This window comes from Pseudomonas sp. B10 (genome assembly GCF_900156235.1).
In the GTDB taxonomy this organism is placed as follows: domain Bacteria; phylum Pseudomonadota; class Gammaproteobacteria; order Pseudomonadales; family Pseudomonadaceae; genus Aquipseudomonas; species Aquipseudomonas siliginis.
The window spans coordinates 860171-972316 of sequence record NZ_LT707063.1 but is presented as its reverse complement, the minus strand read 5'-3'; the positions used below and the strand labels follow the sequence as shown (position 1 = coordinate 972316).

General features: G+C 59.1%; 111 protein-coding genes (2 of these 111 only partly in view). 52 read left to right on the top strand and 59 right to left on the bottom strand.

Annotation, left to right across the window (positions count from 1 at the left end; all coding sequences use genetic code 11):
• The 6 genes from BXA01_RS04285 to BXA01_RS04260 form a co-directional block, all read left to right on the top strand.
• A protein-coding gene (locus BXA01_RS04285; RefSeq protein WP_076563335.1) for an EAL domain-containing protein crosses the window boundary here: on the top strand, nucleotides 1-1546 show its 3' portion. It extends 38 nt beyond the left edge of the window; 1546 of the gene's 1584 nt are visible here — the last part of the coding sequence; its start codon lies off the left edge, out of view; the stop codon is at nucleotides 1544-1546.
• Nucleotides 1547-1603: 57 nt separating this feature from the next.
• Nucleotides 1604-1906 carry an ArsR/SmtB family transcription factor gene (locus tag BXA01_RS04280; RefSeq protein ID WP_024012559.1) on the top strand — a complete coding sequence of 101 codons (303 nt, stop codon included), beginning with the start codon at nucleotides 1604-1606 and terminating at the stop codon, nucleotides 1904-1906.
• A gap of 63 nt (nucleotides 1907-1969) precedes the next feature.
• Nucleotides 1970-2944, top strand: coding sequence for a zinc-dependent alcohol dehydrogenase family protein (locus BXA01_RS04275; RefSeq protein WP_076563334.1), 975 nt, complete (start codon nucleotides 1970-1972; stop codon nucleotides 2942-2944).
• A 28-nt stretch (nucleotides 2945-2972) separates the two neighbouring features.
• Entirely contained in the window at nucleotides 2973-3314 is a 342-nt protein-coding gene (locus BXA01_RS04270; RefSeq protein ID WP_076563333.1) for an antibiotic biosynthesis monooxygenase family protein, read from the top strand.
• Between the two features lie 164 nt (nucleotides 3315-3478).
• Entirely contained in the window at nucleotides 3479-4180 is a 702-nt protein-coding gene (locus BXA01_RS04265; protein ID WP_076563332.1) for a DUF695 domain-containing protein, read from the top strand.
• A 274-nt stretch (nucleotides 4181-4454) separates the two neighbouring features.
• Entirely contained in the window at nucleotides 4455-5600 is a 1146-nt protein-coding gene (locus BXA01_RS04260) for a sensor histidine kinase (RefSeq protein ID WP_076563331.1), read from the top strand.
• Between the two features lie 41 nt (nucleotides 5601-5641).
• Here the strand turns inward: BXA01_RS04260 and BXA01_RS04255 are convergent, their stop codons facing one another.
• Nucleotides 5642-7498, bottom strand: a complete 1857-nt coding sequence (locus tag BXA01_RS04255; RefSeq protein ID WP_056784851.1) for an ABC transporter ATP-binding protein — start codon at nucleotides 7496-7498, stop codon at nucleotides 5642-5644.
• Nucleotides 7499-7796: 298 nt separating this feature from the next.
• On the opposite strand from BXA01_RS04255, the gene BXA01_RS04250 reads away from it, so the two are divergent.
• Genes BXA01_RS04250 through BXA01_RS04240 form a run of 3 tightly spaced genes read left to right on the top strand, consistent with a single transcriptional unit; the run spans nucleotide 7797 to nucleotide 9672 of the window.
• Nucleotides 7797-8447, top strand: a complete 651-nt coding sequence (locus tag BXA01_RS04250) for a hypothetical protein (RefSeq protein WP_076563330.1) — start codon at nucleotides 7797-7799, stop codon at nucleotides 8445-8447.
• Nucleotides 8447-8875 (top strand): phage holin family protein, encoded by a 429-nt coding sequence (locus BXA01_RS04245; protein ID WP_052392217.1) that lies wholly within the window; start codon nucleotides 8447-8449, stop codon nucleotides 8873-8875. Before BXA01_RS04250 ends, BXA01_RS04245 begins: the two co-directional genes overlap by 1 nt.
• Nucleotides 8872-9672 (top strand): DUF3618 domain-containing protein, encoded by an 801-nt coding sequence (locus BXA01_RS04240; RefSeq protein WP_076563329.1) that lies wholly within the window; start codon nucleotides 8872-8874, stop codon nucleotides 9670-9672. Before BXA01_RS04245 ends, BXA01_RS04240 begins: the two co-directional genes overlap by 4 nt.
• Before the next feature lie 317 nt (nucleotides 9673-9989).
• Here BXA01_RS04240 and BXA01_RS04235 read toward each other — a convergent pair whose 3' ends face one another.
• The gene (locus tag BXA01_RS04235; protein WP_076563328.1) at nucleotides 9990-10883 is read right to left on the bottom strand and encodes a LysR family transcriptional regulator; all 894 of its coding nucleotides are present in this window, start codon (nucleotides 10881-10883) and stop codon (nucleotides 9990-9992) included.
• Nucleotides 10884-11014: 131 nt separating this feature from the next.
• Here BXA01_RS04235 and BXA01_RS04230 point away from each other — a divergent pair, with 131 nt between their 5' ends.
• Complete coding sequence (locus BXA01_RS04230) at nucleotides 11015-12226, top strand: MFS transporter (RefSeq protein WP_076563327.1); 1212 nt, start codon at nucleotides 11015-11017, stop codon at nucleotides 12224-12226.
• Between the two features lies 1 nt (nucleotide 12227).
• On the opposite strand, the gene BXA01_RS04225 is transcribed toward BXA01_RS04230, so the two are convergent.
• The gene (locus tag BXA01_RS04225) at nucleotides 12228-12386 is read right to left on the bottom strand and encodes a DUF2986 domain-containing protein (protein ID WP_024012572.1); all 159 of its coding nucleotides are present in this window, start codon (nucleotides 12384-12386) and stop codon (nucleotides 12228-12230) included.
• Between the two features lie 128 nt (nucleotides 12387-12514).
• Between BXA01_RS04225 and BXA01_RS04220 the strand changes: the two genes are divergently transcribed.
• The 3 genes from BXA01_RS04220 to BXA01_RS04210 all read left to right on the top strand — a co-directional run bounded on the left by BXA01_RS04220 (nucleotide 12515) and on the right by BXA01_RS04210 (nucleotide 15063).
• Nucleotides 12515-13012 carry an anti-virulence regulator CigR family protein gene (locus BXA01_RS04220; RefSeq protein WP_076563326.1) on the top strand — a complete coding sequence of 166 codons (498 nt, stop codon included), beginning with the start codon at nucleotides 12515-12517 and terminating at the stop codon, nucleotides 13010-13012.
• 153 nt (nucleotides 13013-13165) lie between these two features.
• The gene (locus tag BXA01_RS04215) at nucleotides 13166-14140 is read left to right on the top strand and encodes a quinone oxidoreductase family protein (RefSeq protein ID WP_076563325.1); all 975 of its coding nucleotides are present in this window, start codon (nucleotides 13166-13168) and stop codon (nucleotides 14138-14140) included.
• A complete protein-coding gene (locus tag BXA01_RS04210; protein WP_076563324.1) occupies nucleotides 14137-15063 on the top strand; it encodes a LysR family transcriptional regulator in 927 nt (308 codons plus the stop codon). Before BXA01_RS04215 ends, BXA01_RS04210 begins: the two co-directional genes overlap by 4 nt.
• 33 nt (nucleotides 15064-15096) lie before the next feature.
• Here the strand turns inward: BXA01_RS04210 and BXA01_RS04205 are convergent, their stop codons facing one another.
• The 3 genes from BXA01_RS04205 to BXA01_RS04195 all read right to left on the bottom strand — a co-directional run bounded on the left by BXA01_RS04205 (nucleotide 15097) and on the right by BXA01_RS04195 (nucleotide 16622).
• Nucleotides 15097-15516: a hypothetical protein gene (locus BXA01_RS04205; RefSeq protein ID WP_076563323.1), complete on the bottom strand. Its 420-nt coding sequence runs from the start codon at nucleotides 15514-15516 to the stop codon at nucleotides 15097-15099.
• A 156-nt stretch (nucleotides 15517-15672) separates the two neighbouring features.
• Nucleotides 15673-16149, bottom strand: coding sequence for a hemerythrin domain-containing protein (locus BXA01_RS04200; RefSeq protein WP_016774305.1), 477 nt, complete (start codon nucleotides 16147-16149; stop codon nucleotides 15673-15675).
• 257 nt (nucleotides 16150-16406) lie between these two features.
• A complete protein-coding gene (locus BXA01_RS04195) occupies nucleotides 16407-16622 on the bottom strand; it encodes a PLD nuclease N-terminal domain-containing protein (protein ID WP_041480553.1) in 216 nt (71 codons plus the stop codon).
• A 169-nt stretch (nucleotides 16623-16791) separates the two neighbouring features.
• On the opposite strand from BXA01_RS04195, the gene BXA01_RS04190 reads away from it, so the two are divergent.
• Together BXA01_RS04190 and BXA01_RS04185 are read left to right on the top strand one after the other, a co-directional pair.
• On the top strand, nucleotides 16792-17919 hold the full coding sequence (locus tag BXA01_RS04190) for a saccharopine dehydrogenase family protein (RefSeq protein ID WP_076563322.1): 1128 nt from the start codon (nucleotides 16792-16794) through the stop codon (nucleotides 17917-17919).
• Between the two features lies 1 nt (nucleotide 17920).
• A complete protein-coding gene (locus BXA01_RS04185; RefSeq protein ID WP_076567668.1) occupies nucleotides 17921-18418 on the top strand; it encodes a DUF2269 family protein in 498 nt (165 codons plus the stop codon).
• Here the strand turns inward: BXA01_RS04185 and BXA01_RS04180 are convergent.
• The gene (locus tag BXA01_RS04180; RefSeq protein WP_076563321.1) at nucleotides 18401-18853 is read right to left on the bottom strand and encodes a thiol-disulfide oxidoreductase DCC family protein; all 453 of its coding nucleotides are present in this window, start codon (nucleotides 18851-18853) and stop codon (nucleotides 18401-18403) included. The genes BXA01_RS04185 and BXA01_RS04180 overlap by 18 nt on opposite strands.
• 51 nt (nucleotides 18854-18904) lie before the next feature.
• The gene (locus BXA01_RS04175) at nucleotides 18905-19825 is read right to left on the bottom strand and encodes an AraC family transcriptional regulator (RefSeq protein ID WP_076563320.1); all 921 of its coding nucleotides are present in this window, start codon (nucleotides 19823-19825) and stop codon (nucleotides 18905-18907) included.
• An 88-nt stretch (nucleotides 19826-19913) separates the two neighbouring features.
• On the opposite strand from BXA01_RS04175, the gene BXA01_RS04170 reads away from it, so the two are divergent.
• Nucleotides 19914-20882 carry an oxidoreductase gene (locus BXA01_RS04170; RefSeq protein ID WP_076563319.1) on the top strand — a complete coding sequence of 323 codons (969 nt, stop codon included), beginning with the start codon at nucleotides 19914-19916 and terminating at the stop codon, nucleotides 20880-20882.
• A 54-nt stretch (nucleotides 20883-20936) separates the two neighbouring features.
• Here the strand turns inward: BXA01_RS04170 and BXA01_RS04165 are convergent, their stop codons facing one another.
• Nucleotides 20937-21812, bottom strand: a complete 876-nt coding sequence (locus BXA01_RS04165) for a LysR family transcriptional regulator (RefSeq protein ID WP_041480547.1) — start codon at nucleotides 21810-21812, stop codon at nucleotides 20937-20939.
• A gap of 98 nt (nucleotides 21813-21910) precedes the next feature.
• Between BXA01_RS04165 and BXA01_RS04160 the strand changes: the two genes are divergently transcribed.
• The gene (locus BXA01_RS04160; RefSeq protein ID WP_024012582.1) at nucleotides 21911-23080 is read left to right on the top strand and encodes a mandelate racemase/muconate lactonizing enzyme family protein; all 1170 of its coding nucleotides are present in this window, start codon (nucleotides 21911-21913) and stop codon (nucleotides 23078-23080) included.
• Between the two features lie 102 nt (nucleotides 23081-23182).
• Entirely contained in the window at nucleotides 23183-24490 is a 1308-nt protein-coding gene (gene dctA / locus BXA01_RS04155; protein WP_076563318.1) for a C4-dicarboxylate transporter DctA, read from the top strand.
• A 47-nt stretch (nucleotides 24491-24537) separates the two neighbouring features.
• On the opposite strand, the gene BXA01_RS04150 is transcribed toward dctA, so the two are convergent.
• From BXA01_RS04150 to xylA, 11 genes are all read right to left on the bottom strand, one after another.
• On the bottom strand, nucleotides 24538-24948 hold the full coding sequence (locus BXA01_RS04150) for a DUF1850 domain-containing protein (RefSeq protein WP_076563317.1): 411 nt from the start codon (nucleotides 24946-24948) through the stop codon (nucleotides 24538-24540).
• Nucleotides 24945-26972 (bottom strand): TRAP transporter permease, encoded by a 2028-nt coding sequence (locus BXA01_RS04145; protein WP_076563316.1) that lies wholly within the window; start codon nucleotides 26970-26972, stop codon nucleotides 24945-24947. The genes BXA01_RS04150 and BXA01_RS04145 overlap by 4 nt, the downstream gene beginning before the upstream one ends.
• Before the next feature lie 71 nt (nucleotides 26973-27043).
• A complete protein-coding gene (locus BXA01_RS04140) occupies nucleotides 27044-27994 on the bottom strand; it encodes a TAXI family TRAP transporter solute-binding subunit (RefSeq protein WP_024012586.1) in 951 nt (316 codons plus the stop codon).
• An 83-nt stretch (nucleotides 27995-28077) separates the two neighbouring features.
• Nucleotides 28078-29361 (bottom strand): C4-dicarboxylate TRAP transporter large permease protein DctM, encoded by a 1284-nt coding sequence (dctM, locus tag BXA01_RS04135; protein ID WP_041480541.1) that lies wholly within the window; start codon nucleotides 29359-29361, stop codon nucleotides 28078-28080.
• Complete coding sequence (locus BXA01_RS04130) at nucleotides 29358-29990, bottom strand: TRAP transporter small permease (protein ID WP_076563315.1); 633 nt, start codon at nucleotides 29988-29990, stop codon at nucleotides 29358-29360. The genes dctM and BXA01_RS04130 overlap by 4 nt, the downstream gene beginning before the upstream one ends.
• A gap of 62 nt (nucleotides 29991-30052) precedes the next feature.
• Nucleotides 30053-31048 carry a C4-dicarboxylate TRAP substrate-binding protein DctP gene (gene dctP / locus BXA01_RS04125; protein ID WP_024012588.1) on the bottom strand — a complete coding sequence of 332 codons (996 nt, stop codon included), beginning with the start codon at nucleotides 31046-31048 and terminating at the stop codon, nucleotides 30053-30055.
• A 167-nt stretch (nucleotides 31049-31215) separates the two neighbouring features.
• On the bottom strand, nucleotides 31216-32142 hold the full coding sequence (locus BXA01_RS04120; protein WP_076563314.1) for a DMT family transporter: 927 nt from the start codon (nucleotides 32140-32142) through the stop codon (nucleotides 31216-31218).
• A 207-nt stretch (nucleotides 32143-32349) separates the two neighbouring features.
• Complete coding sequence (locus BXA01_RS04115; protein WP_076563313.1) at nucleotides 32350-33486, bottom strand: sugar ABC transporter permease; 1137 nt, start codon at nucleotides 33484-33486, stop codon at nucleotides 32350-32352.
• Entirely contained in the window at nucleotides 33487-35043 is a 1557-nt protein-coding gene (xylG, locus tag BXA01_RS04110) for a D-xylose ABC transporter ATP-binding protein (protein WP_076563312.1), read from the bottom strand.
• Nucleotides 35044-35200: 157 nt separating this feature from the next.
• A complete protein-coding gene (gene xylF, locus BXA01_RS04105) occupies nucleotides 35201-36202 on the bottom strand; it encodes a D-xylose ABC transporter substrate-binding protein (protein ID WP_016774327.1) in 1002 nt (333 codons plus the stop codon).
• Between the two features lie 148 nt (nucleotides 36203-36350).
• The gene (gene xylA / locus BXA01_RS04100; RefSeq protein ID WP_041480538.1) at nucleotides 36351-37667 is read right to left on the bottom strand and encodes a xylose isomerase; all 1317 of its coding nucleotides are present in this window, start codon (nucleotides 37665-37667) and stop codon (nucleotides 36351-36353) included.
• A 284-nt stretch (nucleotides 37668-37951) separates the two neighbouring features.
• Between xylA and BXA01_RS04095 the strand changes: the two genes are divergently transcribed.
• Nucleotides 37952-39127 (top strand): XylR family transcriptional regulator, encoded by a 1176-nt coding sequence (locus BXA01_RS04095; RefSeq protein ID WP_016774329.1) that lies wholly within the window; start codon nucleotides 37952-37954, stop codon nucleotides 39125-39127.
• A gap of 12 nt (nucleotides 39128-39139) precedes the next feature.
• Here the strand turns inward: BXA01_RS04095 and BXA01_RS04090 are convergent, their stop codons facing one another.
• Nucleotides 39140-40306, bottom strand: a complete 1167-nt coding sequence (locus BXA01_RS04090) for an MFS transporter (RefSeq protein ID WP_076563311.1) — start codon at nucleotides 40304-40306, stop codon at nucleotides 39140-39142.
• A gap of 95 nt (nucleotides 40307-40401) precedes the next feature.
• On the opposite strand from BXA01_RS04090, the gene BXA01_RS04085 reads away from it, so the two are divergent.
• Nucleotides 40402-41295, top strand: a complete 894-nt coding sequence (locus BXA01_RS04085) for a LysR substrate-binding domain-containing protein (RefSeq protein WP_172833996.1) — start codon at nucleotides 40402-40404, stop codon at nucleotides 41293-41295.
• 48 nt (nucleotides 41296-41343) lie between these two features.
• Here BXA01_RS04085 and BXA01_RS04080 read toward each other — a convergent pair whose 3' ends face one another.
• The gene (locus BXA01_RS04080; protein ID WP_076563310.1) at nucleotides 41344-42120 is read right to left on the bottom strand and encodes an SDR family oxidoreductase; all 777 of its coding nucleotides are present in this window, start codon (nucleotides 42118-42120) and stop codon (nucleotides 41344-41346) included.
• Nucleotides 42121-42328: 208 nt separating this feature from the next.
• Between BXA01_RS04080 and BXA01_RS04075 the strand changes: the two genes are divergently transcribed.
• A complete protein-coding gene (locus BXA01_RS04075; protein WP_076563309.1) occupies nucleotides 42329-43228 on the top strand; it encodes a LysR family transcriptional regulator in 900 nt (299 codons plus the stop codon).
• 14 nt (nucleotides 43229-43242) lie between these two features.
• Here BXA01_RS04075 and BXA01_RS04070 read toward each other — a convergent pair whose 3' ends face one another.
• Complete coding sequence (locus BXA01_RS04070; protein WP_076567664.1) at nucleotides 43243-44682, bottom strand: HD domain-containing phosphohydrolase; 1440 nt, start codon at nucleotides 44680-44682, stop codon at nucleotides 43243-43245.
• Nucleotides 44683-44771: 89 nt separating this feature from the next.
• On the opposite strand from BXA01_RS04070, the gene BXA01_RS04065 reads away from it, so the two are divergent.
• Nucleotides 44772-45545 carry an alpha/beta fold hydrolase gene (locus BXA01_RS04065; RefSeq protein WP_076563308.1) on the top strand — a complete coding sequence of 258 codons (774 nt, stop codon included), beginning with the start codon at nucleotides 44772-44774 and terminating at the stop codon, nucleotides 45543-45545.
• Nucleotides 45546-45571: 26 nt separating this feature from the next.
• Nucleotides 45572-47143, top strand: a complete 1572-nt coding sequence (locus tag BXA01_RS04060; RefSeq protein WP_076563307.1) for a GMC family oxidoreductase — start codon at nucleotides 45572-45574, stop codon at nucleotides 47141-47143.
• Nucleotides 47144-47218: 75 nt separating this feature from the next.
• Here the strand turns inward: BXA01_RS04060 and BXA01_RS04055 are convergent, their stop codons facing one another.
• A complete protein-coding gene (locus tag BXA01_RS04055; protein ID WP_056784917.1) occupies nucleotides 47219-47632 on the bottom strand; it encodes a PaaI family thioesterase in 414 nt (137 codons plus the stop codon).
• Between the two features lie 132 nt (nucleotides 47633-47764).
• On the opposite strand from BXA01_RS04055, the gene BXA01_RS04050 reads away from it, so the two are divergent.
• The gene (locus tag BXA01_RS04050; RefSeq protein WP_076563306.1) at nucleotides 47765-48220 is read left to right on the top strand and encodes a GNAT family N-acetyltransferase; all 456 of its coding nucleotides are present in this window, start codon (nucleotides 47765-47767) and stop codon (nucleotides 48218-48220) included.
• Between the two features lie 7 nt (nucleotides 48221-48227).
• Here BXA01_RS04050 and BXA01_RS04045 read toward each other — a convergent pair whose 3' ends face one another.
• The 4 genes from BXA01_RS04045 to BXA01_RS04030 form a co-directional block, all read right to left on the bottom strand.
• Nucleotides 48228-48857 carry a DUF3885 domain-containing protein gene (locus tag BXA01_RS04045; protein WP_076563305.1) on the bottom strand — a complete coding sequence of 210 codons (630 nt, stop codon included), beginning with the start codon at nucleotides 48855-48857 and terminating at the stop codon, nucleotides 48228-48230.
• A 48-nt stretch (nucleotides 48858-48905) separates the two neighbouring features.
• Nucleotides 48906-49847: an AraC family transcriptional regulator gene (locus tag BXA01_RS04040; protein ID WP_076563304.1), complete on the bottom strand. Its 942-nt coding sequence runs from the start codon at nucleotides 49845-49847 to the stop codon at nucleotides 48906-48908.
• Between the two features lie 18 nt (nucleotides 49848-49865).
• Complete coding sequence (locus BXA01_RS04035) at nucleotides 49866-50690, bottom strand: oxidoreductase (protein WP_076563303.1); 825 nt, start codon at nucleotides 50688-50690, stop codon at nucleotides 49866-49868.
• A 189-nt stretch (nucleotides 50691-50879) separates the two neighbouring features.
• A complete protein-coding gene (locus BXA01_RS04030) occupies nucleotides 50880-51212 on the bottom strand; it encodes a hypothetical protein (protein ID WP_076563302.1) in 333 nt (110 codons plus the stop codon).
• A gap of 209 nt (nucleotides 51213-51421) precedes the next feature.
• On the opposite strand from BXA01_RS04030, the gene BXA01_RS04025 reads away from it, so the two are divergent.
• Together BXA01_RS04025 and BXA01_RS04020 are read left to right on the top strand one after the other, a co-directional pair.
• A complete protein-coding gene (locus tag BXA01_RS04025; protein WP_076563301.1) occupies nucleotides 51422-51808 on the top strand; it encodes a MerR family transcriptional regulator in 387 nt (128 codons plus the stop codon).
• A gap of 70 nt (nucleotides 51809-51878) precedes the next feature.
• Nucleotides 51879-52271, top strand: coding sequence for a carboxymuconolactone decarboxylase family protein (locus BXA01_RS04020; protein ID WP_371857522.1), 393 nt, complete (start codon nucleotides 51879-51881; stop codon nucleotides 52269-52271).
• 60 nt (nucleotides 52272-52331) lie between these two features.
• Here the strand turns inward: BXA01_RS04020 and BXA01_RS04015 are convergent, their stop codons facing one another.
• The 3 genes from BXA01_RS04015 to BXA01_RS04005 are packed head-to-tail and all read right to left on the bottom strand — an operon-like array spanning nucleotide 52332 to nucleotide 55114.
• Entirely contained in the window at nucleotides 52332-53333 is a 1002-nt protein-coding gene (locus tag BXA01_RS04015; protein ID WP_076563300.1) for an NAD(P)H-quinone oxidoreductase, read from the bottom strand.
• Nucleotide 53334: 1 nt separating this feature from the next.
• The gene (locus BXA01_RS04010; RefSeq protein WP_076563299.1) at nucleotides 53335-53667 is read right to left on the bottom strand and encodes a carboxymuconolactone decarboxylase family protein; all 333 of its coding nucleotides are present in this window, start codon (nucleotides 53665-53667) and stop codon (nucleotides 53335-53337) included.
• A gap of 10 nt (nucleotides 53668-53677) precedes the next feature.
• Nucleotides 53678-55114, bottom strand: a complete 1437-nt coding sequence (locus BXA01_RS04005) for an NAD-dependent succinate-semialdehyde dehydrogenase (protein ID WP_076563298.1) — start codon at nucleotides 55112-55114, stop codon at nucleotides 53678-53680.
• A 211-nt stretch (nucleotides 55115-55325) separates the two neighbouring features.
• Here BXA01_RS04005 and BXA01_RS04000 point away from each other — a divergent pair, with 211 nt between their 5' ends.
• Nucleotides 55326-56252, top strand: coding sequence for a LysR family transcriptional regulator (locus tag BXA01_RS04000; protein WP_076563297.1), 927 nt, complete (start codon nucleotides 55326-55328; stop codon nucleotides 56250-56252).
• Between the two features lie 69 nt (nucleotides 56253-56321).
• On the opposite strand, the gene BXA01_RS03995 is transcribed toward BXA01_RS04000, so the two are convergent.
• From BXA01_RS03995 to tspO, 3 genes are all read right to left on the bottom strand, one after another.
• On the bottom strand, nucleotides 56322-56573 hold the full coding sequence (locus BXA01_RS03995) for a DUF2790 domain-containing protein (protein WP_039758903.1): 252 nt from the start codon (nucleotides 56571-56573) through the stop codon (nucleotides 56322-56324).
• Between the two features lie 222 nt (nucleotides 56574-56795).
• A complete protein-coding gene (locus tag BXA01_RS03990; RefSeq protein WP_076563296.1) occupies nucleotides 56796-57776 on the bottom strand; it encodes an alpha/beta hydrolase fold domain-containing protein in 981 nt (326 codons plus the stop codon).
• Nucleotides 57773-58216, bottom strand: coding sequence for a tryptophan-rich sensory protein TspO (gene tspO, locus BXA01_RS03985; protein ID WP_041480509.1), 444 nt, complete (start codon nucleotides 58214-58216; stop codon nucleotides 57773-57775). Before tspO ends, BXA01_RS03990 begins: the two co-directional genes overlap by 4 nt.
• Nucleotides 58217-58379: 163 nt before the next feature.
• On the opposite strand from tspO, the gene BXA01_RS03980 reads away from it, so the two are divergent.
• Complete coding sequence (locus BXA01_RS03980; RefSeq protein ID WP_016774354.1) at nucleotides 58380-58616, top strand: hypothetical protein; 237 nt, start codon at nucleotides 58380-58382, stop codon at nucleotides 58614-58616.
• A 42-nt stretch (nucleotides 58617-58658) separates the two neighbouring features.
• On the opposite strand, the gene BXA01_RS03975 is transcribed toward BXA01_RS03980, so the two are convergent.
• Complete coding sequence (locus BXA01_RS03975; protein WP_076563295.1) at nucleotides 58659-59570, bottom strand: magnesium transporter CorA family protein; 912 nt, start codon at nucleotides 59568-59570, stop codon at nucleotides 58659-58661.
• 3 nt (nucleotides 59571-59573) lie between these two features.
• Nucleotides 59574-61154, bottom strand: a complete 1581-nt coding sequence (locus BXA01_RS03970; protein ID WP_076563294.1) for a RimK family protein — start codon at nucleotides 61152-61154, stop codon at nucleotides 59574-59576.
• A gap of 94 nt (nucleotides 61155-61248) precedes the next feature.
• Between BXA01_RS03970 and BXA01_RS03965 the strand changes: the two genes are divergently transcribed.
• Nucleotides 61249-62343: a GNAT family N-acetyltransferase/peptidase C39 family protein gene (locus BXA01_RS03965; protein ID WP_076563293.1), complete on the top strand. Its 1095-nt coding sequence runs from the start codon at nucleotides 61249-61251 to the stop codon at nucleotides 62341-62343.
• A gap of 10 nt (nucleotides 62344-62353) precedes the next feature.
• Here the strand turns inward: BXA01_RS03965 and BXA01_RS03960 are convergent, their stop codons facing one another.
• On the bottom strand, nucleotides 62354-63925 hold the full coding sequence (locus tag BXA01_RS03960) for a sensor domain-containing diguanylate cyclase (RefSeq protein WP_083957534.1): 1572 nt from the start codon (nucleotides 63923-63925) through the stop codon (nucleotides 62354-62356).
• 160 nt (nucleotides 63926-64085) lie between these two features.
• Here BXA01_RS03960 and BXA01_RS03955 point away from each other — a divergent pair, with 160 nt between their 5' ends.
• Nucleotides 64086-64517, top strand: a complete 432-nt coding sequence (locus BXA01_RS03955; protein ID WP_076563292.1) for a DNA methylase — start codon at nucleotides 64086-64088, stop codon at nucleotides 64515-64517.
• Between the two features lie 73 nt (nucleotides 64518-64590).
• Here the strand turns inward: BXA01_RS03955 and BXA01_RS03950 are convergent, their stop codons facing one another.
• From BXA01_RS03950 to BXA01_RS03940, 3 genes are all read right to left on the bottom strand, one after another.
• Entirely contained in the window at nucleotides 64591-64803 is a 213-nt protein-coding gene (locus BXA01_RS03950) for a hypothetical protein (RefSeq protein ID WP_076563291.1), read from the bottom strand.
• 51 nt (nucleotides 64804-64854) lie between these two features.
• A complete protein-coding gene (locus BXA01_RS03945) occupies nucleotides 64855-65736 on the bottom strand; it encodes a manganese catalase family protein (protein ID WP_076563290.1) in 882 nt (293 codons plus the stop codon).
• A 281-nt stretch (nucleotides 65737-66017) separates the two neighbouring features.
• Nucleotides 66018-67556, bottom strand: coding sequence for a class I SAM-dependent methyltransferase (locus BXA01_RS03940; RefSeq protein WP_076563289.1), 1539 nt, complete (start codon nucleotides 67554-67556; stop codon nucleotides 66018-66020).
• Between the two features lie 338 nt (nucleotides 67557-67894).
• Here BXA01_RS03940 and BXA01_RS03935 point away from each other — a divergent pair, with 338 nt between their 5' ends.
• Nucleotides 67895-69814: a tyrosine-protein phosphatase gene (locus tag BXA01_RS03935; RefSeq protein ID WP_076563288.1), complete on the top strand. Its 1920-nt coding sequence runs from the start codon at nucleotides 67895-67897 to the stop codon at nucleotides 69812-69814.
• Nucleotides 69815-69850: 36 nt separating this feature from the next.
• Here the strand turns inward: BXA01_RS03935 and BXA01_RS03930 are convergent, their stop codons facing one another.
• The 3 genes from BXA01_RS03930 to BXA01_RS03920 form a co-directional block, all read right to left on the bottom strand.
• Complete coding sequence (locus BXA01_RS03930; RefSeq protein WP_076563287.1) at nucleotides 69851-70978, bottom strand: mechanosensitive ion channel family protein; 1128 nt, start codon at nucleotides 70976-70978, stop codon at nucleotides 69851-69853.
• 165 nt (nucleotides 70979-71143) lie between these two features.
• Nucleotides 71144-72127, bottom strand: a complete 984-nt coding sequence (locus BXA01_RS03925; RefSeq protein ID WP_076567660.1) for a helix-turn-helix transcriptional regulator — start codon at nucleotides 72125-72127, stop codon at nucleotides 71144-71146.
• A gap of 230 nt (nucleotides 72128-72357) precedes the next feature.
• Nucleotides 72358-72969, bottom strand: coding sequence for a transferase (locus BXA01_RS03920; RefSeq protein ID WP_076563286.1), 612 nt, complete (start codon nucleotides 72967-72969; stop codon nucleotides 72358-72360).
• A 104-nt stretch (nucleotides 72970-73073) separates the two neighbouring features.
• Here BXA01_RS03920 and BXA01_RS03915 point away from each other — a divergent pair, with 104 nt between their 5' ends.
• Nucleotides 73074-73373 carry a hypothetical protein gene (locus BXA01_RS03915; RefSeq protein ID WP_076563285.1) on the top strand — a complete coding sequence of 100 codons (300 nt, stop codon included), beginning with the start codon at nucleotides 73074-73076 and terminating at the stop codon, nucleotides 73371-73373.
• A 30-nt stretch (nucleotides 73374-73403) separates the two neighbouring features.
• Here BXA01_RS03915 and BXA01_RS03910 read toward each other — a convergent pair whose 3' ends face one another.
• The 4 genes from BXA01_RS03910 to BXA01_RS03895 form a co-directional block, all read right to left on the bottom strand.
• Nucleotides 73404-74306 carry a bestrophin family protein gene (locus tag BXA01_RS03910; protein WP_076563284.1) on the bottom strand — a complete coding sequence of 301 codons (903 nt, stop codon included), beginning with the start codon at nucleotides 74304-74306 and terminating at the stop codon, nucleotides 73404-73406.
• Nucleotides 74307-74394: 88 nt separating this feature from the next.
• A complete protein-coding gene (locus BXA01_RS03905; protein WP_076563283.1) occupies nucleotides 74395-74937 on the bottom strand; it encodes an AAA family ATPase in 543 nt (180 codons plus the stop codon).
• Between the two features lie 84 nt (nucleotides 74938-75021).
• The gene (locus tag BXA01_RS03900; RefSeq protein ID WP_076563282.1) at nucleotides 75022-76332 is read right to left on the bottom strand and encodes an NTP/NDP exchange transporter; all 1311 of its coding nucleotides are present in this window, start codon (nucleotides 76330-76332) and stop codon (nucleotides 75022-75024) included.
• Between the two features lie 57 nt (nucleotides 76333-76389).
• The gene (locus tag BXA01_RS03895) at nucleotides 76390-77436 is read right to left on the bottom strand and encodes an SDR family oxidoreductase (protein WP_076563281.1); all 1047 of its coding nucleotides are present in this window, start codon (nucleotides 77434-77436) and stop codon (nucleotides 76390-76392) included.
• Between the two features lie 146 nt (nucleotides 77437-77582).
• Between BXA01_RS03895 and BXA01_RS03890 the strand changes: the two genes are divergently transcribed.
• The 6 genes from BXA01_RS03890 to BXA01_RS26910 all read left to right on the top strand — a co-directional run bounded on the left by BXA01_RS03890 (nucleotide 77583) and on the right by BXA01_RS26910 (nucleotide 85386).
• Entirely contained in the window at nucleotides 77583-78500 is a 918-nt protein-coding gene (locus BXA01_RS03890) for a LysR family transcriptional regulator (RefSeq protein ID WP_076567658.1), read from the top strand.
• Nucleotides 78501-78700: 200 nt separating this feature from the next.
• Entirely contained in the window at nucleotides 78701-79831 is a 1131-nt protein-coding gene (locus BXA01_RS03885; RefSeq protein ID WP_076563280.1) for an SIR2 family protein, read from the top strand.
• Nucleotides 79831-81600, top strand: coding sequence for an ATP-binding protein (locus tag BXA01_RS03880; protein WP_076563279.1), 1770 nt, complete (start codon nucleotides 79831-79833; stop codon nucleotides 81598-81600). The genes BXA01_RS03885 and BXA01_RS03880 overlap by 1 nt, the downstream gene beginning before the upstream one ends.
• A 364-nt stretch (nucleotides 81601-81964) precedes the next feature.
• Nucleotides 81965-83437 (top strand): hypothetical protein, encoded by a 1473-nt coding sequence (locus BXA01_RS03875; protein ID WP_076563278.1) that lies wholly within the window; start codon nucleotides 81965-81967, stop codon nucleotides 83435-83437.
• Nucleotides 83438-83565: 128 nt separating this feature from the next.
• Nucleotides 83566-84531, top strand: a complete 966-nt coding sequence (locus tag BXA01_RS03870; RefSeq protein WP_076563277.1) for a hypothetical protein — start codon at nucleotides 83566-83568, stop codon at nucleotides 84529-84531.
• 111 nt (nucleotides 84532-84642) lie between these two features.
• The gene (locus tag BXA01_RS26910) at nucleotides 84643-85386 is read left to right on the top strand and encodes a hypothetical protein (protein WP_157115952.1); all 744 of its coding nucleotides are present in this window, start codon (nucleotides 84643-84645) and stop codon (nucleotides 85384-85386) included.
• 190 nt (nucleotides 85387-85576) lie between these two features.
• Here BXA01_RS26910 and BXA01_RS03865 read toward each other — a convergent pair whose 3' ends face one another.
• Nucleotides 85577-86089, bottom strand: a complete 513-nt coding sequence (locus tag BXA01_RS03865; RefSeq protein ID WP_076563276.1) for a nuclear transport factor 2 family protein — start codon at nucleotides 86087-86089, stop codon at nucleotides 85577-85579.
• 191 nt (nucleotides 86090-86280) lie between these two features.
• On the opposite strand from BXA01_RS03865, the gene BXA01_RS03860 reads away from it, so the two are divergent.
• A complete protein-coding gene (locus tag BXA01_RS03860; RefSeq protein ID WP_231991013.1) occupies nucleotides 86281-87255 on the top strand; it encodes an AraC family transcriptional regulator in 975 nt (324 codons plus the stop codon).
• 70 nt (nucleotides 87256-87325) lie between these two features.
• On the opposite strand, the gene BXA01_RS03855 is transcribed toward BXA01_RS03860, so the two are convergent.
• Both BXA01_RS03855 and BXA01_RS03850 read right to left on the bottom strand, forming a co-directional pair.
• Entirely contained in the window at nucleotides 87326-87997 is a 672-nt protein-coding gene (locus tag BXA01_RS03855; protein ID WP_076563275.1) for a transmembrane anchor protein, read from the bottom strand.
• Between the two features lie 12 nt (nucleotides 87998-88009).
• Nucleotides 88010-88747, bottom strand: coding sequence for a HupE/UreJ family protein (locus BXA01_RS03850; protein ID WP_076563274.1), 738 nt, complete (start codon nucleotides 88745-88747; stop codon nucleotides 88010-88012).
• 513 nt (nucleotides 88748-89260) lie between these two features.
• On the opposite strand from BXA01_RS03850, the gene BXA01_RS03840 reads away from it, so the two are divergent.
• From BXA01_RS03840 to BXA01_RS27550, 3 genes are all read left to right on the top strand, one after another.
• Nucleotides 89261-89560, top strand: coding sequence for a metal-sensing transcriptional repressor (locus BXA01_RS03840; protein WP_076563272.1), 300 nt, complete (start codon nucleotides 89261-89263; stop codon nucleotides 89558-89560).
• A gap of 7 nt (nucleotides 89561-89567) precedes the next feature.
• The gene (locus tag BXA01_RS03835) at nucleotides 89568-90704 is read left to right on the top strand and encodes a nickel/cobalt efflux protein RcnA (protein WP_076563271.1); all 1137 of its coding nucleotides are present in this window, start codon (nucleotides 89568-89570) and stop codon (nucleotides 90702-90704) included.
• 160 nt (nucleotides 90705-90864) lie between these two features.
• Complete coding sequence (locus BXA01_RS27550; protein ID WP_367615309.1) at nucleotides 90865-91074, top strand: YHYH domain-containing protein; 210 nt, start codon at nucleotides 90865-90867, stop codon at nucleotides 91072-91074.
• Nucleotides 91075-91202: 128 nt separating this feature from the next.
• Here the strand turns inward: BXA01_RS27550 and BXA01_RS03830 are convergent, their stop codons facing one another.
• Nucleotides 91203-91565 (bottom strand): DUF6124 family protein, encoded by a 363-nt coding sequence (locus BXA01_RS03830; protein WP_076563270.1) that lies wholly within the window; start codon nucleotides 91563-91565, stop codon nucleotides 91203-91205.
• Between the two features lie 549 nt (nucleotides 91566-92114).
• Between BXA01_RS03830 and BXA01_RS03825 the strand changes: the two genes are divergently transcribed.
• The 5 genes from BXA01_RS03825 (at nucleotide 92115) to BXA01_RS03805 (ending at nucleotide 99921) form a co-directional block, all read left to right on the top strand.
• Nucleotides 92115-93437, top strand: a complete 1323-nt coding sequence (locus tag BXA01_RS03825) for an APC family permease (protein ID WP_076563269.1) — start codon at nucleotides 92115-92117, stop codon at nucleotides 93435-93437.
• Nucleotides 93438-93586: 149 nt separating this feature from the next.
• A complete protein-coding gene (locus BXA01_RS03820) occupies nucleotides 93587-94213 on the top strand; it encodes a TetR/AcrR family transcriptional regulator (protein WP_016774383.1) in 627 nt (208 codons plus the stop codon).
• 170 nt (nucleotides 94214-94383) lie between these two features.
• Nucleotides 94384-95655: an OmpP1/FadL family transporter gene (locus tag BXA01_RS03815; RefSeq protein ID WP_076563268.1), complete on the top strand. Its 1272-nt coding sequence runs from the start codon at nucleotides 94384-94386 to the stop codon at nucleotides 95653-95655.
• Between the two features lie 100 nt (nucleotides 95656-95755).
• On the top strand, nucleotides 95756-96865 hold the full coding sequence (locus tag BXA01_RS03810) for an efflux RND transporter periplasmic adaptor subunit (RefSeq protein WP_076563267.1): 1110 nt from the start codon (nucleotides 95756-95758) through the stop codon (nucleotides 96863-96865).
• Nucleotides 96862-99921, top strand: coding sequence for an efflux RND transporter permease subunit (locus BXA01_RS03805; protein ID WP_076563266.1), 3060 nt, complete (start codon nucleotides 96862-96864; stop codon nucleotides 99919-99921). Before BXA01_RS03810 ends, BXA01_RS03805 begins: the two co-directional genes overlap by 4 nt.
• Here BXA01_RS03805 and BXA01_RS03800 read toward each other — a convergent pair.
• The gene (locus tag BXA01_RS03800; RefSeq protein ID WP_076563265.1) at nucleotides 99899-100834 is read right to left on the bottom strand and encodes an NADP-dependent oxidoreductase; all 936 of its coding nucleotides are present in this window, start codon (nucleotides 100832-100834) and stop codon (nucleotides 99899-99901) included. The two genes, BXA01_RS03805 and BXA01_RS03800, sit on opposite strands and share 23 nt — an antisense overlap.
• A 60-nt stretch (nucleotides 100835-100894) precedes the next feature.
• Nucleotides 100895-101326: a DoxX family protein gene (locus tag BXA01_RS03795; protein ID WP_076563264.1), complete on the bottom strand. Its 432-nt coding sequence runs from the start codon at nucleotides 101324-101326 to the stop codon at nucleotides 100895-100897.
• A 295-nt stretch (nucleotides 101327-101621) separates the two neighbouring features.
• Between BXA01_RS03795 and BXA01_RS03790 the strand changes: the two genes are divergently transcribed.
• The gene (locus tag BXA01_RS03790; RefSeq protein ID WP_076563263.1) at nucleotides 101622-102455 is read left to right on the top strand and encodes an oxidoreductase; all 834 of its coding nucleotides are present in this window, start codon (nucleotides 101622-101624) and stop codon (nucleotides 102453-102455) included.
• A 210-nt stretch (nucleotides 102456-102665) separates the two neighbouring features.
• Nucleotides 102666-103796 (top strand): MFS transporter, encoded by a 1131-nt coding sequence (locus BXA01_RS03785; protein ID WP_172833995.1) that lies wholly within the window; start codon nucleotides 102666-102668, stop codon nucleotides 103794-103796.
• Here the strand turns inward: BXA01_RS03785 and BXA01_RS03780 are convergent.
• Nucleotides 103790-104698, bottom strand: a complete 909-nt coding sequence (locus BXA01_RS03780) for a LysR family transcriptional regulator (protein ID WP_076563261.1) — start codon at nucleotides 104696-104698, stop codon at nucleotides 103790-103792. The two genes, BXA01_RS03785 and BXA01_RS03780, sit on opposite strands and share 7 nt — an antisense overlap.
• Nucleotides 104699-104902: 204 nt before the next feature.
• Between BXA01_RS03780 and BXA01_RS03775 the strand changes: the two genes are divergently transcribed.
• Nucleotides 104903-105472: an NAD(P)H-dependent oxidoreductase gene (locus BXA01_RS03775; protein WP_016774391.1), complete on the top strand. Its 570-nt coding sequence runs from the start codon at nucleotides 104903-104905 to the stop codon at nucleotides 105470-105472.
• 236 nt (nucleotides 105473-105708) lie between these two features.
• Nucleotides 105709-105924 (top strand): Atu4866 domain-containing protein, encoded by a 216-nt coding sequence (locus BXA01_RS03770; RefSeq protein WP_056786820.1) that lies wholly within the window; start codon nucleotides 105709-105711, stop codon nucleotides 105922-105924.
• 45 nt (nucleotides 105925-105969) lie between these two features.
• On the opposite strand, the gene BXA01_RS03765 is transcribed toward BXA01_RS03770, so the two are convergent.
• The 5 genes from BXA01_RS03765 to BXA01_RS03745 form a co-directional block, all read right to left on the bottom strand.
• Nucleotides 105970-106527 (bottom strand): flavin reductase family protein, encoded by a 558-nt coding sequence (locus BXA01_RS03765; protein ID WP_076563260.1) that lies wholly within the window; start codon nucleotides 106525-106527, stop codon nucleotides 105970-105972.
• A 137-nt stretch (nucleotides 106528-106664) separates the two neighbouring features.
• Nucleotides 106665-107570 (bottom strand): LysR family transcriptional regulator, encoded by a 906-nt coding sequence (locus BXA01_RS03760; RefSeq protein WP_024012654.1) that lies wholly within the window; start codon nucleotides 107568-107570, stop codon nucleotides 106665-106667.
• An 84-nt stretch (nucleotides 107571-107654) separates the two neighbouring features.
• Complete coding sequence (locus BXA01_RS03755; protein ID WP_076563259.1) at nucleotides 107655-108221, bottom strand: GNAT family N-acetyltransferase; 567 nt, start codon at nucleotides 108219-108221, stop codon at nucleotides 107655-107657.
• Between the two features lie 86 nt (nucleotides 108222-108307).
• Nucleotides 108308-109312 carry a saccharopine dehydrogenase gene (locus BXA01_RS03750; RefSeq protein WP_076563258.1) on the bottom strand — a complete coding sequence of 335 codons (1005 nt, stop codon included), beginning with the start codon at nucleotides 109310-109312 and terminating at the stop codon, nucleotides 108308-108310.
• 114 nt (nucleotides 109313-109426) lie between these two features.
• A complete protein-coding gene (locus BXA01_RS03745; protein ID WP_076567654.1) occupies nucleotides 109427-111250 on the bottom strand; it encodes an NAD(P)/FAD-dependent oxidoreductase in 1824 nt (607 codons plus the stop codon).
• 247 nt (nucleotides 111251-111497) lie between these two features.
• On the opposite strand from BXA01_RS03745, the gene BXA01_RS03740 reads away from it, so the two are divergent.
• Nucleotides 111498-112146 carry the 5' portion of a sigma-54-dependent Fis family transcriptional regulator gene (locus tag BXA01_RS03740; RefSeq protein ID WP_073474928.1) on the top strand. Its footprint extends 1241 nt past the window's final position, so the window shows 649 of its 1890 coding nt (coding positions 1-649); it begins with the start codon at nucleotides 111498-111500; its stop codon lies off the right edge, out of view.

Sequence of the window (112146 nt, the reverse complement as noted above, 5' to 3'; positions counted from 1 at the left end):
GACGGCCCTTGCGGTGATCGTCCCGTTGGGCATGACCCTCGCGGCTGGCTGGATGCTGTCGATCTATGCGGCTCATGACCGCCTTCAGACGCTCGCCGCCATCGCCAATGATCGCGCCAGCCAGACATTCGCGCAGGCCTCCCAGGCGCTGAAGAGTGTCGCCGTGACCGACCTCGAACCCTGCTCGCCACAAGGCATCGAGCAGATGCGCATGATTGCCATCAATACCTTTTCGGTCGAGACGGTGGGCTACGAAGAGGATGTGTTTGCCTGCACGTCATGGGGTGCCACGCCGCCGCGGTCGAAGCAATGGGCGGAGGATTTCGTCACTGATGACGGGGTGAAGGTGTCCATCGATGCGCGGGATGACAACGAACTGATCAAACCGATGCTGGCGTTGCAGTTTGCTGCATTCAACGTGCTGGTCGACCCGGAACAATTTCGCGAAGTCGTGCTTGATGAAGGCGTCAGGCTGGCCGTCGGCACACGTCAAGGCCGCTTGCTGGGGCCGGCAGACCCGAACCTGGCGAGCTTCCTCGCCTTGGTACATGAAGGGCCGACGCATGGCCTCAAGGACGGCTTTCTCTACACACTGGTGGCCCAGGGCAACTTCACCGTAATTGCGGCAATCCCGCGACAGGAACTGTTGCGCAGCCTCGGGCAACATGTGCTTTATCTGCTGCCGATCGGTCTTGTCATCAGCGTAGGCCTGGTCATTGCGAGCCTGCGCTGGTGGCGTCGCAAGCTGTCCCCGCTGGCGGCACTGGAGCGCGCGGTGCAGCGACAGGAGTTCGTGGTTCATTATCAGCCGATCATCGAAATTGAGACCCGGCGCTGCATCGGCGCCGAAGCCTTGATCCGCTGGCGCAAACCCAACGGCACGCTGGTCTACCCAGACGTGTTCATCCCGCTGGCCGAATCCAGTGGCTTGATCGAAGCGATCACTGACCAAGTGGTTCACCGCGTATTCGCAGACCTTGGCGCCATGCTCGCCAGTGATCGTTCACTGCACGTAGCGTTAAATCTGGCCGCAGCCGACGTCAGCTCCGGGCGACTGATCCCTGCTTTGTTGAATGAAAGCCGTCGCCTCGACGTGCAGCCCGCGCAGATATGGCTTGAGGTGACAGAGCGCAGCCTCGTCGACCTGGCGTCAGCGAAAATAACACTGGAGCGCGCGCGAAGCGCCGGATTCGTTGTCGCGCTCGATGACTTCGGTACTGGCTATTCAAGTTTGCAATACCTGCAGCAATTACCGCTGGACGTGCTCAAGATAGACCGATCCTTCGTTGAGCAAATCAGCGAAGCAGAGGAGAAGACCTTGCTGGTCACTCACGTCATCCAGATGGGCCACGCGTTGCGGCTGACACTTGTCGCTGAGGGCGTCGAGACGCCGGCGCAACTCGACTTCCTGCGCGCCAACCAGGTGCGATATGCGCAGGGATGGCTGTTCGCGAAAGCCATGGAAAGCGCTCAGTTCAAACAGCTCTATCTGGACGGTCGGCCTTGCACCGACGCGCGTATTCTCCAGGACCCGATCGTTTCCTGAAAGAAAGGAGTCAAAAAACCGCATTGACATATCGAAAAATCTCGATATCCTCGGCGCATGGAACTGATCGAAATCTTCAAAGCCCTCTCGAACCCGACGCGCCTCAAGATCCTTGAAGGCCTGAAGGATCCCGTCAAGAACTTCCCCCCGCAGGATGAGGGTGACGTTCTTGTTGAGGGTGTCTGCGTCAGCAGCATCCAGGAAGGTATCGGCCTGTCGCAGTCGACGGTGTCGAGTTATCTGGCCACGTTGCAGCGGGTGGGGCTGGTGGAAGTGCGGCGCATCGGTCAATGGACCTACTACAAACGCAATGAGGCAGCAATCAGCGCGCTTGCAGAGATCATAGGGAAAGAGCTGTAAATTTTTTTACTCTAGGATATTGAGAAATCTCGATATCCCTCTTTATCGATACGAGGTTTTGCCATGAAAGCGATGATTCTGAAATCCTTCGGCGGTCCTGATTCGTTCGAACTCAGCGACGTGCCCAAACCGGTTCCGCAAGCGGGCCAAGTGCTAGTCCGAGTGCACGCCACTTCCATCAATCCGCTGGATTATCAGGTTCGCCGCGGTGACTATCCCGATCTGGTGCCGCTGCCAGCCATTACCGGTCACGACGTGTCGGGTGTGGTTGAAGCCATCGGCCCGGGCGTCAGCGCTTTCGCGCCGGGCGACGAAGTCTGGTACACCCCGCAGATATTCGACGGGCAGGGCAGCTATGCCCAGTACCACGTGGCTGCTGAAAGCATCATCGCCAGAAAGCCTGCATCGCTGAGCCACCTTGAGGCGGCCAGTCTGAGTCTGGTCGGCGGTACGGTTTGGGAAGCGCTGACCGTGCGCGCCGTGCTCCGCGTAGGCGAAAGCATTCTGATCCACGGCGGCGCGGGCGGGGTCGGCCATGTGGCGATTCAGGTGGCCAAAGCCATGGGCGCCAGGGTCTTTACGACCGTGCGCGAGGCCAACGCCGATTTCGTCCGCAGCCTGGGCGCCGACGTGGTGATCGATTACACCCAAGAGGATTACGTCGAAGCGATCATGCGCGAAACCGCCGGGCATGGCGTTGATGTGGTGTTCGACACCATCGGCGGCGATACCCTGTCTCGCAGCGCCGACGTGCTCGCTCAGCTTGGCCGCGTGGTCTCGATCGTCGACATCGCTCAGCCACAAAACCTCGTTCAGGCCTGGGGCAAGAACGCCAGCTACCACTTCGTCTTCACCCGGCAGAATCGCGGCAAGCTCGATGAATTGAGCGCGTTGGTCGAGCGCGGCCAGTTGCGGCCCCACGTTGGCGCGGTCTATTCCCTCGCCGACATCCCGCTCGCCCACGCTCGACTGGAGAGCGGCAACAACGGTCTGCTGGGAAAAATCGCCATCGCCGTCGAGCCTTCACTCATCGTCTGAATCCGCTCACTGATTTTGGAGAAACATCATGGTTTATGAAATCGCAGTCCTGCCCGTTCACCCGCAACAGACTGAAGCCTTTCGACGGGCATTTGCCGAAGTCGAACCGTTGCTCACCCGCGCCAAGGGATACGGCGGCCACTTGCTGGCCCAAGGTATTGAAACCCCCGAGCAGTTCAATTTGATCGTGCGCTGGCAATCGCTTGAGGATCACTCGCCGGAGTTTGAAGAGAGTGACGACCATCAGCGCTTCATGCTGGGGCTGGAGGATTATTTTTCCGCAGAGCCGAAGGTCTACCACATTGAGGGTGGTGCTTTTCCGGGTGGCGATTTTGGCGTACCGGGCAACGGTTCCAGCGTAGGCATCTGAGGGAGTATGTGGCTGTTCGTCACAAGCGGCTGTGGCTGGTCGAGCACTGCTTGTGATGAATTGCCACTTTAATTCCTCTCTGGCCTGTTCATGGGGCAGGGGTGGCAGGCAAAATGCGCCGTTTTCCATATGTCTCGTATTGCTGCTCATCCAAGGAAGGCCACTTGAAAGTCACTCCCCACGCTTCCCTGCGCCCTGAAATCTGGCCAGCCGTTGTTCTATTGCTGCTGGCAAGCCTGATCACGACCGGCTGCACGCGCTCCCATTCTCCAAGACCGGTGGAACGCGATCCTTGTCTGGATGCCGGTCCAGCGCATACAACGGCCTACGCCAAATGCATGAGCGAGCGGAAAGAACGCCAAGCTGAAGCGCTCAGAATACTGCTCAGTGATGATCCTGCTGACAATCCGCAACGGCAAGTGGCCGTGCCAGGCGACAGCGATTTCCAACCGTCTGATTTTCCTGACGACCCAATGCCAGCGAGTTTTCGCATGCCTTCCAATCTGAATCTCAAGGATACCCAGGCGTTTCCTTACAAGGCTCGCATCAGCTGGAAATACTTGTCGGATCGCTTCCTGCCGAGTTCAAAGGAATCCGCGCGAATGATGCAAATGGACCGTCTGATCCAGGCAGCCGTCGCAACGGATGGTTCGGCAAAGTGGGGGTGCACGGTCACTGGCGGACAACGCATGGAATGGGTTTTCTACACCCTGGACGACGCGGCCTTTGTCAGCCGTGTGCAGGCAGCTCTGGCGCAGACCGGGCCTTATCCGATTGAATTCAGCAGCCGTAAACAGGCAGATGTCAGTGCTGAGGTGCCGAACACCGAGCAAACTCGACTGACGCCCAAGCGATGCCTGGAGTGAAGACTCTCGACGGATAACCTCTTGAAACGGACTTCTCTCATCGCAAGGAGTCCGTAGCCGTAGTCGCTTCAGAGACGTTCGTTGCGGGCGCAGCGATCATCTCATGCCGACCGCAACCTCTTCAGTACACCGATTTTCCTCCAACGTTAGCCCAGCGCTTTGGTGGTAGGCTGCATCCCCTCAGCCGTACCTTCTGTACTCCTGAATTGCCCTTTCCGAATTCTGCGCCGGCTCAGTTGCTGGCGTTGATGGATTTCCCCTGCGGACTACAGCCATGCGCCTGCCAGATTTCATTCTCGAAAACCTAGAGCCGATCCTGCAGGCCTGGGAAGATTTCGCCCGCACCATCGAGACACCAGGTGCGGAACTCGATGACGTCGCACTGCGCGATCACGCCGAGCAGATGTTGCGCGCCATCGTTATCGATCTGCGGAGCAAGCAGACCATCAGCGAGCAAATCGCCAAGGCCCAGGGGCATGCGCCGCGCGACGTTGAAGAAACGGCTGCGGAAACCCACGCGGTGACGCGGTTGATGGCCGGTTTCACCATCGATCAGATGGTTTCCGAATACCGCGCGCTGCGCACCAGTGTGCTGAGCCAGTGGCTGCGTCAGGTCAAGGATGGCAAATCGGTAAATGTCGACGACATGACGCGTTTTCACGAAGCCATCGATCAGGCGCTCGCCGAGTCGATTGCCAGCTACTCGCGCGCCGTCGAGGCGTCGCGCAACGTGTTTCTAGGGATTCTCGGCCATGACTTGCGCACGCCACTGGGGGCGATTCTGCTTGGTGCGGATATGTTGCGGCGTACAGAGACTGCCGACCCGCGCACCAGCAAGGTGGCCCGGCAGATCTACGCCAGCGTGCAGCGCGCCAGCCAGATCGTGGGCGACCTGCTGGATCTGACGCGCTGCCAGATGGGGCCGGGGATTCCGGTGAAAAAATCCCTGATCGATCTCAGCCCCGTGTGCGAGCGGGTGATCGAGGAAATCCGCGCCTTTCATCCGCAGGCCAACGTGCGGTTCGATGCGAAGGAAGCGGTGATGGGAGCCTTCGATGGCGCCAGGATGGAACAGGTCTTTTCCAACATCATCAGCAATGCGGTGACCCACGGCGACAATAAGTTTCCGGTATCGGTCAAGTTGCAGGTCCGCGAGGATTGCGCGGTGTTCACCGTACATAACGGCGGTGAACCGATTCCGGAGGATGTATTGCCGTTCATCTTCAACCCGATGGGGCGGTTCTCGCAGCGCTCCGTGGTTGATCACGGGCCGGTTGCCGGGCTCGGTCTGGGCCTGTTCATCGCCTCGGAAATCGTCGCCTCGCATGCCGGCTCGATTGAGGTCAGCTCTGACCGGGACGGTGGAACCGTGTTCCGCGTAAAGCTTCCGGTTAGTGCCGAAAGCCCGGTCAGCCTGTAGGCGAATCGATGGAGAGCCTAGCCTCAGGCCCTCCAGCCTGATCACTCCTCCATCACCTCAACCAAACCCCGATCCTCACCGAGGAAGCCGCCGCTCTGGTGCTGCCACAGCCGCGCATAGGTGCCGTTCTTCTCCAGCAATTGCGCGTGGGTGCCTTGTTCGATGATGCGGCCTTCGTCCATGACGATCAGCCGGTCCATCGCTGCAATGGTCGACAAGCGATGAGCAATGGCGATCACGGTTTTGCCCTGCATCATTTCATCGAGGCTTTCCTGAATCGCGACTTCAACCTCGGAATCCAGTGCGCTGGTGGCTTCGTCGAGCAACAGGATCGGTGCGTTCTTCAGCATCACCCGGGCGATGGCGATGCGTTGGCGCTGCCCGCCGGAGAGCTTGATACCGCGTTCGCCGACCAGCGTGTCGTAACCGCTGTGGCCCTGCTTGTCGCTCAACTGGCTGATAAAACCATCGGCCTGAGCGTTTACCGCCGCGCGATGGATGTCTTCGTCGGTGGCGTCCGGGCGACCGTAAGCGATGTTGTCGCGGATCGAACGGTGCAACAGCGACGTGTCCTGGGTGACCATGCCGATCACGCTACGCAGACTGTCCTGAGTCACCTCGGCGATGTTCTGCCCATCGATGCGAATCTCGCCGCGATCAACGTCATAGAAGCGCAGCAGCAGGTTGATCAGTGTCGATTTACCTGCACCGGAGCGGCCAACCAGGCCGATTTTTTCGCCGGGGCGAATATGCAGGGTCAAGCCGTCGAGCACCTGGCGTTCGCCGTTGTAGTTGAAGCTGACATTGTCGAAAACCACTTCGCCGCCGGCCGGCTCCAGCACTTTGGCATCCGGCGCGTCCTGGACTTTCGGGCCGCTGGTCAGGGTGGCCATGCCGTCCTGCACGGTGCCGATGTTCTCGAACAGCGACGTCATCTGCCACATTATCCAGTGCGACATGCCATTGATGCGCAACGCCATGGCGGTGATCGCCGCAACAGCGCCGGTGCCGACTTCGCCCTGATGCCACAGCCACAACGCATAACCGCCGGCGCCGAGAATCAACGCCACCACCAACGCCTGATTGACGATTTCGAACTGGCTGACCAGACGCATCTGGCGAAATCCGGTGAGCTTGAAATCTTCCATCGCTGCACGGGCAAAGTGCGCTTCACGCTTGGAGTGCGAGAACAGTTTGACCGTGGTGATGTTGGTGTAGGCGTCGGCAATCCGCCCGGTCATCGAGGAGCGAGCATCGGCCTGTTCCTGGCCGACCTTGCCCAGACGCGGGACGAAATACACCATCGCCAGCCCGAACAAAACGATCCACGCCAGGAACGGCAGCATCAGTTTCAGTGCAAAGCCACCGGCCAGCGCAATGATCGCGATGAAGTACACGCCGATGCCGGGGAGAATTTCGATCAGGGTGAACAGCACCTCGCGCACCGACAGCGCAGTCTGCATGACCTTGGTCGTGACCCGGCCGGAGAACTCGTCGGAGAAAAACGACAAGCTTTGCCGCAGCATCAACCGATGAAAGTCCCAGCGCAGGCGCAGCGGCAGATTGATCGCAAGGATCTGGTGCTGGACCATCGTGCGCAGCGCCACCAGGCCGATGCTGACAACCAGCACGATGCCGATGCCCCACAACACGCGGCTTTCCTCATCACCGGCAGCGCCGCCGGATTGCCAGGTCGAGAGCAGATCCACCACTTGCCCGAGGAAGGAAAACAGCCATGCCTCGTAGATCGACACGCTGGCGCTGAGCAGGGCGAAGGCCAGGATGTAACCGCGCGCGCCCCGGGTGCAGGCCCACAAGAAACGCATCAGGCCGACTGGCGGTGGCGGCGCCTCGTCGGGCGGGAAGGGGTCGAGCCTTTCTTCAAACAGGCGAAGCATTGCGGTCTCCGAAGTGATCAGGGTGTGGGGATTCTGCCATCTATCGGCGGCGTTGAGGGTTTCACTGCCATCATCTGGATGAACCCCCGTGCCTTGTCTTGACCGCAGACCGGCGCAGAAGCTCAACACAATCCTGCCAAGCGCAACCTTTCGTCACTGATCCAGACCTGATGTCGCACGCTCATCAACCTCTTTGAACTCTCGCGCAAGCTGCTCCGTCATCTTCTATGTGGGGGCTCGAGGCAATGTTGCCGTGTAGCTCCGTTTTTGCGTTTTCAGTGAGAAGGCGAGGGGCGACATGAATACTTCAGACAGCAGGTCAGGGTATGAATCAGGTGATCCCAACGGCAAGCCTGAGCAAAGTTTTGATCATTTGAAGGACAACGTCAGCGAAGCACTGGGCGGTGCGCGGCAGCAGGCCGATGCGCAATTCGGCCAGTATCGCGACACGGCGGCCGAGCAGATCGAAGCCTTGGCGCAAGGGGCGAAAAGCTTTGTCTCGGAACTGCAGGACAAGGACACGCTGGGTATGTCCGACTACCTGACCGACATGGCGGATTCCATGACCGGGCTGGCAGGCAATCTGCGCGGCAAGAGTGCCGAGCAGTTACTGCACGATGCAGCGGATCTGGCGCGCAGCAATCCGGGATTGTTCATCGCCGGCAGCATTGCCATCGGTTTCGGCCTGTCGCGGTTTCTCAAAGCCGGCACGGCCGCAGCAGCGACGGTCAGTGCCGAACACGATCCGGCGGCGGGCTCCACCTCGACGCCACCGCCAGCCGACTACGGAGCGCAGCGACCCTATGAATCGTCGATGCCGTCGTCGACCCACGCCAATCCGGGATTGGCTACCGGCATTACCCCTAACTCGCCCAGTGAAAGCGATCACCCCGCTGATTTTGCCGCGGCTTCCGTACCGCACGCACCCGACGCCAAAGGAGAACTGTGATGAACAGAGATGAATCTGATCTGAGCGGGGCAAGGCCCCTCGGCCAAACGGATGACGCCTCCGTGGTCGGCCTGTTGCGACAACTGTCGCGCGAGGTACCGGCCTTGTTCACCAAGGAACTGGCACTGGCAAAAGCCGAACTGCACAACAGCCTCAGCACGCTGAAAGCGGGCATCGCTGCGGTGGCCGGCGGCGCGATCGTGTTTCTCGCTGGCTTCATCATTCTGCTGATGTCGGCGGTGTACGGCCTGAGCATGTTCATGGCGCCATGGCTGGCCGCGCTGATCGTCGGCGTGGTGGTGATGATCATCGGCTTCGCCATGCTGCAATCCGGGAAAAAGCAATTCGAGCCATCTCACTTCAAACCTGATCGCACCCTCGACGCCTTGAACAAGGATCAGGAAGCGCTGCGGAGGAAAGTCTCATGAAAAGCGAACTGGATATCGAAGCGGAAAAAAGCCCGGAGCAAATCGAGCGCGAAATCGATGCGCAACGCGCGAGCATCGGCAACATCGTCGACCAACTCGAGAGCAAATTCACCCCCGGGCAAATGATCGATCAGGCTTGGGGAATGATGCAGAGCAACGGCTCGACGTTCTTTACCAATCTCGGCACCAGCGTGCGCAATAATCCGGTGCCAGCGGTGCTGACTTCCGTGGGCCTGCTCTGGCTGATGATCAGCCAGAATCGCCCACCGGTGCCGCAACCGACCTATCGCAGCGGGCCGGATCAGGACAAGGCCGGCGAGTGGGCCGACGGCATCGACAGCGCCCGCGCGCATCTGCACTCGACTACTGACTCGCTGAAGAACGGCTACCAGTCGCTGAAAGGCAAGGCCAGCCACCTTGGTGAAAACGTCGGTGCAGCGAAGGAGAATCTAAGCCATGCGATGCATGACGCCAGTGATCGACTGTCGCGTAATTCGCAAGTGCTCGGCCAGCAGTTCAGTCACCTGCTCAAGGAACAACCGCTGATGGTGGCTGCCGCCGGGGTTGCGCTCGGTGCATTGCTCGGCGCGGCGTTGCCGACTACTTCCACTGAACAGCGCTACATGGGCCGTACCAGCGCTGGCATGGTCGACAAGGCCAAGCAGAAAGCTCAGGAAGGGTATGAAGCCGTGCGTGACACGGTGACCCGAACCACTGAACAAACCGAAGTCGAAACCAAACCGGATCCGGCGCGGCCGTCTTCTTCGGATCTGTCAGAGGGTCTGGGTACTTCTTGATGGTGAAAAACAAGGGAGGCCTGCAATGGGCCTCCCTTGTCGATGTGCGGCGGTCATCCGGTGTGCCGCTGTGGTGAGCCAGCGTGTAAAAACGTTATGTCATTCAACGCGAATGGATCTGATCTGGCGCCTTCGCGCAGGCTCGCTCCCACAGGGATTTGGGTTGCGAAAAAGATTGCTGATCTGCCCCGGATCTTTTGGAGTGAGCCTGCTCGCGAAAGCGCTGGGTCAGGCGATGATGATGTTGAATGTGCCGCCGCCCTCGCGGGCAAGCCCGCTCCCACAGGGATTTGGGTTGGATTGAAGAGTTGCGTTTGTCAGCGTTTGTATTTCAGTGCTTCGACAAACGCTGCAAACGCTGCCGAGCCCTGGCGCCGGTTCGGGTAGTACAGGTGATAGCCCTGAAACGTCGGACACCACTCTTCCAGGACCTCCACCAGTCGCCCGTCGGCCAGATACGGCGCGACCAATTGTTCGGGCACGTACGCCACGCCGATGCCATCCACGGCGGCATTGAGCACGTGCATGATGCTGTTGAACACCAACTGCCCGTCGACCTTCACGCTGAAACCCTGACCCTTGTGCGCAAACTCCCAGGCGTAAATCGCGCCGGCCGGTTGATGGCGGATGTTGATGCAGGTGTGCTCCATCAACTGATGCGGCGTGGCGGGTTTCGGGTGGCGAGCGAAGTAATCCGGCGAGGCCACCACGGCCAGGCGCCAGTCCGGGCCGATGCGCACGGCGATCATGTCTTTGCTGATCGATTCACCGAGACGGATGCCGGCGTCGAAGCGTTCCTTGACCACATTGGTGAAACCATAATCGACGTAAAACTCCAGGGTGATGTCCGGATAGTCCTGCAAAAACTTTGCAAGCATCGGCCGAATGCACAACTCAATCTGATCGTCCGTGCAGGAAATCCGGATCGTGCCGCTGGGCTTGTCGCGCAGTTCACCGAGGGCTTCGAGCTCGGCGCTGATCTGCTCGAACAGCGGCGCAATCGAACGCATCAAGCGTTCGCCAGCCTCGGTCGGCGAGACATTGCGCGTCGTACGAGCCAGCAAGCGGATACCCAGACGCTGCTCCAGCGCGCGGACCGTATGACTCAACGCAGAGGGCGTGACGCCGAGGCGAGCAGCGGCTTTGGTGAAGCTTTGATCCTGCGCCACCGCCAGAAAGGCCTGCAGGTCATTGACTTTGGCGTTGCTCATTGCTGAATTTTTCTCAAAAGCACATGAAGATTACCGCTACTAATCAAGTTAAGCCCGATCCGTCAAGCTTTGCAGCCTGAGTAGCGGGGCAGAAGTGCCTCGATGATTTCTTCTTCAAGACAGGTTTTCCCATGACGGCTCAAGTAATCAACACCCCGACAGCCCAGCCCATGGAGGCGTCCACGGCCGGCGAGCAACCGGCGTACTGGAGCGGCGTGTTCGCCATGACCTTGTGTGTCTTTGCCCTGATCGCCTCCGAGTTCATGCCGGTCAGTCTGCTCACGCCCATGGCAACGGATTTGCACATCAGCGAAGGCCTGGCCGGCTACGGCATCGCCATCTCCGGCGCGTTCGCGGTGTTGACCAGCCTGACGATCACCAGGCTCGCCGGCTCGATGGATCGCAAGCGCCTGTTGCTGCTGTTGACGGCGCTGATGTGCGCGTCCGGGCTGGTGGTGGGCCTGGCGCCCAACTACACGGTTTACATGATCGGTCGCGCATTGATCGGCGTGGTAATCGGCGGCTTCTGGTCGATGTCAGCGGCGTTGGCCATGCGTCTGGTGCCCTCCGCCAGCGTGCCCAAGGCACTGGCGATTTTTAATGGCGGCAACGCTTTGGCCACGGTGGTCGCGGCGCCGCTGGGCAGTTATCTCGGCAGCGTGATTGGCTGGCGCGGGGCGTTTTTCTGCCTGATACCCGTGGCGTTGATTGCGCTGCTCTGGCAGTGGATAAGCTTGCCCGCGTTGCCGGCCGCGCCGCGCAAGTCCAGCGCAGGCAATGTCTTTGCGTTGTTCAAAAGCCGCCGGGTGGCGTTGGGCATGCTCGGCGCCGGCCTGTTCTTCATGGGCCAGTTTGTGCTGTTCACTTATCTGCGACCGTTTCTGGAAACCGTGACCCAGGTCGATGTTTCGGTGCTGTCGATGATTTTGCTGGTCATTGGTGTGGCCGGGTTTATCGGCACCGTGGTCATCGGTTCGGTGTTGAAGAAGGGGCTGTATCGCGTGGTGATCGCCATCCCGCTGTTGATGGCGATGATCGCAGTGGCGCTCATTGGGCTGGGCAGTTCAGTGGTGGCTGCGTTCGTGTTGCTGGGCGTGTGGGGATTGATCGCGACCGCCGCGCCGGTGGGCTGGTGGTCGTGGCTGGCGCGCACGCTGCCTGACGATGCCGAAGCGGGCGGCGGGCTGATGGTGGCGGTGGTGCAGTTGTCGATTGCCTCGGGTTCTACCATCGGTGGTCTGCTGTTCGACGGCAGCGGTTATCGGCTGACGTTTTACGCCAGCGCGGCATTGCTCGTGCTGGCGGCGCTGATGACCTGGCTGACGTCGCGGCAGACGGCCTGAATCAGCTTTCGCTGTTTTCGGCCGCCGCCTGCGCGGCTTCGGCTTCCAGCTTCAGGCGATCAGCCTTGCAGATGTATTTGGGCTTTTTCGGCGCCAGTTTGGCATTGGCCTTTTTGGCCTTTTCTTTGAACAACTGCTGCAGCTTCTTTTGACGATTCATGATTTTTCGATCAGGGGTGGAGAGGGTGGGAATCCTGACGCAAGGCCGAGTGGTCAGCAAGAAGAAATCCACTAAGCTGAGCACATTCGCCCATACTCAAGAGCATCCCCCAACCGAAGGAATCGCACATGAGAAAAGCTCGCAGATTGATTACCGCGTTGTCTTGCCTCGCGCTGGTAATCGGCAGCACGACGGCACTGGCTGACCCCGGCAATGGCAAGGGCCAGGGTGGTCAAGGCGGCCAGGGCAACGGCAAGGGCAAACCGCAGAACATGCAGGATCATGGTAAACAGGGTGGGGGCGGTCAGGGCAATGGCAACAAAGGCCAGCAACCCTCTGGCTATCGCGGCGGGCCGAGCATTGATCGCGGCAATATTCTCGGCATCGTCGGCGGTTATCGCGGCGAATACTGGAATCCGGGGCCGCCGCTGCCGCCGGGTATTCAAAAGAATCTGGCGCGGGGCAAGCCATTGCCCCCGGGCATCGCCAAGAAGCTGGACGGGCGTCTGCTCGGCCATTTGCCTCGCTATGAAGGCTACGAATGGCAACAGGTGGGCACCGACCTGATCCTTGTTGCGCTGGCTACCGGGTTGATCTACGAGGTGCTCAACGGCGCGTTCGATTGATTATTGAGGGAGGAGCGGCAGCACGTGCCGCTCCTTTTTTATGTGGGTATTGCTGCATCGTGCGCAGCAATGAACTGCATTCAGGCTGGGTTGTTCGTTGAATGCTGAGCTTTCAGACTGAGCTCAACGGCTAACGAATGAATGGAGATGACCATGGCCAACGCAATTCGCTTCACCGCAACGGGCGCACCGGACGTCCTGCAATTGCACACTGTCAGCGAACAGGCCCCCGGGGCCGGCGAGGTCTGGCTGGAGCAAGCGGCGGTGGGCGTTAATTACCTCGATGTCAGCCAGCGCAAAGGTGCAGTGCCCGTGGCGTTGCCGTCGGGGCTGGGGCTGGAAGGCGCGGGTCGGGTGGCAGCGGTCGGTGCAGGTGTGAGCAATGTCCGCGTCGGTGATCGGGTCGCTTACGCCACTGGCCCCTTGGGTGGTTACGCCTCGGCGCGGCTGTTTCCGGCAGAGCGTCTGGTGAAGATTCCCGAAGAGTTGGCGTTCGAAGACGCGGCGGCGGTGTTGTTCAAAGGCATCACCGCGCAGTATTTGCTGAAGGCGACTTACCCGGTCGGGCCGGGCACGACCATGCTGCTTTATGGCGTCGCGGGTGGTCTGGGGGAAATCATGGTGCCGTGGGCCAAGCACCTTGGCGCGACAGTCATCGGTGTGGTGTCCAAGCAGGCCAGTGTCGACAAGGCTCGCGCGTCCGGTTGTGACGAAGTGCTGGTGTTCGATGCCGAAACCCTCGCAGCCGACGTGCTGCGTATCACCGAGGGGCGCAAGGTCGATGTGGTGTATGACCCGATTGGTCGGGTGTCTTTTCAGGCCTCGCTGGACAGCTTGCGCCCACGCGGGCTGATGGTCTCGTTCGGCGCGCAGACCGGCGCGCCGGCAGCGGTGGAAATAGCCACGCTGAACGCCAAGGGCTCGCTGTTCCTGACCCGTCCATCGCTGGCCGCGCACACCGCTACGACAGCCGAATTTCAGGAGCGCGCGCAAGACGTGCTGGCTGCGGTGGCCGCCGGTATCATCACGCCGCAAATTCGCGCGCGGTATTCATTGGCCGACGCGGCACAAGCGCATGCCGATCTCGAGGCAGGCCGATCATCAGGGGCGATCATTTTAAAACCATGAATCTGGATGTTCTGAGCAACCCGCACAGCGATGAAATCGCTGCTTTCCTGGCTGTCGCCGCGCAAGGGTCGTTTGTCGCGGCGGGGCGTTTGTTGCAGCGCCATCCGACCATTGTTTCCAAACGCCTCGCGGCGATGGAGAAGCGACTGGGCGTGCGGTTGGTGGAACGCTCGACGCGACACGTGCGTATCACCGAGGCTGGCCTGCAACTCGAACAGCGCCTGCGCGCAGCCGTCGAGTTGATGAACGAAGCGCAGCAGCAAGCGGTGCAGGGCGCCAGCGAAGTGCGCGGCACCTTGCGTCTGGCTTTGCCGGCGGCGATGGGGCGCTTGTGGCTGGGACCGCTGCTGCCGGAATTTCTCAAGGCTCATCCGCATGTTTCGGTAATCGCCGATTACAGCGAAGGCCTGGTCGACATCATCGAGCAGGGCTTCGATGCGGCCATCCGCATCGGCGAGCTTGATGACAATCGGCTGATTGCAAAAAAGCTCAGTGACCATCGTCGGATTCTCTGCGCATCGCCGGCCTACATCGAGGCCCACGGCATGCCGCAGACACCACAGGATCTGCTACAGCACAATTGCCTGCGCTTCAGCGGGCTGGCGTCGTTCCCGCTGTGGCGCCTGCATCGCCGCAACGAAGTGCAGACCATCACGCCACACGGCAACCTTACCGCCAGCGACAGCGAATCCCTGCTCGCCGCCGCCCGCGCCGACGCCGGCATACTCGGTGCCGGCGACTGGCTGATGAGCCGCGATCTGGCGGCAGGGCGGCTGATTCACGTGCTGTCCGACTGGCATCTGGATTCGGCGGGCGGCGTTTATCTGGTCAGACCGTCATCGCGATTTCCGGCGGCCGCAGTGGTGGCGTTCAAGGAGTGGATCGAAGCGAAATTCGAGACCGGGCCACCTTGGGCGGTTTGATCAGTGCGAGTATTGAGTATTCACACAGTCGCTTCACTCGTACTTGCAGTCGTCTGGCTCGGTGCCGATCTGGATCATACCGACGCTCACTTCCCGGTATTTTCCGTAGCCCCAATTGACTGGCCCACCCCAGTTGACCAGATCGTAGACGTCTGTTTCAGCAAGTAACCGTCCATCCCGCTGGTCATAGAGGCGGAAGAAAGCCGGACTTTCCCAGCGCACGAACCAGCTCCGATCATCGGGATCGTCGGGTGGTGATTTCGGATGGAAAGAGGCGGGCAGCACCCAATAAGGCCTGAACGCTTGAACCCGAACGCAGCCGTCGGGGCTGATGTCAGCGGCCCGGTAGGCTGTGGCGAAAGCCCTCTCCCACCATTCGGACGCGACCCAAAGTCCAGCGTAGAAAACCATCAGGCCGAGGACTGCCAGAACGGGGCGAGTGTTTGGCGTCATGACTGGCCCGACCGGCGCATTGACAGGGCATTTTCAAAGTTTGCGACGCGATAGCTGATGATCTCATCCACGGGGACGTCATCCTTGAGGGGGTGTGGAGGTTTGATGGACAAAAAAGGCCCGGCATCGCTGCCGGGCCTCGGTATCTTCAGCACTTTACGCGGCGATCTTGTTGGCTGCCATTTCCTTTTTGTGACTGGCCTTCATCGCTTCCATCTGTGCGCCCAGCTCCTCGAGCTTGGCCTTGCCCAGAAGCTTCTGCGCTTTCGGGAACATTTCCTCTTCTTCCTCTTCGATGTGATGCTCCAGCAGCTCCTTGACCACTTTGACCCGACCGGCAAATTCCGGGCTGCCCGGGTCGGTTTCCTTCAAATCAGGCAGCACCAGCGAATCCACGGTGCGGTGCTCTTCCTTGGCTTCGTAGTACATGATGTCTTCTTCCTTGCTGCCGGCTTCCTTGAACGCAGGGTAGAGAATCTCTTCTTCGAGGCGGGTGTGGATGGTGATTTCCATTTCCAGTTTGCCTAGCAACTCGACGCGTTTTTTCAGCGCGCGATCGGTGGATTCACTCAGTTGGCTGAGGATGGCTTTGACTTTTTCATGGTCGGCTTTGAGAAGGTCGATGGCATTCATTTTTTGAGGCCTATGCTTTTCACGGATTGAACACAGCGTTCTTTTTTTCGCGCTGCTGTGTATTCAGGAAGAGGCTATCGCAGGACTCATGCCAACTCGCCGATCGAGCGCAATCCGTCTAAATCAAGGGCTGGCATTGAAGCAGGCACAATGCTTTCGTGCAGCCTGCAAGATATCCGCGCGGCAGACATTGCATATAACAAGCCCGGCAAAAGCCGGGCTGTGGTGATGCTTGGAAAGGGGCAGCGCTAGCCGCTTCAACGGTTAGCCTGGGAAGGCGAAATGCGACCGACATGCTTGGGTCCCGCCAGTGCCCAGGCGATCAGGCCGAACAGCGGCACGAAAACGATCAGCACGATCCACACGCCTTTACTACTGGATTTCCCCTCGCTTTTACGCACCCGGTTAATGGCCCAAAGCTCGATCAGCACAAGAATGACCGCCAACACGATCCACACGGTTTCGATTTGCATAGGCTTAGCTCCTGATGGTCTGTGCGTTAGGTGACGAGAGGGGCGTTGGGTTCATTCTTTTTGCCTTGGACAAGCGGACGGGGTGATACCCGGTTGCAAAATAAATTTCTGATCGCCGCTGCGGCCTATATCCTCTGCGCCACGTTTGGGCTGAAACAGGGAAAGGGCAATGGCATTCAGGGTGATGGTCGTCGGTGGCTACGGCAATTTCGGCAGCATCGTTTGTCGGCATCTGGCGCTCATGCCAGAGATTGAACTGCTGTTGTCGGGCCGCGATGCGCGCAAGTTGCAGGGCAAGGTCGCTGAGCTGCAAGCGCGATCAGGCCGTCCGTGCGAAGGCTGGTGCGGTGATGCGATGGGCGCAGGTTTTCAAGCGGCGTTGCGAGAGTTGAATGTTCAGTTGGTGGTGCACACCGGCGGGCCGTTTCAGGGGCAATCCTACGCAGTTGCTGAAAGCTGCATCGATGCCGGGGTCAATTATTGCGATCTGGCTGACTGCCGCACCTTCGTCAACGGCATTGATGTGCTCGACGCCCGCGCCAGGGAGGCTGGCGTGGCCGTGCTCAGCGGTTGCAGTTCGGTGCCGACCTTGTCTTCGGCGATCATCGATGAGCAGCGCCCGCGTTTTGCGCGAATCGACTCGATCGAGCATGGCATTTCTTCCTCGGCAAAAATGCCGGGGCTGTCCACGGTCGAAGGCGTGCTCGCCTACGCAGGCAAACCGATCAAACAATTGAAAAACGGCCAGGCTCACGAAGTATTGGGTTGGCTCGATCTGACCCTGCGCAGCATGCCGCAACTGGGCACCCGGGTACTGGCCAATGTCGATGTGCCGGACATGGATATTTTCGCACGCCGCTATGGCGCACTGACGCTGCGCTTCAAGGCCGGCGCCGGCCTGAAACTCGGCGGTGTCGCCAATGCCTTGCTGGCGCAAGCCTTGCGCTTCGGTCTGGTGCGCGATCATGTGCGCTGGGCGGCGCGTCTGCATCGACTGGGTACGTGGTTCGAACGCTTCGGTGATGGCAAGAGCGCGATGTACATCGATGTTCAAGGCATCGGTGTTGACGATCAGCCGCTGAGCATGACCGCGCAACTCACCGCGCTTAATGACAAAGGCCCGGAAATCCCCAGCTGCGCCGCCGTCGCCCTCGCAACCAAAATGGCTCGGGGTTATGTGCCGCAGGCCGGCGCGCGGCCGTGTGTTGGCGAAATCAGCGTTGAGGAATATCTGGCGGCGATCAACGATCCGGCCAACTTGAGCCTGTCGGTTCAATTCTCCGATGGGCAGCGTTGAGATGGTCTATCTCTGCCTGAAGTACCTGCATGTAATCGCGGCGATTTTCCTTTTCGGTTTCGGCATGGGTTCCTACCTCTACCTGATCGCCGCCAGCCGCAGCGGCAACCCGCAAGTGATCGCCCATGTCGCACGAATGGTGGTGCGCTTTGATACGTGGATCACCACGCCGGCCGGGTTTGTGCAGGTCATTACCGGCTATCTGCTGATGCGGCTTTCCGGGCTTTCGATGAGCACCGAATGGCTGCTGACTTCGCTGATCATTTTCTTCTGTGTCGGCGCGTTGTGGCTGCCGGTGCTGGTATTGCAAAAGCGTTTGCAGAAGATGGCGCTGAGCGCGGGCGAGGGCGGCCTGCCTCTGGATGATCGCTACGCGAGCACTTACCGCTGGTGGTTCTGGATGGGCATCGCCGGGTTCGCCGGGATGTTTGTCATCGTGCTGATGATGGTGACGAAGATGACGCCGCTGCAACTGATCGGGTCAGCCGTGGGCTTTTAGAAAACGGCTTTCATGATCCGCAGTCGGCAGCAGACAAGTGTCGTACTTGCCAAACAGCCGATAGCGGTTGAGCGCGATGCGATCGTAAGCCCAGTCGCGCAGACGACGGGGGAAGATCCGCAGCAGTTTCAGCGGCTGCCAGCGCATTGGCAGTTGCCCGACCACTTCCAGGAATGCATCCGAGCGCTCCCAGTAATGCCGGTCGCGGATCACCGCCATGGTGTCGAACTCATCCAGGGGCAAGCCGGCCCACGCCAGCAAGGCCTGGCCTTCGGGCGATTGCACGGTCGCCAGACGCACATGGCGCTGACGGTCATGGCGAATCAGAAAGCGCGCCCAGCCGTTGCACAGTTTGCACACGCCGTCGAACAGCACCACGGTTTCGCCGGGCTTGAGCAATGGCGCGGGGGTGGGGCGGGTTTTCATGGCAGGCATCGGCGGGTGTCCTTGGCGGCGGTTGTCGCGATCATAACCTTGATCATCGGACTATAAGAGTGGATCGCGCCGGTATTGCCCCGGCGATATTCCGTGCACGCGGCGGAATGCAGCGCCAAACGCCGCGTCGGACAGATAACCCAGTGACGCGGCGACAGTGGCCACATTGTCCCGGCCATTGCGCAAGCGGAACGCGGCCACGCGCATCCGCCAGCGCGTGGCGTATTCGACCGGTGCCAGACCCATGCGTGTCTTGAACAGCGCGGCGAAACCGGAGCGCGACATGCAGGCAATCTCGGCCATTTGCGTCAGGCGCCAGGCCTTTTCCGGAGCACCGTGAACGGCGCGCAAGACGCCGGCAATCGCCGGTTCCCGCAGTCCGCCCAGCCAGGACAATTGTTCGGCATCCGCGCTGTTGATGTGATGGCGCAGCGCATGGATGAATATCAGCCGCAGCAGGTCGTTGCACATCGCCTGCGAGCCGGCCTGGTGTGATGGCCACTCGCGCTCCAGTTCATCCAGCAGCCAACCAAACGACGAGGCGCCTGTGGCCTCGGCACGAATGATCAGCGAGGTCGGCAGCACGTCGAGCAGTTCGGTTGCGCCGGGTCCCGACAGCGACACGCTGCCGCCCAGCAACTCGACTTCCTCGCCGACGCCAAAGGTCGCCGAGGCTCCGTCATGGGCGAAAACCTCCGCTGCATTCACCGCCTCGATGTCGGGGCCGCTGGCCAGAATGAACGGCGTGCGCGACACCACAAAACAGTCGCCGGCCCGCAGCAACTGCGCCGGCAAGCCCTGCATGCGCAACCAGCATTCGCCTCGTCGCACCACGTTGAATTTCAGTTCGATGGGTTGAAATCGCAGCGCCCAGACGCCGCCTGCCTGCAAACGCACCGAGCAGGCAGCTTGCAACTCGGAGAGCGCCAATACGGCAGAGAGTGGATCGCCAGCAGGATTTTGGATGATCACGACAGAAACCTGGATTTATCAGACTGGTTCGTCCCGAGAGCTTAGCCAAGAATGAAGGCCTTCGATAGCTCACTCAGGATTAACGCTCATGACCATGCCTCAACAACCTGTGCAATCACCGTTCAACGCCGCCAGCACAGCGGCTGAAGTCATGGCCGGCATTGATCTGCGCGGGCAGCTCGCTGTGGTCACCGGCGGCTATTCCGGCCTCGGTCTGCTGACGGTAAAAAGCCTCGCTGCGGCAGGAGCGCAGGTCATGGTGCCGGCCAGAGATACGGCACGGGCAGAGTCGGCATTGGCCGGTGTTGACGGAGTCAGCGTGATGCCCATGGACCTCATGCAGGCTGAATCGGTGGTGGCGTTCAGCCACAGCGTGGTCAGCGCGGGTCAGCCAGTGTCCTTGTTGATCAACTGCGCCGGAATCATGGCCGCGCCGTTGCTGCGCGATGCCGATGGCCATGAAGGCCAGTTCGCGACCAATCACTTGGGCCACTATCGCCTGACGTGCGGCCTCTGGCCGGCGCTGGTCAAGGCCGGGCAGGCGCGGGTGCTGTCAGTGTCCTCGCGCGGGCATCAGATTGCCGGGGTGGACTTTGCCGACATCGATTTCCTGCAACGGCCGTATGACAAATGGGTCGCGTATGGTCAGTCGAAAACAGCCAATGCCTTGTTTGCCATCGCGCTGGATCGGCGCGGACGCAGTCATGGCGTTCGTGCGTTCTCATTGCATCCCGGGCAGATTCTGACGGATCTGGCACGGCACCTGAGCACAGCGGAACTCGCCGCATTCGACGCCCTGGATGAACACGGTCGACCACGGCTGGATGCCCACAACGGGCTGAAAACTCTGGAGCAGGGCGCCGCGACGGGATTGTGGTGTGCGACCAGCGTGGCGCTTGCGGATTTGGGTGGTGTGTATTGCGAAGACTGCAATGTTGCGCCGATCAATCAACCTGAAGCGGGCCGCAAGGGCGTTGCGAAATGGGCGGCGGATGCTGAGCTGGCTGAGCGACTATGGGCGGTTTCGGAGCTATGGACGGGGCTGACCGTGGCATGACTGGAAATAAAAAGCTCAACAGTCGAAAGCCCCTCACACTAGCCTGAGTCAACATCACCCACCCAGCTTCGCCCAGAATTCCTCCGCCGAAGGGCTGATCGGCGCGGTCGGGCGAGTCAGGTGTATTTCCAGCGGAATATCCCAACTTTCATCCAGCGCCCTGACCAGGCGCCCGTCGGCCATTTCCTGTTCGGTCAGGCTTTTCGGCAGCCAGGCCACGCCTTTGCTTTCCAGCGCCATCGACATCAGCACTGCGGCCAAGTGGCTGCTGAACAGCGGTTTCAGGTGCAGATAATCAGCCTTGCCATGCAACCTGTGGGCGACGATCCGGCCCAGGCCGGATTCGTGGGTGTAGGCCAGATAGGGCAGGGTTTCAGGCGACGTGCCGAACTGGGCGGAAGCACTCGCCAGCGGCACAAGTACGTCCTCGCCGACCTTCTTGCCAATGAACTGATCAGGCGCCAGTAATGGCGGAACGTCGGGGTGGCGATGGCATAGCAGGAACTGCACCTGGCCATGAATCAGCATCTGTTCGCACACGGCCATGCTGTCGGAATGCAGGCGAACCGCATCGATCGGCGCGCCACTTTCGGCGCTGCGCAACCAGCGTGGGAAGAAGGTGAATGACAGCGAATGAGTGGCGGCGAACTGCAAGGTTTTCGCCGCCATGCCAGCCACTTCTTGGGCCTCGGAGCGCATGCGGTACAGGCGTCTGGCCGCTTCCTGAGCGCTGGGCAAAATCTGCCTGCCGGCCTCGGTCAGCGTCGCGCCCTGCGGAGTGCGCACGAACAATTCCACGCCCATCCAGTTCTCCAGTGAACGCACCCGACGACTGAATGCCGGCTGCGTCACATGGCGCGCTTCAGCGGCCCGGACAAAGCTGCCGTACTCGGCCAGCGCTGAAAAATCCTCAAGCCAAACCAGTTCCAAGGGCAATGCCTCCTGTGCATAGGGCGCGGCATTAATAGCATTGGGCGGGTGTCGTCGCAACGCATAACGTTGGGTCACCACAACAAGAGGAACCCGTCATGCGTATCGTCGATATCCGTGAAAAAACCGTCTCCATTGCTTCCCCGATCGCCAATGCCTACATCGATTTTTCGAAGATGACCTGCTCGGTCGTCGCGGTCATTACCGACGTGATCCGCGACGGCAAACCGGTCATCGGTTACGGCTTCAACTCCAACGGTCGCTACGGCCAGGGCGCGCTGATGCGCGATCGCTTTCTGGCGCGGATCACTGAAGCCGACCCGGAAACCCTGATCGATCACGAGAACAATAACCTTGATCCGTTCGCCATCTGGAAAACCCTGATGACCAACGAAAAACCGGGCGGGCATGGCGAGCGTTCAGTAGCGGTCGGCACCATCGATATGGCGGTGTGGGATGCGGTAGCGAAGATCGAAGGCAAGCCGCTGTATCGCCTGCTTGCCGATCGTTATCGCAACGGCGTCGCCGATGACAAAGTCTGGGTGTATGCGGCGGGTGGCTATTACTACCCGGGCAAGGACCAGAGCAAACTCAAGGCCGAAATGCAGAGCTATCTGGACCGTGGCTACGACGTGGTCAAGATGAAGATCGGCGCGGTGCCGCTGGACGAAGATATCCGCCGCATTGAGGCGGTGCTCGAAGTGGTGGGCGACGGCCAGCGCCTGGCGGTCGACGCCAACGGCCGCTTCGATCTGCAGACCGGTATCGCCTACGCCGAAGCGATCAAGAAGTACAACCTGTTCTGGTACGAAGAAGTCGGCGACCCGCTGGATTATGCGCTCCAGGCCGAGTTGGCCAATCACTACGAACTGCCGATGGCCACCGGCGAAAACCTGTTCTCTCACCAGGACGCCCGCAACCTGTTGCGCCACGGCGGCATGCGCCCGGACCGTGACTACCTGCAATTCGACTGCGCGCTGTCCTACGGTCTCGTCGAGTACATGCGCACCCTGAAAGTGATGGAAGAGCTGGGTTGGTCTTCGCGCCGCGTGGTGCCGCATGGTGGTCACCAGATGTCGCTGAACATCGCCGCCGGTCTGCACTTGGGCGGCAACGAATCGTACCCGGACGTGTTCCAGCCCTTCGGAGGTTTTGCCGATGGCATCCGCGTAGAAAACGGCTACGTCGGGCTGCCGGATATTCCGGGCGTCGGCTTCGAAGCCAAATCTGCGCTGTATGCCGTCATGCGCGAACTGGGCGAGGGCTGATTCGGTTTCATCTGCGGCCTCGATTTCCGAGGCCGCACCTTCAGGCGTCATCCTCGACGCCACAGCCACATGCCCACCACAACAATAAAATGAGGTGCTTCCGTGGAAACTTCAAAATCGCGCTGGTACAGCCAGCTCTATGTGCAAGTGCTGATCGGCATCGTCATTGGCGCTGCCATCGGTTACTTCGTGCCGGACATCGGCGCCAAGCTGCAGCCGTTTGCCGACGGTTTCATCAAGCTGATCAAGATGCTCCTGGCGCCGATCATCTTCGGCACGGTAGTGGTCGGTATCGCCAAGATGGGCAGCATCAAGGAGGTCGGCCGCATCGGTGTGAAAGCGCTGATCTACTTCGAGATTCTTTCCACCATCGCACTGGTGGTCGGCCTGATCGTAGTCAACGTGGTCAAGCCCGGCGCCGGCATGAACATCAACGCCGGCACCCTCGATGGCAGCGCTGTCAACAAATACAGCCAGGCGGCGAGCGAGCAGGGCGGCCTCGTCGAATTCTTCCTCAATATCATTCCGCACACCTTCCTCGGCGCTTTCTCCAACGGCGTCATGCTGCAAGTGATCCTGTTGTCGGTGCTGATGGGCGTCGCCCTGGTGCAAATGGGCGAAACCAGCAAACCGCTGATCAATACCATCGATCTGTTCCTGCAAGGTCTGTTCAAAATCGTCGCGATGGTCATGCGCCTGGCGCCGTTGGGCGCGGGGGCTGGCATGGCGTTCACCATCGGCAAATACGGCATCGGCACTCTGCTCTCGTTGGGGCAGTTGCTGGTCGCGCTGTACATCACCACGCTGATCTTCATCGTCGTGGTACTGGGCGCGGTGGCGCGCTGGTCGGGCATGCCGCTGATGCAGTTTCTGCGTTATTTCAAGGATGAAATCCTGATCACCCTGGGCACCTGCTCGACCGAAGCGGTGCTGCCGCGAATGATGTTCAAACTGGAAAAGCTCGGCTGCAAGAAATCCGTGGTCGGCATGGTCCTGCCGACGGGCTACACCTTCAACGCGGACGGCACCTGCATCTACCTGACCATGGCAGCGATCTTCATCGCCCAGGCGACCAACACACCGCTGACATTCATGGATCAGATGATTCTGCTCGGCGTGTTCCTGCTGACCTCCAAGGGCTCGGCCGGTGTGGCGGGGGCAGGATTCGTGACCTTGGCGGCCACGCTCACCACCATTCACTCGATACCTCTGGTGGGCCTGGTGTTGCTGTTGGGCATCGACCGCTTCCTCAACGAGGCGCGAGCGGTGACCAACCTGATCGGCAACGGCATTGGCACCATTGCCATTGCCAAGTGGGACAACTCCTTCGATGTCGAAGCGTGCGAGCGGGAAATCGCTGCCATGAAGCACGCCAAGGCCGAACGTAAATCGTTGCTGGCGCATAAGTAATTCGCGAAACGTGGCGATGTTGGCGACAGCTCGCCACGGCTTCCTGGCTAACCATCATGCGATGGCGATAGCGAAGTCATTTCGCAACTCCACAACTGCAAAAACGGCTGGCTGATATTGGCCGGCCCAACCCATCGGCTGAGCAATTCGCACTTGCCATCCATGCATAACTGGTAATCACCGGCCTCCGGGGTTCGGCCTAATTGCAGTGGTTGCAGCGGCGGCAAATCGCGTCGGAAATGCCAACTACCGTTCTCCAGCCGGGCATCATTGGGTATCTCCATGCCAGCGCCGTTGCCGCGAACCCTGGCCTGCTCAAGAACCAGCCCTTGGGCCGTGACGCGGTAGTCTTCCTCCCAACGGATCTTTTCGATGCTGTGGTTCCATGCCAGGGTGAAGTTCGCTACCGGCAACTGTGCCCATATGCTGCCGGCCAGACCCAGGCACAAGCCGATCATGCATTGGCCGCCGCGGCGCGCCGCGAGCGCCAGACGTGTTGCACGATTACCAGAATCCCGAGTGCGAAGCCGATTTCATCGGTCACGGGCAGTGCCACGATCAGCAGGGCGCCCGCACCGAGACTCAGCAAACGTTCCCAAAGCAGCATTTTCTGTTGCAGAAAACCGGTCGACGCCATGCCCCAGAGACCAACCGCCAGAAGAGTCTTGATCAGCATGTAGGCAGTCGCCCACAAGTTGTCGCCTTGCAGCATCAGCGCCGGGTTGTAGACCGTCATGAACGGGATGACGAAACCGGCCAGCGCAATGCGCACGGCCCACAGGCTGATCTTGAAGCCGCTTTCCTTGGCGATCGGCGCGGCGGCAAAACAGGCGAGGGCGACCGGCGGTGTCAGGTCGGCGAGGATGCCGAAGTAGAACACGAACATGTGCGACACGATCAGTGGCACGCCCAGCTCCAGCAGGGCAGGCGCGGCGATCGAGCTGGTGATGATGTAGTTGGGAATGGTCGGAATGCCCATCCCCAGCACCAGGCAGGTGATCATCGTCAGAATCAGCGACAGCAGCAGGTTGTCGCGGCCGATGGCGAGGATGTAGCCGGCAAACGTCGAAGCGACGCCAGTGAGCGAAACGATGCCGATAATGACGCCGACCAGTGCGCAGGCGATGCCCACCGGTACCGCGTGGCGGGCGCCTTCGACCAGCGCGTGCAGGCAGATCAGCAGCGTTTCGCGACCGCCCTTGATGAAAGCGCAGACCAGCACCAGGACGGCAATGACCGCGAAAATCACCGCGATGCCAAGCTGGAAAAAACCTGTGCAGAGCACGCCGAGTGCAATCCAGAACGCACAACGCAGGCCAAAGCTGTGCACGCGGAAAATGATCGCCGAGCCGAGAATCACGATGGCAGTCAATGCCAGGCCGACCATGCCCGAGAACAGCGGTGTGCGCCCGGAAAACAGCAGGTACACCAGAACCAGCAGAGGAATCAGTAAATACCAGCGGGCTTTTACCGCGCCCCAAGCGCTGGGGCATTGGTCTTTGGGCAGACCCTTGAGGTTGGAGCGCTTGGCTTCCAGATGGACCATCCAGAACACCGAACCGAAATACAGCAGGGCCGGAATCAGCGCCGCCTTGGCGATTTCGACGAAGGGCACATTGATGGTTTCAGCCATGATGAAGGCGACCGCGCCCATCACTGGAGGCATGATCTGGCTGCCCATGCTGGAGGTGGCTTCCACGCCGCCGGCGAACGCGGCGCGATAGCCAAAGCGCTTCATCAGCGGAATGGTGAATTGCCCGGTCGTGACGACGTTGGCGATCCCGGAGCCGGTGATCGTCCCCATCAACGCCGACGAGGCCACGGCCACTTTCGCCGGGCCTCCCAGCTTGTGACCGAACAAGCCCATGGCGAAGTCGGTAAACAGCTTGATCATGCCGGCCTGCTCAAGAAACGCGCCAAACAGGATGAACAGGAAAATGTAGGTCGCCGATACGTAGGTCGGCGTGCCGTACAGCCCTTCGGTGCCGAAGGACAGCTGATTGATGATCTGGTCGAAACCGTAGCCGCGATGGGCCAGTTCGCCGGGCAAGTATTGCCCGAACAGGCCGTACGCCAGGAACAGCCCGCAAATCACCGGCAGCGCAATGCCCATGACCCGTCGCGCAGCTTCGAAGACCAGGGCAATCAATACGATGCCGATCATCAGGTCGGCCGAGGTGAGGTCACCGGAACGCTGGATCAGATCGGCCTCGAACACCCATTGATACAGCGCGGTAGCGATAGCGGCCAGGCTCAGCAGCCAGGCCAGCGGTTGCCACGGACGGTCTGTGCCGTGTGCCGGATAACTGAGAAACACCACCCAAAGCAGGAAGCCGACGTGGACCGCACGCAGCACCTGGCTGGAGAGAGGAGAAAAGGCTGCGGTAACGATCTGGAAAATCGAGAACAGCAGCGCTACGTAAAACAGGGTTTTCGGCCAGTCCCGTGGGTTCGCGGAAATACCGTGATGCTCGTCACTCATTGCCTGCCTTCCTCATGACCACGCAAAGGAATCGACGCTGCAGTGGCCGTCACGCCACTGCGCACAAGGGCTTATAAAGCGCCTTTTTCCTTGTAGTAGCGTTCGGCGCCGGGGTGCAGCGCGATCGGCAGGTTTTTCGCAGCCGCTTCCAGCTTGATGTCCTTGGCCGCCGAATGGGAGTTACCCAAGCGCCCCAGGTTGTCGAACAGCAGGCGGGTCATGTCATAGACGACGTCATCCGGCAGGTCGGCGCGGGTCACCAGAATATTGGTGATTGCCACGGTGGGCACGGCTTCGGCCTGTCCGTCGTAGGTGTTGGCCGGGATCATTGCGCTCTGGTAGGCCGGATTGCCGATTTTTGCCACCACCTCGCTCGGAATGGCGACGTAGTTCAGCGGCATCACCGACGACAGGTCGCGAATGGCGGCCATGCCCAGTCCCGACGATTGCAGGGTGGCATCCAGTTGCCGGTTCTTGATCAATTCCACCGATTCGGCAAACGGCAGATATTGCACCTTGCCCATGTCCTCGTAGGTCAGGCCGGCCGCCTTGAATATCGCCCGCGCATTCAATTCAGTCCCGGATTTTGGGGCGCCGACCGAGATGGTCTTGCCCTTGAGATCGGCGAGGGTTTTGATCCCCGACTCTTTGCTGGCGACGATTTGAATGTAATTGGGATAGGCGCCGCCCAAAGCGCGCAATTTGGTCAGTGGCGCTTTGAAACCGGCGTCCTCCACGCCGTTTTTGGCGTCGGCCACTGAGTCGCCCAAAGCCAGAGCCAACTCGCCGCGACCGGCCTGTAGCAAATTGAGGTTTTCTACCGACGCTTTGGTGGCCTGCACCGATGTCTTCGAACCGGCAATGCCGTCGCTGTAGATTTGCGACAGACCGACCCCGATCGGGTAGTAAACCCCGCTGGTTCCGCCGGTGAGGATATTGATGAACACGGGCGCAGCCTGCGCAGCACTGCTAAGGGTCAGCGTGGCGGCGGCCAGCAGGGCAAAGCGTGTTTTGACTCGCATGGGGGCACTTCTCCGTCTTGTTATGGTTTTAAGCAGAGTGATTGCACTCTAGCCGGTCCCGGCTGAACGTGATCGTCACGACGTCAGTTCATCCCCAGCCAGTTCGGCAGCACCAGGGAGATCCATGGCACGTAAGTAATCAGGATCAGGAACAACAGCAGAATCGACAGCCAGGGCATCGCGGCTTTGACTGTGGCGGGCAAGGACATGCCGGTCACCGCCGAGGTCACGAACAGGTTCAGGCCCACCGGTGGCGTGATCAGGCCGATCTCAAGGTTGACCACCATGATGATGCCGAGGTGAATCGGATCGATGCCCAGTTTCATCGCGATGGGAAAGAGGATGGGCGCCAGGATCAGGATGATCGCTGACGGTTCCATGAACGCGCCGGCAATCAACAGCACAATGTTGACCACCAGCAGGAACGTCACCGGCGTCAGGCCGGCGTCGATCACCCAGGCAGTGATTTGTTGAGGTAACTGTTCGGTGGTCAGCACGTGGGCGAACAGCATGGCGTTGGCAATGATGAACATCAGCATGATGCTCAGCTTGGCCGAGTCGAGCAGAACCTTGGGGGTCTCGCGAAAGGTCAGATCCTTGTAGACGAACAAAGCGATGAAGGCCGAATAGACGGCTGCCACTGCGGCAGCTTCGGTCGGGGTGAACATGCCCGAATAGATGCCGCCGAGGATGATCACCATCAGCAACAGGCCCCATATTGCCTGGCGTGCCGTACTCAGAAACTCGCGAAGCGTCGCACGCGGCAAGGCGGGGAGATTTTTCTTCACCGCGACGATGTAGATCGCCACCATCAATGCCGTGCCCAGCAGCAGGCCAGGCACCACGCCGGCCATGAACAGCTTGCCCACGGAGGTTTCTGTAGCAGCGGCGTAAACCACCATCACAATCGACGGCGGGATCAGGATGCCCAGCGTACCGGCGTTGCAGATGATCCCTGCGCCGAACGCCTGCGGGTAGCCGGAACGGACCATCCCGGCAATCGCAATCGAGCCCACCGCAGCGACCGTGGCGGGACTTGAACCGGAGAGGGCGGCGAACAGCATGCAGGCCAGCACCGCCGCGATGGCCAGGCCGCCGCGAATATGCCCGACACAGGCGTTGGCGAAGTCGATCAGCCGGCGGGCGACGCCACCGGTGGTCATGAAGGCCCCCGCCAGCAGGAAGAAAGGAATGGCCAGCAGTGTGTAGTGTTCCGAGGTCTCGAACAGTTTGATCGCCAGCGAGCGCACCGAGTCGGGACTGAAGAAAATGATCGTCAGGGAGCCGGCCAGGCCCAGTGAGATGGCGATCGGCACGCCGATGAACATCAAGGCGAACAGGGCCACGAACAGGAAGGCGATGGTCATGGCTTGTCATCCTCGTGTTCGGCAAGTTTCAGCGCGTCGGCCGCTTCATCGGCCAGGCCGAGGCCGGTCTGACGGTTAAGCAGGATGCGCAGGAGAATTTCAGCGAAGCGGATGAACACCAGCGCGAAGCCCAGCGGCACGATCAACCCGACATGCCACTGCATGACGCCGAAATGGCCGAGATCCTCGGCGCCGATACCGGCGTTCATCAAGGTTTCAATCCATTCGAAACTGGCGACGCCAAGCAGCCCCGCGTAGGCCAGACAGCACAGGCAGGCGAGGATGCCGATGTAGCGCTGCACCGATCTGCGTGCCAGTTTGACCAGTGCGTCGACACCGATATGCCCGGCGGTGCGCACGCCATAGGCCAGGCCGAAAAAAATCAGCCAGCCGAACAGCGCTTTGGTCAGGGCTGTGCTCCAGGTCATGGCCTGCGCCATGCCCATGATCTGATCGCCCACGGCGAACAGCGGGACACTCGCTGCCGGCCAATGATCGGCGAGCCAGTAAAACAGGCTGTAGAAGTTATTGAGGATCACGTAGACAAACGTGACGAGGGTCATGGCCGCCAGAAGGAAGACGATGAAGCCTTCCTCGAAGTGTTCCCAGATTCGCCGAAGCGCTTTCATGGATGGCATCTCACGTCGAGTGAAGACGGGCAGGCGCCGACGCAGCGGCGCCTGCCTTGGGATTATTGCGCCTGGTTTGCGGCTTCGGCAGCAGAGATCAGCTCAGCGCCGATTTCGCCTTCGAACTTCTTCCACACCGGTTTCATCGCATCGCGCCATTGCGCACGTTCTTCTGGCGTAAGGGTGATGATTTCCGTGGTTTTGGCGGCAAGGATGCGCTGCTTGTCCCCCTCGTTCAGTTGCTGGGCTTCCTTGTTCACATGGGTGGTGACTTCCACGACGATCTTGTCCAGTTCGCTGCGCACGTCGGGCGGCAGGCCGTTCCAGAACTTGGTGTTGGTGATCAGCATGTAGTCCAGTACACCGTGGTTGGATTCGGTGATGTACTTCTGCACTTCATGCATCTTCTGGCTGTAGATGTTCGAGTAAGGATTCTCTGCGCCGTTGACCACACCGGTCTGCAGGCCTTGGTATACCTCGGCAAAACTCATCTTGCGCGGATTGGCGCGCACCGCCTTGAACTGCTCCTCCAGCACCGCCGAGGCCTGTACCCGGAACTTCAGGCCGCGCGCATCAGCCGGTACACGCAGTGGCTTGTTGGCCGACAGTTGTTTCATGCCGTTGTGCCAATAAGCCAGACCGGTGATGTTTTTGCTTTCCATGGATTTGAGCAGGCCCTGACCTTGCGGGCTCAGTTGAAAGCGGTCGACAGCGTTGATGTCATTGAAGAGGAAGGGCAGGTCGAACAGCTGCACTGACTTGGTGTACTGCTCGAACTTGGCCAGCGATGGCGCAATCATCTGCACATCGCCGAGCAACAGGGCTTCCATTTCCTTGCCGTCACCAAAGAGCGAGGAGTTGGGATACACCTCGACCTTGACCTTGCCCGGCAAGCGTTCCTCGACCAGTTTCTTGAACAGCAACGCACCTTGCCCCTTGGGCGTCTGGTCAGCGACCACATGCGAGAACTTGATGATCACTGGGTCTGCCGCCATGGCCGGGTTCATGCTGCTTACCGCCAAAGCGCAGGCAAGTGCGCTGAACAGAGATCTGAGCATCTGGGTGATTCCTCTTGTTTTTATTGTGATGACCGCTCGACGCGCTGAACGCGTTCAAGTGCCGAGACATGTTCAAGTCTAGGCAGAAATATCTGATTTGCCGGGGAATTGACGAGAAAGGGCAAAACACTGTCAGAAGGCCGGACTGCCAACTTTCTCAGGTGAAGTTACTGGCCATCTTTTTTGGCGCGGATTACCAGCAAGCCGGCAATCAAAATCAACGCCATACCTGCCCATGTAAAAATATCCGGGACCTCGTGGAACAGCACGTAACCCCAAAGACAGGCAAAAACCAGGTAGGCGTAATCAAACGTGCCGATAAGTGCCGCGGGCGCGATTTGATAAGCCTTGGCGGTAGCGGTGTTGATGAAGATCAGAGCGCAGGCGTAACAGAAGATGAACAGCGTCACTTGCCGATCAAGCGTTTGCCATGGGGAGAGTAGAAAACCGCCAGTTGTGCCAACCGTGTCACTGACCATCAGCGAAGCGATACCGCCGATGCTGGCGGCGACGAGAAAAGCAGTATTCAATCCCAGGGCCAGTGCCAGTGGATGTTCACTGCGACAATGTCGGCGCGTCACTACCATCGCAAGCGCGTAGAACACAGCAGCGATGACGGGCAGCAGCGTTGCGAGAACGAAGATGTCCGAGCCTGGACGTAACACCGTTGCGACACCCGCAAAGCCTGTTCCTATCGCCACCCAGCCACGCAGTGATAACGGCTCACCTCCATAAAGGGTGGAAAAAAGTGCAATGAACAGGGGCGTCGTGTAGATCGCCACGGCAGCGACTGATAATGGAATCAGCGGTAATGCCGCGTAATACATTACCCACATCAACAAAAGCAGGATGCTCCGGACGGTTACCCAGTACACCGAAGCAATCCCCTGGCGGCCCGATCTGATGCGCCTGCCGAGCCAGACTCCAAGGGCGGGAACCGACAGACAAGACACCAGGAGAAACAGCTGCCAGAGCGGTAGGCGTGTGCTGAAGTATTTAACCGCTGCATCGGCCAGCGAGAGCAGAAAGACAGCAGCGCTGATCAGCACTATGCCCTTGGAAACGCTGTCGCTGCTCGCATTGTGCTTGCTCACGCACCGTGCTCCTGTTCCGTCAGTGAATTGCGATCCTGTGACAAGTAATGCTTGATGCCCGCCGCTGTCAATTCGCGAACCAGAGGAACCCCATCGTTCAGTGGTTGGATCAACAGCGACAACGCCTCGCCGGACTGCTGCCTGCAAAGCTCTCGAACAGCGACTTCCCGAACAAAACCGTTGGAATCCTCCAGATTGGCCCCGCGTTCAACGCCGCGCCGTGCGCGTACTCACATCCACCCAGACCGCCAACACCAGAATGCTGCCCTTGACGATCATCTGCCAGTAGCTATCCACGTCGAGCATGGACATGCCGTTATCGAGGCTGGTAATCACCAGTGCGCCGAGGAGGGCGCCGTAGACGGTGCCGGAGCCGCCGCGCATGGAGGTGCCGCCGATGAAGCAGGCGGCGATGGCGTCGAGTTCGCCCATGCTGCCGGCGGACGGTGAGCCGGCCGCGAGGCGTGCGGTGTTGACCACGCCGGCGAGTGCGCACATCACGCCCATGATGCCGAAGATCCACAGCTTGACCGCTTGCACATTGATGCCGGACAGGCGGGTCGCTTCCATGTTGCTGCCGACCGAATAGACCCGGCGGCCGAACACGGTCTGGCTGGTGACGTAGCTGAACACGCCGAGCAGAATCAGCAACAGCAGCACCGGCACGGGAATGCCGTCATAGCTGTTGAGGGTCTGGACGAAACCGGCCAGCACCGCGCCGATCACCAGCACGCGCACAACATCACGCACCAGCGAATGCGCCGCCAGGCCATGCAGGGCGCGATTGCGTCGTTGTTTCCAGGTCAGGAACACCGTTAGCACAAACAGCAGCACACCCAGGCCGGTGCCGATCGCGTGGGGCAGATAACCCTGGCCGACGTAGACCAGCTCCGGCGATACCGGGGCGATGGTGGTGCCGCCGGTGATCCCTAGCAAAATCCCGCGAAACGCGAGCATGCCACCCAGGCCGACGATAAATGACGGTATGCGCAAATAGGCGGCCATGTAGCCGTTGGCAAGCCCGATGACCAAACCGCACAGGGCAACCAGGCTGAGATTCGCCAGCAGCGGAATGTGATAGACCACGTCGAGTATCGCCGCGAGGCCGCCAAGCAAACCGAGCAATGAGCCCACCGACAAATCGATCTCGCCGCTGATGATCACCAGCACCATGCCGCAGGCCAGAATTCCGGTAATCGACATCTGCCGCAGCAGGTTGGAGAGGTTGCGCGGGGTGAGGAAACCGCCTTCGGTCTGCCAGCTGAAGAACAGCCAGATCAGCACCACGGCAAATACCAGCGCGAGCATTTTGTAGCGGGTGAACAGTTGTTTGACCTGATTCATTTACGCGGTTTTCCGATCATTATTGTTATGGCTGCCGGGCTGGCTGAGGGCGGCGGCGAGTACCTGTTCCTGGGTCAGTTCATGGTTGACGAAGTCGCCGCGCAACTGGCCTTCGCCGATCACCAGCACGCGGTCGGAGACGCCGAGCACTTCGGCCAGTTCCGATGAAACCATGATGATCGACACGCCTTCGGCGGCCAGCGCGCCCATCAACTTGTAGATCTCGTACTTGGCGCCGACATCCACGCCTCGGGTCGGCTCGTCGAGAATCAGTACGCGCGGTTTGGCCAGCAGCATTTTCGCCAGCACGGCTTTCTGCTGGTTACCGCCCGACAGGCTGGTGATCGGCAGGGATGGACTTGCGGTCTTCAGATGCAGACGGGAGATTTCCCGGTCGATGCAGCCCAGCTCGGCTTCGGCATCGATGCGGGTCATTTTCGAATAGCTCTCGAGCACGGCGAGGGTGATGTTCTGACCGACACCGAGATCGGGAATGATGCCCTGACGCTTGCGATCTTCGGGCACCAGGCACAGGCCGGCGCGGATCGCTTTCAGCGGCGTGCGCGTGTCGATCGGTCGGCCGTCCAGCCAGACTTCGCCCTCGTGGCGTCCGGGGTAGGCGCCGAACAGTGCGGTGACCAGTTCGGTGCGGCCGGCGCCGACCAGCCCGGCAATGCCGAGAATCTCGCCGCGCTTGAGGCTGAAGGAAATGTCGTCGACCCGTTTGCGCTTGGGGTTGTCGACGTCGTAGCAAGTGATGTGGCGCGCCTCGAAAATCACCTCGCCAATTTCATGCGGCTCGCTGGGGTAGAGGTTGCTCATTTCGCGCCCGACCATCTGCGTGATGATCTGCGGAATGTCCATGTCGGCCATGGCGGTGGTGGCGATGTGTTTGCCGTCGCGGATCACCGAAATGGTGTCGCACACGGCGGCGACTTCATCAAGTTTGTGCGAGATGTAGACGCAGGCGACGCCCTTGGCTTTGAGGTCACGGATGATGTCCAGCAGCACTTCGATTTCCGAGCGGCTCAGGGCCGAGGAGGGTTCGTCGAGGATCAGCAGACGCGCCTGTTTGTTCAGGGCCTTGGCGATTTCCACCAGTTGCTGATAACCGCCGCCGTACTGCGAAACCGACAGCGACACGTTCATGTCCGGCACTTTCAATTCACGCATCAAGGCTTCGGCGCGGTGGATCATCGCCGGGTAGTTCATTCGCCCGCCGGGCAGCGTCAGCTCATGGCCCATGAAGATGTTTTCCGCCACCGACAGGTCGGGAACCAGGGTCAGTTCCTGATGGATGATGACGATGCCGGCGGCCTCGGTTTCGCTGATCGATTGCGCCCGGAGCGGTTGCCCGTCCCAGAGGATTTCGCCGTCCCAAGTGCCATGGGGATAGACCGCCGAGAGGATCTTCATCAGCGTCGACTTGCCGGCGCCATTCTCGCCACACAGGCCCACGCATTCACCGGGCCTGACCTTGATGTCGATACCGTTGAGCGCTTTGACACCGCCGAAGGTTTTGACGATGCCGTTCATTTGCAGCAGATAGTCGGACATGGAAAAGGCTCGTATACCAGGGACTCAAACACCACTGAACCTGTGTGGGAGCGAGCCTGCTCGCGAAGGGGCCTCTTCAGACAGAGCTTTACTGACTGACACTCCGCTTTCGCGAGCAGGCTCGCTCCCACAGGTCTGATCAAGATTTACGACCGGATCACTGCCCGGCAATCTGCGCCTTGGTGTAGAAACCGTCCTGTTCGAGCAAGTCGATGTTGTCCTTGGTCAACGGCGTTGGCGTGAGCAGGATGGTGTCGACTTTCTTGCTGCCGTTGTCGTACTGCGAGGTGTAGGCCGGTTTTTCGTTGCGCGCCAGTTGCACCGAGAGCTTGGCTGCTTCGGAGGCGATGAGTTTCAGCGGTTTGTACACGGTCATGGTTTGCGTGCCGGCGATTACGCGTTTGACCGCTGCGAGGTCGGCGTCCTGACCGGAAATCGGCACCTTGCCGGCCAGTTGCTGCGCGGCCAGTGCCTGGATGGCGCCGCCGGCGGTGGCGTCGTTGGAGGCGACGATGCCGTCGATTTTGTTGTTGTTACGGGTCAGGGCGTTTTCGACGATGCTCAGCGCTTCGGTCGGGTTCCATTCCTTGACCCACTGCTGGCCAACGATCTTGATGTCGCCCTTGTCGATGGCCGGTTGCAGCACCTTCATCTGGCCTTCACGGAGGATCTTGGCGTTGTTGTCGGTGGGCGCGCCACCCAGCAAGAAGTAATTGCCCTTGGGCGCCGCTTTCAGCACGCCGCCGGCCTGCATCTCGCCGACCTTTTCGTTATCGAAGGAGATATAGGCGTCGACATCGGCGTTGAGAATCAGCCGGTCGTAAGACACCACTTTGATTCCGGCTTTCTTCGCCTCGGCCACGGCGTTGGTCAGCACTGTCGCGTTGAACGGCACGATGACGATTACATCGACGCCGCGAGAGATGAGGTTTTCGATCTGCGAAATCTGCTTCTGCTCGTTGGCGTCCGCCGATTGCACGAAGACTTTCGCGTCCATTTTTTCCGCCGCCGCGACGAAGTAATCGCGATCGCGCGACCAGCGTTCCAGACGCAAATCGTCAATGGAGAAACCGATTTTCGGGTGGGTAGCGTCGGCCATTACCGGCAGGGCCAACAACGCCAGGGCACTGGCCAACAGCGTACGTTTCAAGTTCTTCATGGTGGTGCGTCCTTTTATTTTTGTTGGAAAGACACGGCCTGACGATGAATCGGGCTGGGTAGAACTGTAGAGAATCTGCCGACGCAGCAGGCACAGAATTGTCGTGCAATTGTCACAGCGTCGTTGCGTCGGCAGAGGGTCTCGGCGATCAGCGATACAGGTAACGGTTGACGATGTTTTCGAGCATTTCCTGACGGCCACTGACGGCTTGCGGATTCAGCTCGTTGGTAAACGCGTGCTCGGCCAGCGACTCGAGATTGAAGTCGCCCGCCATCACCGCTTGCCCGAACGGCTGACGCCAGCCGGCGTAGCGTTGGTCCTTGAGGGTTTGCAATTGATCGTTCTCAACCATCGCAGCGGCGCGTTCCAGCGACAAGGCAAGAACGTCCATGGCGCCAACGTGGCCGTGGAACAGGTCGATCTCGTCGAGGCTCTGCCGGCGCACCTTGGAGTCGAAATTGAAGCCGCCATTCTTGAAACCGCCGGCCTTGAGGATTTCATAGGTTGCCAAGGTCATTTCTTCGACGCTGTTGGGGAACTGGTCGGTGTCCCAGCCGTTCTGCGGATCGCCACGGTTGGCATCGATACTGCCGAAGATCCCCAGCGAGGCAGCCGTGGCAATTTCGTGATGAAAGCTGTGGCCGGCCAGGGTCGCGTGGTTGGCCTCGATGTTGACCTTGATTTCCTTCTCCAGGCCGTACTGCTGGAGGAAGCCGAACACCGTGGCGCTGTCGTAATCGTACTGGTGCTTGGTCGGCTCCTGTGGCTTGGGTTCGATCAGCAGGTCGCCGGTGAAACCGATCTTGTGCTTGTGCTCGACCACCATGCGCATGAAGCGCCCGAGTTGTTCGCGCTCGCGTTTCAGATCGGTGTTGAGCAGGGTTTCGTAGCCTTCACGACCGCCCCACAGCACGTAGTTGGAGCCTTTGAGGCGATGGGTGGCGTTCATTGCGCTGAACACTTGCGCAGCGGCGCAGGCGAACACTTCCGGATCGGGATTGCTCGCGGCACCGGCGGCAAAACGTGGATTGCTGAAGCAGTTGGCGGTGCCCCAGAGCAACTTGATGCCGCTTTGTTCCTGATGTTGTTCGAGGCGATCGACCATTTGTGCGAAGTGTTCGCGGTATTCCTTCAGCGAGTTGCCTTCGGGGGCGACGTCCGTGTCGTGAAAGCAGTAGTAATCGATGCCCAGTTTGCTGAAGAACTCGAAGGCGGCTTGAGCCTTGCCGATGGCCAGTTCCATCGGTTCGCCACTGCGTTGCCAGGGGCGCTTGAAGGTGCCGGCACCGAACACATCGGAGCCCGGCCAGACGAAGGTGTGCCAGTAGCAGGCGGCCATGCGCAGGTGTTCGCGCATGGGTTTGCCGAGGATCAGTTTGTCGGCATCGTAGTGACGAAAAGCGAGGGGCGAATCACTGTTCGGGCCTTCGTAGCGAACCGGCTCGATATTGGGGAAATACTGCATGGACCTTGTCCTTGTTGTTCTTGGCGGTGTCTCGATACTAGCAACGGCCCCGTGCCCGCTGATTATGAAAAGCCTCAACTGCGAGTGCGATTTTGCGTATTGAGCTTCAGCGGCTTCGCGCCTAGTCTGTGTCCATCGTCGCCGTGACATGGCGGCCCGGAACAAAAATAATTTGAGGCCGCTTTCGCGAGCAGGCTCGCTCCCACATTTGATTCGTGTCGTTCACAAAACTGTGTGGGAGCGAGCCTGCTCGCGAATGGCTTGAGGCAAAATCCGGATACTGAATGAAGAGCCTACCGCCCGTGCACCGCATCGCCCTGTTGTTCAACGGCAGCAAGATCTACGACCGTGGAATTATCAGCGGCATCGGCAACTACCTGAGCAGCACCCGCGCTTCCTGGGACCTGTTTCTGGAAGAGGACTTTCTCTGCCGCCTGAAAGGCATCGAGCGCTGGCAGGGCGACGGGATCATTGCCGACTTCGATGATCCGCTGATTGGCGAGGCGCTGGCCGACATTCATTTGCCGGTGGTAGCGGTGGGCGGTTCCTACGAGGATGCACGCGCCTATCCGAAAGCGATTCCCTATGTTGCCACTGACAACAACGCATTGATCACCCTGGCTTACTCGCATCTGGTCGAGGCGGGGTTGCAGCGCTTTGCCTGTTTCAGTCTGCCTGAGGCGCAGGCCAATCGCTGGGCGCAGGAGCGGGAGAAAGCCTTTCGCAAACTGATGCAGCGCGACGGCCTGCATGCCGAGATCTATCGCGGCATGGGCACCAGCGCACCGCTGTGGGACAGCGCCGTCGAACAACTGATCGCCTGGCTGCACAGCCTGCCCAAACCGATAGGCATCATCGCCGTCAGCGACGCCCGCGCTCGGCAGTTGCTGCAAGCCTGCCTGACCGCCGGCATCGCCGTGCCGGAGCAGGTCGCGCTGATCGGCATCGACAACGACCCGCTGACCCGCAGCCTGACCCGCGTACCGCTGAGTTCGGTGATCCAGGGCACCGAAACCATGGGCCGCACCGCTGCGCAATTGCTGCACCAGATGCTCCACGGCATGCCGTCCACCGGTACGCAAATCCTGATTCCGCCTGATGCGGTCAATGTGCAGGTGTCGAGCCTGCACCAACCACTGGGCAATCCCTACGTCATGCAAGCGCTGTTGTTCATCCGCCAATATGCCTGTCAGGGCATCAAGACCGCGCAAGTGGCGGCGTATGTCGGCGTGTCGCGCTCATCGCTCGAAGCGCATTTCCGCGCCGAGCGCGGTTGCAGCGTGCATGACGAGATTCTGCGTTTCAAACTGGCGGCGGCTACCAGCGGTTTGAAGAACACCGATGCGGCGATTGCCGACATTGCCCAGGCGTGCGGCTTCAAGTCTGCGCAATATCTGCACACGGTGTTCCGTCGCGAGTTCGGCTGCACGCCCCGCGAATATCAGCAGGGCGGGGCGTAGCGCTGCGAAGACTTACGCCAGCGCAGCGGCACTGGCTCTGGAGCGCCAGGTGAACGTCAGCACCATCAGCAGCCCCAGACCAGCCATCGCCGCGCCGGCCAGGGAAATCGCTGGATAACCCAGCCCGGCATTGATCACCGCGCCACCCAGCGCCGCGCCGATCGCGTTGCCGAAATTGAACGCGCCGATGTTCACCGCCGAAGCCAGATTCGGCGCGTCTTTGGCGGCTTCCATCACGCGCATCTGCAGCGGCGGCACCAGGGCGAAGCTGGCGATACCCCAGATCAGAATGGCCACGGCGGCCGGCAACGGCCAGCGCATCAGCACAGTGAATGCGAGCAAAACCACAATCAATGCGCTCAGCGACACGATCAGGGTGCGGTCGATCGAACGGTCGGCAGCCTTGCCGCCCCACATATTGCCCAAGGTCAAACCGATTCCGAACAACACCAGCATGGCGGTGATGAACGCGGCGGAGGCGTGGGTTTCGCTGCTGAGGATCGGCGCGATGTAGGTGAACACGGTGAACATCGCACTCGAGCCGACCACGGTCAGGGCCAGTGCGGCCAGCACCGGACCTCGGCCTAGCACACGAATTTCCGCCAGCGCACCCGCGCCTTGCTCTGCTTTCAGATTGGGCAGGGCAAACCACAAGGCGATCATGGTCAGCACGCCGAGGCCGGTAATGCCCCAGAACGCGGTGCGCCAGCCAAACAGGTCACCAAACCAGGCTGCCAGCGGCACACCGCCGATAGTCGCCAACGTCAGGCCCATGAACATCGCCGCCACGGCGCCGGCACGTTTTTCCGGCGCGACCACACTGGCGGCGACCACCGAACCAACCCCAAAGAATGCGCCGTGATTGAGCGAGGTGATCACCCTGGCGACCATCAGGCTGGAGTAATCGGTGGCCAGCGCCGACATCAGGTTCCCCAGGGTGAAAATCGCCATCAGTCCGATCAGCAAATAGCGCCGCGGGATCTTTCCGGTGGTCAAGGTCATCAGCGGCGCGCCGAGCAGCACGCCTAAGGCGTAGGCACTGACCAGCAACCCCGCAGCGGGAATGGAAACGCCGAGATCGGCGGCGATGCCGGGCAACATGCCCATCGGCGCGAACTCGGTGACGCCGATGCCAAAGGCGCCGACAGCGAGTGCAACAAGTGGTGGATTGATACGCATGGAAAGTCTCCTCATCTATGCCGCCAATGCTACGATCCATCGTTTTTCGGCGGTAGATGGCGATTCTGGCAATCACCTTTGCGTAAGAGGCACGAATGGACTTCAACGGCAGATCAGGGGAAATGAGCGTGTTCGTCACTGTGGCGCAGGAGGGCAGCCTCTCAGCGGCTGCGCGTGCGTTGGGGCTGACGCCTTCGGCGGTCAGTCGGATCATCGCCCGTGCTGAACAGCGACTCGGCACTCGTCTGTTGCTGCGCACCACCCGCGCGCTGACGTTTACCGCCGAGGGCGAGGCCTTCCTGCGCGGTGCCCGGCGAATTCTCGCCGACATGGACGAAGTGGAAGGGGCCATCACCGATCAAGGCGTACCCAAGGGCCGCTTGCGCGTCAGTGCCGCCCTTGGCCATGGACGGCTAACCATTGTGCCGCTGGTCGCAGCCTTCACCGCCCGTTACCCGAACATCGTCATCGACCTCAGCCTCGGCGACGAAGTGGTCGACATCCTCGCCGGCCAGGCGGACGTCGCCATCCGCTTCGGCCATCTGCCCGACAGCCCGTTGACCGCACGCCGGCTCGGCCACACCGGCCAGGTCGTGGTCGCATCGTCCGATTACCTGAAACGCCACGGCACACCTCTCGAACCGGAAGACCTGCTCAAGCACAACTGCCTGCGCTTCAACTTCCGCCGCGCCGAAGCCAACTGGCCGTTTATCCGCGACGGCGAGGATTTTTCATTGAAGGTCAGCGGCAACATCGAATGCAGCAGCGGCGAAGCACTGGCCCAGTTCGCCAGACTCGGCGCAGGCATCGCGCGCATTGGCGAGTTCACCGTCAGGGAAGACTTGCAGCGCGGCGCGCTGATCCCGCTGCTGCAAGCGTTTAACCCGGGTGATGAGGAACCGATTCATGCGGTGTTCGTGGGCGGCGCGGCGATGCCGGTGCGGGTGCGCTTGTTTGTGGATTTTTTGCTGGAGCAGCATCGGATGTAAGCGTGCCGGTCGGATTCAGCGAGTCATCCCTGACCCGCAAACTGCCGGCTAGATTGTCGGGATGGTCCCGCCGTCGATCACAAATTCACTTCCCGTGATCGACGCCGCTCGCGGCGACGCCACAAACCCGATCAGCTCAGCCACTTCAGCTGGCGTCGATGGGCGGCCGAGCGGGATACCGCCCAAGGCTTGCATGATGATGTCCTTGCCACCTTGATAGTCAGTGCCTGCCTCCTGCGCGAGTCGCTCGGCGAATGCCACCGAAGCTTCGGTTTCAACCCAGCCCGGGGAAACACGCACGACGCGAACCCCCTTGGGTGACACTTCTTTCGACAGGCTTTTGCTGTAGGTCGACAGCGCAGCCTTGGCCGCCGCGTACGCCGTCGTTGATTCCGGCAGTGGCAGCCGACTCTGGATGGACGTGACATGGATCACCACGCCATTACAACGCTCGAGCATGCCCGGCAGCAGGGCGCGATCGAGGCGCACCGCCGGCAGCAGATTCAGATTGAGCTCGCGTTGCCACTGCTCCTCGTCCAGCGCTGCAAAACCACCACCGGGGGCCGACGAGCCACCCAGGACATGAACCACTATGTCGACGCCGCCCAGTTGCTGTTGGACCGCTGCGATGAGTGCATCACAACCTTCCCGTGTCGAAAGATCAGCCGCAACCAGCAGTGCGCCCGGCATTTCGACGTCCACTTGCCGAGCCGAGGTGATGACCTTTGCGTCCTCGGCCAGAAACCACTCGACCACTGCTTTGCCGATTCCCTTGGTGCCGCCGGTGACGAGGACCCGCTTGCCAGTCAATCCTGAATTCAGCATGGCGAGATCTCCAGCGCGAGGAATTGATGGATTGCGTCGGAGATTTTTTTCTCGTCGGTGACCGTGAGATACATTTGCACGACGTTGGAAGGTTGAAGGTTCATTGCCTGACTCCTGATTGATGGTCTGGAGTCATCTTGCTGCGCTGCAGATAGTTTGTTCAACTGGGACAAATCGTAATGACCCATCCCGGAAAACAGGACAATTCATGGCCCAGGATCGCTTAGCCCTTAATGAACTGGATGCCGTTATAGCGGTGGCACGCAGGGGGTCGTTCCGCCAGGCTGCCATTGATCTCGACGTTTCGACCACCGCGCTGAGCAACACCATTGCGCAACTCGAAGCGCGCCTCGAATCGCGCCTGTTCAACCGCACCACCCGCAGCGTCGCCATCACCGAAGCTGGCAGGGTGTTTCTCGAGCAAGTGGGGCCAGCCTTGCACGACTTGCGCGCGGCACTGGATGCAGTACGATCGCAGAATGCCGGACCCTCGGGAACGCTGCGCATCAATGCCTTCGCCAGCGCTGCGCGTTCGGCGCTGCTGCCACTGGTGATCGAGTTTTTGCAGCAGCATCCGAAAGTCCACATTGACCTTGTGACCGAAGGCCGGCTGGTGGATATCGTGGCTGACGGCTTCGATTTCGGCGTGCGCTCGGCAGGCCTGGTGCCCAACGATGTGATTGTGGTGCCAGTCGGGCCGCCGCAACGGTACGCGGTGGTCGGTTCGCCGGGGTATTTTGCACAACACGGCAAACCGCGCTCGCCGTCCGATCTGCCCGGGCATCGATGCATCCGCGTACGACTGCCGAACGGGGCGATTTTCCCTTGGTATTTCGAGCGCGACGGCGAAGTCATTCGTCTGGATGTGAACGGGCCGCTGACCCTGGATGAATCGAGCGTGGTCAAGGTGGCGGTGCAGGCGGATATGGGGCTGGGCTTTTTCATGGAGCAGGACGTTCGTGACGAAATCCGCAGCGGCGAGTTCGTGCAGGTACTCAAGGACTGGACCCCGCCCCGAGACAGGTTGTGCCTGTACTACCCGAACCGCCGCAATCCCTCTGCGGCCGCCAGGGCATTCATTGAGTTGGCGCGCGCCAGTCAGGCTTGACCCCGGCACGGTATTCAGGCGATCAAGCCCATCGTCAGCCCCTTCAAGGTGGCGGCTGCCCGGGTCGAGCATTGCAATTTTCGAAAGATGCTTTCCATGTGCGTGCGTACCGTGCTCGGACTGATAGCCAACAGTTGCGCGACTTGTTTGTTGCTGGCGCCACGGCTGATCTCCAGAAGAATGCGGCACTCACGGGCTGTCAGCAGCGAAGGCTTGGGTTGCCGCAGGCGGCGCTCGCCACTGGCGGCGGCAATGACCGCTTCGCAGACATCGTTGTCGAACAGACCACGGCCAGCATCCTGTTTGAGTAGCGTGGCGGCTGCGGCTTCGTCGTGGGCTGTTCGCCATGGCCGGGCTTGCCTCAACGCTACCCAGGCGACCGAGGTGGCGAACAGCCGATGTTCGGCATTCAGTGCATCACCGGCCACGCCGCGAAAATAGCCGCTGCCATCGAGCCGTTCATACGCGTGGGTGGCTATCTCGGCGGGCGCGGTCAGTTCAGGAACCGGTCGGAGCGCCTGTTGCGTCCAGTAAGGCACCAGCCGCACTCGCTCTGCCGCACCGTAGGGCAGCGACCCTGGGCTATTCCATAGGTGATTGGAAACGGCTGCGCGGCCGAGACCGTAAATCAGCGCGGACTTGCCAATGTTTGCCAAAGTCGGCTCACTCAGCCCCCACAGGCGTGCCGCTTCCACGGCAACATGCGCGACCTGACGCGAATGCCCGGCCAGCCATGGCAGCTTCAAGTCAATGACGTCTCCGACCAAAGTCAGCGAGACACGACGCTGCTCAGGCGCGGGTTCAACTTTGGTGGAAAGCGTTTCCAGATCCGCCAGCCAGGCCTTGGCATTGGCCACCAGCAACGACACCAGCGACGCTGGATAGCGCCGATCCGACTGCTCGTTGATCCAGCGCAACGCCGCGTCCAGACCGTGAGCGCGAGTGAGAATATCCAGATCACCGGCCATGACCACCTGATAGGCGACCTCTGGGATATGTTCATGCGCAACGCCGAGCGGTCGGCCAGTGCCGTCGTAGGTTTCGAACACCCGACACAGGCCCGCTTCGACGGCGGTTCCGAGCTGGAGGGTTTTGGCGATTGCACCGGACACTTCACAGTGCACCACGGCCAGCGGGGTTGCCTGATGCACCGCGTTCATCTGCTCACTGCCCAAGGTCAGATCGAGCATTGCGCGGCGACCATCGACGTCGTCACCCAGCAGGTCGGCAAAGCCTTCGGCGTTGGCCGTGCACCCAGACCAGCGCAGCAAGGCAATCTGCTCTGCAACCTGCAGATGCTCACCGGCGCCGTGGCATGCCTGCGCGAGCATCCGCGCCAAAGCGGCAACGCGCCGCGAGTGACCGAGCGGTTGCCCCATGCTGAGGTCACCGACCTGGGCGATGGTTGCCAGTGCGCCGTCCAGTGAGATGTCCAGTTGCAAGCCACTATCCATGAAAAATGCCCCCGGGGTCGGATAATTGACCGATGCCCACATCGCAGGCCGGCCAGCACACTCTGAACTCCCGAACAGGAGCTCATCCAATGAAAACAATCAAATCGAAATTCGCCACCGTCGCCTTTGCCCTGGCCAGTACGTTCATGGCCGGCGCCAGCCACGCGCAGGATACAACGCCTTCGGTGGTGATCGTACATGGCGCCTTCGCCGACGGTTCCGACTGGGCCAAAGTGGTGCCACTGCTGCAAGCCAAAGGCGTGGCCGTTACTGTTGTGCAAAATCCGCTCACCTCGCTGGCCGATGACGTTGCCGCCACGCGCCGCGCGCTGAACAACCAGCAGGGCAAGGTGGTGCTGGTCGGTCACTCCTGGGGCGGCACGGTGATCACCGAAGCCGGCAACGACCAGAAAGTCAGCGCGCTGGTGTATGTCGCCGCCTTCGCGCCAGACGCCGGGCAAACCAGCGGCGAGCAGGGTAAAGGCGCGCCGACGCCGCCGGGCATCAGTCAGATCAAGGCCGACGGTAACGGCTTCCTCTATCTGACCGCTGAAGGCATGGCCAAGGATTTCGCTCAGGATCTGCCGGCCGCGCAGACCGCCGTCATGACCGCCACACAGGGGCCGATCAAGGCCTCGGCTTTCGAAGATAAAACCACCGCTTCGGCCTGGAAAACCAAGCCGTCCTGGTACCTGCTCGCTACCGAAGACCGGATGATTCATCCCGACGTCCAGCGGTCTGCCGCCAAGCGCATCAGTGCGACCCTCGCCGAGGTGAAGTCCAGCCATGTCCCGCAGCAGTCGCAGCCCGCGCAAGTCGCGGCGGTGATTCTCAAGGCCGTGCACGGCGTTGCTGAGCAGTGATCGCGGCATCGAAGGTGAGCGGGCGTATGAATCCTCGGAGCGATCACGACTATGACTTCATTGTCTGTGGTGCCGGCACGTCGGGCTGCGTGGTCGCTGCGCGGCTTGCCGATGAGTCAGGCGCACGGGTTCTGCTGATTGAAGCCGGCGAAGGTTACTCAGGCCCCGAGGTGACCGAACCGGCGCAATGGCCGCTGAACCTGGGCTCCGCGCGCGACTGGGCATTCGAGGGGCAATCCGATCCACGCCTCAACGGTCGACGGCTCCCGCTGAGCATGGGCAAGGGGCTCGGTGGAGGTTCGAGCATCAACGTGATGGTCTGGTCGCGCGGCCATCGCGCCGATTGGGAACATTTTGCTGCCGAGTCTGGCGACCCGGCCTGGGGCTACGCATCGGTTCTCGATTACTACCGCAGGATCGAAAACTGGCAAGGCAGCCCGGACGCCACTCGGCGTGGTTCAGGTGGGCCGGTACATGTCGAACAGCCGGCCACGCCTCAACCCCTTGCGTTGGCAACGCTGGAGGCGGCCAGCGATCTGGGCATCCCTCGATTCGACAGTCCCAATGGCGAGATGATGGAAGGCGCAGGTGGGATCGCTGTCACCGACCTGCGCATCAAACAGGGCAAGCGCGAATCGGTTTACGACGCCTACATCCAGCCAAGGTTGCATTGTCCCGACCTGACGGTGCTGACCGGAGCCTTAGTGACTCGCGTGTTGCTGGTCGGCACCCGGGCCGTCGGTGTCGAAGTGTTGATTGCCGGCGAGCGGCGCTGCTTTCATGCCGCAGCTGAAGTCATCCTGTCCATGGGCGCGGTGCAATCACCGAAAGTGCTCATGCAGTCGGGCATCGGTCCGGCGGATGAACTGCGAAAACACGGCATCGCACCGGTCGTTCATTTACCCGGTGTCGGCGAGAATTTGCAGGATCATCTGGCATTCGGCTGCACGTGGGAATACCGACAACCCCAGGCGGTCGCTGGCAGCGGGTGCGAAACCACCTTGTACTGGAAAAGCGACAGCCGCCTGGAAGCTCCGGACCTGTTGCAGTGCCAATTGGCATTCGCGGTACCGTCTCCGCCTGAGGTTGCCATCGAGCCGCCGGAGCATGGCTGGACCATGTTCGCCGGGCTGGCCAGACCTGCCAGTCGCGGACGCTTGCGGTTGTCGGGTGCTGGGCCGCTGGATGCACCGATCATTGAGCCGAACTCCCTGAGCGAGCCCGAGGACATGGCCGCAGCCCATGCGTCGATCGAACTGTGCCGCGCACTCGGCAACAGCCAGGCCTTCAATGGGCTGATCAAGCGCGAAGTGGTGCCCGGGCCGAGAGAACGCCGCGCTATGGAACAGTTCATCCGCAACTCGGCGATGACCTACTGGCACCTGTCGTGTACGGCAAAAATGGGCCGCGATGCGCTGTCGGTGGTTGACCACCAATTGCGCGTGTACGGGATCGACGGGCTGCGCGTTGCAGATGCCTCGATCATGCCGCGCATTACCGTTGGCAACACGATGGCGCCGTGTGTCGTTATTGGTGAGCGGGCGGCGGATATGCTTCTGGCTGCGTATGGGGTGACGATGGCGAACACAATGCCTTGAAGGTAATGACCGTGCGGGCGGGGCGGCAAATCCCGGCCTGCGGTCCAGGTGGGGCGATGAGTCGAGTCAGTCGATTCAATTCATCGGCACGGCGAACACGGCACTGGCGCGCGCAACCGTTCGCTCACCGACGTGCAGACTGACGCCAGCAAACGCCAATTGGCGGCCCTTTCTGGAGTGCTCAAGACGCACTTCGAGCCACTCGTTGATTTGCACCGCGCCGAGATAATCCAGGGTCATGCTCGCGGTGATCAACGGCTGCGGCGGATCGCTGGAAAAGGCCATGGCGTAACCCATGCCCACGTCCGCTAGTGTCGCCAATACACCGCCATGCAAAGTGCCACGGCCATTGGCGTGGCGGGAGTCGGTCAGTAAACCCAATTCCAAGTGCAGCCCCTGACCCCTGGCGTAGATCGGGCCGAGCAGATCCAGCAAAGGACTGCTGCGGGTGAACGGAGTAAAACCTTCGGGAATGGCCGTGGTGTTCATGATCCCATCCTGATGCAGGCGACTGACCTGTGCGATTGAGCGGGGAGTCGCAGGAGGGGGCAAGCACTATGTGGATGGGGAATTTGCTGCGATAAGTGCTGTACACGGAACTGACAAGCAAGGAGCTACGGGATGGATATTCAAATTCACATTGCGAAAGATGCGGATGCATCGGCTATCAGTGAGACGATCATCAAGACGCTCTGTGAGAGCAATGCTCTCGACTATTCATCCGAAATCATTGATCGAGTAATTGAAAGCTTTTCGCCTTCGAAGATCCTTTGCTTGTTGGCTGAGCGTCAGGTTCTAGTCGCTACGCTCGACAGTCGAATCGTCGCAACGGCAAGTCTTGATCGAGACGTTGTTCGAAGCGTATTTGTCGACTCGAGCTTTCAAGGAAGGGGTATTGGCAGACAGTTGATGGAACGCATTCAATCACTCGCCATCGATGCAGGTTTCAATCTGCTACGCGTTCCTTCCTCGGTTACCGCGGAAGGCTTCTATGCATCGCTCGGCTTCAAGAAGATCAGAGATGAATTTCATCAGACAGAGCGCACGATCATCATGGCGAAGACGTTGAAACGATAGCGTTCACCTAACGTTTCAGCCTGCCGAATGTGGCATCCATCGCTGCTCGGTCATGGTCGAGCAGCCAGGCATAGTGTCGTTGATAAAGCTGCGAAAGCAGTTCGGTATTGGTCCCAACCACGTCCATGCCTCGGTCGTCATAGGGAAAGACCATGACTCGCTTGGGCAGATTGAACAGGTAGACAGCACAGTTCGCACGCGGTTGGATAGCACCGAAGTCCTTGGCCAATGCGCACCAGAGTAATGCTTGAATGCTCGTGACAGACGCTTCGAAGGCGACGTTGACCCAATATTCCGGCTCTTGCTCACTGAACCATTCCTCGTTGTCTATTTCTTCGCTCCAGATGCACAGCGCTGATGGAGTATCGATTCCAGCAGATTGAAGGGCGCGAAGAGTGCTGCGGTGGGCGAATCGATTGCGACCGGAATGAATGCGCAGGCATGCGACAAACGATGCGTCCCCTTGGAAAATGTCGCCGCAGATGGTTATGGCTTTGCGCATAGCGGTCAGGAATTGCTCGATCATTCCGCCCGTTTCGGAGAGTTCGAAACGCAATCCTCCCGGCCAGGAATAGAAAAGCGGACGGGCGAATGCCTGGGGTCCAAATGCGTTATCGATCTCAGCTCTCAGATTCACTTTCTTCCCTTCAATGTGGATTTCTGTTTGTTCAAGACGCGGGTGAAGTCAGTGCGACGACACAAACGGCGAAGCAGTCGTCGGTGCCGGCAGCGCATAGGCCTGTTTCATCCACGCCACTTCCGCTAGCGGTGTGCGGCCGAAGAGGCGTTTGAAGTCGCGGCTGAATTGCGAGGCGCTTTCGTAGCCGACCAGAAATGCAGTTTTTGCCGCAGTCAGGTCGTTGCGCAGCATCAGCAATCGCGCCTGGTGCAGCCGCGTCGACTTCAGATACTGCATCGGCGAGGAATCGGTAACCTTGCGAAAGTGCAGATGAAAATTGGGCACACTCATCTGCGCTTCTTCGGCCAGGGTTTCTACGCCGAGATGTTGGTTATAGCAACTGTGGATCTTGTGGATGGCGCGGGTCACTTTTCCGAACTGGCCTTGTTGGGCGATGGCGGCGCGCAGGGTGCCACCTTGTTCGCCGGTGAGAATACGGTAGTAGAGCTCGCGCAGCATCGCCGGGCCGAGGATTTGCGCGTCGGCATCGTTGCTCATCACTTCAAGAAAACGCAGGGTCGACCGGTGTAGCGGTTCGTCGAGAGGCGAGGCGTACATGCCCATCGGTTGCGCTGTGGGAAATTCCCACCGCTCATCCACTTGCTGAATCAGCTCGCCGGCCAGGGCGAAATCCAGACGCACGTACACCGCGAGCATTGGCTCGGTTTCGCTGGCATCGGTTTCCATGGTGAAGGGTACCGGCACCGACACCACCAGATAATGCTGAGCGTCGTAGACGTAGACTTCATCGCCGAGATAACCGCGTTTACGCCCCTGACAAAGGATCACGATGCCCGGTTCGTACAACACCGGCGTGCGGGTCAGCGGTCGGTTGGAACGCAGGAAACGCACATCGTCCAGCGGGCTCAGGTTGTAACCTTCCAGCGGGGCGAGCCGGCTCATTAGCTGGACCATGCGCGCTGTGATGGGGTCTTTCGGTTTCGGCATTGAGGTTCTCCGCGTTGCTCAGCCATCCGTCGAACGGCTAAGCGCTGCCCATTGCTCAATACTCTCCGCCGTCTGCTGCAAGTTGTCACGCACCAACGCCAGCGCATCACTGCCCAACAGCAGGTGAGCCGGCGGGTTAGGACTGTCGATGATCGTCAGCATGGCCCGTGCAGCTTTCAGCGGATCGCCCAGCTGCTGGCCGCTTTTCTCCTCCCGGGCCTTGCGCACCGGATCGAAGCTTGCGTCGTAGTCACTGATGCTACGCGGCGTGCGCTGCATCGAGCGGCCTGCCCAGTCGGTGCGAAACGATCCCGGCGCCACAGCGGTGACAAAAATGCCGAAGGGTGCAAGCTCCTTGCTCAACGTATCGGAGATGCCTTCCAGGGCAAACTTGCTGCCGCAGTAATAGGCGATCCCGGGCATGGTGATGTAGCCACCCATGGAGGTGATATTGAGAATATGCCCCGCGCGGCGCTGGCGAAAATACGGGACGAACGCCTTGGCCACCGCCACTGCGCCAAACACGTTGACGTCGAACTGGCGACGCATTTCCTGCAGCGATGACTCTTCGAAAATCCCCTCATGGCCATAACCTGCGTTGTTGACGAGCACGTCCACCGGGCCGTGGCGATCCTCCACTGCCGCAACCACCCCATCGATGGCATCGAAATCGGTAACGTCCAGCAGCACCCCATGAGCGCGCTCGGGCGACAGCGCTTCGAAGGCTGCCAGAGCGGATTCATTGCGCACTGTGCCGATGATCTTATGGCCCTGGGCAAGTGCTTCCTTGGCCAGCGCTTGGCCAAAGCCGCTGCTGACACCGGTGATAAAAAGGGTCTTCATGGATCTGTACTCCAGCAGGCGATTGGAGAGGCCATGCTAGGGCGGATAACGCTGGTGGACGATGCCGAATCGGATCGGAGTATTGCCTGTTCCTATCAATAGAGTTTTCGATCAGGTCTTGCCTCAAAAAACGGAAAAGTCCTGCAGGTCTCAAACCCGCAGGACTTTTCCTGTCTCGGCAACACGCGCTTAAGCTGCGCGACGACCCGGTGTACGGTCCGATCCATCAGCGGCGAGCGCCTCACCCAATGGGGTGCGGTCTGAGCCGTCGGCAGCGATGGCCTGGCCTTGTGGGGTCTTGTCATAGCCGTCTTCAACCAGGCCTTGTTCCTCGAGGCGGTTGCGGCCGTTTTCAGCCAGAGCCTGGCCCTGCGGCGTACGCTGCGAACCATCGGCAGCAACAGTCTGCTGTGGTTTGTTGACCTGGGTGAAGAAACGATCTTCCTGATTGCTCGGTACGGCGAATGCGCTGGCGCTAAGGGCGAAGGTGGCGACGGCGATCAGTTGGCTTACAGTTTTCATGGCGGTGACTCCGGTCAAATTTCGATTGAGGTCCGGGTCGTTCAGATCAGTCTCTGGTTAACCCGTTGCAGTGGTGTGTTCTGCATGGGTTCAGATTAGGGGGCAGGGCGGTGTCGGCGTTAGGCGGATACTGTTGGCGATTTGCCTGATTCTGCTCGATGGAAAATAGCCATTGACTTAGAGCGCGCTCAAACCTTTACGGTGATGACATGAATCCAGAACTGACAATTTCACAGTTGGCCAAGCGCCTTGATCTGAGCGCTCACACGATCCGCTATTACGAGCGCATCGGGCTGTTCGCCCCGGTTGGGCGCGGTGGCAATGGCCACCGGGTATACGCCGAGAAGGATGTGCTGTGGGCCGAGTTTCTGCTCCGGCTGAAGGCGACCGGAATGCCGATCCAGCAAATGCTGCGGTATGCCGAATTGCGTCGATCAGGCGACTCGACCCTGGCAGAACGCCGCGAGCTTCTCGAGCAGCATCGCCGGGACGTGCAAGCGCAGATCAGCCAGTTGAGCCAGTCCCTGGAGGTTCTGGATAACAAGATTCAGATCTACCACCAACTCGAGCAAAAGGAGCATCACCATGATCCGTAAACTTCCCGGTCTCAATCGTTTGCTGTCCGCCACATTGATTGGCGCAAGCGTGACCAGTGTCGCAGCGCCGGTGGAGATGACTGATCGTCGAGAGCGCGGAGAAGCCGCTCTGACGCAGATTACTGGCGGACCTGGTCAGGCAGTGGTTGATTCATTGAAGGATACTGCTCCAGAGCTTGCGGACTGGATTCTGAGTTTTGCCTACGGCGATGTCTTCGCCCGCCCCGGGCTCGATCACTGCACTCGTGAGCTGGCAACCGTTGCGGCACTGACTGCACTGGGCAATGCCCAGCCACAACTGAAAGTGCATATCGGCGGCGCCCTGAACGTCGGGTGCACACCGGAGGCGGTGGTCGATGTGATCTTGCAAATGACCGTATACGCAGGATTTCCCAGCGCCTTGAACGGTATAACGGCTGCGCGTGAAGTCTTTGCTGCTCGCGGGATCAGCGTCAAATCGTAAGTGGGGCCGACCACTGACCTTGCAGCAGGACGGTGCAAGGCCAGATTTGATCGACCTGCCTTAACGCAAATCCTCGGCCTGCATCGTCAGAATAATCTTCCCGACATTCTGCGAAGACTCCATCCTCAGATGGGCATCGGCTGCGCGGGACAACGGAAAGGTGCTGTCCACCACCGGTTCCAGACTCGCAGCGCCGGCGAAGCGTTTCAGCCAGTGGTCGCGAAAGCGCTGGATCATCGCGTGCTTCTCCGGCTGGGTGCGCGACTTCATCACCGTGCCGATGATTTGCAGGTGCCGGTAGAGGATTTGCTCCAGCTCCAAGTCGACCTTGCCGCCGCCGCCAAGAATGCCGACCTGCACCAGGCGGCCGCCGTGGGCCAGCGAGGCGATGTTGCGGGCGAAGTAGGGCGCGCCGATGAAGTCGATGATCACGTCGACGCCGCGCCCGTTGGTTTTGTCGGCGATGACTGCGGCGAAATCCTCGGTCTTGTAGTCGATGGCCACGTCGGCGCCCAGGTGTTCGACGCGCGAAAGCTTGCTGCCTTCGGAGGTCGCGTACACCGTGGCGCCTGTGGCGTAGGCCAGTTGCACGGCAGCGGAACCGACGCCGCCGGCGGCGGCATGGATCAGCACCGAGTCACCTGACTTGAGTCGGGCCAGGTGGAGCATCGCTTCGTGGGCGGTGACAAACACTTCGGGAATCGCCGCGGCGTGCACATAGTCGAGCTGCGCCGGAATCGGCATGGCCATGCGGTAGTCGATGCGCGCCAGTTCGGCGTAGGCGCCGCCGCCGACCACGCCCATCACCCGGTCGCCGACGGCGAATCCGCTGACCTCGCTGCCGGTCTCGAGCACTTCCCCGGCAATCTCCAGACCGATGATCAACGAGTCGCCGAAGTTCGCATGGCCGTAGCCGCCGGTTCGGTGAGTCAGGTCGGCACGGTTCACGCCGGCCGCGTAGACGCGCACCAGCAGGTCGGTCGGGCGTACTTCAGGGTTGGGCGCTTCGCCGAGTTGCAGCACTTCTGCCGAACCGAATGCTTTCAGGTTGATGGCTTTCATCTCAGCGTTGCTCCGTGTCGGCAAGGGTGGCATTGGCGATGGCCGAGGCGGTGATGGCGCCCGGGAAACCGACGTAAAAGGCCAGGTGAGTGATCGCCGCCGACAACTCTTCAGGGCTCACGCCATTGCTGACGGCACGGCGCAGGTGCGCGGGTAACTCTTCGCAGTGGCCGCCGGCAATCAGCGCAGCGACAGTGATCAGACTGCGCTCGCGGGGTGACAAGGCGGGGTCACTCCAGATTTGCGGGTACAGCGTTGAGTCCACGAATTGCGCCAGTTTCGGGGTGAAGGCGCGGGCGGCTTCGCGTGGGCTGCTGAAATCGATAATCGACATGGAAATCCCCTTAAACCTGGCTGATAAATTTGTTGGTGAGGTAGTGCTCGATGCCTTCGATGCCACCTTCAGAACCGTGGCCGCTTTCCTTCATGCCGCCGAAGGGCAGTTCGGTGGCGACGATGCGGTACTGGTTGATGCCGATCATTCCGGCTTCCAGGCCATCGGCGACGTCGATTGCGGTGCGCGCATTGGAAGTGAACGCGTAGGCCGAGAGGCCGTAGGGCAGGCGGTTGGCTTCTTGCAGGCCGTCGCTCAACTCATCGAAAGGCATCAGTATCGCGATGGGGCCAAAGGGTTCTTCGTGCATGATTCGCGCACTCATCGGCACATCGGCCAATACGGTGGGCTGAAAGAAGAAGCCTGCGCCCGGCAACGCTTCGCCACCGGCCAGCACCCGCGCGCCTTTCTCGACGGCGTCGGCGATCAGTTGCTCCATCTTCGCCAGTTGCCGTGGGTTGGCCAGAGGGCCGACCTGGGTTTGCGGATCCATGCCATCGCCGATTTTCAACGCCTGGGTGGCCGCGACGAAGTGCTCGACAAACTCGGCGTAGGCCTCACGCTGGATCAGGAAGCGAGTCGAGGAAATGCACACCTGGCCGGTGCCGCGAAAGCGATTGGCGACGCCTTCCACAGCAGATTTTTCGATGTCGGCGTCGGCAAACACCAGCACCGGGCCGTGGCCGCCCAGTTCCAGGGTGATCGGCTTGACGCCTTCGGCAGCGCGGGCCGAGAGCAGCCGACCGATCGGCACCGAACCGGTGAAGGTCACTTTGCGAATGATCGGTGAGGCAATCAAATGGCTGGACACTTGATCCGGCACACCGAACACCACTTGCAGCACGCCTTTGGGCAAGCCGGCATCGTCCAGCGCCCGGGCCAGGGCCAGCGCGGTGGAAGGGCTTTCCTCGCCGGGCTTGAGCACCACACTGCAACCGGCAGCCAGCGCTGCCGAGAGCTTGCGCGCCGGGGTGATGGCCGGGAAATTCCACGGTGTGAACGCCGCCACAGGGCCGATTGCCTGGCGTTTGACCAGTTGCAGTACACCCGGACGATTGGCCGGGACGACACGGCCGTCGATGCGTCGTGCGCTTTCGGCGAACCACTCGAAATATTCCGCCGCACGGGTCACTTCATCGAGGCTTTCGCGCAGTGGCTTGCCTTCTTCCAGCGTCATTTGCGCAGCGATGTGCGGGGCGCGTTCGAGGATCAGGTCGGCGGCGCGCTTGAGGATTTTTGCGCGCTGGTCCGGCACGGTCTGGCGCCATTGGTCGAAGCTCAGTCGAGCGACTTCGAGGGCGTGATCCAGATCGTCTGCGGTGGCGAGTGGCACCTGACCGATTTCCTCGCCGGTTGCCGGGTTGACCACGGCAGCGGTAGCGCGGTCTTGGGCGGTGAGCCATTGACCACCGATGAAGAGATAGAGCGGATCGTAAAGAGTGTTCATGGATGTCGCCTTCATGGTTAAGGATTCATTCGGCGCCTTGTACGCAGTGGTTCAGGCGTCCCGTGGAATCCAGTCTATGGAAGGCGTGCCGTTTGATTTAGCCGGCCACGAGGGAATCATTGTTGTCCCAGAAGGTAATATCGAGCGCAGGGGCGAGCGTGTAGCATCCGTCCTTATCCGCTGTGAGTGGCAGGTCTACAGGACGATCAGGATGGACAAACTTTCAAACATGTCGGTGTACATCAAGGTAGTCGAGATGGGCAGTTTCACTGCCGTGGCCAACCATCTCGACTCCACCGTTGGCAACGTATCGCGTGCGGTCTCGGCGTTGGAAAACGTGCTCGACACCCGCCTGTTGCAACGCTCGACCCGGCGTCTCTCGGTGACCGATGCGGGCCGGCGGTTTTATGAGCGCTGTGTGAAGATTCTCGCTGACCTGGAAAGCGCCGAAGCCGAGGCGAGCAATGCCGCCTTGCAACCACGAGGGACGTTACGCGTGCACTGCGTGCCCGGACTGGCGCGGCAACTGGTGACCGGCGCGGTGCTGGAATATCGCCAGGCGTTTCCCGAAGTGACCGTCGATTTGATGCTCTCCCAACGCATGCCCAATCTGCTTGAGGATCAGTTGGACGTGTCCATTCTGATCGCGCGAACGCTGCCGGATTCGGCGTATGTCAGCCAGAAGATCGGCGTCAGTCACTGTGTACTGGTGGCCTCCCCGGAATACCTGGCGCGGCATGGCGCACCCGAAACGCCGGAGCAGCTTTGCGATCATCAATGCCTGCTGCTCGGTACCGTGGATTACGTGCGCGATGAATGGCAGCTCAAAAGCAAGGCGGGCGATGCGACGTTCATTCCGAGCGGGCCGAGTTTCAGCGTGAACGATATGGACGCAATGGCCGTTGCCATTCGCGAAGGGGCGGGAATTGGTCTGTTGGCAGGCTTCACGGCGATCGACGATTTGCGTGCCGGCAGGCTGGTGCGGGTGCTGCCCGATTACCACACCTACGAGCGCAATGTTTACGCGGTCTACACGTCTCGCCAGTTTGTCGATGCGAAGATCACGCGATTCATCGATACCTTGAAAACCCGGGTCGGCGCGCAGTTGGCGAGCACTGCTCAGGCGCTTATCGATTGAAGCGGTAAAGCATTTGCGTCTCAGCGAGCCAACTCTGAGACGCAATAGGTGTGCGAGGTATTGGCCGGATCAGCCGTTGCTGCAACCGCTGCCCATGACCTCGTATTGCAGGATGTGCTGTTTGCCTTGGGAGTCCTGATAAGTCATGTGCACCGGCACTACGGCGCAGACGTCCGGCACGGGGTCTTCCGAGATGATTTTGGCGACGTCGAGGTGACTGGCGTAGGTGTATTGCTCGACGGGAGGCGTGGTAGTCGAGTCCTGAGCCATGACCACCGAGCTGAAGCCGAAGAGTGCGAGGACGAGCATTGAGACTTTCATGGAGGATGTTCCTTTGCTGAAGTTGAGTGTGTTGCTGGAACGAACTCTATGCGGCGGCTGGCGGGGGAAACAGGCGCGGATCGGGTAAAGACTGTTTACGGTTTGAGCCACAATCGGCATGGGGTGAACGGGCGCGCGGGGTTCAGCGCAAACAAAAAAGGCGCCGGTGAGGGCGCCTTTTTGCTTATCTCGGTTTTTTACGGCTCGCCATGCAATCGGCAGCTACGAAAGCGCCGGGCTGATTTCGGCGGACTTCACTGAGTAGCTCGCCACTCGTGCCGAAATCCACTGCCTGCTGTAAGCCAGCACATGGTCAGCAGTGGCCGTGGGGAAGTGGATGAATCCATGCGGACACTCTGGCAGCACATACATCTCCACCGGCGCCGCGTGTTGCCAGCGCTCAGCGATCAGCCGCGTGTCATCCAGCAGCGGATCGAGGTCGCCGGCAAACAGCAGCGCTGGCGGCATTCCGCTGAAATCGCCGTACAGCGGCGACAGCGGTGGCTGGCGTCGTTGTTCGTCGCTGATGTCCGGCGTGAGCAGGCGCAACGCTTCGACCATGCCGGGGCCATCGAGCACCAGAGTATCGGCGGGTGCGGTGCGCACGCTGGGTGTGCCGGTCAGGTCGTAGACGCCGTAATACAGCAGCGCGCCGCAGATCCGTTGCAGCAGTTGCGGCGAAGATTTGAGGGCGAGCAGGGTGGCCGCCGCCAGATGACCGCCGGCCGATTCACCGACGACGACTACGGGCAATCCGGCAAATTCAGCATCGTTCAAGATGCCGCGAGCCCGCAGACAGTCGTCCAGCAAGCCCTCGATTGGCGTCGAAACGGCCAGCCGATAATCAACCGACACCACCGCCACGTCGCAGGTGTTGACGATGGCGATGTTGAAGTTGTCGTTCATCTGCGCATTGCCGATCACCCAGCCGCCACCATGGAAATCCAGCACCACGCCTTTGGCTTTGCCCTTGGGGCGGATGATGCGCACGCGCACCGTGTCGATGATCTTCCGTTCGGCGCTCAGCCCATGCTGGCGCAGCTTGCCAGCGCCGCCGAGCTGACTCGCCCGCAGCAACGCCTGAATCAACCTCGGGGTAAGGCGATTGCGGATCTTGAAACGCGGCAGCCAGGCGAGCTTTTTGTTGAACCCACGAACCTGTGCCAGCTCGCGCTCGCCTTGCGGCCATGGGAAGTCGCTCACAGGCGATTCTTCATCAGGATCGAGCAGTTCAATGCCGCCGCGACGCACAGCCACGCCAGATACGGGAACAGAATCAGCCCGGTGACCACGTCCAGTTGCAGGGCGAGCACGACCATCACCGCGACGACCACCCACAGCACCGCCAGAATCACCAGCGCCGCCAGCACCTGATGCGCGCCGAAGAACACCGGCGTCCACAGCGTGTTCAGGGCGATTTGCGCGGCCCACAGGGCCAGCACCGTTTGGCTGCCGGGGATCAGGCTCAAGCGATAACCGGCCCAGGCCAGCAGCAGGTAGATGATCGTCCACGCTACGGGAAAGGCCCAGTTGGGCGGGGTGAAGGAGGGTTTGGTCAGCGATTCGTACCACGGGCCGGGTTTGAACATCACGCCAGTGGTTGCCGCCGCCGCGCAGGCCAGAAGGAAGATGAAAAAGGTCATTGCCAGTCCTTAGCTGTGATCAGCTGTTATGGAGAGTTAAGAAGAGGACGCTTCGCTGCGCAAAAAGTTTGTTTGCAAACGCAAAATGGCAGTCAGGTTGAACTAAAAGCTGACCGTCGCGTCAGGATAAGCACTGCCTTTTCCCACCGACGCGGACGACATCATGTACACCTATCACATCGAATACCGTTTCAACGGCGAGCCTCGTACTTATCTGCTCGAGCTCAAGGAAGCGCAACTGGCCGAGCACGACGCGGCGATGCATCTGCTGGAACTGCATCTGGGCGATGCCGAAAACAGCCTGGTCATGCCCACGGCGGATTCGACGCCAGAGCAGATTCTCGAGCAGGCCGAGCGGGTAGGGATTACACATATCCGGGTGGTCAGCCGGACCAATTGACCTTCGAATGCGGCGCAGGCGTTAGCAGAATGTGCTCTGGATTCAGGCCATGCGCCGCAATACCAGCACCATCCCCGCGCCCACGAGGCCCATGCAGGCGATCAGCACGGGAAAGGACATCCACCACGGAACGCCGGATGTCATCATGCTGAACTCCGACATGCCACCGATGCCGGCGATCAGGTTCAAGGGAAGGAATACGACATTGATCAGCGTCAGCTTGCGCAGCGCCCGGTTCATGCTGTTGTTGGCAAGATTGCCGTGGGATTCGATGAGGTTGGCGAACACCTTGGCGTGAATTCTGGCCTGCTGGAAGCTTTGTTCGTTTTCCACGATCAGATCGTTCAGCGCAGCCAGTTGACCGTCGCTGAAGCCCTGACGCTGACCGTGGTTGCGCAGCAGCGTCAGCACCGCTCCGTTACTTTGAATCGCATTGACGTAGTACACGAGGCTTTCGCTCAGGTTGTACATCTGCGCCAATTGCTGATTGTCCATCGCCCGGGTGAACTGCTGTTGGATCTCCCGAGCGATCTGTTTGACCACGCGCAAATGCCCGAGATAGTGATGAACGCTTTCAGCGAGTAACGCCATCAGCACGTCCAGCGGCCCGGTCATTTGCGCATCGTGCTCAAGGCCGGAGAGCAATGAGTTGCTCGCGCAAATGACCACCAGGCGTTTTTCGCTCAGCACCACTCCGAAGGACGAAACGTTGAATGCGCGCCCGTCGAAGCTTTCCGGGCGCTTCCAGATCATAAACAGGTGATCAGGCTTGGCCTCGATGCGGGCCACTTCATCTGGGTCCAGGGACGACTCTATCGCTTGTGCGCCGATGCCCAGGCGTCTGTGCAAATCCAGTTGCTCGGCTGCGTCCGGGGCGACACACAGCCAGACAGTCGCCTGTTCTCCAGATGTCCTGTGCAGGGCGCCGCAATCAATGCAATAGCCTTCAATCATTGCTCACCACGCTTGGCCACGGTGTTTGAGCTCAAGCCTTTGGGTAAAAGCCTGCAATACGCGCCGGTACAATTCGTCGCCCAGCACCGCGTCTTCGATGCCGGCGTCGAGGTTGGGGTTGTCGTTCACTTCGATGACCAGGACCCGATCGCCCGCCTGCTTGAGGTCGACGCCGTAGAGGCCGTCGCCGATCAGCCGCGCCGTCTGTACGGCGAGCTGCACGACTTCGGGCGGGGCTTGCTCGACCGGCACCGCCTCGCACATCCCGTTGATCTCGCCGGGCAGCGCCTTGTGGTTGTAAATCTGCCAATGCCCTTTGGACATGAAGTATCTGCAGGCATACAGCGCTTCGCCATTGAGCACGCCGACGCGCCAATCGTATTCGGTGTAGCAATACTCTTGCGCCAGCAGCAACACCGAGTGTTCGAATAACTCCTGCGCGGCAGTGGCCAGCGCTTGTGCATCGGCGACCTTGATCACACCCCGTGAAAAACAGCCATCGGGGATTTTCAATACCAAGGGAAAACCGAGGCGACGCCCTGCGTTTTCGAGCTCCTGCGGACGATCCTTGTAGAGTATTTCCGTTGCCGGCATGCCCAGCCCGCGACGCTTCAGCAGGTCGGCCAGATAGACCTTGTTGGTGCAGCGCAGGATCGACGACGGATCGTCAATCACCACAAGGCCTTCGCTTTCGGCCTTCTTGGCAAACCGATAGGTGTGACCGTCCACTCGCGTGGTTTCGCGGATGAACAGCGCGTCGAATTCGGCGAGACGTGCGTAGTCCTTTTTCTCGATCAGCTCGACATCGATACCCAGCTGCTCGCCCGCAGCGATGAAACGCTGCAATGCCTCGGGGTTAGAGGGCGGCAGGGCTTCGTCAGGATCATGCAGGATGGCCAGGTCGTAGCGGGCCACACGTTTGGAGGCCGGCTGACGCCACGTTCTGCGATTGAACGCGTCCAGTGCATCAGCGAAAACATGCTGCTGTTCGTCGCGAAGTTTGTGCAGTGCACCGGCTTTGATGCCTGCGATCTGCCAGCTCTCACCGCGGCGGAATTCCACCAGCAGGATAGGGCAGGGGAACGCCTCGAACAGCTGACGGCCGATCTCTTGCAGCGGCTCGATCGAGGCCTTGCCGAAGTACAACGACAGCGTGAAAGCCTCGGTTTCGCCGTACGGGTGGTTCGCCAGCGCCCGCTCCAGGGTGCGCTCCAGATCATTCAGCCCGACCCCGTAAAGCGCTTTGCGCGCCAGCTCGCTGACGGTGCGTACCGAGGGGAAAACCTTGTGTCCGCGCGCTTCGGCCAGCAATGAGCAGTAATAGCCCTGACCGAGGTATTTGTAATTGCGGCAGAGGTTGATGACTTGGGTGCGATGAGGAAAATCGTCGCTGTGTTCAAGGTAATCCTGAGCGAGCATCAGGCTCTCGCTGGGCAGGTAATCGGCCCAGTCATCCTTGCGTTCGACCAGTATGAGCAATCGACTTCCCGAGGGCTTGATACTGGGAGGTTCCTCGCTGAGGGAGATTGTCGAATGCTCGGTTTTGTCTAATACTTCGTTCACGTTGGCTTGCACCGCTGACATGAGTAATGAATCCCTGTTGAAGAAGACGCCGCTTCAATAAATCACGGGCCTTTCGGTCTGTCCCGGTTCGTTACTCAAACTTTACGGTGCGGTCATGTCTTTTGATTTTCGCTTTGCATCCACTGACGATATCGACGATCTGGTCGAATTGGAGCGGATGTGTTTTACCCTCGACCGGTTGAATCAGCGCAACTTCAGCTGGATGCTCAGTCGAGCGAATGCCGCGCTGATTGTCGTCACCTCAGGCGCAACACTTTGCGGTTACGCGCTGGTGCTTTTTCACCGTGGCACCTCACTTGCACGCCTGTATTCGATTGCGGTCAGCCCTGCGTGGCGCGGACATGAGCTTGGCCAGCGTCTGTTGGAAGAGGCACAGGCCTGCGCATTGGCGCGCAACTGCGCATGGCTGCGTCTGGAGGTGCGCGCTGACAACAGCGCTGCCATTCGCCTCTACGAAGCCAACGGCTATCAGCGCTTTGCCAGCGTCGAGGACTACTACGAGGATCACTGCGAGGCGTTGCGCTATGAGAAACGCATCCTGCGCGAAACACCAGCGCCCGCGCGCCAAGTGCCGTATTACCAGCAGACCACCGAGTTCACCTGCGGCGCCGCGTGCTTGCTGATGGCCATGTCTGCCATCGATTCGAGCCGCGCCATGACCCGAGCGGAGGAAATCCAGCTGTGGCGCGAGGCAACCACCATTTTCATGACGGCGGGGCACGGTGGCTGCAGTCCTCAGGGCCTGGCATTGGCGGCCTGGCGGCGCGGTTTCGATGTGCGCCTTGAGGTCAGTCACGCGGGCTCGCTTTTTCTTCACGGCGTACGCAGCACGGAGAAGAAGTCGATCATGAAACTGGTCGAGGATGGGTTTGCCCAGGAACTGGCTGCCACGCAAGTCGAGCAGGTTCTGGGTGATTATCTGCAGATCGGCGCTGCGTTGGCGGCCGGATACAAACCGCTGGTGCTGATCAGCAGCTACCGATTCACCCGCTTGAAAGCGCCGCATTGGGTCATCATCACCGGGTGTGACGAGGACTTCGTCTACTTGCATGATCCTGATGTCGACCACAGCAAACTCAAGCGCGGCCTGGACTGCCAGCACTTGCCGGTCAGTCACCAGGAATTTCTGCGCATGACGGTGTTTGGCGTACAGCGGGTTCGCGCAGCCGTGATGCTGCGCTCCCGTTGAAGAGCGGTGGCTAGGCGCCGAGCACTTCCTCGCCGATACAGTAGCGATCCCTGCCTTTCTGCTTTGCGGCATACAGCATTTTGTCAGCCGACTCGATAAGAGTGGCGGGGGTCACTTCATGTTCGGCCGGTTTGCCAACCGCAATACCTGCACTGGCAGTGACGTGACCCAGCGGATGGGCTCTGTGCTCCATCCGCAAGGATCGAATGGCCTCAAGAATTTCCTCAGCCACAAGCGCCGCCCCACGAATATCGGTATTGGGCAGCAACACGGAAAACTCCTCGCCGCCATAGCGCACAGCCAGATCACCCGGTCGCTTTACCGCCTGCGCAATCGCCTGGCCGACTGCGCTCAGGCAATCATCACCTGCCGCGTGCCCGTAGCTGTCGTTGTAGAGCTTGAAGTGATCGACATCGATCATGATCAGTGAGATCGACGAACCCTGGCGTCTGGCCAGGCGAATTTCGTCAATCAAGGCAGTGTCCAGTCGCCGACGGTTGGCCAGCCCGGTCAGGCTGTCGGTCAACGCCATGTCCTTCATGGCCTGGTGTGCCTTGCGCAAATCCTTTTCCATCACCATCCGTTGGCGCAGTTGCCTCAAGACGATCAGTCCGAAGACCGTGAACGCGGTGATCACCGACATCAACACAAAGCCGGTTTTGATCAGGTCCCAGCGCCACGGCGCAATGATCGATTCGCGGGAAAGTCCGGTTTCGACTACCAACGGATAGGTGCTCAAAGCTCTGTAACCGTACAGACGCTGGGTGCCGTCGACGACCGCTCGGACCTCGGCGATCCCTTGATTGGAAAACGGCAGGTAGTTCTTGAACACCTCACTGTCGGCGAGGCTCTGACCGATTACCGAAGCGATGAAAGGACGACGCACGAGAATGGTGCCGTTGCGCAGCGCCAGCACCAGGGCACCCTTGTCGTCGATCTTGAAATCGCCGTAATAGTCGACGAAATAACTGACCTTGATCGTCCCCAGCAGCACGCCGGCGAAGGAGCCGTCCGGGTTATTCAAGCGGCGGGAAATCGGAATGATCAGGTCGTCCGTGGATTTGCTTTTGACGACATCACCGATACGCACGTTTCGATCGGTGTTGGCGCGGTGATACTGGAAGTAGTCGCGATCGGCATTGTTCGCCGGGTCCGGGATCATTTCCTTGTCGGTGACGATCCATTTGCCGTCCGGGCCGTAGATAAACAGTCCATGCAACTGCGGCATCAATTTGGCCTGCTGCACCAGCAAGTTGTGGATGCGCGGTACGTCGATGTTCTGCAGACCGTCGCCTTCGACGCGCTCGCCCAGGGCGGCGGTCAACACATCGACCTGGCGGATGGCGTCTTCGGCGTGTTGCGCGGTTGCCCGCGCGAGGTTGGTGACCGAATCACGCGCCGACGAGAAGGCTGCATGATAGTCACGCCAGGTTCGCCATCCCTCCACGCCGAGAAACGCCAGAATGACCGTCAGCATGAAGATGACTGTCAGGCGGAAAGCGGCGATCTCGCTGGCAGCTTTGATGGGAGCGGTTTGTGCGGCGTCATGCCCCCGGGTTTTGGGCATCTTACGACCGAGCATTTGAGGGTCCTTATGCTTGTCATCTCTCATCTCTTGAAAGATGACCATCCTTTTCAACCTGGAATTCAATTTACTGCCTTGGCCAGGCGGTCGCGATTGGATCGTTCAAAGCCGTGCCGGGTCAACATCTGTAATTGAAGCGCGCCTTGAGGTGAGACTTGTGAGCGAAATCATCACCGCCGGTGACTTGAACATCGACCTGCGCAATGCCAACGAAACCGGCCTGTTCAAATGGTTGCTGGCGAGTTTTCTGATGGGCAAAAGAATTCAGGGGGCCATTGCCGCCAAGGCGTATCAAGTCATAGTAGAGCAGCATCACCAAGACACCCCGCAAAATCTCGCGCAGTGTACGCACCGTCAATTGGTGTCGATGCTGGGGCAGGCGCGTTACGTTCGTTACGACGAAAGCACGGCGTCGCGACTGCTCGCGTTGGCCAACAAGCTCAATACCGAGTACGCCGGTAAGGTCAGTAACATCGTGGCCGCGAGCGCGGACCGTAAGGCGCTGGAGAAGCGCCTGTCCGAGTTCGAAGGGATAGGGCCGAAGACCGTCGAGATCTTCATGAGGGAAGCGGCGGCGGTACTTTTCTGAACGCCCGGTTCTGCATTGAAGACGGTGGCAACACTCGGCTCACAGAGCAGCAAGTCTTCCCGCCAGTTCGCGGTCAATGGATGGCTGCCACCTCCGATCGCTGGACTGTGGCTTGATCGGCAAAATTATTCGGGAGAAGGGTGCCCAAGCCGAATACATTCACCGCCATGCTGACTTTCAATCCTCGACAGGCCTGTTTGCAGTCGAGCTCAAAACCGGCGTATGCGTGCTCCATCAAACGTTGAAAATGTTCAGAGGTCAGTGCCAGGACTTTGCTGTTTTTCATGTGGTTTTCCTTGAGCAATTGGCGACCCCGGTCCGGGGCCGCCGGACGGGTTCAGACATCTTTGCCTTGCACGTAACCCGAGCCCAGATCAGCACCGGTCACCGGCTCGCTGAGTGGGTCAGACGCCGTGCGGATCTTCATGGCTTCCAGGACCTCTGCGTCGTCAGCAGGGAGGCTGACCGTCGCCAGACCGTCACCGCCATCAACTGCCGGCTCTGGGTTTTCCACGTACTCCCACGCGCCGCCCTCGTTCCACGGACCACGAACGTTGGGCTCGCCAGACATGTTGAAGTACTTGTTGGTGAACTCCGGCATGCCCGGCAGTTTGCCCTGCGGGAAGTTGGGCTGGATCGAATGCAGGGCTTTTTCGAAGGACTGTTGATGGGCGATTTCCCGCGTCATCAAGAAGCCAAGCGCCTCTTTGACGCCCGGATCATCGGTGATGTTGATCAAGCGTTCGTAGAGGATTTTTGCCCGTGCTTCGGCGGCAATGTTGGAGCGGAAGTCGGCGGTAGGCTCAGTGATCGAGTCAACGTAAGCCGCCGTCCACGGCACCCCGGCCGAATTGACCAGCGGCGCGCCTGCGCCGTAAAGAAGGCTGGTGATGTGCGAGTCATTGCCGGCGCCATTCAGCGCGCGGTACAGCTCGCCTTCCTCTTGAACGCCCTCGGCGAGTTGACCCTTGGCACCTCTGTTGAGCATGACGATGATCGAGCCGACCACCTCCAGATGGCTCAATTCTTCGGTGGCAATGTCCAGCAGAAGGTCTTTGCGCCCCGGATCTTCCTCGGCCAAGGCTTGGGTGAAATAGCGCGCTGCTGCGGCCAGTTCGCCATTGGCGCCCCCGAATTGTTCCAACAGCAGATTGGCCAGACCAGGGTTGGGCTCGGCCACTCGAACGGTGTACTGAAGTCGCTTGTTATGTATGAACATTCAAATTTTCCTCAGACCAGGCTATCGCGCTTTTGCCCTGGTGGGCGTTAGCGCATGCATAGTTTGTGAGGAGTGGGTGGAGCGGAAATTTCGTTTATTGCAGGCCGGCTGGACGGACGGCAGAGGGCGGAAAGTTCCGGAAACAGGACGGTTGGCTTGACCCGGATCTACGACCAGTGTGGGAGCGAGCCTGCTCGCGAATGCGGTACGTCAGTCACCGATTAGGCGGCTGATCCAGCGCTTTCGCGAGCAGGCTCGCTCCCACAAGGATTTGTTTGCAATCAAGCGATTTTAAGCGCCCTCAGCACAGGCAGCGTCTGCTCGGCGAATACCTGCGCCTGTGCGGTCAGCGCGGCGATATTGGCTTCGGCAGTGAGCAGCGGCTGGCCGTTCTCTACCAGCACTTCACCTTGTTCGCTGATCACACTCCACGCCAGTTGCGCCCACTCGGCTGGCTGCTGTTTGCCTTGCTTGATCGAGATCAGGAACAGCTGCTGGAAGCGGCTGACCGTCACGCCACCACCGGTGACCGGGCTGGCCAGGGTCTGGATGTTGGCGCCGTACAGCGAGCGTTTGCACAGTTGCAGATTGAGCGCGGCGCAGCGACCGCTGACCTGCGACTCGGCGGCCTCGCTCTGGCACGGAGCGACCGCGCCCATACCGATCAGCACGGCCAGGGCTTGTTCGAGGTCGTCGTAAGCCAGCGCAGCCTCGGACAGCAATTGGCGCATCGATTTGGCCGCATAGTTCTGTGCCGCCAGTGCATCGAGTACCGGGCCGTAAATCTCCGGTTGCAGCGTCGCTTCGCCGGCGGGACCACTGACCGAGCCCGCCACGGTTTCCCAGGGTTGCAGCAGCACGAAACGGCTGTGCAGCATCCTCGCGCGGCGTTCGGCAGCGGACAGGCGCGTCGCGCCACGCACGTACAGGTCGCGGCGGAAGTGCTGGTTGACGAAGTAGTCCCGCGCTTGCTCGCGCATGATCGGATGTTCGATGGTTTCCAGAAAGTCCATGCCTTCAGCGCTCAGGTTGAGCGGGGCGACCGAGTCCAGCGGCACTGCCGTGGTGGCGTAGTCGAGTTTGGCCGGGGCCAGCGCGTCGACCATGTCGGCGAAGTACATGCAATTCCAGTCACGGTTGAAATACTCGTGGGCGACGTAGTGACGATCCTGACCCTTGATGCTCTGCAGCCGCGCGCCGAGACTCGGCGCCGCAGCGGCGTATTTCGGGTTGGCCGCGAGCAGTGCTTCGGAAAACTCCAGTGCGGCGTCAATACGCTCATCGGAGCGCGCCGAGGCATTGGCGAAACGGTCATGCAGGCTGAACAGATTGCGCAGCGGCGCCGACGGCGACCAGCCGGGGAAGCAGTTGTAGCTGACGTAGAGCATGCCGCCTGGTTTCAGGTGACGGCGGGCGAATTCGACGATCAGTTTCTGATTGTCGCGGCTGACCCAGGTCCAGATGCCATGCAGGCTGATGCTGTCGAACTGCGGCAGATCATTGCGCGCCAGCAGCTGTTCGAAGCTGTCGTCATACAGGCGGGCGCCATTGTTGGCGGCAGTCGCGAGTTCGATGGCATGGGCCGCCATACCCGGGTGAAAGTCCGTACCGACAAACGAACCCGGGTTGGCGGTCGCGTGGATGTTGATCGACACGCCCTGACCGAAGCCCAGTTCGCAGTGCACGCCGTCGTTGCTTTCCAGCGTGGCGAACCCGCGCAACAACAGGCAGTAACGCAGGAACACCGGATTGATCTCCCGGCTATAGCTGTAGGTGTAGCCTTCGTCGGTGAAATAACCTTCGTTCCAGGCGTTGCTCATGGGTACAGCCTCTTGTTCTTGAAAGTGATGGCAGTCTTATAAGGGGTTGTGATTGCGCGCGACAAATTGAAAAAACGGATACTTCCCCAAACCCTGTGGGAGCGAGCCTGCTCGCGAAAGCTTTTTTTCAGTTTGAATATAATCGGCTGACACGCCGCTTTCATGAGCAGGCTCGCTCCCACAGGGATCTTCAACACATTCAAGCAGGATTGATGGACCGATCACGCACCCCACGGCCCATTCGCGCAGGCATTTTGTAGCCGGCCGAAACTGTCATATTCCCTCCCACTCGTCTGCCCATAGTGACCAGCCCAACGCTGATTTCATGAGGCTGCACTGTGTTCCAACGTCTTCTGTGTTCGCTGTCCGTTCTGAGCCTGTCCATCGCCGCTGCCCACGCGGCCGAGCCTGTCAGCCTCGACACGCCGCGCTTGAGCGGCATCGACAACTTTCGCGACATCGCCGGCATCACCACCGCGTACTCCACCGCCCACGACGGCGTGATGCGCAGCGGCGTGTTCTACCGCTCCAACGCATTGACGCCGTCGGCGGCGGATCTGGCGACACTCAATGGTCTCGGCATCAAAGCCATTTACGACTTGCGCACGCCCAGCGAAATCGCCGCGACGCCCGACACGATGATCAGCGGCGCGTCCTACCGCAATATCGACATCATCGGCAGCACCACCTCGGGTGCGGACATCACCAATATCTCGTTCCACAGCGCCGCCGAAGCGGTGGCGATGATGGAGGACACCAACCGCGCGTTCGTCAGCGATGCCGGCATGCGCGGGCAGTTCGGCCAGTTGTTCAATGAGCTGGCCAGTGTCGACGCCGCGCAGTTGTTCCACTGCACCGCCGGCAAGGACCGCACCGGCTGGACCGCCGCCGTGTTGCAGAGCATCGCTGGCGTCGATGAGGCGACGATCATGGCCAATTATCTGGCGACCAACGACTACACCGCCGCCCGTGTCGCCGCGACCTTGAAAGCGCTGCCGCCGAGCATGGCCGCTGTCTACGAGCCGCTGCTCGGCGTTCAGGCCAGTTACTTGCAGGCCGGTCTCGACCAGGTCGCCGCTGAGTACGGCAGCATGGACAACTACCTCAAGCAGGGCCTCGGTCTGTCCCAGGAAACCATTTACGTACTGCGCGGCAAACTGGTCGAGTACAACAGCTTGCCGGGTCAGGCCGGGCTGGTCGGCAACGCCGCTGCCGGTGCTCAACTGCTGCAGCAGTTGCAGAATAGCGAGCTGTCCGGCACCTACAGCGCCTACAACTACTACCTGCAATCGGCGATCGACGCCGGCACTCTGGGCGGTGTCGAATCTCAAGTCGGCGGTCAGGTTCACGCTGATGCGGCCAGCTACCTGCTGCGGCAGAACGCGATGATCGAACAAGCCGCCGCACCGTTCGCCAGTGGCAGCGATTTGAAGGTCGGCCAATACCGCCTCTGGAGCACCGCGCTCGCCAGCTACCTCGGCACGGACGGCTCGGCCCATTCCGAGAGCAGCAACGAGCACAGCCAAGGCCTGATGCTCGGCATCACCCAGCGCTTCAGCGAACAACTCAGCGCACGCGGCGGCTTTGGCTACAGCAAGGGCAGCGTGGGCGGCGCGGGAGGCGAGGCCGATACTGACTTCACCTTCCTCAACCTCGGTGCGCGTTACGGCCTCACCAGCCTTGAGCGCGGCATGTTTGTCGATGCCAACGCCAGCGCCGGTTACGTCGACTACGACAGCAAACGCGAGCTCGGCGGTGGTGTCGGCACTGCCAAGGGCGACACTCACGGCAATCTCACCGGCGCGACCGTGGCGTTGGGTTATCGCCTGCCGCTGAGCAGCGTGATTGTCGAACCTAGCCTGGGCTTTCGCGTCAGTCATCTCGACTTGCAAGGTTTCAAAGAGAAGGGCAGTGAGCTGGCGCTCGACGTCGATGGCATCGAGCAGACCCGCCGTAGTGCAGTGGCCAACCTCGACGTGTCATTCGCCCCGGTGACGATGGGTGCGTGGCAGTTGGTCCCGGGCGTTCGCGTGGGCTATGAACGTGCGCTCGGCAATCAGCAAGTCGACAGCGAAGGCCAGCTGCTGGGGCTGGATATCGAGCAGCGCGCGGCGTTCGACAATCGCGACCAGTTCAGCGGCGGCGTTAATCTGATGGCCAACCTCGGCGCCCTGAGTGTAGGCGCTGAGGTCGGCGCCAACGGTGGCGGTGACAGCCATGGTTTCAATGGCGGACTCAAGGCCAGTTACGCGTTTTGAACACAGCGAGCCCGGCAAATTGCCGGGCTCTTGCGCTCAAGCATGCTGCGCACGCGAAGGTTGCGGTGTGCGTGCCGGCTGCGCGCTGGGTTCGGGCAGCGAGGCGACATGCACGGTGCGCGCCGGGAAGGCGAACGTCGCGTCCAGCTCGGCCACCGCTTCCATGATTGCCAGATTGATGCGTTGCTGCACGTCCATGTAGACGTTGTAACTAGCGTCCAGAACGATGTACACCGTTTCGAACTCCAGAGCGCTCTCACCAAAACTGCGGAAATGGCAACGGTCGAAGCGTGCCTGTTTTTCGTTCTTGATGATGCTTTCAACGCGTTGAGTGATCTGGCGGATCTGTTCGCTGGTGCACTCGTAAGTCAGACGAAACTCGAACACCACTCGACGTTCCTGCAAGCGTTTGTAGTTCTGAATGGTGCTGCCGATCATGTCGGCGTTGGCCATGACAATCTGCTCACCGCCGAGACTGCGGATGCGCGTGGTCTTCAGGCCGACGTGCTCGACCGTACCGGCCAGCGTGCCGACGACGATGAAATCACCCACCTCAAACGGCTTGTCGACGGCAATCGACAGCGAGGCGAACACGTCGCCGAGAATGTTCTGCACCGCCAGCGCCACCGCGATACCGCCGACACCGAGGCTGGCGACGAATGCAGTGATGTTCACGCCCAGGTTCGACAGCATCGCCAGCAGAATCACCGCCCACAGCAACACCTTGACGCCCCACAGGCTCAGGGTCGCCAATGCGCTCGCCTGAAAAGTGCCGGTCGCGTTATGCCGCGAGAAATACCGATGCAACCCCAGCGCCAGCGCGCGGTTGGTCCACAGGCCGACCTGCAACGCCGCCACGACGAACCATAAACTGCTGACCCGCCCGAGCCAGCGCTCGGGCAAATCCAGCAAACCGATGCCGACCAGAATCGATGCCAACAGCAGCAACGTGGTGCTGGTCGCCGCCAGCACTTCGCTGGCCATGTAGGTCAGATGCCCATTGCCGGCACTGGCCCGCGCCTGCACTTTGCGGAAAACGAAGCGGATCGCCGTGGTGGTCAGCAGATAACTGAGCGTCGCGGCGAGAGATGCCAGCACCCAGTTCGCCAGTGAAATTCCTAAAATCGTGTGAGCCGTGAAAAAGCCGATGAAATCCTCGGTCATGGAAACCCCCTTGCGAAGCCTGCACCGACGCGCGCAGAAACGCACCGTCGGTCGCAGCCAGGTAAACGCCGCTTGAATCGGCGGTGCCGTCAAACGACCTGTCTGGGTTAGTCGCCCTGAGATTCCTGCTGTTCAATCAAATGCAGGTTTCGCCGGACCGAATGGTCAACGCCTGGCCTTCAACTCCGCTGGGCTTACGCCGTAAGCGCTTTGAAAATACTGACAAAAGCGCCCGACATTACTGAAGCCAAAGCTCAACGCCACCTCCGTCACAGAGCCTGCATGCCCGCGCACCAACGCTTCATAGGCGCGCTGCAAACGCACCTGCCGCTGATACGCCACGATCGACATCCCGACAAAACGCCGAAAACCTTCCTGCAAGGCGCGCTGGCTGACATGGCTCAACCGCGCCAGATCCACGCCACTGACCAACTGCTGCGGATGCGCCTGAATAAACTCCATCGCCACCTTCACATGTCGCGGCGCCACACACGGCGCCGGCCCCCGTAAAGCCTCAGTGAAATTGTGCGGCCACGCCTCCAGCACCGCATCGATCAACATCTCGCGTAAGCGCGACGGCATCAGCGTGCCGCTGTTGATCAAGGCATCGAACTCAGTGCCCGTGGCCAGATCAATCAACGCCTTGAGGCCCTGAAATGCCGGGCTATTCAGATCCACGCTTGGCTCAAACACGATCTTCTGCACGACCGGTTTCTCCAGCAGCGCCGACAACCGCTCGGTGAGCTGCAGACGATTGATCGAAATGCCGTGATGCGCGTGATCGTCAACAAAGCGCATCGAACGGATGTCCGCCTTGTCGATTGCCAGACCGACATGCTCCATGCCGATGGACTCGGTGGCGTGGTTGAAAACGATCTTGCCGGCGGTGGGGATGACGAAAGTGATTTCGTTCTGCGGATCGGGGAGGGTGACGCTGAAGTCGCCGTGGTAATGCATACGCCGAAAACTCACCCCGTCGTGCCGCCCGTAGACACCCCCGATGATGATGTTGGAGGGCGGCGGCGGAGTATCGGCGTAGCGGTTGCCGAAGAGCCTGGAGAACAGGGCGCCGAAGTCGGAAGAGGTGAGGTTGTCGGAGCGCAGGATAATCTTTTGGCGGGGTGGGGAGGTGGCGGTGATGGGCGGCATTTTGGAATGCGGGCTCTTGGGGCGACGGTCGAGATCGGTCGAGCGTCGGAGGCGGGTGTGACGGTTCAGTGACAAGGCTGGAACCATGGACTGCTTTCAAGCAAGAGCAGACAGCCAATTAATCGCACTTGCATATTCCCGGCAGACAGATCACCACCTCGGAACATACTCGGGAAGGTACACATTCCAACGGCAGCTTCTGGCCGAAAAATAGATTCGAATATCTGGTGTCATTCGTAAGCAAACTGATCAATCAACCCCAGACGAGGAACACGTGTGTGGGGCCGCAACAAAGCGCCAGGAGCAATCACAGCGTTTGCGCCAATCTTGCAGCCGTCACCCACCAGCGCTCCGAATTTGCTGACGCCTGTTTCGATCACCTGATCTTCGTGGCGGATCTTGATATCGGCTCCGTCCAGTTCGTTACGGTAGTTGGCGATGATCGCACCGGCTTCAATATTTACCGCTTCGCCAATCAATGAGTCGCCGACGAAGTTGAAGTGGGCAAGCTTGCTGCCATCGAGCATGAAGGTACTTTTCAGCTCGCAGCTGGGGCCAACGATGCAGTTTTTGCCGAGGTATACACCTCCCCGTAGATAAGCCCCCGCCGCGACGAAGCAGCTTTCGCCGATGATGATTGCGCCTTTGAGAACGGCGCCTTGCTCAACAATGGCGGTTTCATGAATCGCACAATTGTTGTGGCGCCGGTATCCCGGGCCGAGCGTTTCAAGCAATTCCAGAATCCGGCTCTCGCAATCCTGAACCACCGCCCAAGGGGCAGAGGAGTCCACGCCCAGTAATGGCCATTGAGCGATGTAATCTTCGATTTTTGGCGATTTCATAAGAATCTTCCGAATAAGTGAGGCGTGGGTGGACTGTCGACGACTTGAACGACTCGCTACGCCTGCCAGTCGTACCTGTACAAGCATTTTCAAGGTACGGCGCAATGGATAAGACAATTACCGTGGATCAACTGGCCACCACTGATCTGAGATCAATCAACGAGATATGGCTCGGCGGAACCCATACCCAGTTATGTCTATGGCGTGCTGAACAGGTCTTCACCCACGAAATGCTTAGCGAGGGGACCCATGACCAAAATGTGCGACGCCTGTGCTTGCAGTTGGTTGACCCTGACGATCGAGACGCAGTGGCCCGTGTTGAGGCGGTAGCGCGCGAACGACTCGAAGAAATGGGCAAGCAGGGCGAGTTTTACCCGGCCGAGGCGGCGGACACTCGTCAATAGCCGCTCCGCATCTGATGAAAAGCGCTGCTGCTAAAGCAGCGCCTCAACCCTGCGTACATCCCCCAACGAATCACGCTGCATTGACTGAAAATTCTTTTCGATGGTTTCGCACAGCGCTTCCATTTGAATCTGGTGTTCGCTGTGGCGAAACGGGCTTTGCAGGTCGGTGCCGATGCGCTCGATGGCCAGCAGCATGAACCCGACCACGGTCGACGCCAGCGGCGTGAACCAGCCGAGGGATTCCACCAGACCTATCGGGACGATCAGGCAGAACAGCGAAATGAACAGCCGTGGGAAATACACATAAGGGTAGGGCAGCGGGGTATTGGCGATCCGCTCCATGCCGCCTTGGCTGTTGGACAAGTCCACCAGGGTCGACTCGAGCCGCGCCAGGCGAATACTGTCCAGATGCCCGGCCTTGTATTCGCGAGCGAGCAAAGTCGCTGAGCCGGTGAGGATATCGTTGGCAAAGTTATTGGTTGTGCCACTGCGGGCGAATTCTTCGGCGGGAATAAACGCCCGCACCTCGTCGGGACATGGCTGGCCCTGTAGGTGCGCGGCGAGGCAATTCACGTAAGCGACGTGGCGGCGCAACAGCGTCGATTTAACCGGGTTAACCTCGCCACCTGCGTCGTCCAGCAGCGTCAGCACCTGCCGGGCGAAGCTGCGGGAATTGTTGATCATCGACCCCCACAGCGTCCGCGCTTCCCACCAGCGGTTGTAAGCGCTGCTGTTGCGAAAACTGATCAACACGATCAACGCCGAACCGAGCAAGGTCAGCGGCATCAACGGCAGGTTCAGCTTGGCGTTGAGAAACAGCATGAAGTCGACGGTGACGGCGATGTCCCAGAGCAGCAACCAGAACAAAGACCAGCCCACGTAACCCAGGGTCTTGATGATCAGACGGTATTTTTTGACGATGGCAGCTTTCAAACGGAAACCTCGTGGCGAGCTGTTTGCTTAAACGCTTAAGCTCGGACGATGCTTGGCACCGGCAGTTCCCTGGTGGGGCGGTCAGCCGTCAGTCAGTCTGCAAAGTCTGGCCCTGTGCAGGGCGAATGCTTTCAAGAAAAATCCTCGTCTCTCGATTCGACCGCAGATGAACCACCCGGCAAGCCGATGGCGCCGTTGACACGAATTGGCGCATTTTGGCTCGCGAGGTTTTTCTCGTCCGCCACATGAACTTTAGAAACTCCGGCAGATTCGCCAGCTGTTCGGGGCAGTTTTCCGGCAAGTCGGGCCGAGACTGACCGTGGTTGAGCAGCGTTCTACGCAGGACGCGCAAGAATCGAAGCGGTGGCGAACGATCGATCCAGATCAGCAGATCTGCACGGGCGACGCGATTTTCCCAAGTTGTCGAATGGCCACCTTCGAATATCCAGCGATCACGCGCCTCGACTTCCAGGCAGAGTCGGGTCTTCTCATCCGGGCTTCGCTCGATCCAGCCTGGCTGCCAATGGATCGTGTCGATATGCACGACCGGCAACCCCGTGCGCTCACCAAGCCTGCGCGCCAACGTACTTTTGCCAGACCCAGGCTGACCAACAATCATCACCCGTTGCATCGAAGCTCCTTCTCGCTCTGCAAGCTGATTTTTTGGGCGGGCGATTCTACGGCAATGCCTGTCTCAGTCAATGACCGTTGAACGCTACGCTGGGTTTTGCCGCGCTCCCGCCACACTGGCTCGGCGGTCCGCCCGCTCGCCGAGTCGCCATCCCAGCAGCCCCCACAGCAGTGCGCACAACGCGCCGACCAGCGCTGCCATGCCTGCACCTTGGCCGAGGGCGTCCAGCGCGCTTTTTGCCCAGGCACTGATGGCGTCGCCGGCGCGGTAGACCACGGTGTCGATGAAGTTCTTTGCCTTGTACTTGCTTTCGGCATCGAGCGGGGCAAACAGCATCTCTCGGCCTGGGCGCACGAAGGCGTATTCACCGATGCGGCGCACGATCATCAGCGCGGCGATCAGGCCAAAGCTGGGCGCGAAGATCAGTCCGATAAACCCAGCACACATGATCAGCGGCACCATGGCCAACAGCACGCCGACGCCGAGCCTTTGCGCGAGGCGTCCAGTGATGAACAGCTGACAGAGCAGGGCGCCCGCCTGCACGACAAAGTCGATGATGCCGAACACGCGCACCTGCGCCTCGCGGTCCGGGAAGTGTTCGGCGACGACGCGTGCCTGCTCGAAGTAAAGGAAGGTGGAGACTGTCGCCAGCAGTACCACAAAACCGCAGATGCCGAGCAGATAGGGTGATTTCAAAACGGCCGTCATACCGCTGAACGGATTGCCCGGCAACGGCCTGCGAGGGCTTTCGCTCGGCGCGGCATCGGGGCGTCCTGCGCCACCCCGTTCACGCCAGTGCATCAGCTGGCGCTTGAACCACATCGCAGCGGCCAGCAGAACAGCGGCCAGCAGCATCAGGCCGGACTCACCCAGGGGACCGATCAGCAAGGCGCTCAGCGCAGGGCCACTCAGGCCGCCGACGCTGGCGCCCGCCGCGATGAACGCGAACAGACGTTTGGCCTGGGCACTGTCGAAGACATCGGCCATCAGGCTCCAGGCGACCGATACGACAAACAGGTTGTAGACCGATATCCACACGTAAAACACGCGCGCCAGCCACGGGCTTTCCTCACCCAGGAACAAGGCGGCGAACAACAGCAGGTTGGTGCAGAAGAATCCGTACACCCAGTCCACGAAATGCAGGCGCGGCACGCGTGCGCTGAGCCAGGCGAACAGCGGCACGGCCGCCAGCATGACCAGGAAGGTCGCGGTGAACAGCCACTGCAAGTTCTCGACGCCGGCAGTGATGCCCATCGATTCGCGGATCGGGCGGAGCATGAAATAGCCGGCGAACAGGCAAACGAACAGCAGAAAACCGTTGAGCGCAGGGCGCAGCTCGTGAGCCTCGGCATTGATGATGGCGCCGGCGCGGTGGGCAAGAAGAGACGTATCCATGTTGCGCTCCTGTGGGAGTGGCGGGGCAATGGCACGGGGCCTGCCCGTGCCGGGCGGTCAGCGGTAGGTGACGCCAGTCAGTCGCTCGGAGAGTTGCCACAGTGTGGCCGAATTCGAGCGATCGGCAGCGGCCGGTGGCATCTTGGCGAAGCCCAGCGGCCCGCGCTTCTCGTTATCACCGGTAGGGCCGTAGTAGGCGCCGCCAACCGCCTCCAGCGCCGTCGCCGCATATAAGGTGGGCAGCGCGCCCTGCGCTGCGGAATGATACCTGTCCCGCTCTACAGCCCATTGTTTGCCGAATTCACTGTCCAGGCCAGGTCCACGGGCGATCAATTCGGTCACGGCAACGCCGGGGTGAGCGGCGATGCTGCGTATTCCCCAACCGGCGGCGTCGCTGCGCTGCTGCAGCTCGATACTCCATTTGAGTATCGCCAGTTTCGATTGGCTGTAGCTGGCGAAAGGGTCGTAAGCACGCTCAGCCTGCAGGTCATCGAAGTTCAGGCTTGCGCGCCCGGCGGCGATGCTCGACAGGCTGACCACCCGACCATCGTCGCTTTTGCGTAGCAGAGGCATCAGCAGGCCGGTCAAGGCGAAATGCCCCAGGTAATTGGTCGCCAGTTGCATCTCGTAGCCATCGGCGGAAACGCCGCGAACAGGCGGCGACATGATCGCGGCGTTATTGATCAGCACGTCGAGTCTCGGCAGGCGCCCTCGCAGACGGTTGGCGAGGTCGCGCACCGATTGCAGATTGGCAAGGTCCAGCGTTTCGAATTGCACGCGCGCCTCGGGCACGGCTTGCTTGATCTTCGTAATCGCTTCGCGGCCGCGCTCGGCGTTGCGTGCGGCGATGATCACCTCGGCACCGGCGCGCGTCAGGGCCAGCGCGTCTTCATAGCCCATGCCGCTGGTCCCTCCGGTCACCAGCACGATGCGGCCTTTCTGGCTGGGCATGTCGTGGGTTGACCAGTCCGGCTTCGGCTCCGTTCGGGAAGTCGCCTGCGCAGCCAGTGTGCCGGCCATCGCGGAAATGGCGAACAGCATTCGGGTGGCCTTGAGAAGGCGTTGGGTCGCGGTATTGCTTGGCGTAGCGGGTGAATGGCTCATCGGGGGATTCTCATTCGCTTGACAGGTTCCCGGTTGGCGGGGGCGAGTGAGCAGTATCGGTGTACGAATGCGCGAGGATAAGTCGGGCATTGGTGGATGGCCCGTACGGCATGGCGTACAGTCAGGCGCTTGCGGAGGAAGCGTCCATGCGTAAACCAAACCTTACCGATGTATCGATATTTGCTGCGGTGGTCGAGGCAGGGGGATTTCGTGCTGCCGCGCAAAAGCGCGGGCTGTCCGCCTCGTCGTTGAGCGACTGCATGCGCCGGCTGGAAAGCGATCTGGGCGTGCGCCTGCTCAATCGAACCACGCGCAGCGTCACGCCGACGGCAGCCGGCGAGCGATTGCTCGAGCGCCTGCGCCCGGCCTTGCAAGAAATCGACGCCGCTTTCAACGATCTCGACGACGACGCTCAGCGCCCGGTCGGCACGCTCAAACTCAATGTGCCAGTGCCGGTGGCACGCTTTCTGTTGCCCGACCTGCTGGCGCGTTTTCTGCGCCTTTATCCAGGGGTCAGTGTCGAAGTCGTCATGGACAACACCTTTGTCGACGTCAATGCTGGCGGGTATGACGCCGGCGTGCGCTATGAAGAGAGCCTGGCCAAGGACATGATCGCCGTGCCCATCGGCCCGCGTCGCCAACGCTTCGTTGCAGCCGCCGCCCCGGGCTATCTGGCTGAACGCGGTACGCCCACTCACCCCGAAGAACTGCCGGGTCATGACCTGCTTGGCCATCGGTTCGAGAGTGGCAAAGTCGGCGTATTCGAGTTCCATCGAGACGGCCGTATCGTGCGTATCCCGCCTCAGGGGCAACTGCTGACATCGTCGCACGATCTGAAAATTCGCTCGGCCATCAACGGACTGGGCATCGTCTATACCTTCGAGGACTTCCTGCGCGAGCCGCTCTCCGATGGTCGACTGGTGCCGATTCTCGAGGACTGGTGGCAGGCCTTCGACGGTCCGTTTCTGTATTACCACGGCCGCCGTCACATGCCTTCGCCGCTGAGGGCGTTTGTGGATTTTTTGCGGGGGGAAGGGGAGATTGCGGAAAGCTCAGGTGTTTGAAGCGCGGTTTCGTGAGGCGAATACATGGCCTGGCAGCAGAGGGCCCATGGCGACTGGCAGCAATCGGCCAGGAGCAGACATTGGAGCAATACACTAGACACTATGGTGGCAAAACAGTAGCTTGCAGGGCAGGCCTTTCGAAAACGGTAATGGGGGCGCCGAATAGAAAAAGGCTCAAGAATAAAAATACGGGAGGTTGCATGTTTGAGCCCATAGAAGCACTGGATATCTACAACAAAAATGTCAATATTCTGATCGGCTCTGGTGCTTCGGCGAACTTATTTCCAACCTTGGGATTGCAGATCAAGGATGCGCTCGGCAATTGGGAAACGATTGAAACACTATCGACAAAGTATGCACTGCGCCCTGAGAAGAATGCAGCGCTGTTTATGCATTATTACAACACGTGCATTCATCCGGTTCAGACGTTTTCCCCCTCAGCGATTGTCACGGCTGAGGGACTGGAAAATCTTCATAATTACGAAGTTTTTTTGCGTACGCTATTAGGTTTTTTGGAAAGAAGAAAGGATGTCAATCGTAAGATAAACATTTTCACAACCAATTATGATGGCTGCTTGGCTCACGCCGCTGATCGGCTGCTGATGAAAGGGGCGCACGAATTTTTCGTGAACGATGGGACTTCAGGGTTTTACAAGAAGCATTTGCACGCGAAGAACTTTAACACCTTTCAGTGCCAGACCGGTGTCTTCGAGCGTGCCGCGTACGGCGTCCCGCAGATCAATATTATTCACCTGCATGGCTCGGTTTACTGGGCAAAGAGCGGGGACAAGATCGAAGTGAGTTACAAGAATGACTTCAAAAACCTTCTGAGCCCGCACGTCGTCAAAAATATTTCGGAATTCTCTAGTTATCTTGTCACAGAAGGGGGCGTCACGGACGAGATTCCTTTGGTAAAGCTTACTCACAATCAGATGGAAAGATTCTGGTACGAGTACAATAAGCTTCCAATTGTGAACCCCACAAAGTGGAAGTTTCATGAGACGGTTTTTGAAGAGCATTACTATCAGATGCTCAGGCTACTCAGTTATGAACTGGAACGGCCTAACTCAATCTTGATTACATTCGGGTTCTCCTTTGCGGATGAGCACATCTTGAAACTCGTGCAGCGCTCGCTATCGAATCCCAAACTTCAGACGTTTGTCTGTGCATACAGCCAACGAGGCGCACAGAAAATGCGTGAAGAGTTTTGTGCGTGGAGAAACGTCAAGATCATCGGCCCGCCCGCGGGGGCTGACTTGAATTTTGCCAATTTTAATAAGCATGTGCTTTCGCTGAGCCCGCAGGCCTACGTGCCGGGAGATGCTCCCTAATGGCAATTCGGGTAGGTGAGGTTATTGCCGTCAATGGCATCAAGATTACCTTGAGGATATTTGAGGATTCAAACCAAGAAACTCTCTTTCACAAAGGTATAAAGTACAGGGGTGTTTCAATCAGAGAACATCTGCTGATTCAGCGAGGGTTCATTGATATTGTGTGCCTGGTTGAAGGTGAATACCTGGATGAGCGCAAGCTGGACGAAACAGCAGAAAAAACCGTCTATATCAGGAAAGTGGATGTTCGGCCCATTGGCTATGTGGCCGATAATAAGTTCTATGAAGGCGTGAAATACATGCCGATGATTAGGGATTGTGCCTCTCTCCTCAGTGAGGAGATGGTTGGTAGGATCTACGGTGTTAACGACGATGCCAGTTTTACCATCGGTGTGATGTTGAAAGAAAATATTCCCATCAGCCTCCCGTGGACACGGCTGTTCAATAGTCATCTGGGCATTTTTGGTAACACTGGCAGTGGGAAGTCGAACACGCTCGCAAAACTCTATACGACGTTGTTTCGGGAAAAACTTTCGGGATTAAAAGGGAAAAGCCAGTTCGTTATCATTGATTTTAATGGTGAATATACGGGAGGTCAGATCTTGGCCACCCAAGATAAGAAGGTTACGGTTTTAGATTCCAAGAAAGGGGCACAAAAATTCACGCTGGAAAGTGCTCACTTTTGGGATTCGGAAACCCTCAGCTTGCTTTTCCAGGCAACCACCAACACTCAGGCACCGTTTCTCCGACGAGTCCTGATGGGCAGGGAAAAATTTAAAGACCTACCGCTCTCCCATTATCTGGAAAAAACGTTTGAGCGAGCATTTGCTGCTGCTGAGCCTAAAGCGGAGGCGCTAGAGATAACACGTGAGATCGCCAGAATTATAGGCTCGGAGGCATTGCAGCACCACTTGGCAGGTGTCAAATACCATGCACAGAACAAATACTTCAGAGCGTTGGAAGGGCACTACTACGATTCTGATGGGAAAGCGTTTGCTGCCTTCTTAAAGCCTTTCCTTGCCGCGCATGTGAAGCTGGACGCGCTCGACCAGTTCGATGAGCTGCTTTTGCGTTGCTATTTACAGCTTTGTGGTGATGTGGTTATGGGCTATGCACAATATGAGCATATCCAGCCCGTCTTGGTCAGGGCTAGGTCTTCTCTGGCGGGATTGCGCAACGTGTTGCATATTGTCGATGCACCACCTCCTTCATTCCTTCTGCACGTCATCTCACTAAAAAAATGCAAGAACGATGTAAAAAAGATTTTGCCGATGCTTATTGCGAAGAATTTTTATGTGAATCACAAAGAAGCAGAAGGGTTGAACAGCCCACCTACTAAAACCTTGCACTTGATTATTGATGAGACACACAACATTCTCTCAGAGCAATCAACAAGAGAGCATGAGATTTGGAAGGATTATCGACTGGAATTGTTTGAGGAGATAATCAAGGAAGGAAGAAAATATGGCGTGTACCTGACGCTCTCCAGCCAGCGGCCTGCGGACATTTCTCCTACTATCGTTTCTCAAATACACAACTTCTTCATTCATCGCCTAGTAAACGAACGCGATTTGATGCTGTTGGATAACACAATCAGCACATTGGACGCTTCGTCCAAATCGTTGATACCCTCGCTAGCTAAAGGGTGCTGTGTACTTACTGGAACGGCCTTTGATTTACCGATGATCCTAAAGATAGATCCTCTGCTTGAAGGACATAGGCCTGCGAGCGATGACGTTAATCTTGAGGCGCTGTGGGCCGACCAATAGCGTGTGTCACACGATGAGCCACGGATTGGCATGTCCAACATCTTGATCCGTAGCCGACATCTCATCGTGATTTTTTGTATGTAAATATCCCTCAGGCTTGACCGCTCCGCATGGATGAAGGACGTCCGCGCATGTCGTTTTTTCAGTCTTGGAGGGCAGCTATTGGCCGGAAGCTGACGGTCAGGAGCGGCAGCTCACGGCCAAAAACAGTCAGTCAGATAGCGACTGCTATGCTCGTGATTATAATTTTTGGAGGATACATTGCGACCGAATCAAAAGGGTCGAGACGTTAATCTTTTTGCAGGTCTAAGCCGAAGCGCTTTCGCCTAATGTAGTATAGAGGATTGTGGAAAAGGAAAGCGAAATGACTAGATGGATTCAGGAGTTCAACCAACACCCGTTCAACTATGTATGGAAGGATCTGCTGGAAGCAGTCAAAACTGTAGGCGTTGACGACGTTACTGTTGCGACTACTGTACAAGAGTTGGCCAGGTTAAAAAAAGCGCTATCCTTCATTGATGGCATAATCAGTAGTGCCGACCTTGAGCTCACACCTAAGTCAATCTGGGCAAGCAGTCAAAGCCAAGCAGATGCATGTTTAAGTCAAGTGCAGCATTATGACAGCAGTCGGAATGTGGCGCATCTTATTCAAGCAAACGAGCATGCCGATAATCTTCTTACCTATGTTCGACCTTACATGGTGCACCCTAAAGATGCAATTAAGGCATACGGTGTGGCCGTCAAAGCTTTCTCCGATCAAGTTTCGGATTACATCGGCGCCTTTCAGTCGAAAACATCGGAGACCCAATCTAACTTAGATGTATCTGTACGCAAAGCTGTGGAGCAGATCAGGGTAATTGAGGAGATTGAACAACGAGTAAAGAATTTTGACGCGTATCTGTTCGACGGGGTAGATGGCAACGATCCTGCAGAGAAATTTTTTGCACGAGCGCTTTCTAATGCTGAAAGTCAACATCAATCTATAAGTGACTTGCATCAGAAGTTACTGGTTAATCCTGGCTCGGTGTCTGAAAAAATCACAAATTTTGAACAGGAAATTTCAGAGTTCAGAAATACGCAGAATGAGTTGACCAAAGAGTCAGTATCTAAGCACAAGGACTTGGAACATTTTTACGAGCGCGTTTTTGGTCGTCCTTTAGCGGATGATGATGAAATCCAAGATGACGGTTTGAAGCGAGAACTAGACCTCAGATTTGAACAGCTTGCTACTTACGAAACAGAACAAGCAACACGTCAAGAGGCACTATTTACGCGTATTGAGTCTCTACTTCCCGGCGCTACCAGTGCTGGGTTGGCCTCATCATACAAGACTCTCAAAGATAATTTTGAGAAACCGATATCCAATTATACACGTGCCTTCTATGGAGCAATGCTTGCATTGCTACTGGGCGGACTAGCACTAGTTATAGATAGCTTCACGTTATGGCCGTTTCACATAGAGCTTTCTAGGGCTGCAAATTGGGAGGAAATGCTCCGCACGTTGCTCACCCGCCTTCCAGTAATAATACCAGTAGTCTGGTTTGCGATATTCTCAGCGACGCGTCGTAGCCAATATGAAAGACTGCAACAAGAGTACGCTCACAAAGAAGCGTTTGCATCATCATATGAAAGCTATAAGAAGCAATTGCAAGAACTTAAGATAGATGCAGACTTATTGCAGCAAGAGTTGATCGCTAAAGCTATCGAGGCAATCGCTTTTAATGCTTCAAAAACATTAGACGGGAAACATGAAGAAAAGCTACCCATGATGCAGCTTTTAGAGAAAGTTAATCTGGATGAGCTAAAGAAGCTTCTGGAATTAGTAAGAAGCAAATAGCGACTCAAGTGCACAGCTGATCTTGTTTGCAGCCGAGAAAGCGCTACGCTAAAGACTCCTTACGTCGTTTTGGGGGGGGGCGAAAAGACAGGTAAAGAGCAACCACAAGTTAATTGTTGGAGTTTTATATGACTGGCTATTTAGACTCTATTCCTCATCCGTGGAATCGGAAGCAGATTATGGCTGCAATGACGCACAAATTTACGGAAGTTTATCCCTCAATTCAAAGAACTCCCGGCGGTAAAGTTTGGAATGATTTGAAGGAGCTGGATGATACGGCATGGATCTTCTATGCAAGCATTTCCGAACTTATTGATGAAATTTGTATTTTTGCCGAGCGAAGCAAGGATCCAGAATTCTGGAATGAAAACAATGAAAAAACGGCAGGGCATTATACAAGGGAGGTGAAGCGAAAACTTTACTATTGCACTTCCTCGCTTATGACCCTAGTAGACATCGCGAGAAATTTTGACAAAAGATATGATACAAATGGGGTGGGAAAAAAAAGAGCTGAATTCTTCACCACTTCTGGATTGCACGATTTCCTACAGGATTTACGCAACTTCAATACACATTGGCGCATTGCTGAAGCCAATTGGTCAATAAACTACGATATGGAAAATGGCACGCGGACAGTACATTTTCAGATAAGCAAGGAAGATTTGCTCGCATGGAGAAATTGGACTGCCAAGGCGAAACATTACATCCAAAGCTTAGATGGCAGTGTTGACGTGTACGAAATTCTCACAACATACAAAAAACAAGCACAAGCATATTACACATGGCACAAAGGAGTCGTGATTGAACAAAATGCTCGGTCTCTACAAATATATTTTGAGTATACAAGGATTCATGAGGGGCTGAGGCAGTATCAGAAATGGAACATGCTTCTTTCGCATGCAAAGAATGATACAAACCCCTATCAATACTTGGCGAAATTTCTTTCAACCTCTCAAATTGAATCGGTGCTGTCTTATCCCATGCGCAGTGAACAACAGGTGGATGCTTTGATTAGGGTAGTAGATATTTATCAGATCTGCGACAAAAATCTCAAAGCTAAACTTATGAAGGTCTTTTCGGTCTCCGAGCAATAAATGTCTTTTTGATCACGAAGATTATCTGCGCCGCAGGAGGAAGAAATAACCACTGTTGCATGGCGCGCCAATTTTACTATTAGCTCAAAGCAATAAAAACAAGGGGGCTTCATGAGTGAAAGATTGTTTTTAGAGCAGTTGGGAGGGCCGCCAAGTGCCTACATTTACTTTCTGTCTCTGTATTCTGTGGCAACGGGGGGTCTTTATCTATGGGGGTATTGGTCGCCATTCGGTGTTAATATTCTAGAGTATGTAAACTTCACAGACATAGTGAAGTCAACAATATACCCCATCGCGTCGACCTTTGTTTTTATGGCTCTTGGAGTAATGATAGGTCAGCTGGTAGGTGTGGGGCCAGACCTACCGTCTGGCGGAGGCAGAAACAGTCCTCCAGCACAATTTATAATGAGACATAAACGTTTATTGGTTTTTCTATATGTCGTCGGGACTTTGTTATTTGCGATTTATGGGCCAGTTGAGAAGTGGCAGGGGGCATTGCCAGTTTTGCTCGGGGCTCCTATCGCTTTATATGCAAGCGCACGCAATGTTTTAGAACGTCAAATTCCGGCGGACGGGCCTCGGACTTTATGTTTGTTCTTGCTTGCAGTTTTGCCTTTTATCGCTTTTGGTGCTGGTCAATTAAGAGCGGCTGCCGTATTGGACGGTAGAGCATTTGACTATGTAATTGATAACACTGCTATAACGCCTGATGAGCATCCCCTTCAAAGTACCCGTTTCGTTGGCCATGCTGGTGATTTCTTTTTTTTCTTAGAACCAGAAAAAATGATATTGTCGATATCCAAATTTGAAACAGTAAAAACATTGAGGCTCGTTAGATTCGAGCGTAAGCGGTAGCCAGCGCCCGTATTTGGTCATCTTGGTAAGCAGTTGAACGCTTGGTAAGCCGATACAGATAGGAGACCGATAGTTGTTTATCGCGAAGGGCAGCAAATGGCCGAAAGCCGACATTCGACGACATGCCCACCTACGTAATATCTCGCAGCGTCTCGCGAGCAGATCCTCCAGTCGATCCTGGCGGGCTTATCTATTCCACATCGCCGGCTTCAAGCGGAATTCGCCTGATAACGTCGTCGTAAGGCACCAGGTTGAGAAAGGCAATGACTTCAACTGCCTGCAGATTTCGCATGCGCATGATCCATACGTAGCTGTTGCGATAAGGCGCGCCATCGGCTGCGGTGGCGGTGCCGTCCCAGTGCACAACGACGTCATCGCCTTCAGCCCAGATATCCGTCACCGTCGGGCGAACGGGCGAGGCGAGCCGTTTTGCGAAGGGTTGGACTGCGCGTTTCAGGAAGTCATCTCGGCCCCGATAAGTGCCTGCCGAGGGGCTCGTCCCCTTGATTGTCCAGATCACATCGGGAGCCAGCACATCTGTGAAGAACGTCCGGCCGCCTTGAGCCCACTGGTTGAACGCTTGCGCAATGAATTGGCGGTTGCGTTCCGTAGTCGGTTCGCTGGCCACGGCGGGCGCCGGCCCTGCGATGAGTGTAGTGAGGACCAGTGCTAGCGCTGTAGAGAGGCGTTGAACAAACGTCATTTCCTGTGCTCCTTAATCTATCCGATGAGCCCCGTCGAGTTGGATGGGCCGTTGTTGTTATCTGTAAGCCGCTAGTTGCGTTCCCACACGCCGTTGTTCTATATGAGGCATTGGCAAAGAATCGGCGCGGGTGTGGACGGCAGTATCTCTGGGCCTCATCTGAAGTGTGACTTACGAGCGGAGGAGGGCTGTTGCAGGATCGTCCTGATTTCTTGCTTGATCATCCGATACCAGTTGTTCAACCGCCGCATGCCCTCGTTATGGAGTTGCGTTTGAATTCCCTTTCAAAGCTTGTCGATATCGTTGGTCGTCACGTCCGGGATGACGGCATTCACAGCACCGCGATTCCGGGTGTCAGCCTCATTCGCTCGGCTACGCCCACGATGCCTATGCCGGTGGTGTATGAGCCAACGCTCTGCCTTGTCGCCCAGGGACGTAAACAAGCGATGCTGGGTACTACCGTCTATGTTTACGATCCGGCCAAGTACCTGATTGCATCGGTAGACCTTCCGGTGATGGGCTCGGTCATCGAGGCGAGTGAGGCTGATCCTTATCTGTGCCTGGCGCTGGATCTCGATACCACTATGTTGAGCGACCTTGCGCTGCGCCATCCGCTAAGAGAAGAGAGCGTCAGTGCACCGCCGGCAGGCATTACGCTCAACGATACGACTCCAGAACTGCTGGATGCAGCGGTTCGGCTGGCCGGGCTGCTCGACAGGCCACGGGATATCGAAGCGCTCGCTCCGCTGGTGATTCGCGAAATGCTTTATCGCCTTCTAACCGAAAACGGCAACAGCATCATCAGGCAGATGGCACAAGCAGACAGCCGCTTGAACCAGATTGCCAAGGCCATTGCCTGGCTGCGCAGCCACTACAACGAAGCGTGTCGAATAGATGAACTCGTCGAAATCGCCGGCATGAGCCGTTCTTCGTTTCATACGCATTTCAAGGCGATCACCTCAATGAGCCCGCTGGAATTTCGTAACCAGTTGCGGCTACAGGAAGCACGGCGGCTGATGGTCACCGAAGCGGTTGACGCCGCAGAGGCGGGATATGCAGTCGGTTATGAAAGTCCCTCGCAGTTCAGCCGAGACTACGCCCGTCTGTTCGGCATGCCACCGGCGAAAGACGCCTGGCGGCTGCGCACGGACATTTGTGGAATTTGAATCCAGCGCTTTTCGTCGCGCAGAAAAAAACGAGGCCGCATTTGCGGCCTCGTTTTCAATGTGTTCCGGACTACTGTTTGACGCTCAGGTAATCGCCGGTCGTATTCAGCGAGATGGTCACGTCCTTGTTGCTGCGGTTACGCCAGAACCAGCCATGGGTGCCGTCAAATAACGCGGTGAATTCGCCTTTATTGCTTTTGACCTGCTTGCCCTTGTTATAGCTGTGGAAGTAACCCTTTTCACCGTTGTAGGGCTCGCCGTGCGTGTCGTAGTTCACGAGCCCGCCAGTGGCTGTCCATTCATAACTGACAGTCTTGCCCTTCAGCATTTCCAGTTTGATTTCCGTACCTTCGCCAGGTTTGAGCGTTACGCTCATCTGATTGGTTTTCAGCGCCGGGGCGGGTGCGGTTACTGGCTTGGTAACAGGCTTGTCAATGGGTTGGACTTGTGCAAATTGCTGCACCGGAGCTGGAGTAGAAGTTGAAGTCGGAGCTGGAGCTGGAGCGGTTGCTTGAGGCGCAGCGGCTTCCGCCAACGCTTCTTGAGCAAGGATGAGTTTCAGCTCGCCCATCTGGGTAAGCCCCAGTGTTCGGCCCACACCTGTAGGATCAATGGCGTATTCAGACGGCATGACAACGGTCACCAAAAGGCCGGCGGCGACCAGTATCGCGATGACGGTCGAGCGCAGCAGTCTGCGGGTGCTGGGCAGTTCATTAACAGTTGGAAGCGGAGTATTGAACATCGTCGGAATTCCTTAGGCGGAGACAAACAGGCCGGTGATCTGGTAACCCATCAAGAGGAAACCGGCACTCATCATGGCGACGTTGGCGGTATACGCGTGGCGCCAGAAACTGCCGGTGCGCCGCCAATACCCCATCAAAATGAGAATCGCGCTGAGGGCCAGCAATTGGCCGATCTCGACACCAACGTTGAAGGCGATCAGGTTCGGAATCAGGCCGTCTGGTGAGATCTCGTATTCCTGAATCTTGGTCGCCAAACCAAAACCGTGGAGCAGGCCGAAGATCAGCGTGGCCACTTTGGTATTGGGTTGGTAACCGAACCAGCGCTGGAATGCGCCGAGGTTATCGAGGGCTTTGTACACCACCGAAAAGCCGATAATGGCGTCGATGATGTAGGAGCTGATGCTGATCTCGGCCAGCACGCCAAGCAGCAGCGTGACCGAGTGGCCTACGGCGAACAGCGTGACGTAAAGGCCAACATCCTTCAGGCGGTAGAGGAAGAAGATCACCCCGAACAGAAACAGCAGGTGGTCGTAGCCGGTCATCATGTGCTTGGCGCCCATGTAGATGAAGGGCAGCAACATGACACCTGAGCTTTCCTGGATGAAACCTTTGTCGCCTTCCGCAACAGCGTGAGCCATCGCCTCGGGTGTTCCGAGTAAAAGTGCAGCGACAAGTAAAAACAACAGCAGTAGCGGGCGGTGCGAAGGCGCAGTAAATACGCCTGTGCCGCTCATCGAGTGCGAATGCATGGGGCAGTCCTACGTTGCAATGATCGTGGGCCGCATTGCGGCCGTGGTCAGGATGCGAACGAAGGGCGAGGTGGGCGCTCAATCAAAAATATCGGCGGCAGAGGAACCGAGTGTCGAAGTGCATCGACCCGGATCGATGGCATCGGCGATGTCGCCAACATCAACGCGGCTGTGAGTTGCGGCGTTTCGTGCTGATGATCAGGGGTCAATGGCGAGTGATAGTGTTCTGAAAAGCTTGAGTGGCTGGATGACGACTCTTCGCCGTGAGAATGATGGACCTCCTGAGCGATCTCCCAGGCTGGCTGCCCCGAGGTGACTGACAACGAATAGGTATGCCCGGCCCAGGCCATGAACATGGCGAGAGCAAGCGCGATTACTACCGTCGTTGTCAGTGTTTTGCTGTACATGGTGTTAAAGGTTTCAACTCGTTGACCGGGCGTTCAAGCGATTTGCCTAATCCCCCCTGGGGGGATACGATGCCAGCGTAATTCATCGAGCCCTGAGACTCAACTCATGAGTGAAGACGAACACGACCACAGCCATCCCCACACCCACCAAAGTCATGAGGCGATCATCAAACGCCTCAAACGGGCGGACGGGCATTTGCGCGGCATCATCACCATGATCGAAGAAGGGCGTCAGTGCGTGGATATCGCCCAGCAGCTTCATGCGGTTGAGAAAGCGATCTGCCAGGCCAAACGCACGCTCATCCAGGATCACATCGACCACTGCCTCGAAGATACCCTTTCGGCGCTAGGTAATGGCGAGCGGGCACCGCTGGAAGCCTTCAAACAAATCACCAAGTACCTTTAGGTCTGACATGCCCGATTTCGCTGAACTGTTGCAGCAAGGCGGGGCTCACGCCTGGCTGTATTTCCCGAGCGCGATTCTGCTCGGTGCCTTGCATGGGCTTGAACCAGGTCATTCGAAAACCATGATGGCGGCCTTCATCGTGGCCATCCGTGGCTCGGTCAAACAGGCTGTTTTGTTGGGGTTGGCCGCAACGCTTTCGCACACCGCCGTGGTGTGGCTGGTCGCCATCGGCGGCATGTACCTGGGCAAAGGCCTGGATGCTGAAACCACTGAGCCGTACTTCCAGCTTGCGTCTGCTGCGCTGATCATCATGATTGCCCTGTGGATGCTGTGGCGTACCTGGCGCGGTGAGCAGATGTTCAAGTTCGAGCAAAGCGATGATCACCATCACGGCGAACACGACCATGGTCATCATGATGAAACGCACCGAATAGATACCGGCCATGGCCGTGTTGAACTGTCGATCTTCGAGGAAGGCCTGCCACCGCACTGGCGCCTGAAGACCTTGAGCGGACACGCCTGGGCAGCCTCGGATGTTCGCCTGACCACGACGCGTCCGGACGGCAGCAGCCAATCGTTCGCTTTCGTCGAGCGTGAAGGCTTTCTGCAGTCGACGGTGGATATTCCGGAACCGCACGAGTTCAGCGCCCGCTTGAGCCTTGGACACGCCGGGCATTCGCATGATTACGACCTGACGTTCCAGGAGCATGATCACGGGCATGCGCATTCCGAACTGGAAGGCCTGGAGCTCTCGATTGATGGCTATCAGGATGCGCACGAACGTGCTCATGCCAACGACATCCGTAAACGCTTCACCAACCGCGAAGTGACCACGGGTCAGATCGTCATGTTCGGGCTGACTGGCGGCCTGATTCCCTGTCCGGCTGCCATCACTGTCCTGTTGCTGTGCCTGCAAGTCAAAGAGGTCGCGCTCGGCGGCATGCTCGTCCTGTGTTTCAGTATCGGCCTGGCGCTGACTCTGGTCACTGTCGGTGCCGCTGCGGCCATTGGTGCCAGACAGGCCTCCAATCGCTGGCCGTGGCTGGTAACCGTGGCGCGCCGCGCTCCTTATCTGTCCAGCGTGCTGATCATTGGCGTTGGCCTGTATGTCGGCTTCCATGGCTGGATCGGCCTGAGCGCATAAGGCGGGAGTGTTGGTGCTTTTCGTTGCGGCACTCAGTGCCGCCACCTGCCACCATAACCAGCCCGACAAACGACGCCGTGTGGCTGATGTTCGCGCCCAGTGACCCAGCCATCGCAAGCAATCGACCTTTGATCGAATCCTCGGAGAAGTCGCTTGCTCAATGAAGGCACCTGGCCATACGCTGCTCCGCGTGAGACATCTCACAAAGAATAACAACACGAGCATGGAGCAAGCCCTGATGAAACTGTCCGCCATTCTGATTGCCGCAATATTATCGATTACATCCGTTGCTGCCTTTGCGCACAGCGGTGGCACTGATTCAAAGGGTTGCCATCGCAACCATAAAACCAACGACTACCACTGCCACTAAACGGCAAGAGCCCAGCGCAAGGCTGGGCTTTTGAGACGAGCGCGATAGGGGGCGAAACATTAGCCCACGCCAACGCTCACCGCTGTTCTTCGAAACTTCGTATCTCACCAGCGACAGGACGTTTTCGTTTACTCCACCGGCACGACGTTATCCAACGCCTGATTAACCGCGAGCTCGCCGAGCATCACTACCTGCGCGATACCTTGCAGTGTCTTGCGCGCAGATCCTTCAACCATCCCGATCACATCACTCAACATCACCGAGGCCGAGCCCAGTGATTCGCTGGCGTTGACCAGCAGTTCTTCGGTGGCGATTTTCGGGTTGGCGAGGAACATGCTGCTGGTTTGGTAGGGCGTGGTTTTGAGGGTGTCGCTGGGTTTGAGGTAGTGGTCGAGGGCGCGGTCGGCGGCTTTGTGGAGTTTTTTTGAGTCGAGGGATTCGTAGGGGGAGGTTGCGTCTGACTGTGGCGGGTTTGGCGTGACTTTGAACATGATCTTTCTCCTCGTGCCGCTTTAAAAGGAGCCATCACCCGTTCGCTACCAAACGAAGGGTGGCGGCCATGCACAGGTTGGTAGACCGGGACACGAGGCAAAACCGGCGCGCTCGAAAGCGCCCTGCGCATAGCCACCATAGAAGCAAGGCGAAGACTTCGCCAAACGGTGTCATTGCGCACCTCGTATACCCGGGCTACCAAACCCGATCACTGTTTTCAGTGACCGGCCAACGATAGAACCCCGCCCCGAGGCGCACAAGCCGGCGGATTCTGGCGTAGTCGTAGGCAATGGCGCAAGGCGTTGTAGCTTGCTGGAATAGTCTGGATATCGGTTTTAAACGGGGTGTTTAGGGAGTTGGTTTTGGCTGATGTTTTGTGTTGATCGGGCTGGGGTCTTCGCGAGCACGTTCGCTCCCACAAGTGTCGAGTGGGCAATGTTTATAGCGTCGTGCCAATCGGGCCGTCACAGATTTTGAACTTTGCTTTCGGCGCCATTTCCATTGTTTGAGGTGACAACCCTCCAGCTCCTACCCACCTGAATCAAGGAATGACCGTGACGGCTCCCACTCATAAACCTGCTCTGCGCCGGGCAATCACTTTTCCGATGCTGTTTCTGTTTATTCTCGGCGATGTACTCGGCGCGGGTGTTTACGCCCTCGCCGGAACCATTGCCGGGGAGGTGGGCGGCGCGATTTGGGTGCCGCTGTTGATCGCATTGTTCTTCGCCATGTTGACGGCAGGTTCCTACGCAGAACTGGTGACCAAATATCCCCACGCCGGCGCGGCTTCGGTGTTCGCGGAAAAGGCCTTCAAGTCGCCGCTCATTTCCTTCCTGGTCGGTTTCTGCATGCTGGCGGCTGCGGTCACCAGCGCTGCGGGTTTGTCGCTGGCGTTTGCCGGTGATTATCTCAACGCCTTCGTTGACGTATCGCCGCAGATTGCCGCCCTGGTGTTTCTCCTGGCTATCGGCCTGCTCAACGCGCGGGGGATCAAGGAGTCGCTCGGGGCAAACCTGGTGATGACCGTGATTGAACTGTCGGGGCTGATTCTGGTGATCGTGGCTGCGGTCTGGTATTTCCGCACAGGCGAGGCGGATCTGGGACGGACGCTCACGTTCAAGCCGGGCGTCAGTCCCATGCTGGCGGTGCTGGGGGCGGCGTTGTTGGCCTTCTATTCCTTCGTCGGTTTCGAAACTTCGGCCAATCTGGCCGAGGAAATCAAGGACGTGCGCAAGGTTTATCCGCGTGCTTTGTTCGCCGCTTTGCTCACCGCTGGCGTGGTTTACATGGCGGTGGGTGTGGCGGCTTCTTCGGTGTTGCCTACCGAGAAGTTGGTGGCCACGTCGGCGCCTTTGCTCGAAGTTGTCCGCGCATCGACCCTCGCAATCCCGCCGGCGCTTTTCTCTTTCATTGCGCTGATCGCTGTGGCCAACGGTGCGTTGTTAACCATGATCATGGCCAGCCGATTGACCTATGGCATGGCGAATCTGGGGCTGTTGCCGGGTGTTTTGGGTGCGGTGCTGCCTCAGCGAAAAACTCCGTGGGCTGCCATTGTCGCAACGACTGTGGTCGCTATTGCACTGACACTCACAGGCACGCTGGCAACGCTGGCAGAGACGGTGGTGTTGCTGTTGCTGTTCGTTTTTCTGAGTACCAATGTGGCGGTGCTGGTTCTTCGTCGTGACAGGGTGGAGGAGGGCCACTTTCGCGTGCCGACCTTCGTTCCGGTGCTTGCGATCGTTTCGTGTCTGGTGCTGCTCAGTCAGCAGGGGTGGGAAACGTGGTTGCGCGCGGGGGCGCTGATCATTGTCGGGATGTTGCTGCATGGCTGTTCTCGCATCAGATTTTCTGCGATCAGTAAGGCTGGGTAGCGTCGCGTTTCCTGGCAGGTGATGGGCGGGAGATTTGCGTTGTTTGGGCGGGCGTATTCGCGAGCTGGCTCGCTCCCACAGTGGGTGGATAGTGGTATTGAAATGTGTCACACGTTGTCAGTCGGCGGGCGGGTGAGTAAGCTGCCGACATGAATCAGTCCTCAGTTTCCCCATCCTTCCCCGGCCCGCGGGGTCCCGTCGATCACGACATTCGTGATCAGATTGTCGCGGCTGCCAACGAGCATTTCAGCCAGTACGGCTACGCCAAGACCACGGTGTCCGATCTGGCCAAGGCCATCGGTTTCTCCAAGGCGTACATCTACAAATTCTTCGATTCCAAACAGGCGATCGGCGAAGCCATCTGCGCGAACTGTCTAGGGCAGATCGTTGCGGCGGTCGAGCAAGCGATCAACGAAGAAGACCTGACGCCCACCGAGCGTTTCCGCCGTTTGGTGAAAACCGTGATCGCTACGGGCGTGAACCTGTTCTTCAACGATCGCAAACTCTACGACATTGCCGCGTTTGCAGCGGGTGAGAACTGGCCAAGTGCGCAGCGTTACGATGCGCAGATCAAGCGCTTTATCACCGACATTGTCCGTGAAGGGCGCGAGGCCGGTGAGTTCGAGCGCAGGACGCCGCTGGACGAGACGGTCGAATCGATCCACTTGGCGCTGCGGCCCTTCGTCAATCCACTGATGCTGCAACACAACCTCGATTTCATCGAAGTGGCGCCCACGCTGACTTCGAACCTCATCTTGCGCAGCTTGATGCCTTGACCCTCTGCTGATCCGAATACTCGGATCAGTCTCACTCTTATATCGCCTCGCCTGTACAGGGCAGACGATGAATTGCCCAAGTTGTGACTATTGACTGATATGGTCACTCGGATAACATGGCCGCCGCAGTTCAGGTATTCCAATTCCGAGTCACCCATAGAGTCCACACAATGAAAAAAACAATGCTCAAGCACCCGGTGGGGCTGGCTGTCGTTTTTGCGTCCTCAAATGTTCTGGCCGGCGGTTTCGCGCTCAATGAGCAAAGCGTCAGCGGCATGGGATCGGGTTTTGCCGGTCGCTCTTCCTCGGCGGAAGACGCCAGTACCGTTTTCGGCAACCCGGCGGGCATGGCGCGGCTCAAGCGCGAGCAGGCCAGCGTCGGGCAGGCGACGTTGTTTGCGAAGTCTGATATCAGCCAGACCCGCAGCACGTTCGGCGGCAAGGAAGACGGCGACATGGTGCCGACCACCACGGTACCGATGGGCTATTACGTCAAGCCGATCGACGAGCATTGGGCGTTCGGCGTGGGGTTCTACGTACCGTTCGGCCTGATCACCGACTACGGCAGTGGTTTCGCCGGCCGCTACTACGCCAACAAAAGCGAAGTCACCACGCTGACGTTCCAGCCGACCATCAGCTATGCCTTCAACGATAAGGTGTCGATCGGCTTCGGCCCGACCATCAACCGCATCAGCGGCGAGCTGTCGGGGATGGTCGCCAATCCGCTGAGCCCCGGGCGCAACGACGGCAAAGTCAAAAGCACCGGCGACGACACCGCGCTGGGCTTTAACGCCGGGGTCATGGTCCAGGCCACCGAGCAGACCCGCCTGGGTCTGACCTATCACTCAAAAGTCAGTTACCACCTCGACGCGAAAAGCAAACTCTGCGATGGCATCTTCAACGTGCTTGGGGTCAGCGGTCGCAGCTATGACGCCTCGCTGGACGTCGACACCCCGGAGTCGGTGGACTTCTCGGTCACCCATCAACTGAACAACGACTGGACGCTGTATGCCGGCAGCACCTGGACGCGCTGGAGTCGCTTCAAAGAGCTGACCATCGAAAACAGTCGATTGCCGCCATTGCTAGCCGGCCAGTTGGGCACGATCAGCGAGGAACAGAACTGGCACGACACCTGGGCTCACGCCATCGGCGCGGCGTACCGGTTGAACAACCAATGGGTGCTGCGTACCGGGTTCTCGGTTGATCAGTCTCCGGCGAACAACACCAATCGCGGGCCGCGTATTCCCACGGGTGATCGCAAAGTGTTCAGCCTTGGTGCCGGTTGGACTCCAGCGGAGAATGTCACCATCGACGTCGCCTATTCGTATCTCTGGGAAGAGAGCGTCGAGATCAACGACACCTCGGCGGGCAAGGGTTCGTACAGCGCGAAATACAAGAACAGCGCCAGCGGGCTCGGTACTTCTGTCAGCTATCGCTTCTGATTCAGCGCTGAACATCGGGCCGGTGACTCTGTGACTGTTGACGATATTGGTCACAAGACTGAGAATATGATGATCATCCTATTTTCAGTGAAGGAATTCCATGCGCCGGCTCCGACCTTTCCCCCTCGCGGTATTTTTGTTGCCCTTGGCCCTGACGGCGTGCGGGGATTCCTCCAGCGCAAAAGATCCACGTACCTTGGCGCCGATTGTCAGATCGGCGGCGGTGCAACCGGCAGAAAATGGATCTCGATCATTCACCGGCGTCGTCGCTGCGCGCACCCAGGGCGATCTGGGCTTTCGCGTTTCGGGCAAGGTGCTCGAGCGTCTGGTTGATACCGGGCAGACGGTCAAGCGCGGCCAGCCACTGATGCGCCTCGACCCGATCGACCTCGGCCTGCAGGCGCGAGCCCAGCAAGAAGCGGTGAGCGCCGCTCGCGCCCGAGCCATACAGACTGCCGGTGACGAAACACGCAATCGCAAACTCGTCGCCGCCGGCGCTATTTCGGCATCTGCCTACGATCAGTTCAAAGCCGCCGCTGACACCGCCAGGGCGCAACTCAATGCCGCTGTGGCGCAAGCGGACGTAGCGCGCAACGCCTCGGGTTACGCGGTTCTGGTGGCGGACGCTGATGGCGTGGTGGTGGAAACCCTCGCCGAGCCCGGGCAAGTCGTCAGCCCGGGACAACCGGTGGTGCGGCTGGCGCGGGCCGGTCAGCGGGAGGCCATCGTCCATCTGCCCGAGACCTTGCGCCCCGCGCCGGGCTCAACCGCTCAGGCAAAACTGTATGGCGATACGTCGGCTGCCGTGAGCGCAAAATTGCGTCTGCTTTCCGATTCGGCTGACAGCACAACTCGTACTTTCGAGGCGCGCTATGTGCTCGAAGGCAGGTTGGCCAATGCGCCAATCGGCTCGACGGTCACCGTCGAAATTGCCCAGGGTTCTTCGCCAGATCAGGCGCTGAAGGTGCCCGTCGCCGCGATCTACGACCCGGGCAAAGGCCCCGGCGTGTGGGTCATCGCCGGCACACCGGCGACAGTGAGCTGGCGCCCGGTCGAGGTGCTGGGCTTGAGCGATGACTCGGCCCGTGTCGCTGGCCAGCTCAACGTCGGTGAACCGATTGTCGCGCTGGGCGCGCATCTGCTGCGTGATGGCGAAGAAGTGCGCCTGCTTGCCCGCGACGACGGCCAGATTGCCGGGAGTCGTCCATGAGCGAGGACCGGTTCAACCTTTCCGCTATCGCCGTGCGCCAACGTGCGATCACGGTGTTTCTGATTTTTCTGATCGCCGTGGCCGGCGTCCTGTCGTTCTTCAAATTAGGCCGGGCGGAAGATCCGCCGTTCACGGTCAAGCAGCTGACGGTGATTACCGCGTGGCCAGGGGCGAGCGCGCAAGAGATGCAGGATCAGGTCGCCGAGCCCCTCGAAAAACGCTTGCAGGAGCTGAAGTGGTACGACCGCTCGGAAACCTACACGCGCCCGGGACTGGCATTCACCATGGTCTCGTTGCTCGACAGCACACCGCCGTCGCAAGTGCAGGAAGAGTTCTACCAGGCACGCAAGAAGCTCGACGATGAAGCGGTCAAACTGCCGGCGGGTGTCATCGGGCCGATGGTCAACGACGAGTTCTCCGACGTGACCTTCGCGCTGTTCGCCTTGAAAGCCAAGGGCGAGCCGCAGCGCTTGCTGGTACGCGATGCGGAGACGTTACGCCAGCGTCTGTTGCATGTGCCTGGCGTGAAGAAGGTCAACATCATCGGCGAGCAGGCCGAGCGGATATTCGTTTCGTTTTCCCATGATCGGCTGGCGACGCTGGGCTTGTCGCCGCAGGACATCTTCGCCGCGCTGAACAATCAAAACGTGCTGACCCCCGCCGGATCGGTCGAAACCAAAGGGCCAGAGGTTTTTCTGCGCGTCGATGGCGCGTTCGACACGTTGCAGAAAATCCGTGACACGCCTGTTGTCGCTCAGGGCCGAACACTCAAGCTGTCTGACGTGGCCACGGTCGAGCGCGGCTACGAAGACCCGGCGACCTTTCTGGTGCGCAACGACGGCGAAGAAGCGTTATTGCTCGGCGTGATCATGCGCGAGGGCTGGAACGGTCTCGATCTGGGCAAGGCGCTGGATGCCGAGACAGTCAGGATCAACGAAGAAATGCCCTTGGGCATGACGCTCTCGAAAGTTACCGATCAGGCAGTGAATATCGACTCGGCCGTTGGCGAGTTCATGGTCAAGTTCTTTGTCGCGCTGCTGGTGGTCATGCTGGTGTGCTTTCTCAGCATGGGCTGGCGCGTCGGCGTGGTGGTCGCAGCGGCGGTGCCGTTGACCCTGGCGATCGTGTTTGTGGTGATGGCGGCGACCGGCAAGAACTTTGACCGGATCACCTTGGGTTCGCTGATTCTGGCGCTTGGCTTGCTGGTCGATGACGCGATCATCGCCATCGAAATGATGGTGGTGAAGATGGAGGAGGGCTACGACCGCATCAAGGCCTCGGCCTATGCCTGGAGTCATACGGCAGCGCCGATGCTGTCCGGCACACTGGTCACGGCGATTGGCTTTCTGCCCAACGGATTCGCGCAATCAACGGCAGGCGAATACACCAGCAACATGTTCTGGATTGTTGGCATCGCGCTCATTGCTTCGTGGGTCGTCGCCGTGGCTTTTACGCCGTACCTGGGCGTGAAGCTGTTGCCGGACATCAAGAAAGTCGAAGGCGGGCACGCGGCAATCTACGACACGCCGCGCTACAACCGTTTCCGGCGCGTTCTGGCGTGGGTGATCACGCGCAAATGGCTGGTGGCCGGTGCGGTGGTCGTGCTGTTTGCCGTTGCGATTCCGGGCATGGGGCTGGTTAAGAAGCAGTTCTTTCCGACCTCTGACCGCCCTGAAGTGATGATCGAAGTGCAGATGCCCTACGGCACGTCCATCGAGCAGACCAGCGCTGCGGCGGCCAAAGTCGAAGCCTGGCTGCACAAGCAGGATGAAGCAAAAATCGTCACCGCCTATATCGGCCAGGGTGCGCCACGGTTTTTCCTGGCAATGGCGCCGGAATTGCCGGACCCATCGTTCGCCAAAATCGTCGTGCTGACCGACAACCAGGACGCTCGCGAAACCCTCAAGTTGCGTTTGCGCGAAGCGGTCGCCAAAGGGCTTGCTCCAGAGGCGCGGGTTCGGGCGACGCAGATCGTATTCGGCCCGTATTCGCCATTTCCGGTGGCCTACCGGGTGATGGGGCCTGATCCGGCGAAATTGCGCGACATCGCCGAGCAGGTCAGGGCGGTGATGCAGAACAGCCCGATGATGAGAACCGTCAACACTGACTGGGGGCCGCTGACGCCGACGCTGCATTTCAACCTGGATCAGGATCGCTTGCAGGCGGTGGGGCTGACGTCCAGCGCAGTCGCCCAGCAGTTGCAGTTTCTGCTCAGCGGCGTGCCGATCACGGCGGTGCGCGAAGACATCCGTTCCGTGCAGGTCGTTGGCCGTGCGGCGGGCAATATCCGCCTGGACCCGGCGCAGATCGAAGGCTTCACCCTGGTCGGCGCAGCGGGGCAACGCATCCCGCTGTCGCAGATCGGCGAGGTGGAAGTGCGCATGGAAGACCCGATCCTGCGCCGCCGCGATCGCACGCCGACCATCACCGTGCGTGGCGACATCGCCGAAGGTTTGCAGCCACCGGACGTTTCCGGCGCGATCATCCAGCAGTTGCAGCCGATCATCGAAAACCTGCCTTCCGGCTACCGGATTGAACAGGCGGGCGCCATCGAAGAATCCGGCAAGGCCGGCAAAGCGATTCTGCCGTTGCTGCCGATCATGATCGCCATGACGCTGCTCATCATCATCGTCCAGGTACGCTCGATCTCAGCGATGATCATGGTCTTCCTTACCTCGCCGTTAGGCTTGATCGGTGTGGTGCCGACGCTGCTGATCTTCAACCAGCCGTTCGGTATCAATGCGCTGGTCGGGTTGATTGCGCTGTCGGGGATTCTGATGCGCAACACGCTGATTCTGATCGGGCAGATCCATCACAACGAGCAGGAAGGGCTGGCGCCGTTCCATGCCGTGGTTGAAGCGACAGTGCAAAGGGCGCGGCCGGTATTGTTGACCGCGTTGGCGGCAATTCTCGCGTTCATTCCGCTGACCCACTCGGTGTTCTGGGGCACGCTCGCGTACACGCTGATCGGCGGCACGTTTGTTGGCACCATCATCACGCTGGTGTTTCTGCCGGCGATGTATGCGATCTGGTTCAGGATTCGGCCTGAGCGCTGACATCGAGCACGATTTTTCCCCGGGTGTGTCCGGCCCAGCTTTGTTTAACCGCGTCGACAACTTCTGTCAGCGGTACCACTTGAGCCTCAAGGCTGAGCTTGCCGGATGTGAACAGCGCGGCAATCTCGACCAATTGGCTGCCATCGGAGCGGGTGGCGAAATTTTTGCCACTCACACCGTGCTCGCTTGCCTTCTGTGCAGAGGGTGCGCTTACGGGGGAAACCAGAACGCCCCCGCGCTTGATCACACTCCATGAACGGTTCTGAGTTTCGCCGCCGACCAGATCAATGACCGCATCGAGGTCAGCAACGCTGTCTTCGAATTTAGCCGTGGTGTAGTCAATCACCTCATCGGCGCCAAGTGAACGCAGATAGTCGTGGTTCTTCGCAGAGCTGGTCGCGATCACATAAGCACCGGCAAGGCGGGCGAGCTGGATTGCGAAGCTGCCCACGCCACCTGAGCCGCCGTGAATGAGGACTTTTTGACCAGCCTGAATCCCGGCGTGTTCATGCAAGGCTTGCCAAGCAGTCAGTGCTGCCGCCGGCACGCCGCCGGCCTCTTGCAACGACAGGGTTGTCGGCGTGTGGGCCAGACGATCTGGCGTTGAGAGGGCTTGGGTCGCATATCCGCCGGTAATCCCGATAAACCCGAACACCTTGTCGCCAACGACAAAATCTCTGACATTCCTGCCCACCGCGGCGACTGTGCCTGAGACTTCCACGCCAGGCGTGTAGGGCAGTGGCAGAGGAATGAATTGCTGCATGGCACCGGAGAGGATTTTCCAATCGATTGGATTGATCCCACTACCGGCAACATTGATTAACACCTGATCGTCATTGGGTTTCAGATCCGCAAGTTCTTTGAGCTCCAGCGCTTCTGCCTGGCCGTACTGCGCGACTTGGATCGCTTTCATGATTCTCTCCGTTGTGATGGTCAAGGCTCGTCGGAAGGAATGGACGTGCCGGCGATTCGATTAGTGGCGACGTGCGTCGAGGCTGAAACGCCCTGCGCCGAAAGAAACGATCTGCAAGAGCCCACCGGCCATGGCGATATTCTTGAAGAAGTGAATGAACTGATTCTGGTCCGCCAGGGCGTTATGGAAAATCAGTGCGGTCAGTACGCTGAAAATCGCCAACAGCGCTGCGGTGGTACGTGTGCGATAACCGGCGATCAACGCTACGCCGCCGAGAACCTCGACAGCAATCGCCACGCCCAACGCCAGTTCGGGAAAAGGCAACCCGACAGAGCCGATGTAGCCAATCATCATGGCCGGTGCCGCGATTTTCGACAGGCCCGAAAGAATGAAGATCGCGCTCAGAAGAATCCGCCCGATCAAGGAAACGGTGCTGTTAAGGTTGGAAGACGTTGAGGCAGAGACGCTGGAAATTGTGGCTGCGTGGGACATGACGTGGATTCCGCTGATTTCAGCGCTTCACCATGAAGCGCCGTTGTGGAGCAGATGATGTCACCGCGCGGCTTTGCGCAATAGCCGACAAGTTTCGATGATCAGGTTCGAAAAAATAGAAATGCAGCAGAAATCGAAGTGGACCTCCCTCTGTGGTCAGCGACGTGTGTTGGTGAGCAGGATCAGGCAAATGTCGCGGACTAATCGGATAACAGCGGCGGGGCGGATTCGGTACGTTGGTCTCGAACGCGGTTCAGCCGAATCCTGAACCGCCGCTATCAAGAGGAGTACTGCAATGAACGAGACTAAGGTTTGGTTGGTTACAGGCTGTTCCACCGGGTTCGGTCGCCACATCGCCACGGCGCTGCTGAATGAGGGTGAGCGTGTGGTGGTCACGGCGCGCAACACACAGCAGATCGAGGATCTGGCCGCCCTCGGCGACGCTTTGATTCTGCCTCTGGACGTGACCGATCCGGCGCAGGCGATGCAGGTCGTACAGGCGGCCGAGCATCGCTTCGGGCGAGTGGACGTGCTGATCAATAACGCCGGCGTCGGCTATTTCTCATCGGTAGAAGACAGCGACGATGGGGCTGTTCGGCGGATGTTCGAGGTCAACTACTTCGGCACGGCCCATATGATTCGCGCGGTACTGCCTGGCATGCGCAAGCGGCGCACCGGCATGATCGTCAACCTCACATCGGTAGGCGGTCTGGTCGGGTTCGAAGCGGTCGGCCACTACTGCGCGACGAAGTTCGCCGTTGAGGGCCTGTCGGAAAGTCTGCGCGCCGAAGTTGCGCCACTGGGTATCGGCGTGATGACCGTTCAGCCCAGCGCCTTCAGAACCCAATGGGCGGGGTCTTCGGGCGCTGCGCAAACGGTGGCCGAGGATTATCAGGCAACCGCCGGCGCTGCGATGCGCGCGTACCAGCAATCTGTTGGCAATCAAGCTGGCGACCCAGACAGGGCGGCAGCGGCGATCTACGCCGCGGTTACCTGCGCAGCGCCGCCGGCGCGCCTGCTGTTGGGCAATGAAGCCTATGAGGCAGCGCAGGCGAAGCTTGCCGCCATGGGCCGCGAGTTCAGCGCATGGGAATCTACCGCCCGTGGCGCGGACTTCCCGACGGCCTGACAGGCGAAGCCCGCACTGATGGCATGGACGCTACAGAATCAGGCAAACACCTGAGAGGAGTGAGTTAACGGGGACGACGCGGTGCGGGAAAAACTGGGCGAGTGAGTTGACTCGCCCAATTTTGAACGGCATTTACCGAGGAGTATTTGTATGAATTCGTCGTCCCCGTCCCGACCTTTCATGTGGCTCTGCGCATTCGCAGCGGGGGCCATGATCGCTAATCTCTATTATCTGCAGCCAATCCTGTCGTTGGTAACGGGGGCATTTGGTATTCCGCTTGCCACGTCCGGCCTGCTGGTGAGTTGCGCTCAACTTGGCTACACGCTGGGCATTGTGCTGGTCGTCCCGCTCGGTGACGTCCTCGAAAGAAGAGCGCTTCTGAGCCGGATGTTTACCATCAACGCATTAGCGCTGTTTGTGGCTGCGGCCAGCCCGAATTTCTTGCTGTTCTGCGCCGCAGTGTTGATCAGTGGAGTCACGGCATCCGCTGCCATGTTGATTGTGCCGTATGTAGCGTCCATCGCAGCCGAGCATCGGCGCGGTCAAGTGATCGGCGTGGTGATGACCGGGGCCTTGCTCGCGATACCGCTGTCGTGGCTGGTCTCCGGCGGTATCGGCAACGCGGCAGGTTGGCGCTTGGTGTACGCCAGCGCCGGGTGCGCGGCGCTGATCCTGCTCATGCTGCTCAGAATCACCTTGCCAACCGAGCCCGAGCGCCGAGGCCAGCCCGTGCGTTATGAGCAGTTGATGCGCTCGTTGTGGCAACTCATCCTCGAGTACCCAGCGCTTGCTCGCCGGGCGCTTTACGGTGCGCTGGGAATGGCCAGCTTCAGCATGTTGTGGACTGGATTACCAATGCTGTTGTCGCAACCGCCGTTCAATTTTTCGACTTCGAGCATCGGACTGATCGGGCTCACGGGAGTGACTGGCGCGTTGATTCCCGGTGTGGTTGGCCGGCTCTGTGATCATGGCTACCGGCACGCGCTGGCATTCGGGTTGGCCTCGTTGATGATACTGGCCTGGGCAGTGCTGAGCTTTGCGGCGACAGGGCTCTGGATAATTATCGCTGCCGCAATGGCCTTGAACGTTGGCGTAATGGGCTTGCAGATCACCCATCAATCGGTCATCTACAAACTGGCCCCCGCAGCCAACTCACGGATTACCGCGGTGTTTATCAGTATCAACTTTGTTGGCGGCGCTGTTGGCTCCGCAGTTGCAAGTTTCGGTATTCGGTATGTCGGCTGGGAAGGGCTGTGCCTACTGGGCGCTGCTTTGCCCGCGGCTCTTGTGCTGGCCTATGCATTGAAGGAACGGCCCTTTGCCCGCGTTGCGGTTCAATGAACATGCAAATGGGCGGCGAGGAAATCCATCAGGGCTCTTACGCGTGCGGGCAGATGTCCGCCTTGGCCGACGTAAATCGCATGAATCTCCGTGACGCTTGCAGGCACGAATGGTTGCAGGACGCAAACCAATCTTCCGGCAGCCAGGTCATCTGCAACCTGGCAGGACCCCAGCTTGGCTAGCCCTGCGCCCAGCACCGTCAATTCACGCAAGGCATCGCCATCGCTGACGCGCAGATTGCCTTTTACCGGGTACATACGTTGCTCGCCGCTCTCGTCGAGCAAGGCCCACTCCATGGCGGGAGGCGAAAAGGTGAAACCCAGACAGTTGTGATCGGCAAGGTCTTGAGGCACCAGCGGAGTGCCCTTGGCCGCCAGGTAGTCAGGAGATCCTACGATCAGCCCTCTGGATTGCCCGAGTCGTTTCGCCACAAGGTTGGAGTTCTTGAGCGCTCCGGTGCGTATGGCGATATCCGCACGTGCTTCGATGAGATCGACCACCTCATCGGTGAGGAAAAGTTCGACGCTGACCCCAGGATGTTGATTCATGAACAAGTTGATGATGGGAAGAAAAAGCTGGCGGCCGATACCCACATTAGAGCTGATTCTGACCACTCCCTGCGGTGCAGAACTGGCAGATGCTTCGCGTTCCGCTTCGTCAAGATCGGCCAGTATGGCAACGCTGCGTTCGTAAAAAGCCATTCCTTCTGGCGTCAGCAGTTGCTTGCGCGTGGACCTGTTCAGCAAACGTGCGCCAAGACGGCTTTCCAGGCGCGTCATGAGCTTGCTCACGGCAGAGGGGGTTATCGCGCAAGCTCTTGCGGCCGCTGAATAACCTCCGCGTTCCACCACTTTAACGAACACGCTCATCTCGGCGAAGCAATTGATATCCAGTCGTCGCATGTGAACTCACGTCATAAATCGTGTGCCTGGGCACGGGCTGTTTATCTACCATTTCGCGCGCCTAATATTTTGCCAACGCGATATGGAACGGTTGCCGACTTTGCAAGCAAAGAAGTGGCCACTTCCAACCATCGCGCTCTTGCTGTCACGTTGTTTTCTCTAACCGTAGAACATTGCCATGTTGATAGCTGCTCGGAGGCTGAAATGACTCACACACTGCAATTAGTACTGATCCATAACAGCAACCAGTCCAACGGCGTAGACACGGCGTTGGTGCAATGGATCACCGCCGTGGTGCAAGACCGCAGCGAATTTGCGTTGAGCGTGGTAGAGCCGTTTGACCTGAGATTTATAGACGATTTTTCGGAACAACCCGGTCGTCGAGTGTGCTTGAGAGCGCTAGCGGCAGCAGATGCCTATATCGTCTTGGTGCCCGCACGTCACCTTGGTTACCAGCATGGATTGAAAGTCTTGATGGCGCGCTGGCCTGAACACCTCCAGGGACGACCTTGTTCATTTGTTGGTTATGGCACCACGACGGGCGGGGAGGATGAGGTCGACGAGCTTGGATGCGAGTTGTTGAAGCTGCAGGCCATGCCTGTTGGTGGTTATGTGAAGTTCGCTGAGATTGCCGAGCGTCTCGAACAAGGCCTCGGACTGGAGCACTTTGCGCAAGCACGGGTTTCGATGGCGCAGTTGTTGATCCAGCTGGCCTGGTGGGCACGGGCGCTGAAAGATGCGCGGGCCTTCTCTCCTTTGCAGAAGTTCGCTTAGTCCCCCGCCTCGACGTTTTTGCGAGCGCCTGGAGCATTGGGCAAAACCTGCGCAGGAATTGCATAACGGCACCGCGCCGCGACTTTTTACTCTTGCTTCAAATCCTGCTGAACGGCAGGAAACTATGATCTGAAAACAGGAGTTCTAAAATGTCCGATGTCGAAATTCGCGTAACCCCTGATGCGCAAGAAAACGCCACGGCAAATCCAGCCGGCGATCAGGGCAAGTACGTTGGCATGTGGGTGACAGCCGACGGTCATATTCGCCATGAGTTGCTGCCAGGAGGGCGATATGACGAGGCTCGCGGTCGGCAAAAAAGCGCTTATCAAGGGCGCTACTGGCTGGAAGGCGACCACATCGAGTATGTGGACGATACTGGCTTTACCGCAGACGGAGAGTTTCGAGATAACGTGCTGTACCACGCGGGCATGGTGTTATATCCCGAGCGCTGACGCATAAGCCGGAATGAACATTCCGGCTTTTTTATTGGTGTCGTATTACAGATTCTGTGGGCGGAATTGATCGCGCAAATCCAGGGTTTCGCCCGCCACCATAAATTTCCCCTGCCCGCGGTAATGCAGGGTTTTGGGGTTTTTTACCGACGTAGCCACATGCGCCTTGACCACTTCCCACACGAACAGACCGTACTCGCCGATAAGATTCGAGTCGAACAGCTTGCACTCGAAATTGGCGTAGCACTCTTTGATCAACGGCGCCTTTACCCGTTCTGCGGGGGCGGCTGTGAGGTCAAATTGGGCAAACTTGTCGATGGCGCCACCGCTGCTGTTGCCGACGGCAACAACCTGGTCCACCAATTCGACGGTGGGCACGTTGATGACGCACTGCTGGCTGTTGCGGATCAGCTCGTAGCTGTGGTTTGCACTCCAGATGTAGCAGCCAAACAGGGCGGGGGAGAACTGCATCATCATGTGCCAACCCATGGTCATTATGTTGGTTTCACCTTGCCAGGCGGAGGTCACCAGGACGATGGGGCCGGTTTCCAGATGCTGGCGAACCTCGCTCAAAGGGAAGTCGGATTTTCGAAATGCGGTCATGGCGCCTCCGTGGATCAAAAGAGGATAAACAGTTGTTGTCAGTCGCTTTCGACAATTCAACTTTCCTGCTTTTTGACATGCATCTCTCCGGCAGCCTTGCTCAGGCTGTCGGATTTTTGCTCTTTTCCCTGAATTGCTTACGTCGGCAAGAGCTGTTCGCCGAACCGCTTGATCAGCCACTGCCCAGCCGGACCGGGCGGCGAGTCGGTTCGATAAATCGCATCGAAGGCATAGGTGCCGCCTTTACAGTCGGGCATATCAAGCTCGACCAGGCGTCCTTCGTCCAGGTCAGACTGAACCATGGGCACCGGCATATTCCCCCATCCGATGCCCTCTTTGAGAAGCATGTGTTTGGCGCCCAGATCCGCCAGTCGCCAAGTGCGAGTGCTCACGACGGCAAAGTCCTTGTCACCCGTAAGCGTTGAACGATCCGATAGCACCAATTGAACAAACTCTCTGGCAGCGCCAGGGGATTTGGAACACTCGGTTGCAAGCGGGTGTGCAGGCGCGGCGACCGGTATCAATTGAACACTGCCCACGCCGATGCGCTCGATGCCGTCCAGGCCAATGTCCAGCGGACCGCTGATGCCGACTCCAGCTTTCTTCTCCATCACCAGTTGAGTCACTGCCCCCAAGGCTTCCATGTGCAAGTGCAGAGTGACGGTAGGAAATTCTTCCCTGAAGGTCCTTAACGCATCGACTACTCGCTCGGCAGGGAGCATTACATCGAGCGCGAGGTGAACTTCTGCTTCAAGCCCATGCAGCAAACCGGAGACTTTTGCGCGCAGCCCATTTACGCCGTTGGTAATAGTGCGTGCTTCAGCCAGGACGGTTCGACCTGCCTCCGTCAGTTGCGGTTTGCGCGTGGTTTTGCGGTCAAACAGTGAAACCCCGAGCTGCATCTCCAGATTGGAAATGGAGTAACTCACCACCGATGTCGCGCGATGCAGTTTTCTGGCCGCAGCGGCAAAACTGCCCACTTCTACAACCGTCAGAAATACTTTCAGTTGATCAAGCGTTGGTGTTCCTGGATCGGAGATCATTTCTACTGTCTCGAACGTTTGGGGAGTACTTGTCCTGATTTTGCAGACAGCAGCATATACGCAAGATTGAGCACTTGATCGGCTCTAACAATCAATTGACCGGTTTGTTTCTTCGGCAAGCCATTCGCTGCGCGTGATCTCCCACACCTCCACCGGCATCGGCCCCGACACAAACTGGCCGTCCCGCGTTTCAACCATCCGCATGCCTTCATCTTCGGAAATCTTGCGCGAGGCATGGTTGGCGGCGGCCTTGGGCACCTGCATCAATGGGCGCATCAAGGTGTCGAACCAGTAGGCATTGATCACCTTGCAGGCCTCGCGCATGTAGCCGTTGCCCTGAAACTGTGGGGCGAGCCAGAAGCCTCGATGGTTACCCGGTTGATCAAACAGGCTGATACTGCCGATGCAGCTCTCGGGCTGAACGCGGGTGCGGATCATCCAGTGCCATTCCTTTGCGGCAGCCATCGCGGGCAGCGCGACATCGCGGACGTAAACGAGCCCGCCGTCGTCCGGATACGGCCACGGAACGCGGCTGTCGAGATAGCGCACGACCTCCCATTGCGGAAACAGTTGTTGCACCGCCGCTGCATCGCTCAGTTGCAGCGGCGTGAGGATCAAGCGGCGGGTGTAAAGCGTGGGGATGCAATCCATGGCAATCAATCCTTGCGAGCAGTGGCGGGCAGGACCGGTACTCTCTCAAACGAGCGGTTGAAGTGTCGAGCGACCTGTGCGCGGTCTCATTCAACTAGTTCGATCAGCTCACCACCGTCCTCTTTCAATCGCTGCAAAAACACCTGTGCCTTCAGCAATTGATACGGAAAATACAGCCCCGGCCTTACCGGCGCTTGCCCATCCAGCCCAACCAGCCGCTCCAGCAACATGGCCACACTGAGCCCGGTCAACGCCGCTGCGCCTTCGCGGTGAACCACGGCGTGGCGTGTGCGCAATGGCTGGCCATCGTGATCCGTGCCTTCGAGTTCGATGAGTATTTCCGTCGACATCGGCTGACCCTGACGCCGGGTCGAGCTGACGCCGCTGGCGAGGTTGAATTCGACGCTCGGGGCGTCGGTGGCGGCGGCCAGGCCGGTGACGTCGATCGAGGAGAAGCCGGTGCCCTGCAGGGTGGTGCCGTCGACGGCGCGGAAGCTGACCTTGGCATCGTCGCCTTCACGCCAGATGAATTCGCCGTCACGGCGGGTCAGCGCGGCGGGCAGCATTTTGTTCAGGTGCTCGAAATCGACGGCCACGGTCGGGCCGCCACCGTCCTGTTCGTCGACCAGTGCATGAATGCGGATGTCGTGCACGCGGGCGAATGCCTTGGCGATGTGCAGGGTTGCCACGGTGGTGGCACCGACCATCCATTCGTAGCCGAGGACAATGGGCGCCGCGTCGGGCGAGTGGATGAAACTGGCGATCTGCGGGGCGATTTCGAACACGCCGGAAGAGATGCTCAGGTGCGGCACCTTGCGCTTTTGCGCAAAGCGCAACCCGGCGAGGGCATGGTCCATGTAGAACAAGGCGATGGCGCTGACCGGGCGATCACCCAGCCCCAGATCATCTGCGCGAGCATCGATGACCACACCCTGGGCATTGCCGATTTGCTCGGCGGTTTGCTCAGCCTTGGCGAGGTCGCGTCCGCCGATCAGCAAGGGGACGTCGGGATGCGCCGCGCGCAATGCGCGGGCCGTCTGATGGCCGATGGCGCCGGAGCCGCCCATGAACAGAATGGGATGAAGTGGCATGAATCCTCCTCATTTTTCCTGGATTGAAACGTGCTTGGGCTAGACACCCTAGCACGCACTTTCCAGTTCGCCGGTGCGCTTGGTCTGCGCACCGACGAACGACCACTTGAGGAATCAGCCCAGATGATGGCGCTCTGCAAGGCGATAAACATCGGTGTCGAGGCCTTCGAAACGGGCTTTCAACTGCAACGCCAGATACAGCGAATAGTGCCGTGACTGATGCAGGTTGCCGCCGTGGAACCAGAGGTTTTGCTGCTGGGTCGGCTTCCACATGTTGCGCAGTTCACCTTCATACGGGCCGGGGTCGTTGGTGGTGCCGGAACCCAGGCCCCAGCAGCGCCCGACCTTGTCGGCGACTTGCTGGGAAATCAGCTTCGCGGCCCAGCCGTTCATCGAGCCATAACCTGTCGCATAAACGATGAGATCGGCCGGCAAGCGGCTGCCATCGGTGAGCACCACCGCATCCGCTTCGATGCGTTCGACACCGAGGCCCGGCGCGCTCTTGAGCTTGATCGTGCCGTTGGCGATCAGTTCCGAGGCGCCGACGTCGATGTAGTAACCCGAGCCACGGCGTACGTATTTCATGAACAAACCCGATTCGTCATCGCCGAAATCGAGCATGAAACCCGCCCGGCTCAGGCGTTCATAGAAGTCCTTGTCGCGCTCCTTGATCGCGTCGAAGATCGGCCGATGAAACTGTGGCATGACCTTGTACGGAATCGATGCGAACAGCAGATCGGCCTTGTCCGTGGTCAGACCCGACTCGAGCGCCTCTTCGGAATAAAGCCCGCCGAAAACCAGTTCCATCAGGCTGTCCGAACGCACGATGTGCGTGCTCGAACGTTGCACCATGGTCACCTCGGTGCCGTTTTCCACCAGATCGGCGCAGATGTCGTGGGCTGAATTGTTCGCGCCGATGACCACTGCGCGCTTGCCTTTCCACGCATCGCCGCCGGGGTGACGGCTGGAGTGATGTTGCTGGCCCTGGAAGTTTTCGGCGCCTGGATACACCGGCACATTCGGTACGCCAGACATGCCGGTGGCGAGGATCAGTTGCGTCGGTTGCAGGGTGACGGGCTCGCCGTTGCGCAGGACCTCCACGGTCCAGCGGCCAGTCTCTTCGTCAAACGTAGCGCCGAGGCACTCAGTGCGCGGCCAGTAGTTGAGTTCCATGACCTTGGTGTACATCTCCAGCCAGTCGCCGATCTGGTCTTTCGGGGTGAACACCGGCCAGTGGTCGGGGAAGGGCAGGTAGGGCATGTGGTCGTACCAGACCGGGTCGTGCAGGCACAGCGACTTGTAGCGGCCGCGCCATTGATCGCCGGGGCGTTCGGCTTTGTCGATGATCAGCGTCGGTACGCCCATGCGTTTGAGCCTTGCGCCGAGGCCGAGCCCGCCCTGACCGCCGCCGACGATCAGGCAGTACGGTTGCGTGGTGATGCCCAGCGCCGCTTCTTCATCGCGGCGGCGCTCCAGCCAGTTGCGCTTGTCAGCGTGGGCATGGCCGTGGCTCGCGCCCATCGGCCGGCGGCGGCCGCTGGGTTCTTCGAAGCCTTTGAGTTCGCGCATGGTGGTCAGCAGCGTCCAGCACAAACCGTCTTTCAGGCGCACATAGCCTTTGCCGCGCGCCGAGTCGGTTTCCAGGCTCATCCAGCCTTCAAGCACGCCATCGGTGAGCGTGGCTTCACCTTCGAGTTGCCAGCGTTCGGGCCGGGTCTGCTCAAGGCGTGTTTCGAGCATGTCGCGAATCGCCGGTTTGCCTTCCAGGGTGACGAGGTTCCAGCTGAACAGCAGCAAGTCACGCCAGTGGCATTCTTCGGCAAACAGCTCCAGCGTGCCGTCCACATCTCGTTGCGCCAGACGTCCGCCGAGGCGTTCGACCCAAGCGGCGAGTTGCGCTGTTGGCGATTGCAAAGGGGTTTCAATAGCGATGTTCATGGGGCCACTCCCGATCTTGTTGTTTTGGTAAGCCATGGCATCAGAGCAAGGCTTGGGCCATCTCCTTGAAAGACGCGGGCCAGAGCGTTTGATGCAAAGGCCGACAAGGCTTTGGCACAGGCGACATGTCACAAATTCGAGATTCGCGGATGACACTGTGTCACTCGGCGCGAAATTCCCCCGCAACGAGCTTTTCATCTAAGCTGCGGACACACCCGTGTCTTCACCGAAGCGGAGAACAACAACAATGAAACCGGCCTCGATCAACGCCCACGCGCGCCAGGTACTGCAAGCCGTGCAGGGCTCTGTTGCCAGCCACAGCGCGGCGGCAGACCTGGCGATCACCCGTTCGTGGCGGCGTTGCCTGGATCAATACCAGCTCGATCCGGCCAGCCGCCGCGCGCCGGATGTGCTCGAACAGGCGCGTTTGCGCGAACACCGTGCGCCGCTGGAACACATCATTTCCGTTGCGCACTGGCAGATGAACAGCCTGCACCAGCAACTGGGACGTGACGGCCATGTCGTGCTGCTCACCGATGCGCGCGGCGTGGCGATCGACAGCGTGTTCAACGAAGCCGAACGCGGCGAGTTCCAGCGCTCCGGGCTGTGGCTCGGCTCGGTCTGGAGCGAGGAGCACGAGGGCACCAACGGCGTCGGCACCTGCCTGGTCGAGCGCCAGCACGTGACCATTCGCCGCGACGAGCATTTCCGTGGCCAGCACGTCGGCCTGACCTGTTCGGCCAGCCCGATATTCGACGCCAGCGGTGAGTTGCTCGCGGTGCTCAACCTGTCCTCCGTGCGCGAGGAAAGCAGCCTTGAGCAACGCTTCAAGGCCATGGCCCTGACCAATCTGTCGGCCAGGTTGATCGAGAGCTGTTTTTTCCTTGGCCACGATC

Bases quoted from the DNA above. Each gene is read 5' to 3' on its own strand.
- xylA (WP_041480538.1), bottom strand. From the start codon at position 37,667: ATGCAGTATTTCCCCAATATCGAGCCGGTTCGCTACGAAGGCCCGAAC.
- BXA01_RS03760 (WP_024012654.1), bottom strand. From the start codon at position 107,570: ATGATCTCCGATCCAGGAACACCAACGCTTGATCAACTGAAAGTATTT.
- BXA01_RS04210 (WP_076563324.1), top strand. From the start codon at position 14,137: ATGAATCTGGATGTTCTGAGCAACCCGCACAGCGATGAAATCGCTGCT.
- BXA01_RS03880 (WP_076563279.1), top strand. From the start codon at position 79,831: ATGGCAATTCGGGTAGGTGAGGTTATTGCCGTCAATGGCATCAAGATT.
- xylG (WP_076563312.1), bottom strand. From the start codon at position 35,043: ATGTCCGACTATCTGCTGCAAATGAACGGCATCGTCAAAACCTTCGGC.
- BXA01_RS26910 (WP_157115952.1), top strand. From the start codon at position 84,643: ATGAGTGAAAGATTGTTTTTAGAGCAGTTGGGAGGGCCGCCAAGTGCC.
- BXA01_RS04025 (WP_076563301.1), top strand. From the start codon at position 51,422: ATGAATCCAGAACTGACAATTTCACAGTTGGCCAAGCGCCTTGATCTG.
- BXA01_RS27550 (WP_367615309.1), top strand. From the start codon at position 90,865: ATGAAGGCACCTGGCCATACGCTGCTCCGCGTGAGACATCTCACAAAG.
- BXA01_RS04275 (WP_076563334.1), top strand. From the start codon at position 1,970: ATGAAAGCGATGATTCTGAAATCCTTCGGCGGTCCTGATTCGTTCGAA.
- BXA01_RS03750 (WP_076563258.1), bottom strand. From the start codon at position 109,312: ATGCCACTTCATCCCATTCTGTTCATGGGCGGCTCCGGCGCCATCGGC.
- dctM (WP_041480541.1), bottom strand. From the start codon at position 29,361: ATGACCATCGCCTTCCTGTTCGTGGCCCTGTTCGCCTTGATGTTCATC.
- BXA01_RS03950 (WP_076563291.1), bottom strand. From the start codon at position 64,803: ATGAAAAACAGCAAAGTCCTGGCACTGACCTCTGAACATTTTCAACGT.
- BXA01_RS03890 (WP_076567658.1), top strand. From the start codon at position 77,583: ATGCGTAAACCAAACCTTACCGATGTATCGATATTTGCTGCGGTGGTC.
- BXA01_RS03920 (WP_076563286.1), bottom strand. From the start codon at position 72,969: ATGAAATCGCCAAAAATCGAAGATTACATCGCTCAATGGCCATTACTG.
- BXA01_RS04215 (WP_076563325.1), top strand. From the start codon at position 13,166: ATGGCCAACGCAATTCGCTTCACCGCAACGGGCGCACCGGACGTCCTG.
- BXA01_RS04035 (WP_076563303.1), bottom strand. From the start codon at position 50,690: ATGAAGACCCTTTTTATCACCGGTGTCAGCAGCGGCTTTGGCCAAGCG.
- BXA01_RS04140 (WP_024012586.1), bottom strand. From the start codon at position 27,994: ATGCGAGTCAAAACACGCTTTGCCCTGCTGGCCGCCGCCACGCTGACC.
- BXA01_RS04010 (WP_076563299.1), bottom strand. From the start codon at position 53,667: ATGTCGATTATCGATTTCAGCAGCCCACGCGAAGCCGCCCGCGCCTTC.
- BXA01_RS03795 (WP_076563264.1), bottom strand. From the start codon at position 101,326: ATGTCCCACGCAGCCACAATTTCCAGCGTCTCTGCCTCAACGTCTTCC.
- BXA01_RS03930 (WP_076563287.1), bottom strand. From the start codon at position 70,978: ATGACCGAGGATTTCATCGGCTTTTTCACGGCTCACACGATTTTAGGA.
- BXA01_RS04080 (WP_076563310.1), bottom strand. From the start codon at position 42,120: ATGCTGAATTCAGGATTGACTGGCAAGCGGGTCCTCGTCACCGGCGGC.
- BXA01_RS04005 (WP_076563298.1), bottom strand. From the start codon at position 55,114: ATGAACACTCTTTACGATCCGCTCTATCTCTTCATCGGTGGTCAATGG.
- BXA01_RS04050 (WP_076563306.1), top strand. From the start codon at position 47,765: ATGGATATTCAAATTCACATTGCGAAAGATGCGGATGCATCGGCTATC.
- BXA01_RS03900 (WP_076563282.1), bottom strand. From the start codon at position 76,332: ATGGATACGTCTCTTCTTGCCCACCGCGCCGGCGCCATCATCAATGCC.
- BXA01_RS04145 (WP_076563316.1), bottom strand. From the start codon at position 26,972: ATGAGTGACGAGCATCACGGTATTTCCGCGAACCCACGGGACTGGCCG.
- BXA01_RS03840 (WP_076563272.1), top strand. From the start codon at position 89,261: ATGAGTGAAGACGAACACGACCACAGCCATCCCCACACCCACCAAAGT.
- BXA01_RS03780 (WP_076563261.1), bottom strand. From the start codon at position 104,698: ATGCGACGACTGGATATCAATTGCTTCGCCGAGATGAGCGTGTTCGTT.
- BXA01_RS04240 (WP_076563329.1), top strand. From the start codon at position 8,872: ATGAAAAGCGAACTGGATATCGAAGCGGAAAAAAGCCCGGAGCAAATC.
- BXA01_RS04065 (WP_076563308.1), top strand. From the start codon at position 44,772: ATGAAAACAATCAAATCGAAATTCGCCACCGTCGCCTTTGCCCTGGCC.
- BXA01_RS03855 (WP_076563275.1), bottom strand. From the start codon at position 87,997: ATGTTCAATACTCCGCTTCCAACTGTTAATGAACTGCCCAGCACCCGC.
- BXA01_RS04190 (WP_076563322.1), top strand. From the start codon at position 16,792: ATGGCATTCAGGGTGATGGTCGTCGGTGGCTACGGCAATTTCGGCAGC.
- BXA01_RS04255 (WP_056784851.1), bottom strand. From the start codon at position 7,498: ATGCTTCGCCTGTTTGAAGAAAGGCTCGACCCCTTCCCGCCCGACGAG.
- BXA01_RS03980 (WP_016774354.1), top strand. From the start codon at position 58,380: ATGTACACCTATCACATCGAATACCGTTTCAACGGCGAGCCTCGTACT.
- BXA01_RS03775 (WP_016774391.1), top strand. From the start codon at position 104,903: ATGACTCACACACTGCAATTAGTACTGATCCATAACAGCAACCAGTCC.
- BXA01_RS04250 (WP_076563330.1), top strand. From the start codon at position 7,797: ATGAATACTTCAGACAGCAGGTCAGGGTATGAATCAGGTGATCCCAAC.
- BXA01_RS03870 (WP_076563277.1), top strand. From the start codon at position 83,566: ATGACTGGCTATTTAGACTCTATTCCTCATCCGTGGAATCGGAAGCAG.
- BXA01_RS03810 (WP_076563267.1), top strand. From the start codon at position 95,756: ATGCGCCGGCTCCGACCTTTCCCCCTCGCGGTATTTTTGTTGCCCTTG.
- BXA01_RS04220 (WP_076563326.1), top strand. From the start codon at position 12,515: ATGAGAAAAGCTCGCAGATTGATTACCGCGTTGTCTTGCCTCGCGCTG.
- BXA01_RS03865 (WP_076563276.1), bottom strand. From the start codon at position 86,089: ATGACGTTTGTTCAACGCCTCTCTACAGCGCTAGCACTGGTCCTCACT.
- BXA01_RS03850 (WP_076563274.1), bottom strand. From the start codon at position 88,747: ATGCATTCGCACTCGATGAGCGGCACAGGCGTATTTACTGCGCCTTCG.
- BXA01_RS03970 (WP_076563294.1), bottom strand. From the start codon at position 61,154: ATGTCAGCGGTGCAAGCCAACGTGAACGAAGTATTAGACAAAACCGAG.
- BXA01_RS04075 (WP_076563309.1), top strand. From the start codon at position 42,329: ATGGCCCAGGATCGCTTAGCCCTTAATGAACTGGATGCCGTTATAGCG.
- BXA01_RS04055 (WP_056784917.1), bottom strand. From the start codon at position 47,632: ATGAACACCACGGCCATTCCCGAAGGTTTTACTCCGTTCACCCGCAGC.
- BXA01_RS03790 (WP_076563263.1), top strand. From the start codon at position 101,622: ATGAACGAGACTAAGGTTTGGTTGGTTACAGGCTGTTCCACCGGGTTC.
- BXA01_RS04130 (WP_076563315.1), bottom strand. From the start codon at position 29,990: ATGAAAGCGCTTCGGCGAATCTGGGAACACTTCGAGGAAGGCTTCATC.
- BXA01_RS03940 (WP_076563289.1), bottom strand. From the start codon at position 67,556: ATGAGCAACGCCTGGAACGAAGGTTATTTCACCGACGAAGGCTACACC.
- BXA01_RS04160 (WP_024012582.1), top strand. From the start codon at position 21,911: ATGCGTATCGTCGATATCCGTGAAAAAACCGTCTCCATTGCTTCCCCG.
- BXA01_RS04235 (WP_076563328.1), bottom strand. From the start codon at position 10,883: ATGAGCAACGCCAAAGTCAATGACCTGCAGGCCTTTCTGGCGGTGGCG.
- BXA01_RS04090 (WP_076563311.1), bottom strand. From the start codon at position 40,306: ATGCGTATCAATCCACCACTTGTTGCACTCGCTGTCGGCGCCTTTGGC.
- BXA01_RS04115 (WP_076563313.1), bottom strand. From the start codon at position 33,486: ATGAATCAGGTCAAACAACTGTTCACCCGCTACAAAATGCTCGCGCTG.
- BXA01_RS03960 (WP_083957534.1), bottom strand. From the start codon at position 63,925: ATGCTCGGTCGTAAGATGCCCAAAACCCGGGGGCATGACGCCGCACAA.
- BXA01_RS04015 (WP_076563300.1), bottom strand. From the start codon at position 53,333: ATGAAAGCCATCAACCTGAAAGCATTCGGTTCGGCAGAAGTGCTGCAA.
- tspO (WP_041480509.1), bottom strand. From the start codon at position 58,216: ATGACCTTTTTCATCTTCCTTCTGGCCTGCGCGGCGGCGGCAACCACT.
- BXA01_RS03815 (WP_076563268.1), top strand. From the start codon at position 94,384: ATGAAAAAAACAATGCTCAAGCACCCGGTGGGGCTGGCTGTCGTTTTT.
- BXA01_RS04230 (WP_076563327.1), top strand. From the start codon at position 11,015: ATGACGGCTCAAGTAATCAACACCCCGACAGCCCAGCCCATGGAGGCG.
- BXA01_RS04200 (WP_016774305.1), bottom strand. From the start codon at position 16,149: ATGAATGCCATCGACCTTCTCAAAGCCGACCATGAAAAAGTCAAAGCC.
- xylF (WP_016774327.1), bottom strand. From the start codon at position 36,202: ATGAAGAACTTGAAACGTACGCTGTTGGCCAGTGCCCTGGCGTTGTTG.
- BXA01_RS03965 (WP_076563293.1), top strand. From the start codon at position 61,249: ATGTCTTTTGATTTTCGCTTTGCATCCACTGACGATATCGACGATCTG.
- BXA01_RS04180 (WP_076563321.1), bottom strand. From the start codon at position 18,853: ATGCCTGCCATGAAAACCCGCCCCACCCCCGCGCCATTGCTCAAGCCC.
- BXA01_RS03925 (WP_076567660.1), bottom strand. From the start codon at position 72,127: ATGCCGCCCATCACCGCCACCTCCCCACCCCGCCAAAAGATTATCCTG.
- BXA01_RS04280 (WP_024012559.1), top strand. From the start codon at position 1,604: ATGGAACTGATCGAAATCTTCAAAGCCCTCTCGAACCCGACGCGCCTC.
- BXA01_RS04195 (WP_041480553.1), bottom strand. From the start codon at position 16,622: ATGCAAATCGAAACCGTGTGGATCGTGTTGGCGGTCATTCTTGTGCTG.
- BXA01_RS04000 (WP_076563297.1), top strand. From the start codon at position 55,326: ATGGACAAACTTTCAAACATGTCGGTGTACATCAAGGTAGTCGAGATG.
- BXA01_RS03785 (WP_172833995.1), top strand. From the start codon at position 102,666: ATGATCGCTAATCTCTATTATCTGCAGCCAATCCTGTCGTTGGTAACG.
- BXA01_RS03895 (WP_076563281.1), bottom strand. From the start codon at position 77,436: ATGAGCCATTCACCCGCTACGCCAAGCAATACCGCGACCCAACGCCTT.
- BXA01_RS03825 (WP_076563269.1), top strand. From the start codon at position 92,115: ATGACCGTGACGGCTCCCACTCATAAACCTGCTCTGCGCCGGGCAATC.
- BXA01_RS04245 (WP_052392217.1), top strand. From the start codon at position 8,447: ATGAACAGAGATGAATCTGATCTGAGCGGGGCAAGGCCCCTCGGCCAA.
- BXA01_RS04030 (WP_076563302.1), bottom strand. From the start codon at position 51,212: ATGAAAACTGTAAGCCAACTGATCGCCGTCGCCACCTTCGCCCTTAGC.
- BXA01_RS03820 (WP_016774383.1), top strand. From the start codon at position 93,587: ATGAATCAGTCCTCAGTTTCCCCATCCTTCCCCGGCCCGCGGGGTCCC.
- dctP (WP_024012588.1), bottom strand. From the start codon at position 31,048: ATGCTCAGATCTCTGTTCAGCGCACTTGCCTGCGCTTTGGCGGTAAGC.
- BXA01_RS04150 (WP_076563317.1), bottom strand. From the start codon at position 24,948: ATGATCGGCTTGTGCCTGGGTCTGGCCGGCAGCATATGGGCACAGTTG.
- BXA01_RS04170 (WP_076563319.1), top strand. From the start codon at position 19,914: ATGACCATGCCTCAACAACCTGTGCAATCACCGTTCAACGCCGCCAGC.
- BXA01_RS03755 (WP_076563259.1), bottom strand. From the start codon at position 108,221: ATGGATTGCATCCCCACGCTTTACACCCGCCGCTTGATCCTCACGCCG.
- BXA01_RS03745 (WP_076567654.1), bottom strand. From the start codon at position 111,250: ATGAACATCGCTATTGAAACCCCTTTGCAATCGCCAACAGCGCAACTC.
- BXA01_RS03805 (WP_076563266.1), top strand. From the start codon at position 96,862: ATGAGCGAGGACCGGTTCAACCTTTCCGCTATCGCCGTGCGCCAACGT.
- BXA01_RS03770 (WP_056786820.1), top strand. From the start codon at position 105,709: ATGTGGGTGACAGCCGACGGTCATATTCGCCATGAGTTGCTGCCAGGA.
- BXA01_RS03905 (WP_076563283.1), bottom strand. From the start codon at position 74,937: ATGCAACGGGTGATGATTGTTGGTCAGCCTGGGTCTGGCAAAAGTACG.
- BXA01_RS03995 (WP_039758903.1), bottom strand. From the start codon at position 56,573: ATGAAAGTCTCAATGCTCGTCCTCGCACTCTTCGGCTTCAGCTCGGTG.
- BXA01_RS03835 (WP_076563271.1), top strand. From the start codon at position 89,568: ATGCCCGATTTCGCTGAACTGTTGCAGCAAGGCGGGGCTCACGCCTGG.
- BXA01_RS04260 (WP_076563331.1), top strand. From the start codon at position 4,455: ATGCGCCTGCCAGATTTCATTCTCGAAAACCTAGAGCCGATCCTGCAG.
- BXA01_RS04095 (WP_016774329.1), top strand. From the start codon at position 37,952: ATGAAGAGCCTACCGCCCGTGCACCGCATCGCCCTGTTGTTCAACGGC.
- BXA01_RS03885 (WP_076563280.1), top strand. From the start codon at position 78,701: ATGTTTGAGCCCATAGAAGCACTGGATATCTACAACAAAAATGTCAAT.
- BXA01_RS04040 (WP_076563304.1), bottom strand. From the start codon at position 49,847: ATGCCGAAACCGAAAGACCCCATCACAGCGCGCATGGTCCAGCTAATG.
- BXA01_RS04185 (WP_076567668.1), top strand. From the start codon at position 17,921: ATGGTCTATCTCTGCCTGAAGTACCTGCATGTAATCGCGGCGATTTTC.
- BXA01_RS03875 (WP_076563278.1), top strand. From the start codon at position 81,965: ATGACTAGATGGATTCAGGAGTTCAACCAACACCCGTTCAACTATGTA.
- BXA01_RS03765 (WP_076563260.1), bottom strand. From the start codon at position 106,527: ATGACCGCATTTCGAAAATCCGACTTCCCTTTGAGCGAGGTTCGCCAG.
- BXA01_RS04070 (WP_076567664.1), bottom strand. From the start codon at position 44,682: ATGGATAGTGGCTTGCAACTGGACATCTCACTGGACGGCGCACTGGCA.
- BXA01_RS04085 (WP_172833996.1), top strand. From the start codon at position 40,402: ATGGACTTCAACGGCAGATCAGGGGAAATGAGCGTGTTCGTCACTGTG.
- BXA01_RS03915 (WP_076563285.1), top strand. From the start codon at position 73,074: ATGGATAAGACAATTACCGTGGATCAACTGGCCACCACTGATCTGAGA.
- BXA01_RS03975 (WP_076563295.1), bottom strand. From the start codon at position 59,570: ATGATTGAAGGCTATTGCATTGATTGCGGCGCCCTGCACAGGACATCT.
- BXA01_RS03800 (WP_076563265.1), bottom strand. From the start codon at position 100,834: ATGAAAGCGATCCAAGTCGCGCAGTACGGCCAGGCAGAAGCGCTGGAG.
- BXA01_RS04060 (WP_076563307.1), top strand. From the start codon at position 45,572: ATGAATCCTCGGAGCGATCACGACTATGACTTCATTGTCTGTGGTGCC.
- BXA01_RS03945 (WP_076563290.1), bottom strand. From the start codon at position 65,736: ATGTTCATACATAACAAGCGACTTCAGTACACCGTTCGAGTGGCCGAG.
- BXA01_RS03830 (WP_076563270.1), bottom strand. From the start codon at position 91,565: ATGTTCAAAGTCACGCCAAACCCGCCACAGTCAGACGCAACCTCCCCC.
- BXA01_RS04270 (WP_076563333.1), top strand. From the start codon at position 2,973: ATGGTTTATGAAATCGCAGTCCTGCCCGTTCACCCGCAACAGACTGAA.
- BXA01_RS04205 (WP_076563323.1), bottom strand. From the start codon at position 15,516: ATGACGCCAAACACTCGCCCCGTTCTGGCAGTCCTCGGCCTGATGGTT.
- BXA01_RS04225 (WP_024012572.1), bottom strand. From the start codon at position 12,386: ATGAATCGTCAAAAGAAGCTGCAGCAGTTGTTCAAAGAAAAGGCCAAA.